Annotated in this window: 96 protein-coding genes, 2 tRNA genes and 1 riboswitch (1 of these 99 running past the window's edge); of the genes, 53 read left to right on the forward strand and 45 right to left on the reverse strand. The window is 54.1% G+C overall.

What is annotated here, in order from left to right; genetic code table 11:
* The first annotated feature begins 107 nt into the window (after nucleotides 1–107).
* From K1V27_RS06745 to cooS, 8 genes are all read left to right on the forward strand, one after another.
* A complete protein-coding gene (locus K1V27_RS06745) occupies nucleotides 108–2,018 on the forward strand; it encodes an LTA synthase family protein (RefSeq protein WP_258928847.1) in 1,911 nt (636 codons plus the stop codon).
* A gap of 234 nt (nucleotides 2,019–2,252) precedes the next feature.
* Nucleotides 2,253–3,824, forward strand: a complete 1,572-nt coding sequence (gene hisF / locus K1V27_RS06750; RefSeq protein ID WP_258928849.1) for an imidazole glycerol phosphate synthase subunit HisF — start codon at nucleotides 2,253–2,255, stop codon at nucleotides 3,822–3,824.
* Between the two features lie 104 nt (nucleotides 3,825–3,928).
* Nucleotides 3,929–4,942: an FkbM family methyltransferase gene (locus K1V27_RS06755; RefSeq protein ID WP_258928851.1), complete on the forward strand. Its 1,014-nt coding sequence runs from the start codon at nucleotides 3,929–3,931 to the stop codon at nucleotides 4,940–4,942.
* A 58-nt stretch (nucleotides 4,943–5,000) separates the two neighbouring features.
* Entirely contained in the window at nucleotides 5,001–7,157 is a 2,157-nt protein-coding gene (locus K1V27_RS06760) for a Tex family protein (protein ID WP_258928852.1), read from the forward strand.
* Nucleotides 7,158–7,347: 190 nt separating this feature from the next.
* Nucleotides 7,348–7,503, forward strand: a complete 156-nt coding sequence (locus K1V27_RS06765) for a hypothetical protein (RefSeq protein ID WP_258928853.1) — start codon at nucleotides 7,348–7,350, stop codon at nucleotides 7,501–7,503.
* A gap of 214 nt (nucleotides 7,504–7,717) precedes the next feature.
* A complete protein-coding gene (locus K1V27_RS06770; protein WP_258928855.1) occupies nucleotides 7,718–8,947 on the forward strand; it encodes an NAD(P)/FAD-dependent oxidoreductase in 1,230 nt (409 codons plus the stop codon).
* 58 nt (nucleotides 8,948–9,005) lie between these two features.
* On the forward strand, nucleotides 9,006–9,617 hold the full coding sequence (locus tag K1V27_RS06775; RefSeq protein ID WP_258928856.1) for a 4Fe-4S dicluster domain-containing protein: 612 nt from the start codon (nucleotides 9,006–9,008) through the stop codon (nucleotides 9,615–9,617).
* Complete coding sequence (cooS, locus tag K1V27_RS06780) at nucleotides 9,614–11,494, forward strand: anaerobic carbon-monoxide dehydrogenase catalytic subunit (RefSeq protein WP_258928857.1); 1,881 nt, start codon at nucleotides 9,614–9,616, stop codon at nucleotides 11,492–11,494. The genes K1V27_RS06775 and cooS overlap by 4 nt, the downstream gene beginning before the upstream one ends.
* A 103-nt stretch (nucleotides 11,495–11,597) precedes the next feature.
* On the opposite strand, the gene K1V27_RS06785 is transcribed toward cooS, so the two are convergent.
* Nucleotides 11,598–13,007: an LssY C-terminal domain-containing protein gene (locus K1V27_RS06785; protein WP_258928859.1), complete on the reverse strand. Its 1,410-nt coding sequence runs from the start codon at nucleotides 13,005–13,007 to the stop codon at nucleotides 11,598–11,600.
* A gap of 259 nt (nucleotides 13,008–13,266) precedes the next feature.
* On the opposite strand from K1V27_RS06785, the gene alaC reads away from it, so the two are divergent.
* The 23 genes from alaC (at nucleotide 13,267) to K1V27_RS06900 (ending at nucleotide 39,798) form a co-directional block, all read left to right on the forward strand.
* A complete protein-coding gene (alaC, locus tag K1V27_RS06790) occupies nucleotides 13,267–14,487 on the forward strand; it encodes an alanine transaminase (RefSeq protein ID WP_258928861.1) in 1,221 nt (406 codons plus the stop codon).
* Between the two features lie 351 nt (nucleotides 14,488–14,838).
* On the forward strand, nucleotides 14,839–16,143 hold the full coding sequence (locus tag K1V27_RS06795; RefSeq protein WP_258928863.1) for a homoserine dehydrogenase: 1,305 nt from the start codon (nucleotides 14,839–14,841) through the stop codon (nucleotides 16,141–16,143).
* Nucleotides 16,144–16,271: 128 nt separating this feature from the next.
* Complete coding sequence (locus tag K1V27_RS06800) at nucleotides 16,272–17,495, forward strand: cofactor-independent phosphoglycerate mutase (RefSeq protein WP_258928864.1); 1,224 nt, start codon at nucleotides 16,272–16,274, stop codon at nucleotides 17,493–17,495.
* On the forward strand, nucleotides 17,492–17,914 hold the full coding sequence (locus tag K1V27_RS06805) for an acyl-CoA thioesterase (protein ID WP_258928865.1): 423 nt from the start codon (nucleotides 17,492–17,494) through the stop codon (nucleotides 17,912–17,914). The genes K1V27_RS06800 and K1V27_RS06805 overlap by 4 nt, the downstream gene beginning before the upstream one ends.
* Before the next feature lie 33 nt (nucleotides 17,915–17,947).
* On the forward strand, nucleotides 17,948–18,709 hold the full coding sequence (hisA, locus tag K1V27_RS06810; RefSeq protein ID WP_258928867.1) for a 1-(5-phosphoribosyl)-5-[(5-phosphoribosylamino)methylideneamino]imidazole-4-carboxamide isomerase: 762 nt from the start codon (nucleotides 17,948–17,950) through the stop codon (nucleotides 18,707–18,709).
* A gap of 5 nt (nucleotides 18,710–18,714) precedes the next feature.
* Nucleotides 18,715–19,167 (forward strand): GatB/YqeY domain-containing protein, encoded by a 453-nt coding sequence (locus tag K1V27_RS06815; protein WP_258928868.1) that lies wholly within the window; start codon nucleotides 18,715–18,717, stop codon nucleotides 19,165–19,167.
* A gap of 207 nt (nucleotides 19,168–19,374) precedes the next feature.
* Nucleotides 19,375–21,255 (forward strand): DNA primase, encoded by a 1,881-nt coding sequence (gene dnaG / locus K1V27_RS06820; RefSeq protein WP_258928869.1) that lies wholly within the window; start codon nucleotides 19,375–19,377, stop codon nucleotides 21,253–21,255.
* 14 nt (nucleotides 21,256–21,269) lie between these two features.
* Complete coding sequence (gene rpoD / locus K1V27_RS06825) at nucleotides 21,270–23,069, forward strand: RNA polymerase sigma factor RpoD (protein ID WP_258928870.1); 1,800 nt, start codon at nucleotides 21,270–21,272, stop codon at nucleotides 23,067–23,069.
* A 75-nt stretch (nucleotides 23,070–23,144) separates the two neighbouring features.
* Nucleotides 23,145–23,220, forward strand: a tRNA-Ile gene (locus K1V27_RS06830).
* Nucleotides 23,221–23,399: 179 nt separating this feature from the next.
* Nucleotides 23,400–24,242 (forward strand): Nif3-like dinuclear metal center hexameric protein, encoded by an 843-nt coding sequence (locus tag K1V27_RS06835; protein ID WP_258928871.1) that lies wholly within the window; start codon nucleotides 23,400–23,402, stop codon nucleotides 24,240–24,242.
* Nucleotides 24,243–24,259: 17 nt separating this feature from the next.
* Entirely contained in the window at nucleotides 24,260–25,006 is a 747-nt protein-coding gene (locus K1V27_RS06840) for a zinc ribbon domain-containing protein (protein WP_258928872.1), read from the forward strand.
* 283 nt (nucleotides 25,007–25,289) lie between these two features.
* Nucleotides 25,290–26,243, forward strand: a complete 954-nt coding sequence (locus K1V27_RS06845; protein ID WP_258928873.1) for a ribose-phosphate diphosphokinase — start codon at nucleotides 25,290–25,292, stop codon at nucleotides 26,241–26,243.
* Between the two features lie 142 nt (nucleotides 26,244–26,385).
* Complete coding sequence (locus K1V27_RS06850) at nucleotides 26,386–27,690, forward strand: uracil-xanthine permease family protein (RefSeq protein ID WP_258928874.1); 1,305 nt, start codon at nucleotides 26,386–26,388, stop codon at nucleotides 27,688–27,690.
* Between the two features lie 26 nt (nucleotides 27,691–27,716).
* Nucleotides 27,717–28,181, forward strand: a complete 465-nt coding sequence (locus K1V27_RS06855) for an NUDIX hydrolase (RefSeq protein WP_258928875.1) — start codon at nucleotides 27,717–27,719, stop codon at nucleotides 28,179–28,181.
* A gap of 11 nt (nucleotides 28,182–28,192) precedes the next feature.
* The gene (gene fdhD / locus K1V27_RS06860; RefSeq protein ID WP_258928876.1) at nucleotides 28,193–29,008 is read left to right on the forward strand and encodes a formate dehydrogenase accessory sulfurtransferase FdhD; all 816 of its coding nucleotides are present in this window, start codon (nucleotides 28,193–28,195) and stop codon (nucleotides 29,006–29,008) included.
* The gene (locus K1V27_RS06865; RefSeq protein ID WP_258928877.1) at nucleotides 29,005–30,162 is read left to right on the forward strand and encodes a cysteine desulfurase; all 1,158 of its coding nucleotides are present in this window, start codon (nucleotides 29,005–29,007) and stop codon (nucleotides 30,160–30,162) included. Before fdhD ends, K1V27_RS06865 begins: the two co-directional genes overlap by 4 nt.
* 17 nt (nucleotides 30,163–30,179) lie before the next feature.
* Entirely contained in the window at nucleotides 30,180–30,635 is a 456-nt protein-coding gene (locus tag K1V27_RS06870; RefSeq protein ID WP_258928878.1) for an N-acetyltransferase, read from the forward strand.
* 55 nt (nucleotides 30,636–30,690) lie between these two features.
* The gene (locus tag K1V27_RS06875) at nucleotides 30,691–32,061 is read left to right on the forward strand and encodes a TrpB-like pyridoxal phosphate-dependent enzyme (protein ID WP_258928879.1); all 1,371 of its coding nucleotides are present in this window, start codon (nucleotides 30,691–30,693) and stop codon (nucleotides 32,059–32,061) included.
* Between the two features lie 372 nt (nucleotides 32,062–32,433).
* Nucleotides 32,434–34,962 (forward strand): preprotein translocase subunit SecA, encoded by a 2,529-nt coding sequence (gene secA, locus K1V27_RS06880; RefSeq protein ID WP_258928880.1) that lies wholly within the window; start codon nucleotides 32,434–32,436, stop codon nucleotides 34,960–34,962.
* The gene (argJ, locus tag K1V27_RS06885; protein WP_258928881.1) at nucleotides 34,952–36,163 is read left to right on the forward strand and encodes a bifunctional glutamate N-acetyltransferase/amino-acid acetyltransferase ArgJ; all 1,212 of its coding nucleotides are present in this window, start codon (nucleotides 34,952–34,954) and stop codon (nucleotides 36,161–36,163) included. Before secA ends, argJ begins: the two co-directional genes overlap by 11 nt.
* Nucleotides 36,164–36,382: 219 nt before the next feature.
* Entirely contained in the window at nucleotides 36,383–37,792 is a 1,410-nt protein-coding gene (locus tag K1V27_RS06890; protein WP_258928882.1) for an NAD-binding protein, read from the forward strand.
* 20 nt (nucleotides 37,793–37,812) lie between these two features.
* Nucleotides 37,813–38,970 (forward strand): cation:proton antiporter, encoded by a 1,158-nt coding sequence (locus K1V27_RS06895; RefSeq protein ID WP_258928883.1) that lies wholly within the window; start codon nucleotides 37,813–37,815, stop codon nucleotides 38,968–38,970.
* 390 nt (nucleotides 38,971–39,360) lie between these two features.
* Entirely contained in the window at nucleotides 39,361–39,798 is a 438-nt protein-coding gene (locus tag K1V27_RS06900; RefSeq protein ID WP_258928884.1) for a DUF5661 family protein, read from the forward strand.
* Nucleotides 39,799–39,809: 11 nt separating this feature from the next.
* Here K1V27_RS06900 and K1V27_RS06905 read toward each other — a convergent pair whose 3' ends face one another.
* The 13 genes from K1V27_RS06905 to K1V27_RS06965 all read right to left on the reverse strand — a co-directional run bounded on the left by K1V27_RS06905 (nucleotide 39,810) and on the right by K1V27_RS06965 (nucleotide 56,514).
* On the reverse strand, nucleotides 39,810–40,652 hold the full coding sequence (locus K1V27_RS06905; RefSeq protein WP_258928885.1) for a hypothetical protein: 843 nt from the start codon (nucleotides 40,650–40,652) through the stop codon (nucleotides 39,810–39,812).
* Nucleotides 40,653–40,788: 136 nt separating this feature from the next.
* Nucleotides 40,789–41,871, reverse strand: coding sequence for a DctP family TRAP transporter solute-binding subunit (locus K1V27_RS06910; RefSeq protein WP_258928886.1), 1,083 nt, complete (start codon nucleotides 41,869–41,871; stop codon nucleotides 40,789–40,791).
* 122 nt (nucleotides 41,872–41,993) lie between these two features.
* Complete coding sequence (locus tag K1V27_RS06915; protein ID WP_258928888.1) at nucleotides 41,994–42,806, reverse strand: mechanosensitive ion channel family protein; 813 nt, start codon at nucleotides 42,804–42,806, stop codon at nucleotides 41,994–41,996.
* Between the two features lie 153 nt (nucleotides 42,807–42,959).
* Nucleotides 42,960–44,273 (reverse strand): hypothetical protein, encoded by a 1,314-nt coding sequence (locus tag K1V27_RS06920; protein WP_258928890.1) that lies wholly within the window; start codon nucleotides 44,271–44,273, stop codon nucleotides 42,960–42,962.
* A 100-nt stretch (nucleotides 44,274–44,373) separates the two neighbouring features.
* Nucleotides 44,374–45,537, reverse strand: coding sequence for a TraB/GumN family protein (locus tag K1V27_RS06925; RefSeq protein ID WP_258928891.1), 1,164 nt, complete (start codon nucleotides 45,535–45,537; stop codon nucleotides 44,374–44,376).
* A gap of 260 nt (nucleotides 45,538–45,797) precedes the next feature.
* Nucleotides 45,798–46,433, reverse strand: a complete 636-nt coding sequence (locus K1V27_RS06930; RefSeq protein ID WP_258928892.1) for a PqiC family protein — start codon at nucleotides 46,431–46,433, stop codon at nucleotides 45,798–45,800.
* 17 nt (nucleotides 46,434–46,450) lie between these two features.
* The gene (locus tag K1V27_RS06935) at nucleotides 46,451–47,506 is read right to left on the reverse strand and encodes an MlaD family protein (protein WP_258928893.1); all 1,056 of its coding nucleotides are present in this window, start codon (nucleotides 47,504–47,506) and stop codon (nucleotides 46,451–46,453) included.
* A 24-nt stretch (nucleotides 47,507–47,530) separates the two neighbouring features.
* Nucleotides 47,531–48,310, reverse strand: a complete 780-nt coding sequence (locus K1V27_RS06940) for an ABC transporter ATP-binding protein (RefSeq protein WP_258928894.1) — start codon at nucleotides 48,308–48,310, stop codon at nucleotides 47,531–47,533.
* 63 nt (nucleotides 48,311–48,373) lie between these two features.
* A complete protein-coding gene (locus K1V27_RS06945; protein WP_258928895.1) occupies nucleotides 48,374–49,516 on the reverse strand; it encodes an MlaE family ABC transporter permease in 1,143 nt (380 codons plus the stop codon).
* Between the two features lie 12 nt (nucleotides 49,517–49,528).
* Complete coding sequence (locus tag K1V27_RS06950) at nucleotides 49,529–50,653, reverse strand: branched-chain amino acid ABC transporter substrate-binding protein (protein WP_258928896.1); 1,125 nt, start codon at nucleotides 50,651–50,653, stop codon at nucleotides 49,529–49,531.
* 197 nt (nucleotides 50,654–50,850) lie between these two features.
* On the reverse strand, nucleotides 50,851–54,231 hold the full coding sequence (gene treS / locus K1V27_RS06955; protein WP_258929064.1) for a maltose alpha-D-glucosyltransferase: 3,381 nt from the start codon (nucleotides 54,229–54,231) through the stop codon (nucleotides 50,851–50,853).
* A gap of 197 nt (nucleotides 54,232–54,428) precedes the next feature.
* Entirely contained in the window at nucleotides 54,429–55,718 is a 1,290-nt protein-coding gene (locus K1V27_RS06960; protein ID WP_258928897.1) for an ATP-dependent 6-phosphofructokinase, read from the reverse strand.
* A 115-nt stretch (nucleotides 55,719–55,833) separates the two neighbouring features.
* Nucleotides 55,834–56,514, reverse strand: coding sequence for a ferredoxin-like domain-containing protein (locus K1V27_RS06965; protein WP_258928898.1), 681 nt, complete (start codon nucleotides 56,512–56,514; stop codon nucleotides 55,834–55,836).
* A 337-nt stretch (nucleotides 56,515–56,851) separates the two neighbouring features.
* Here K1V27_RS06965 and K1V27_RS06970 point away from each other — a divergent pair, with 337 nt between their 5' ends.
* On the forward strand, nucleotides 56,852–58,753 hold the full coding sequence (locus K1V27_RS06970; RefSeq protein ID WP_353740545.1) for a GNAT family N-acetyltransferase: 1,902 nt from the start codon (nucleotides 56,852–56,854) through the stop codon (nucleotides 58,751–58,753).
* A gap of 17 nt (nucleotides 58,754–58,770) precedes the next feature.
* Nucleotides 58,771–60,939, forward strand: coding sequence for an acetate--CoA ligase family protein (locus K1V27_RS06975; RefSeq protein ID WP_258928902.1), 2,169 nt, complete (start codon nucleotides 58,771–58,773; stop codon nucleotides 60,937–60,939).
* Nucleotides 60,940–61,176: 237 nt separating this feature from the next.
* On the opposite strand, the gene K1V27_RS06980 is transcribed toward K1V27_RS06975, so the two are convergent.
* From K1V27_RS06980 to rho, 3 genes are read right to left on the reverse strand one after another with little or no spacing between them, the layout of a single operon-like run.
* Nucleotides 61,177–61,932, reverse strand: a complete 756-nt coding sequence (locus K1V27_RS06980) for a DedA family protein (RefSeq protein ID WP_258928904.1) — start codon at nucleotides 61,930–61,932, stop codon at nucleotides 61,177–61,179.
* Nucleotides 61,933–61,986: 54 nt separating this feature from the next.
* Nucleotides 61,987–62,472 carry an asparaginase gene (locus K1V27_RS06985; RefSeq protein WP_353740536.1) on the reverse strand — a complete coding sequence of 162 codons (486 nt, stop codon included), beginning with the start codon at nucleotides 62,470–62,472 and terminating at the stop codon, nucleotides 61,987–61,989.
* A 60-nt stretch (nucleotides 62,473–62,532) separates the two neighbouring features.
* Nucleotides 62,533–63,657, reverse strand: coding sequence for a transcription termination factor Rho (gene rho, locus K1V27_RS06990; RefSeq protein ID WP_258928907.1), 1,125 nt, complete (start codon nucleotides 63,655–63,657; stop codon nucleotides 62,533–62,535).
* A 398-nt stretch (nucleotides 63,658–64,055) separates the two neighbouring features.
* Here rho and K1V27_RS06995 point away from each other — a divergent pair, with 398 nt between their 5' ends.
* The 4 genes from K1V27_RS06995 to K1V27_RS07010 all read left to right on the forward strand — a co-directional run bounded on the left by K1V27_RS06995 (nucleotide 64,056) and on the right by K1V27_RS07010 (nucleotide 68,135).
* Nucleotides 64,056–65,168 (forward strand): metallophosphoesterase, encoded by a 1,113-nt coding sequence (locus K1V27_RS06995; protein WP_258928908.1) that lies wholly within the window; start codon nucleotides 64,056–64,058, stop codon nucleotides 65,166–65,168.
* 51 nt (nucleotides 65,169–65,219) lie between these two features.
* Nucleotides 65,220–65,322, forward strand: a riboswitch (TPP riboswitch).
* A gap of 155 nt (nucleotides 65,323–65,477) precedes the next feature.
* Nucleotides 65,478–65,960, forward strand: coding sequence for an energy coupling factor transporter S component ThiW (thiW, locus tag K1V27_RS07000; protein WP_258928909.1), 483 nt, complete (start codon nucleotides 65,478–65,480; stop codon nucleotides 65,958–65,960).
* Nucleotides 65,948–67,468: an ABC transporter ATP-binding protein gene (locus K1V27_RS07005; RefSeq protein ID WP_258928910.1), complete on the forward strand. Its 1,521-nt coding sequence runs from the start codon at nucleotides 65,948–65,950 to the stop codon at nucleotides 67,466–67,468. Before thiW ends, K1V27_RS07005 begins: the two co-directional genes overlap by 13 nt.
* Nucleotides 67,446–68,135: an energy-coupling factor transporter transmembrane component T family protein gene (locus K1V27_RS07010; protein WP_258928911.1), complete on the forward strand. Its 690-nt coding sequence runs from the start codon at nucleotides 67,446–67,448 to the stop codon at nucleotides 68,133–68,135. Before K1V27_RS07005 ends, K1V27_RS07010 begins: the two co-directional genes overlap by 23 nt.
* Before the next feature lie 9 nt (nucleotides 68,136–68,144).
* Here the strand turns inward: K1V27_RS07010 and K1V27_RS07015 are convergent, their stop codons facing one another.
* The 14 genes from K1V27_RS07015 to K1V27_RS07080 form a co-directional block, all read right to left on the reverse strand.
* On the reverse strand, nucleotides 68,145–69,308 hold the full coding sequence (locus tag K1V27_RS07015) for an MFS transporter (RefSeq protein WP_258928912.1): 1,164 nt from the start codon (nucleotides 69,306–69,308) through the stop codon (nucleotides 68,145–68,147).
* A 261-nt stretch (nucleotides 69,309–69,569) separates the two neighbouring features.
* On the reverse strand, nucleotides 69,570–69,950 hold the full coding sequence (locus tag K1V27_RS07020) for a RidA family protein (protein ID WP_258928913.1): 381 nt from the start codon (nucleotides 69,948–69,950) through the stop codon (nucleotides 69,570–69,572).
* Between the two features lie 53 nt (nucleotides 69,951–70,003).
* The gene (locus K1V27_RS07025) at nucleotides 70,004–71,176 is read right to left on the reverse strand and encodes a M24 family metallopeptidase (protein WP_258928914.1); all 1,173 of its coding nucleotides are present in this window, start codon (nucleotides 71,174–71,176) and stop codon (nucleotides 70,004–70,006) included.
* Nucleotides 71,177–71,213: 37 nt separating this feature from the next.
* The gene (eutB, locus tag K1V27_RS07030; RefSeq protein ID WP_258928915.1) at nucleotides 71,214–72,203 is read right to left on the reverse strand and encodes a hydroxyectoine utilization dehydratase EutB; all 990 of its coding nucleotides are present in this window, start codon (nucleotides 72,201–72,203) and stop codon (nucleotides 71,214–71,216) included.
* Nucleotides 72,204–72,393: 190 nt separating this feature from the next.
* Nucleotides 72,394–73,443 carry a TRAP transporter substrate-binding protein gene (locus tag K1V27_RS07035; RefSeq protein WP_258928916.1) on the reverse strand — a complete coding sequence of 350 codons (1,050 nt, stop codon included), beginning with the start codon at nucleotides 73,441–73,443 and terminating at the stop codon, nucleotides 72,394–72,396.
* A 160-nt stretch (nucleotides 73,444–73,603) separates the two neighbouring features.
* The gene (locus K1V27_RS07040) at nucleotides 73,604–74,809 is read right to left on the reverse strand and encodes a M20 metallopeptidase family protein (protein WP_258928917.1); all 1,206 of its coding nucleotides are present in this window, start codon (nucleotides 74,807–74,809) and stop codon (nucleotides 73,604–73,606) included.
* A gap of 24 nt (nucleotides 74,810–74,833) precedes the next feature.
* On the reverse strand, nucleotides 74,834–76,114 hold the full coding sequence (locus K1V27_RS07045) for a TRAP transporter large permease (protein ID WP_258928918.1): 1,281 nt from the start codon (nucleotides 76,112–76,114) through the stop codon (nucleotides 74,834–74,836).
* A 41-nt stretch (nucleotides 76,115–76,155) separates the two neighbouring features.
* Nucleotides 76,156–76,890, reverse strand: coding sequence for an aspartate/glutamate racemase family protein (locus tag K1V27_RS07050; RefSeq protein WP_258928919.1), 735 nt, complete (start codon nucleotides 76,888–76,890; stop codon nucleotides 76,156–76,158).
* Nucleotides 76,887–77,513, reverse strand: a complete 627-nt coding sequence (locus K1V27_RS07055; protein WP_258928920.1) for a TRAP transporter small permease — start codon at nucleotides 77,511–77,513, stop codon at nucleotides 76,887–76,889. Before K1V27_RS07055 ends, K1V27_RS07050 begins: the two co-directional genes overlap by 4 nt.
* Nucleotides 77,514–77,558: 45 nt before the next feature.
* Complete coding sequence (locus tag K1V27_RS07060; RefSeq protein ID WP_258928921.1) at nucleotides 77,559–78,734, reverse strand: M24 family metallopeptidase; 1,176 nt, start codon at nucleotides 78,732–78,734, stop codon at nucleotides 77,559–77,561.
* A 51-nt stretch (nucleotides 78,735–78,785) separates the two neighbouring features.
* The gene (locus tag K1V27_RS07065) at nucleotides 78,786–80,030 is read right to left on the reverse strand and encodes a Glu/Leu/Phe/Val family dehydrogenase (protein WP_258928922.1); all 1,245 of its coding nucleotides are present in this window, start codon (nucleotides 80,028–80,030) and stop codon (nucleotides 78,786–78,788) included.
* A 140-nt stretch (nucleotides 80,031–80,170) separates the two neighbouring features.
* Nucleotides 80,171–81,118 (reverse strand): hypothetical protein, encoded by a 948-nt coding sequence (locus tag K1V27_RS07070; RefSeq protein ID WP_258928923.1) that lies wholly within the window; start codon nucleotides 81,116–81,118, stop codon nucleotides 80,171–80,173.
* An 81-nt stretch (nucleotides 81,119–81,199) separates the two neighbouring features.
* Nucleotides 81,200–82,054: a 3-methyl-2-oxobutanoate hydroxymethyltransferase gene (panB, locus tag K1V27_RS07075; RefSeq protein ID WP_258928924.1), complete on the reverse strand. Its 855-nt coding sequence runs from the start codon at nucleotides 82,052–82,054 to the stop codon at nucleotides 81,200–81,202.
* Nucleotides 82,055–82,122: 68 nt separating this feature from the next.
* Nucleotides 82,123–82,908 (reverse strand): IclR family transcriptional regulator, encoded by a 786-nt coding sequence (locus K1V27_RS07080; protein WP_258928925.1) that lies wholly within the window; start codon nucleotides 82,906–82,908, stop codon nucleotides 82,123–82,125.
* Between the two features lie 421 nt (nucleotides 82,909–83,329).
* On the opposite strand from K1V27_RS07080, the gene carB reads away from it, so the two are divergent.
* Complete coding sequence (gene carB / locus K1V27_RS07085; protein ID WP_258928926.1) at nucleotides 83,330–86,530, forward strand: carbamoyl-phosphate synthase large subunit; 3,201 nt, start codon at nucleotides 83,330–83,332, stop codon at nucleotides 86,528–86,530.
* 21 nt (nucleotides 86,531–86,551) lie between these two features.
* Here carB and K1V27_RS07090 read toward each other — a convergent pair whose 3' ends face one another.
* A complete protein-coding gene (locus tag K1V27_RS07090) occupies nucleotides 86,552–87,013 on the reverse strand; it encodes a phosphatidylglycerophosphatase A family protein (protein ID WP_258928927.1) in 462 nt (153 codons plus the stop codon).
* A gap of 246 nt (nucleotides 87,014–87,259) precedes the next feature.
* On the opposite strand from K1V27_RS07090, the gene K1V27_RS07095 reads away from it, so the two are divergent.
* From K1V27_RS07095 to K1V27_RS07140, 10 genes are all read left to right on the forward strand, one after another.
* Nucleotides 87,260–87,751: a hypothetical protein gene (locus tag K1V27_RS07095; protein ID WP_258928928.1), complete on the forward strand. Its 492-nt coding sequence runs from the start codon at nucleotides 87,260–87,262 to the stop codon at nucleotides 87,749–87,751.
* A gap of 359 nt (nucleotides 87,752–88,110) precedes the next feature.
* The gene (locus K1V27_RS07100) at nucleotides 88,111–89,082 is read left to right on the forward strand and encodes an L-lactate dehydrogenase (RefSeq protein WP_258928929.1); all 972 of its coding nucleotides are present in this window, start codon (nucleotides 88,111–88,113) and stop codon (nucleotides 89,080–89,082) included.
* 30 nt (nucleotides 89,083–89,112) lie between these two features.
* A complete protein-coding gene (xerD, locus tag K1V27_RS07105; RefSeq protein WP_258928930.1) occupies nucleotides 89,113–90,000 on the forward strand; it encodes a site-specific tyrosine recombinase XerD in 888 nt (295 codons plus the stop codon).
* Between the two features lie 97 nt (nucleotides 90,001–90,097).
* Nucleotides 90,098–92,773: a CBS domain-containing protein gene (locus K1V27_RS07110; protein WP_258928932.1), complete on the forward strand. Its 2,676-nt coding sequence runs from the start codon at nucleotides 90,098–90,100 to the stop codon at nucleotides 92,771–92,773.
* Nucleotides 92,774–92,776: 3 nt separating this feature from the next.
* Entirely contained in the window at nucleotides 92,777–93,478 is a 702-nt protein-coding gene (locus K1V27_RS07115; RefSeq protein ID WP_258928934.1) for a site-2 protease family protein, read from the forward strand.
* A gap of 25 nt (nucleotides 93,479–93,503) precedes the next feature.
* The gene (gene trpS / locus K1V27_RS07120; protein ID WP_353740546.1) at nucleotides 93,504–94,502 is read left to right on the forward strand and encodes a tryptophan--tRNA ligase; all 999 of its coding nucleotides are present in this window, start codon (nucleotides 93,504–93,506) and stop codon (nucleotides 94,500–94,502) included.
* On the forward strand, nucleotides 94,489–95,250 hold the full coding sequence (locus tag K1V27_RS07125) for a pseudouridine synthase (protein WP_258928937.1): 762 nt from the start codon (nucleotides 94,489–94,491) through the stop codon (nucleotides 95,248–95,250). The genes trpS and K1V27_RS07125 overlap by 14 nt, the downstream gene beginning before the upstream one ends.
* 2 nt (nucleotides 95,251–95,252) lie before the next feature.
* Nucleotides 95,253–97,118, forward strand: coding sequence for a tetratricopeptide repeat protein (locus K1V27_RS07130; RefSeq protein WP_258928938.1), 1,866 nt, complete (start codon nucleotides 95,253–95,255; stop codon nucleotides 97,116–97,118).
* A 71-nt stretch (nucleotides 97,119–97,189) separates the two neighbouring features.
* Nucleotides 97,190–97,265 (forward strand) — tRNA-Val (locus tag K1V27_RS07135).
* 190 nt (nucleotides 97,266–97,455) lie between these two features.
* Nucleotides 97,456–98,247 carry a formylglycine-generating enzyme family protein gene (locus K1V27_RS07140; RefSeq protein WP_258928939.1) on the forward strand — a complete coding sequence of 264 codons (792 nt, stop codon included), beginning with the start codon at nucleotides 97,456–97,458 and terminating at the stop codon, nucleotides 98,245–98,247.
* 101 nt (nucleotides 98,248–98,348) lie between these two features.
* On the opposite strand, the gene K1V27_RS07145 is transcribed toward K1V27_RS07140, so the two are convergent.
* Both K1V27_RS07145 and lysM read right to left on the reverse strand, forming a co-directional pair.
* Nucleotides 98,349–99,179, reverse strand: coding sequence for a tellurite resistance TerB family protein (locus tag K1V27_RS07145; RefSeq protein ID WP_258928940.1), 831 nt, complete (start codon nucleotides 99,177–99,179; stop codon nucleotides 98,349–98,351).
* A gap of 61 nt (nucleotides 99,180–99,240) precedes the next feature.
* Nucleotides 99,241–99,672, reverse strand: coding sequence for a peptidoglycan-binding protein LysM (lysM, locus tag K1V27_RS07150; RefSeq protein ID WP_258928941.1), 432 nt, complete (start codon nucleotides 99,670–99,672; stop codon nucleotides 99,241–99,243).
* 654 nt (nucleotides 99,673–100,326) lie between these two features.
* Between lysM and K1V27_RS07155 the strand changes: the two genes are divergently transcribed.
* Complete coding sequence (locus tag K1V27_RS07155; protein WP_258928942.1) at nucleotides 100,327–100,581, forward strand: hypothetical protein; 255 nt, start codon at nucleotides 100,327–100,329, stop codon at nucleotides 100,579–100,581.
* Nucleotides 100,582–100,731: 150 nt separating this feature from the next.
* Here the strand turns inward: K1V27_RS07155 and K1V27_RS07160 are convergent, their stop codons facing one another.
* From K1V27_RS07160 to K1V27_RS07175, 4 genes are read right to left on the reverse strand one after another with little or no spacing between them, the layout of a single operon-like run.
* On the reverse strand, nucleotides 100,732–102,024 hold the full coding sequence (locus K1V27_RS07160) for a TRAP transporter large permease (RefSeq protein WP_258928943.1): 1,293 nt from the start codon (nucleotides 102,022–102,024) through the stop codon (nucleotides 100,732–100,734).
* Nucleotides 102,021–102,524: a TRAP transporter small permease gene (locus K1V27_RS07165; RefSeq protein ID WP_258928944.1), complete on the reverse strand. Its 504-nt coding sequence runs from the start codon at nucleotides 102,522–102,524 to the stop codon at nucleotides 102,021–102,023. The genes K1V27_RS07160 and K1V27_RS07165 overlap by 4 nt, the downstream gene beginning before the upstream one ends.
* A 31-nt stretch (nucleotides 102,525–102,555) precedes the next feature.
* On the reverse strand, nucleotides 102,556–103,593 hold the full coding sequence (locus K1V27_RS07170) for a DctP family TRAP transporter solute-binding subunit (RefSeq protein ID WP_258928945.1): 1,038 nt from the start codon (nucleotides 103,591–103,593) through the stop codon (nucleotides 102,556–102,558).
* On the reverse strand, nucleotides 103,590–103,790 hold the full coding sequence (locus tag K1V27_RS07175; RefSeq protein ID WP_258928946.1) for a hypothetical protein: 201 nt from the start codon (nucleotides 103,788–103,790) through the stop codon (nucleotides 103,590–103,592). The genes K1V27_RS07170 and K1V27_RS07175 overlap by 4 nt, the downstream gene beginning before the upstream one ends.
* 134 nt (nucleotides 103,791–103,924) lie before the next feature.
* Here K1V27_RS07175 and K1V27_RS07180 point away from each other — a divergent pair, with 134 nt between their 5' ends.
* The gene (locus K1V27_RS07180) at nucleotides 103,925–104,425 is read left to right on the forward strand and encodes a hypothetical protein (protein WP_258928947.1); all 501 of its coding nucleotides are present in this window, start codon (nucleotides 103,925–103,927) and stop codon (nucleotides 104,423–104,425) included.
* 96 nt (nucleotides 104,426–104,521) lie between these two features.
* Here the strand turns inward: K1V27_RS07180 and K1V27_RS07185 are convergent, their stop codons facing one another.
* Nucleotides 104,522–105,082, reverse strand: coding sequence for a hypothetical protein (locus K1V27_RS07185; protein WP_258928948.1), 561 nt, complete (start codon nucleotides 105,080–105,082; stop codon nucleotides 104,522–104,524).
* A gap of 319 nt (nucleotides 105,083–105,401) precedes the next feature.
* Between K1V27_RS07185 and K1V27_RS07190 the strand changes: the two genes are divergently transcribed.
* The 3 genes from K1V27_RS07190 to K1V27_RS07200 all read left to right on the forward strand — a co-directional run bounded on the left by K1V27_RS07190 (nucleotide 105,402) and on the right by K1V27_RS07200 (nucleotide 108,510).
* Nucleotides 105,402–106,277 (forward strand): radical SAM protein, encoded by an 876-nt coding sequence (locus tag K1V27_RS07190; RefSeq protein WP_258928949.1) that lies wholly within the window; start codon nucleotides 105,402–105,404, stop codon nucleotides 106,275–106,277.
* A 129-nt stretch (nucleotides 106,278–106,406) separates the two neighbouring features.
* Nucleotides 106,407–107,603, forward strand: a complete 1,197-nt coding sequence (locus tag K1V27_RS07195) for a pyridoxal phosphate-dependent aminotransferase (RefSeq protein ID WP_258928950.1) — start codon at nucleotides 106,407–106,409, stop codon at nucleotides 107,601–107,603.
* Nucleotides 107,604–107,619: 16 nt separating this feature from the next.
* Entirely contained in the window at nucleotides 107,620–108,510 is an 891-nt protein-coding gene (locus K1V27_RS07200; protein WP_258928951.1) for an SPOR domain-containing protein, read from the forward strand.
* Nucleotides 108,511–108,558: 48 nt separating this feature from the next.
* Here the strand turns inward: K1V27_RS07200 and K1V27_RS07205 are convergent, their stop codons facing one another.
* The 6 genes in view from K1V27_RS07205 to K1V27_RS07230 are tightly spaced (at most 59 nt apart) and all read right to left on the reverse strand, a layout consistent with a single transcriptional unit that may run on beyond the window.
* Nucleotides 108,559–110,013, reverse strand: a complete 1,455-nt coding sequence (locus K1V27_RS07205; RefSeq protein WP_258928952.1) for an ArnT family glycosyltransferase — start codon at nucleotides 110,011–110,013, stop codon at nucleotides 108,559–108,561.
* 59 nt (nucleotides 110,014–110,072) lie between these two features.
* Nucleotides 110,073–111,032, reverse strand: a complete 960-nt coding sequence (locus K1V27_RS07210) for a polysaccharide deacetylase family protein (RefSeq protein ID WP_258928953.1) — start codon at nucleotides 111,030–111,032, stop codon at nucleotides 110,073–110,075.
* 3 nt (nucleotides 111,033–111,035) lie between these two features.
* Nucleotides 111,036–113,072, reverse strand: coding sequence for a bifunctional UDP-4-amino-4-deoxy-L-arabinose formyltransferase/UDP-glucuronic acid oxidase ArnA (gene arnA, locus K1V27_RS07215; protein ID WP_258928954.1), 2,037 nt, complete (start codon nucleotides 113,070–113,072; stop codon nucleotides 111,036–111,038).
* Entirely contained in the window at nucleotides 113,069–114,061 is a 993-nt protein-coding gene (locus tag K1V27_RS07220; RefSeq protein WP_258928955.1) for a glycosyltransferase, read from the reverse strand. The genes arnA and K1V27_RS07220 overlap by 4 nt, the downstream gene beginning before the upstream one ends.
* A gap of 18 nt (nucleotides 114,062–114,079) precedes the next feature.
* Nucleotides 114,080–114,451 (reverse strand): DMT family transporter, encoded by a 372-nt coding sequence (locus tag K1V27_RS07225; RefSeq protein WP_258928956.1) that lies wholly within the window; start codon nucleotides 114,449–114,451, stop codon nucleotides 114,080–114,082.
* On the reverse strand, nucleotides 114,448–115,343 hold the 3' portion of the coding sequence (locus K1V27_RS07230; protein ID WP_258928957.1) for an ArnT family glycosyltransferase. The gene runs 817 nt beyond the window's last position; the window shows 896 of its 1,713 coding nt (coding positions 818–1,713); its start codon lies beyond the right edge, outside the window; its stop codon occupies nucleotides 114,448–114,450. The genes K1V27_RS07225 and K1V27_RS07230 overlap by 4 nt, the downstream gene beginning before the upstream one ends.

Here is a 115,343-nt window from a genome sequence, read left to right on the forward strand (position 1 = left end):
GGATGACTAAAATTTTATGGACTGAGGCTTCCCCTGAATCAGAGTTTGTATTGACTACCCCCCATCATCCAGAGCATTAAGGTTCTCTATTAAAAATCCATTACAGAATGAAGAGAGATAATATTTTCGCGCATCGGCACGGAGGAACGGCACTCATTTTGGTGCTGTTCCTCGCGGTATCATTTGGTACCAGGTCCGTCCTTCTGTTCACATCCCATGATGTTGTGACCTGGAGCTGGTTCGGCATTTTCAGCATCTTTTTTTGGGGTTTCCTCTATGATCTGGCCGCGGCAAGCTACCTTGCGATCCCTGTAGCGCTCTATCTGATGCTCTTGCCTCAACGAATCTTCACCAGTCGATTGCACCGCATTCTATCCGTCGCCTTCTTTTTTGTTGTCCTGTATGGCCTGCTTTTCATAGCGGCGGCCGAGTGGTTTTTTTGGGATGAATTCGGAGTGCGGTTTAACTTCATTGCGGTGGATTACCTCATTTACACCAAGGAGGTGGTCGGCAATATTTATGAGTCTTACCCGCTGGTACTCATTTTGAGCGCGCTGTTTCTCCTCACCGTCCTCCTCACAGCGATCGTTTACCGGTTTGGACGGATGCGGTCATGGTTCGAGTCCACCGGCTCCTGGAAAGTACGCAGTACCTGGACAGGATGCGTTCTGCTTGCGGCCGTTTTGTTCACGGCGACGCTCGACAATCGAACGGTACCGGGATTGGGAAACTCCTACAATGAGGAGCTGGCCAAGAACGGCCCTTATTCCTTTGTAGCAGCCTTTCGCAATAATGAGCTGGAATACGACCAGTTTTACAGAGCCGAGGACAACACTGAAGCTTTTCGTCAGATTCGCGCTCTTCTGAAGACCGAAAATTCCACGTACATCTCACAGGAGCCTTACAATATCACCCGATTCATAGAGAACGAAGGGGAAGAAAAACGCTACAATGTCATTCAAATAACGGTGGAGAGCCTTAGCGCGGAATATTTGGGGGTGTTTGGGAATACCCAGGGACTCACTCCAAACCTTGATGCGTTGAGCGAAGAAAGCATCTTGTTCACCAATTGCTTTGCCACCGGAACACGCACGGTGCGCGGCATGGAAGCGCTGGTGCTGTCGGTTCCGCCGACTCCTGGGCGGTCCATTGTGAAACGCCCCAATAACGAGGACCTTTTTTCGCTGGGATCTATTTTTCGATCCAAAGGTTATGACACTGCCTTCATCTACAGCGGTTTCGGCTATTTTGACAACATGAATCACTTCTTTGCCAACAACGGCTACCGCGTTGTGGATCGCGCTTCAGTGCCTCAGGAAGCGATCACCTTTGCCAACGTTTGGGGAGCCTGTGATGAAGATCTGTACAACTGGGTGCTGGACGAAGCCGACCGTTCTTACGCCCAGGATAAACCCTTCATGCACTTCGTCATGACTACTTCCAATCACCGCCCCTTCACCTACCCTGAGGGCAAAATCGACATTCCATCCCACAGTGGCCGCCGCGGTGGCGTAAAATACACGGATTACGCCATTGGAGAGCTGATCCGCAAGGCCAAGGAGAGGCCATGGTTTTCCAACACCCTGTTTGTTATCGTGGCCGATCATTGCGCCGGAAGTGCCGGAAAAATGGATCTCCCCGTCAGGAAATACCGAATTCCACTGATGATCTATAACCCGGAGCTTTTGCAGCCTCGACGCGTAGAAAGACTGTGCAGCCAAATTGATTTCGCTCCGACTCTCCTTGGATTATTGCACTGGAGTTATGAGAGCCAGTTTTACGGCAAAGACATTCTGCGCATGGAGCCAGACAGTGAATACGCATTGATTGGAACCTATCAGAAACTGGGTTACATGAAACAGAATCTGCTCACTGTTCTGAAGCCCATCCGCGAGGTGGCCGCCTACCGGTTTGACCTGGCCGGCACGACTCAGGCTCCGGCGGCAGAGGATGCGGATTTGACCAAACAAGCGATAGCTTATTATCAAACGGCCAGCTTTCGATTCAATCATCGATGAGGGCCTAAGCTCTTTCATCCGGCTTCTCCCGCCAACGACTCGGTCGTAGTCCAATCCGGGCACCGCTGGATCCCGGGAACAGAGTCCATTGGTCAATGACCGTGGGCTCAGCGAAGCAGGGCGAATGAGAGTTCCCCCATGGCCAGGCGAATCATTGGTATTTGCTTGGATTGGAGGTATAGTGACAGCCTTTTTCAATTTTCTTCTTATTCTCAACGCTAAATGGATAAAACAATGATCACTGTGCTGGATTATGGTGCGGGCAACGTTCGAAGCGTGGTGAATGCCATTGAGAGCCTGGGGGAAAGGGTCAAGCTGGTGAGTGCCCCGGAAGATATTTTGGCGGCGCAAAAGCTGGTATTCCCGGGGGTGGGCGCCTTTGGAAGCATGATGCAGATTTTACAGGAACGCCGGTTGGTGGCTCCGCTGTTGCGTTATCTGCACTCGAATCGGCCCTTTCTGGGCATCTGTCTGGGACTGGAGGCGCTTTTCGAAAGCAGTGAAGAAGCGCCGGGAATTAAGGGTCTCGGCTTTATCCCGGGGCAGGTGAAGCGTTTTGACATCGGTCTTTCGGTTCCCCATATCGGCTGGAACGGCGTCAAAGTCAAACAGCCATCGACGATCTTTTCCGGTTTCCAGGGTGATGAAAAGGTCTATTTTGTCCACTCGTATCACGTAGCTCCCAGGGACGACAAGGTGGTCCTGACAACCACAAACTACGGATATGAGTTTGTCAGCAGCATCCAGCAAGGCAACATCATCGCCACCCAATTCCACCCTGAGAAGAGCGGCGGAACCGGCCTGAACATACTGAAAAATTTTCTGCGCGCTGGAACGAAAGCGGTGCGACCCCAACGGAGCTGTGCCGAGACTATGCTGGCCAAGCGCATCATCGCCTGTCTGGATGTACGTTCCAACGATCAGGGAGACCTGGTAGTGACCAAAGGAGATCAGTATGAGGTGCGGGAAAGAGGTGAGGTGCGCAATCTCGGCAAACCTATCGATCTGGCCCGTCGTTATTATGAAGAAGGGGCGGATGAAATCACCTTCCTGAACATCACCGGATTTCGCGATTTCCCGCTGGAAGACATGCCCATGCTCGAGGTGCTGCGAAAAACTTCAGAGAATGTATTCGTGCCGCTCACCATCGGGGGAGGAATTCGCGACTATACGGACAGGCATGGCAAGAGCTATTCCGCCCTGCAGGTCGCCGCCGAGTATTTCCGTTCGGGAGCAGACAAAGTGTCCATAGGCAGTGACGCCGTGATAATTGCTGAAAAATACTTGAAGACCGGCAGAACAACCGGCCGCAGTTCCATGGAAGAGATTTCCCGGGTGTACGGCAATCAGGCGGTGGTCGTTTCCATTGATCCCCGCAGGGTCTATGTGCCATCCCCGGAAGCGGTCGCACACCAGGTCATTCCAACGGCGTTGCCGGGTCCCGGGGGAGAACGCTACTGCTGGTATCAGTGCACGGTAAAAGGGGGGCGAGAGGGGAGAGATCTCGATGCCGTGACGCTGGCTCAAGTTTGCGAAAAACTGGGAGCAGGCGAAATCCTGTTGAACTGCATCGACCGGGATGGAACCAATCTGGGATTCGATCTGGAACTGATCAATGCCGTCAAAAGGGCGGTGACCATTCCCGTGATTGCCTCCAGCGGTGCCGGCAGCCCACAGCACTTTCTGGAAGTTTTCACTCAAACGGCGGCCGAATCGGCTCTGGCGGCGGGCATCTTCCATCGCAAAGAGGTATCCATCGACGCCGTCAAGGATTTTCTCAAGGGCAAAGTAGAGGTCCGGACCTGAAAGTCATTCTGCTCAACAATCTGGACCAAATTCCCCAATCAGCAGCAATCGGTATCATCGGGGAAAGCGGCAGAAATGAAAGGCTCGGGCAAGTACTCCAGGTTTTGAGGCCCGATGTCGAGATTCGGCTTTGCGGGCAAGCGGAAGATCCGCCATCCGGTTGTACAGCTGCCGGCGTTGCCGGCGCTCAATCCCACCGCGCGCCGCAGCAGGTGGATTGTGTTCTGACAACAACCTACAAGTCCAGAGTCTATTGTCGAATCCTGCGGTCAGGAAAGATCCCGGCCGAGGTTCCGGTGCTTGTGGTGAATCCCAATTTTTATCATCCGTTCCTGCAGCTGGGGGGTGATTGCCGGAAACACACCCGCAGGCTGCGGGAAGCCCAGAAGGTTTTTCCCTTCGATGAGGATAAAGATTTTTATGATCTGCTCATCTCGGCCATGCCGTTAAAAAGTGATTTGACCCCTTTGTATCTCCACCTGACGCAACTGTGGAGTCGCATGGGGAGGCAGTACTTTGACCACATCAACAAGTCTGTCATACAGACCGTCATCGAGGGGGGAGTGGCCGATGGCTGGGTTTCGGCACAATTCCTGGGATCTTTTGAAAACGCGGTCGTGTATGGGTTTGATCCGGACCGCGAGCTTTTCCAAAACAGCTACCACAAACCATTCCTGCTGCACAGCCGGCGCTTCCACTATATGCCGCTGGGTCTCTGGCAACAGGCCGCGCGCCTGCCCTTTCACGTCGCCAGAACATTCACTTCAAGGGTAACCGAACAAGGGCTGGAATCGGCCGACGATTCCATCGAAACGACGGCGGTGGACGATTTTGTTGCCGCCGCAAGGATCGATAAAGTCGACTTTATCAAGCTCGATGTCGAGGGAGCGGAGCTTGACGTCATGCGCGGCGCGCGTCAGACCATCTGCAATCACCGGCCGCAGTTGGCCGTATGCGTCTATCACAAACTGGAACATTATTATGAGATTCCTCTGTTGCTGTCGCAGTACACCGAGAACTATATTTTTAGAATCGGCCATTATTCGCCGTTTCATCTTTTCAGCGAGACGGTGCTGTATGGGATCCCCCGCGAGCTTTACTATTCCCACCCGCACTGACAGAGCACAACAGGACTATCCGGGAGAAACCCTCTCGCAGGATCATTGAAAGGAACCAATGCATCAACCACATACCATGACCATAGCCAACGAGCTCAACCTTCTGCCGAATCAGGTGGATGCAACCGTTGGACTTTTGCAGGGCGGAGCCAGCGTGCCTTTCATCGCGCGCTACCGGAAAGAAGCCACCGGCTCCCTGGATGAAACGGTTATCGTACAGATCCGTGATCGACTTGTTCAGCTGGAGGCTTTGGAGAAAAGGCGTGAAACCATTTTGGACGCGTTGCAGGAACAGGGAAACCTGACTGAGGACCTGCGACGGCGGATTGCGCGAGCAGAAACACTGGCCAAGCTGGAAGACCTTTACCTTCCCTTCCGTCCGAAGCGAAGGACCCGGGCCGGCATCGCCAGAGAAAAGGGGCTTGAGCCGCTCGCCCGCCTGCTCTTGCAGCAAAAGCCTGAAACCAGGCCGGCTGAAGAGGCACAAGCCTTTTTGGACGGAGAAAAAGGGGTGAGTTGTGGTGCAGATGCCTTGGCCGGAGCCAGAGATATCATCGCCGAATGGGTGAGTGAGAACGTCGAGATACGTGCTTCACTGAGAACCCTTTTCATGCACAAAGGAATTCTGAAGTCCAATGTGATCAAGGGCAAGGAGGCGGAAGCGGTCCAGTACCGCGACTACTATGAATGGGAAGAATCCGTGAAAAGCGCGCCTTCCCATAGAATCCTGGCGACCCGGCGGGGAGAGCGGGAAGGATTCCTCAATGTACGTATGGTGGTCAATACGCAGGAGGCTCTGGCTGTGATCGATTCAACCTGCGTGACAGGAAACGGTGAGGCTTCACAGCAGGTGAGGGAGGCCGGGCGGGATGCTTACAAAAGGCTTCTGGCGCCATCTCTGGAAAGCGAGCTGAAACAGTGGGCAAAGGAGCGTGCCGACAAGGAGGCGATTCGAGTTTTTGCCGACAACCTGAGGCACCTCCTTATGGCGCCGCCCCTTGGAAATAAAAGGCTGATGGCGATCGATCCGGGTTTTCGCACCGGCTGCAAGGTAGTCTGCCTGGACGGCCAGGGAAAACTGTTGCAAAGTGACACGGTTTATCCCCATTCCGGCAAGCAGTCTGCTGCCACCGCCGCAAAGCGGCTCATGGCTCTCGTTAACGAGTACCAGGTGCAAGCCATTGCCGTTGGCAACGGCACAGCGGGGCGGGAAACGCAGAGCTTTGTGCGCGCGTTGCCGCTGCCGGAAAATGTTCAGGTGATAATGACCGATGAAAGTGGTGCGTCGGTGTATTCGGCATCTCAATTGGCGCGCGAAGAATTCCCCGACGAGGATGTCACCGTCCGCGGGGCCATATCCATCGGCAGAAGGCTGATGGATCCACTGGCCGAGTTGGTGAAAATCGATCCCAAATCCATCGGGGTAGGGCAGTACCAGCACGATGTCGATCAGAAACAGCTCAAACAGGGTCTGGACGATGTGGTCATGAGCTGCGTCAATGCCGTGGGGGTGGAGGTGAACACAGCCAGTGCTCAGCTGCTCGCCTATGTTTCCGGATTGGGTCCGCAACTGGCCAGGAACCTGATCGGCTGTCGCGATGAAAACGGCCCTTTCCGATCACGGCGGGAGCTCAAAAAGGTTCCTCGGCTGGGTGCCAAAGCCTTCGAACAGGCTGCCGGCTTTTTGCGCATTCGGGGCGGCGATAATCCTCTCGATGCGAGTGCTGTCCACCCGGAATCCTATGGGATTGTCGAAGCCATGGCAAAGGATCTGGGATGCGGCCTGACCGATTTGATTGGGAATGAGACGCGTTGCCGCCAGATTGATCTCTCCAGATATGTGGATCGATATGTCGGACTTCCCACCCTCAAGGATATTCAAGCCGAATTGGCCAAACCCGGCAGAGATCCGCGCGACAGCTTTGAGCCGTTCGCCTTTGCCGACGGAGTCCAATCGATGGAGGATCTGGCACCCGGCATGAAGCTTCCTGGAATCGTAACCAATGTGACGGTGTTTGGGGCGTTTGTTGACATTGGGGTGCATCGGGACGGGCTGGTGCACCTGAGTGAACTGGCGGACCGTTTTGTGAAAGATGCGCGGGAAGTAGTGCATGTTCATCAGCAGGTCATGGTGACCGTACTGGAGGTGGATCTCGAACGCAAACGGATTTCCCTCTCGATGAAAAAGTCTGCACACGAGGCGCCTGGAACGTAGCAAACCAAGTCATCGGAAGGCCGCCCTAAAGCGGCAAAAGGGCGGCACAGCCCCTCCGCTGGCAGGCCCGGATTCAACAATCCTTTCGCACAATTACTGAAGAATTGAAGCCTTGCGAGCTGCAGGTATTGCATATTTGGGGAGGAATGATTGTCTTCACTGCATACCGATGAATTTGAAAGGAGATGAAATGGCGATTCTGATGTACGTCCTGACGGCGATGATTTTTACCGTGATGTTGCTGGCCATCCTTTTGATTCCCTTGCTCCACGCGGCAGGCGCCTATGATGCGCACAAGGAGGAGCAGAACGGCTCGGATCGCAAGTTCCCTGTATTCTTCGAATAGCAGCGCCACCACTTCCCTCCGGTCGCCAGGAATGATTGCGCACTACCCGGATATTCCATCATGTGATCACATGGATGTTGACAAATCTCATCTTTTCCTTTTGACACGGCCGTTTGCAATCTTCTAAATTCATTCAACCAGAGAGCGCTTTAAAAGATACTCGTCTGCTTTTCTTTCGTGGGCTTTTTATTGCATTCCGCTGCAGGAGGTCCATATGAAACATGTGATCATCGGCAATGGTATTGCCGGAATCAGTGCCGCCGAAATGATTCGTCAAATGGATGCCGATGCTTCCATGACGTTAATTGGCGACGAGTCATTCCCGCCTTACTGCCGCCCAATGATCAGCATGGTGCTGGAAGGTTCTGTCGGATACGATCGCCTGCCTGTTCGCGGTGCCGATTTCTATGATCGCATGCGGATCCAACCTATTCTTGGAAATCGCGTGACAGCGCTTGACGTCGACAATAGAACCGTCAGCGTCCAGGGTGAACACAACATTTCTTATGATAAGCTATTGATTGCAACCGGAGCCGATCCGAGGCCGATCAAGGCGAACAATCTGCACTTGAAGAATATATTTTTCATGCGCACTGCGGAACATGTGCGCGCTATGCTGGAAGCTGTGCCGTCGGCTCGCAGAGCCCTGGTTCTGGGGGGAGGGCTGGTGGGGTTTAAAGCCGCCTACGGGCTGTTGCACCGTGGAATCCCGGTGACCATGCTGATACGATCCGGCTATCCACTTGCGCTGCAGGTGGACCCGCGCGCCGGGCAAATGATTCAGGATGAGCTGGTGGCACGGGGTCTGGATGTGCGGGTTGAAGTCCATGTCATCGGGTTCGACGGCAATAGCAGAGTTCGACGGGCTTTCCTGTCGGACGGTACCGAGCTCGACTGCGATATGGTAGTCATCGGGAAAGGCGTGACGCCGGCCCTTTCTTTTGTGCCGAAGAACATTATCCAGGTGGATTTGGGCATTCTGGTCAATCGCCATCTGGAAACATCCGTGCCGGGCATTTATGCGGCCGGCGACGTGGCGGAACTGATCGATTTGGCGCGCAACACCCGCTGGGTCAATGCCATCTGGCCGGAAGCGGTCGCACAGGGGCGCGTGGCGGGAATGAACATGGTGGGACGCAAGGTGGCATACAAGGGAAGCCTGAGCCGCAACGTCATCCGGATTTTCGGATTGGACGTGATGACGGCAGGCATCGTCAATGCACCCCATGATGGCCCCTATGAGGTCATCGCCCGCGACGATCCCCTTCGCAAAAACTACCGCAAGCTGGTGTTTCTCGAGGATCGTCTTGTCGGAATGACGCTCGTCAATCATATCCAACAGGGCGGCATGCTGATTGCCATGATGCAAAGCGGAAGGCCCGTGAACATCTCCAGGGAGAAAATCTTGTCAGCGTCTTTCAATTACCGCCAGCTGATCAGGTAGAATCGTTTGTTTGCTGCGGCTTTGCCGCCGGCTGAGAACTTCTCGAGAAGGAGGTATCATGCGAAAGGTCATCGTTCATCCGCAGCGCTGTGTGGGCTGTATGCAGTGCATGCATGCCTGCGCCACAGCGCATTCCAAGAGTAAGGAACTTTTTGCCGCGGCACTGGAGAGTCCTCTCCCAAAAGCGCGCATCCATGTCGGAGTGGGACTGTTTAATGAAGGTTTCCCCAATCGCTGCCGGCACTGTGAACCGGCTCCTTGTCAATTGGCCTGCCTGCCTGGTGCGATATCCCGCGATGTGGAAACGGACACGGTCTTGATCGATCCCGACCTGTGCATCAATTGTGCTTCCTGCGCCATGGCCTGCCCGTTTGGCGTGATACGCTACCATCAACATTGCTATGCTCCACCCGGTAAGGTGGTTGCGGTCAAGTGTGACAACTGTTTCGAGCGCCAGATGCAGGGTCTGATTCCAGCATGCGTTGAAGTGTGCAAGGCGCATGCGCTGACCTTCGAGGACCCCTCCCGGGCACTCAAGCGCAGAACGGATGAGGTGGCCAGAAGTGTTTCTCCCGGCGTTTTGCAGACCGATCTCGCTGCCGGTTTCAGCGTGCTGAATGCCCACAAACGACAGCAAATCGAAATCGCTCTAAGAAGGAGTCAGTCATGAATGATTTGTTTGCCAATCGAACGATGACGCGAGATGGTCAGTTGCTCCTGGAAAAGGCGCAGCGGGACCGGATTGAGACGGTGTGGGACCGGTTTGAAAACCAGCTTCCCCAGTGCGGTTATTGCGAAATGGGTCTGAGCTGCCGCATTTGTGTGATGGGGCCCTGCCGCATCGATCCTTTTGGCGAGGGACCGCAGAAGGGCGTGTGTGGTGCCGACGCCGATATCATAGTGGCGCGCAACCTGGGGCGTATGATTGCGGCGGGAGCGGCATCGCATTCCGATCATGGGAGGGATTTGGTCGACGTGCTGCAAGAGGTGGCTGAAGGAAAGGCAACCGGTTATCAAATCCGCGATGTGGAAAAACTGAAACGGGTAGCAGCAGAATATGGAATTGTAGCGGACGGGAAGGATCCCGCCGAGATTGCCGGCGAACTGGCCTACGCCATGCAGGAAGATTACGGCACCCGCAGGAAATCTCTGACTTTGCTGCAGAGGGCGCCCGCCAAACGCCGCGCAATTTGGGACAAGTTGAACATTACTCCAAGGGGCATCGACCGGGAAACTTCCGAGATGATGCACCGCACGCATATGGGAGTCGACAATAACTGGCAGACTCTTTTGCTGCATGGTCTGCGCAACGCACTGTCGGATGGCTGGGGTGGGTCGATGATCGCGACGGAAGTTTCAGACATTCTGTTTGGAACCCCTCAACCCGCTGCCACGATGGTGAACGTGGGCGTTCTCAAGGCAGATCATGTCAACATCATCGTGCACGGCCACAATCCGGTTGTATCTGAAATGGTTCTGCATGCCTGTCAATCCGAAGACCTGCTGCAACTGGCCAGGGAAAATGGTGCTGCGGGGATCAACCTGGCGGGAGTCTGCTGCACCGGCAACGAACTGCTGATGCGAAACGGCATTCCCATGGCGGGAAATCATCTGACTACCGAGTTGGTGTTAACCACGGGTGCCGTCGATATGATGATTGTCGATTACCAGTGCATTATGCCTTCTTTGGGCAGTGTGGCCGCGTGCTACCACACGAAAATGATTTCCACCAGCGATAAGGCCCGGTTTCCCGGCATGCAGCACCGTGAATTTCACCCTGAAAACGCTGCCGAAAAAGCCCGGGAAGTGGTCAAGGAGGCGATTGAAAATTTTGCCGATCGCGGCGAAGTCTACATTCCGGTGGAACCGGTGAAAGCGATCGGCGGCTTTTCCGTAGAAACCATTGTCGACGCGCTGGGGGGCACCCCCCAGCCCTTGATCGATGCCCTCAAGGCGGGTACCATCCGCGGCGCGGTGGGCATTGTGGGCTGCAACAATCCAAGGATCAGGCAAGATTTCGGCCACGTCACTTTGACCCAAAAACTGATTGAGAACGACATTCTCGTGGTGGATACCGGGTGTGCGGCCGTTGCCACTTCCAAGGCCGGGCTCAAGCTTGCCGAAGCCGCACAAATGGCCGGACCCGGATTGCGCGAAATCTGTGGTGCGCTCGGCATACCGCCGGTTTTACACATGGGAAGCTGCGTCGATAATGTTCGCATTCTGGTACTCGCTTCGGCTCTGGCCAACGCGCTGGGTACCGACATATGCGACCTGCCCATCGCCGGAGCCGCCCCTGAATGGTATTCGGAAAAGGCAGTGGCCATTGGTGCTTACTTCGTGGCATCCGGTGTCTACACGGTGCTGGGCCCGATGCCTCCCATCACGGGCAGCATGAATGTTGTCAAACTCCTGACAGAGGGGCTCAAGGATGAGGTGGGAGCCACCTTTCACGTTGAACCCGACCCGGAAAAGGCGGCTCTTGCCATGCGCAGACACATCGAAGGCAAGCGGGCGAAACTCGGACTGCCCTCCTTGAAAGTCTAATGCCCTGAGGAGCGGCCCTTGCCATGTGGGCCGCTCGCACGCATGGGATTCACCGTTGCCTCAAGCAGGCAGGGTTTGCTGCACGCTGACCCCGCAGGCTTGGCTATTCATCCTGGCGGGGGGGCTTCTTGGCGGCCCTTGCATGCCAGTCGAACACCTGAAGAACCGTTTCGTCGGGTTCGATCACCATGATCAGCAGTTCTCCATCGGTGTAATAAAGATCTCCCGTGAGGTTAAATCCGGGTGCTTCGCGACGGCGTTGATGGTTTCCTCGGAAAAAACCCACCAGGGAAACGCGGCCGGATTCCACCAGGTCACCAAGTACATTGTCGCGGGAATCGTCGACGTCAGGGTCAATCCTGTGAGTTGTCAGATTCCAGGTCTTGAGGGTGGGGCGCACCCCAATGTCACGGCTCACCTGTCCCAGCCAAACGGGTTTTCCCTCCAGTCGCCAGGGGCTGCGCCATAAACGTAAGTGATTGCGCGCGTTGATGGTGTCTCGCGCTTTTTGCAGAGCAAAATCTTGGCGGCGGTCGAACAAGTAAAGATTGCTCACAGGAGATGTGCGGTAGCTGGTTCCGTTCAAAAAGCTGCGCGCGGTTTGCCACGACGTTGACAGGCTGAGGGGTTCCGTCTCGTCCCATCCCGCCAGTGTGAAAGCCTGCAGCACGTCATCCAGTGCTCCAATGATCACCAGGTTGACTGGATCTCCCTGCTGCGTTCCTTTGGCATTGGTGGTGCAGCACGGTACCGTTGCCAGTCGCCTGACAAAGGATTGCCAGTCGTGTTCGATATATTCATCATCCCGGTAGATGGATTCGAACTCCACCAGGTCATGATCAACAAGCGTTCCCGGAACCTTTAGAAACAAGGTGCAGGTGTACTTCTGATCGGCGCCCACCAGGCGAACCGGGACCTTCTTAGTGCCTGCGTCCACATGAGTGAACACAAAGCCTTCCGCCCGCTCACCCGGGGAGAGCGCCTCGTTGCCGATGCCGACATCGTCAAAATACTCATCCATATCCCGATTGGCCGCTGACGCCGACGCGGCCCGAATGGGGGCGAGGGGCAGCAAGGGCCACAACAGCACAGAAAACGTGCCGTGCTCGAAAAAAGGTCTCCAAACGGAAATGTGCGCTTTCTGTGCCGCTTCCATATGTGAATAGTAATGGGGATCAACACTGCGCTCAAAAAAAACCAGCATGGCATCGGACTTGTTTTCTATTTCCAGCCAGACCGGTTGAATGCCTTGTGAATACAAGTCCGCCCCGAATACCCTGCGGCATTGTTCGGAACTCAGTACCGTTGCAGCAACGCTGATCTTGTCGTTGGTGCATGTGCTGAGATCGCTTCGAAATAAGGTCTGCTCGAGCGGCACCGGTCGATACGAGACACAACCGGTGAGCAGCGCAAAAACAACCCAGCAGAAGCTCACCATGAGGCACTTGCCGGCCGATAAACCGTTACTCGATTGACTGCATGCGACAAATTGCCGGTTGTCTGGAGTAGTCATTTTCTAAACCTTTAACTTTTTGTAATCGTTCACCGCCAAGACGCGAAGGACGCAAAGACACGCAAAGAGCCCTCGCTAAACGACGCAACCTCTGCAATCTTGGCGTTCTTTGCGCCTTTGTGGTTCATAAAGGGCCGTATGGTGAACGGTTACGATACGATAGGCCGAGGGTTGAACGGGCAAGGACCGCCATAAAATGCTTTGACATCGTTAGTCCCCTAAGATATCTATTCTAAGCTTACATCAGGGGGAGAATACTATGAGTTTCAACATTGCACAACGCAGCCGAATGCACAGATTGCCGCCGTATGTTTTTGCCCAGGTCAATGCCCTCAAAATGGAGCGCCGACGCGCGGGAGAGGACATCATCGACCTTGGGATGGGTAATCCGGATATCCCCACCCCGAAACACATTGTGGATAAACTGATGGAGGCCGCTCAAAAAGGTCACAACCATCGCTATTCTGCGTCCCGGGGAATAACCAGACTGCGGGTGGCCATTTCCGACTGGTACAAACGGCGCTATGATGTGGACATCGATCCGGAAAACGAGGCGGTGGTGACCATTGGCGCCAAAGAAGGCCTGTCACATCTGGTGCTGGTTCTTATCAGCCCGGGGGATGTGGTGTTTGCGCCCAATCCAACCTATCCCATACACCCTTATTCCGCCATTATTGCCGGAGGGGATGTGCGCTCGATCCCCATCAGCGCCAACAGCAATTTTATGGAAGACCTGCAGCAGGCAACCAAACAGACTTGGCCCAGACCCAAAGCGCTTATCATATCGTTTCCACATAACCCGACAACCGCCGTTGTCGATCTCGATTTTTTTAAAAACATTGTCGATTTTGCAAAAGAAAATCAGATGATGGTGATCCATGATCTGGCCTATGCGGATCTGGTCTTTGACGGCTATGAAGCTCCGAGCTTCCTCCAGGTTCCCGGGGCCAAGGACATCGGTGTCGAATTTTTTTCTCTCTCGAAGAGTTACAGCATGCCGGGGTGGCGGGTAGGTTTCTGCGTGGGAAATCCGGAGATGATAGCGGCTCTCACCCGCATCAAGAGCTACCTCGATTACGGTGTGTTTCAGCCCATTCAGATTGCCGCAATCATAGCGCTCAATGAAGATCAGTCCTGCGTGCAGGATATCGTCTCCATTTACAAATCACGCCGTGATGTTCTCGTGGATGGATTGAACCGCGTGGGCTGGACTACGGAAAAACCTAAGGCCACCATGTTTGTCTGGTCGCGGATTCCGGAGCCATTCCGTGCTATGGGATCGGTGGAATTTTCCAAATTCCTCATTGAAGAAGCCAAGGTTGCCGTTTCTCCCGGACTGGGGTTTGGCGAATACGGCGATGAATATGTGCGGTTTGCTCTGGTTGAAAATGAGATGCGCACCAAGCAGGCGATTCGCGGGTTGCGCCGCGCTCTGCAAAAGGACAATGCGCAGCTGGCAAAAACCGGCACCAATTCTTGAAGGTGCTGGTCTACGGCGGGTACCGTGATGCTGCGTCCGGGGCTTGAGTATTCTGCTCCGCAAACGGCTGCGCATGGCCCCGAAGGGCTGGCGGCAATGGCAGTGAAAGCATTGACCGAACTGCCCCGCTGAACTGCCGCTGCAACGTTGAAACAAGGTTTCGTGCCGATGTGAGCCCTTCAGCCGGCTTGCCCTGTGGCGTGAGTTGCTGAGGGGCCGAATCTTTTTTCCCCTGGACGGCGCAGCTCTTTCCCAAGGATCTGTTGAACTGTTGGACCATGTTGATCGGCACTTTGCGTCGTATCGGAAACTGACCGCAGAAGATGATATTGAGATAGATTTGAGGAAGAGATGCGTGCGATTGGAATCGGGTTGATCGGTTGGGGCACCGTTGGATGTGGTGTGATTCGTGTGCTGCACGAGAATGCCCAAGAAATCGAGGCTCGCCTGGGCGTTCCCCTGAAGTTGACACGGGTAGTGGATATGGATCTGGAGCGGCAAAGACCGGTTTCGGTCCCTGCGGATATGCTCACCAAACGGGCCGAAGATGTTCTCGAAGATCCCAACATACAAATCGTGGTGGAACTGATTGGAGGCTTGGGCGCTGCTAAGACCATCATCTGTAAGGCCCTGGACAATAAGAAATATGTCGTAACAGCCAATAAGGCTCTGCTTGCCCACAGCGGCAACGAGCTCTTCGAAATTGCCCGCAAAAATGGCCGGGCCATTGGATTTGAAGCGTCCGTAGCCGGTGGCATCCCGTTTATCAAATCCTTGAGAGAGGGCCTTGCCGCCAACCGGATAGAAACTCTATACGGAATCCTCAACGGCACTGCAAACTACATTCTCACCCGCATGACCGATGACGGCCTTTCCTTCCAGGCCGCGTTGCTGGAGGCTCAACAGGAAGGATTTGCCGAGGCCGACCCTACTCTGGATGTGGAAGGAATTGATGCCGCCCACAAGCTTGCCATCGCCAGCGCCATTGCATTTGGCAGTAAAATCAAGTTTGACCAGGTCTATACCGAGGGCATTTCCAATATTGATCCCTTAGATATCGGTTTCGGCAAGGAATTCGGTTATGAACTGAAGCTCCTCGCCATTGCCAGAAACAACGACAGCAGACTGGAAATGCGCGTTCATCCGACTCTCATTCCAGCCGGCCACGTGCTGGCCAGTGTGAAGGGTGCCTACAACGCCGTGCACATTCACGGCAATGCCGTTGGCAATATCATGCTCTACGGTCTCGGTGCAGGGATGATGCCGACAGGCAGTGCTGTGGTGGCCGACCTGATCGATTTGGCGCGAGATATCATGAGTAACGTGCCCGAGAGAGTAGCTCCCCTGTCGTTTCTTCCCGATCGTCTGCGTCCGGTTGCCATCAGGCCCATGAGCGATATCAGCACGTGTTACTATTTCCGCTTTGCCGCCGTGGATCGCCCCGGCGTACTCTCCAAGATCGCAGGCATACTGGGTAAGAACGACATTAGCATTGCAGCGGTGATTCAAAAGGGACGCGAGGTGGAAGGCGCGGTGCCGATCGTTATGCTAACGCATGAGGCGGTTGAAAGAAATGTCATTCGGGCTCTGGATGAGATGAAGCGACTGGATGTTGTGCTCGCTCCCACTCAGCTGATTCGCATCGAAGATCGGTGAAACCGACGGATTCCGGCTTTTGTCGGGATGACGCTGACGGCCGCAATAGGCAACACGGAACGTAAACTTCATATGTGCGAAAGCCGCTCGGTACCGATGGATTGCTCCTGAAATCGGGTGATGTGATCATGCAGTGCAAATATATCATTCTTGTGGGCGATGGGATGGCCGACGATCCATTGGAGGAGCTCGACGGCAAGACACCTCTGGAGGCGGCCCGCACCCCCAACATCGATCGATTGCTGCCCCAGGGCCGCCTGGGGATGGTGCGGACCATTCCCGAGGGGATGGAACCGGGCAGCGACATAGCCAACATGAGCCTGCTGGGATACGATCCGCTTCAATACCATACGGGCAGAGCGCCCCTGGAGGCGGCCAGTATGGGCATTCAACTGCGCAACACGGAGGTGGCCTTCCGGTGCAACCTGGTAACACTGCAGGAGGATGAGCAGGGCGTCACGCGCATGCTGGACTATTCTGCGGACCATATCACTACCCCTGAGGCCCATGAATTGATCGACGCTCTGCAGAGGACGGCTTGCAGCGGCCCCTTGAACCTGTATCCCGGAGTGAGCTATCGGCATCTACTGGTTTGGGACGGCGGGCGCGAAGAGTTGCAAACCACGCCACCACACGATATCTCTGGCCGGCCCGTGCAAGCGTATCAGCGGGGCTATCACCAGGAACCGCTGTTGCTGCAATTCATTGAAACAGCGCGCGACGTCCTGAAGGATCATCCGGTCAACCGGAAGCGTTTGGCCGCAGGCAAGCATCCAGCAAATGCGGTGTGGTTGTGGGGGCAGGGCAGAGCGCCCTCGATGCCAAGTTTGAAGGAAAGATTCGGAGTTACCGGTGCCATGGTCTCAGCGGTGGATTTGTTGAAGGGGATTGGGGTCTACGCCGGTTTGGAACCGATTGATGTGCCGGGGGCGACGGGGTACCTGGACACCAACTACCAGGGCAAAGTGAGTGCCGCGCTGAAGGCCCTGCACAAGGGTGATTTGGTGTATGTGCACATTGAAGCTCCGGACGAGGCCGGCCACGAAGGAAACTTGGCAAAAAAAATTGAGGCCATCGAAGCCTTTGACGCACAAGTCGTTGGTCCAATCGTTGCGGGAGCCGTCCAGTTCGCTAGGGTTCGGCTTTTGATCGAGACCGATCACCCCACACCCATTCACAAGCGAACCCATGTGTCAGATCCGGTGCCCTTTTTGCTGGTGGAAAACCTGAATACTTCCACAAAAAAAGAAGACTCCTCAAATACTTTCTGCGAAAAGCTCGCACGTGGGGCCGGTTGGCACTTCCAGAGCGGGGTCGAGCTTTTCGACTATTTTCTCCGCGGATGCCAATGAACAAAGACGATGGAGCCGCCGCCCACGATCGGTTCAGGGTCCTCTACGCCGATACCGATGCCATGGGGCAGGCTTATTATGGCAATTATCTAAAATGGTTTGAATTTGGCCGAGCCGAGTGGTTTCGCAGGCGTGGCATGAGTTATCGCCGGATTGAGGCGGCAGGTATTTATCTGCCGGTCATCGAGGCGCATTGCTGTTACAAAAAACCCGCCTTCTACGACGAGGTGCTCTCTATTCTGACGCGCTTTCACTTCAACGGACCCGCCAGGCTCAGATTCGATTATCAGATCAAGCGAAACGAGGAGCTGCTGGCGGATGGATTTACCGTTCATGTTTGTGTGAACCGCGAACGCAAGGTGCTCAAACCGCCCGATGATCTGAGATCCCTGCTGGAATCTCAGGCTGAGGGGCTGTGACCATTCGAAAAAGTTCCGGAAGGCAGTGTAACCATGATTGTGTTTCCCGCCATTGACTTGAAAGATGGTCAGTGCGTGCGTTTGATGCAGGGCGATCTGGAGCGGATGACCGTCTATGGCAAAAATCCTGTCGCAATGGCCCGAAGATGGGAGCGGGAGGGGGCTGAATGGCTGCATGTGGTCGATCTCGATGGGGCCTTCAGCCAAGGCCCGAAAAACCGGCAGGCAGTTCGAGACATCGTGCAGGCGGTTTCCATCCCGGTACAGGTGGGCGGCGGCATCAGACGGCTGCAGACCGTCGAGGATTACCTGGGACTGGGTGTCGCACGTGTGATTATCGGTACCGCAGCACTGCGTGATCCCGAGCTGCTCCGGATGGCCTGCCAAAGGCATCCGAAGCGTGTCGCACTGGGCATTGATGCGCGTGAGGGCAGAGTGGCTATTGAAGGATGGCAGGAGACCAGCGGTGTCCAGGCTGTCGAGTTGGTGCAACAATTTGCCCATATGCCGCTTGCAGCGATTATCTATACCGACATCGCCCGGGATGGAATGCAGGCCGGAGTGAACATTGACGCCACGCGACGATTGCTCGAAGCCACAGATATTCCCGTGATTGCGTCTGGAGGAGTGGCCGGTCTGGCGGACATCGAGTCCTTACTGGCGCTGATTCCACTGGGATTGATGGGGGTCATTACGGGCAAAGCCATTTACTCGGGTGCGTTGCAACTCAAGGATGCTCTGGCCAGAGTGAAAGCCTACGTGGAGCGGTCTGCGGGAGAGCGAGGGGAGAGTTAAACAAAATGAGCTTGCAACAACAGATCGAACAGGCCTTAAAGGATGCAATGCGCGAAAAGAACGAAGACAAGCGCAATGCGATACGATCACTCCTGACCGCGATCAAGAATAAGGAAAAAGAGCTCAAACGCTCGCCGGCCGAGGCCGAAATTCAACAGCTGATCGCCACGCAGATCAAGCAGCGACGCGAATCCCTCGAGCATTACAGCCAGGCGGGTAGGAAGGATCTGGCCTGCAGTGAGGAAAATGAAATCACCGCCCTGCAAGCATTTCTTCCCGCGGCGCTCACGCCCGACCAGCTCGATTCATTGGTGACCGGGGTGATCAAAGAAGTGGATGCCCGCTCACCCAAGGACATGGGAAAGGTCATGAAAGCTCTCATGCCCAGAGTTGCCGGAAGGGCTGACGGCAGGCAGGTGAACGAAGTAGTCAAAGAAAAGCTGCAATCATTAGGCTGACAGGTGCAGGCTTCCCCCTAAAATGCCTGTTGCAGCCCGTGAGGTGCGGCAACCCCGATTCCCAGCCGATCATTTGCTCGGCAGCCGCATGGCCCTTTCATGCGACGTGCCGCAGTGCAACAAGAGTTTTTTCAATGCCCCTCTTGATTTGAATTGTGTTACTGGATAAAAATTACAAGTTTACCAGACCGTTTTGAATAGTCATCTTTGGCTTACCAGCACAGGGGCAATTATCACATCGTGGGCAACTCGGATTTGGCCGCTCTGGTCAAGCAATCTGTTGATATCACAGAAGTCATCGGCCAGGTTGTACCCTTGCGGAGATCTGGCAGCCGCTACCTGGGGTTATGCCCCTTCCATGCAGAAAAAACTCCCTCTTTTCATGTGGACTCCGAAAATCAGTTTTATCACTGCTTCGGGTGTGGCGCGGGCGGGGATGTCTTGAGCTTTGTGATGAAGCAGCAGAACCTGTCTTTCATTGAAGCGGTAAAATATCTGGCTGACCGGTACCATATCGTCCTGCCGCAAAGCAGCTACACTCCCAACGGCAAGTCTTCCGCCCTCTTCGAGAATGCCAAAAAGGAGCGGCTGAGACTCTATGAAACCTTGGCAATCGCCGGGGATTATTTCTACCAGCAGCTTCACCACAGCGAAGCAGGAAGCGTTGCGCGCGCTTATCTGGACAAGCGCGGATTGCCGCCCTCCCTTGTTGAAGCCGAACGGCTCGGTTATGCTTTGGATCGATGGGATGGCTTGGCCGAGCATCTGGAACGATCCGGCATTCCCCCGGAATTGGGTACCAAGGCCGGCCTGCTGGCCAGGAGCAATAAAGGCAGGTACTACGACCGATTCAGAAACCGCTTGATTTTCCCCATCCTCGATGATCGAGGACGACTCGCTGCCTTTGGCGGTCGAAGCCTCGCGGAACAGACCGGTTCCAGTGCCGGAGGCTCGAGACAGCCGGCAGCGAACGAACCCAAGTACCTCAATAGCCCGGAAACTCCAGTGTACCACAAAGGACGTATGCTCTATCAGCTGGCCAGGGCTCGCCAGGCGTGCGCCCAGGTCCGCCAGGTGATCATGGTGGAGGGCTACATGGATTTGCTGGCGTTCCACGCCAAGGGCTTCTATCGCGTGGTGGCTACCTTGGGCACGGCTCTCACCTTGCAGCAAGTGCGCCTGTTGCGACGCATGTGTGATGAAGTGGTGCTGGCCTATGACGCCGATGATGCCGGCGAAATGGCCATGCTCAGGGCGTTGCCCCTGTTTCTGCAGGAACAGCTCGCAATCAGCTGCGTGCGCTTTCCAGAGGGAATGGATCCGGATGATTTCCTGCGCAAAGATGGAATGGACGCACTGGAAACATTGCTCCGCGCGCGCGAGGATCTGGGTGTCTACGCCATCCGAAAAAAGCTGGCATTGTGGGATGGCAGCCTCGGCGGCAAATCCAAAGTTCTATCCGAGCTGAAGCCGATTCTGGAGGGTGTCGGCCAGGAGATCTTGAGAGCGGAGTATTTGCGTTTGATCTCCGAGGGGCTGTCATTGCCGCAAACGGCCGTTGCCAAACAGCTTCTCTCCGACAGGAAACGTGCAGCCAGGGGTGCTTCCTCCGCAGCCAAAACGGCTTCTTGTTTGTCCCAGACCCAGTCGCTGGAGGAGAGTATCCTGCGGGCAATGATAAAGTATCCGGCGCTGACCGAAGAGGTGAAGGCCTCGGGAGTTCTCGACAATTTTCACAGTCGGCAGCTGAGAACCATAGCGGAAACGCTGCTCGAAGCCGTGCGGGCACCCTATGACCAGTTTAACATGAACCATGTCTATGACATTTTGCCACAGGATGAACTGAAGGAGCTCTTCACTCATTTTCTCATGCAATCCATGGACCTGATCGAAGCGCAAGTACAGATGAAGGATTGGCTTCAGGCGTTGGGTGAGCGCGCCACCAGGAAAACCCGAGCTCAATTGCGGGAAGCGCTGCAGCAGGCCGAGCTGCAGGGCAACACCGCTCAAGTCAGGCAGCTTTTGACGCAGATTCAACACCTTTGTTCGGCGAAGAAACCAGCCAAGGGTTCAACCGACAACGTTTAGGGAGAAAGAAATCGATGAATGACAAGGAAGTGAAGCAAAGACGCGATCCTGCTCTTTCTAAACCCGAACTGGACGACATCAAACGTCTCATTTCGGTAGGTAAGGAAAAAGGCTACCTCACCTATGACGAAGTGAACGAGGCTTTGCCCGACGATTTGGTATCGCCGGAAAAACTCGATGACATGATGATGATTTTTGATGAGATGGATATCGAGATCGTCGATTCCGAGCAGCAAGTCCAGGTTGTGAGGGAAGGCATGGGGGCCGATTCTGACTCCCTTCTCGAAGAGGAAGAAGACGATTTGCATGTGGAAGCCGATGCGGCCAGTCGGGTCACCGATCCGGTGAAGATGTATCTGCGTGAAATGGGCTCAGTTTCCTTGCTTACCCGGGAAGGCGAGGTGGAAATAGCTAAACGGATTGAAGCCGGAGAACGGGAAGTCTTCAACGCGCTCATGGAATCCTCCATTGGCATCAGAGAGATCATGAATCTCAAGGAAAGATTCGAGTCGGGTGATGTGCGGCTGAACGATATTTTGCGCGAGTCTGATGAAGAGATCAGCAATGATGAAGAAGAAGCGCAAAAGATGAAGATGATCGGCATCCTGGAAAGAGTCCGAAAGCTTGATGAGGAAAACAAGAAGATGCAGGCTTCACTTTTCACGGAGAATATCACACCGGCGGAAGAGACCGTTCTCAGGAACCAAATTCAGCAAAACAAAGAGCAAATCGTCAGCCTGCTCAAAGGCCTTCAGCTGGGAAAACACCACATTGAACAGATCATTGATCGATTGCGTCAGTACCTCAAGGACATCGAAAGTGCTGAAAAAGATCTGGAGGATTGTCTCCTCGCCTGCGGAAAGCCTCTCCAGGAATTGAAGCCACTCTACGATGAAACCCTGGAAAGTCCCGAACAACTCGAAGCGGTGGCAAGCAACCTGGGATTCACCGCCGATTCGTTTGTGGGAATCGCCGGCAGGGCCATCGATGCGCGCGAGCGCATCACCCGGCTGGAAATGCAGGCGAAAATGGATGCCAAGTCGCTGCGGCAGATTTTGCGGCGGGTGGAGGATGGGTTATTGCGTGCGAAGGTGGCCAAGAGCGAACTGATCGAGGCTAATTTGCGTCTGGTGGTGAGCATTGCCAAGAAATACACGAATAGGGGGTTGCAGTTTTTGGACCTGATCCAGGAGGGGAATATCGGCCTCATGAAGGCCGTTGACAAGTTTGAATATCAGCGTGGATACAAATTCAGCACCTACGCCACCTGGTGGATTCGCCAGGCGATCACCCGGGCCATCGCCGATCAGGCCAGAACCATCCGAATTCCCGTGCACATGATCGAGACCATAAACAAATTGATCCGCACCTCACGGTATCTGGTACAGGAATTGGGCCGTGAACCGACTCCCGAAGAAATTGCCGAAAAAATGGAATTTCCCGTCGACAAAGTGCGCAAGGTCTTGAAAATCGCCAAGGAACCGATCAGCCTCGAAACCCCCATAGGTGAGGAAGAAGACAGCCACCTGGGCGACTTTATCGAGGACAAGCGGGTCTCTTCACCGGTTGATTCGGTGATCAATTTGAACTTGAGCGAACAGACCCGAAAGGCTCTGTCGACCCTTACGCCGCGAGAAGAAAAGGTGCTGCGCATGCGTTTTGGTATCGGGGAAAAGGCCGACCACACGCTGGAAGAAGTAGGGCAAGACTTTGCCGTCACACGCGAGCGCATTCGTCAGATCGAGGCTAAGGCCCTGCGCAAACTTCGACATCCCAGCAGGCGCAAAGAACTGAAGAGTTTTATTGAGATATAGCTTGGAATTATTATTAGCTTGACATGGTTGGAGCCGGTTCTTTATATAAGCGTTACTTCTCCAATGAGGACGAGAGGGCCCATAGCTCAGCTGGAAGAGCCACCGGCTCATAACCGGTAGGTCCCTGGTTCGAGGCCAGGTGGGCCCACCATTTTGAGAATATGATAATCATGCAACCTGACCGTAAGCCTGTTTTGCCAAACAAGAAAGGGATATCGGCTGATATTGAGGCGGTGTACCAGGAATGGGAAGAGGCTCCCAAAGGTTGCAGACAATGAGACAATGGGGGGTGTTCTGAAGAGCACCCCCCATTTTTTTGTAGTGAGACCGATGTACACAGTAAAAGACATATACCGCTGGCTCGATGAGTACGCTCCCTTCCGCTACGCCCAATCCTGGGACCAATGCGGGCTCCAGGTAGGCGATCCGCAATTTCCCGTAGAACGCGTGTTAGTAGCCCTTGACCCGAGTTCGGCCGTCATTGCTGAAGCATCCGAGCGAAACTGCCGATGCCTGGTGACACACCACCCACTGATCTTTCAACCTTTGCGGGCAGTCCGCCTGGATGTCTTTCCCGGAAGCGTCATTGGCAGGGCAATCAGATCGGGGATTCACCTCATTGCTGCGCACACCAATCTGGATGCGGCCAAACTCGGCACCAACCATCAATTGAGTGAGCTGCTTGGGCTGCAGAACGTCCAACCTCTTGAGTCTGAGGACGTATGGAGGGAACAGGAACAGTATGGCGGCATGGGTAGAACCGGTGTGCTGCCGGAATCAATGACCGTTCAGGACGTGATGCTGCTGTGTGAAAGGGTGCTGCACGCCCGAGGTGTTCGCATGGTCGGCAGTCCCGATCGGCAGGTCCGCACTGTAGCCGTTTGTACCGGCAGCGGCGGCGGTATGCTGCAGCAGGTCATCGATTCGGGAGTGGACGTCTTCATAACGGGAGACCTCAAATATCATGAAGCTCAACGCGCGTTGGAGGCCGGTCTGGCTCTCGTTGACGTGGGGCACTTTGCCTCTGAAAGACTCATTGTCGAGCCGCTGGTGAACTACCTGAAAGCTCGCGGGCAAAGCAAGCGCAAGCCTTTGCAGGTTTTTGCCGCCAAATGTGAACGCGACCCTTTTGCGGGTCACGCCGGGATTTGGCACTACAGAGAATCAAACTAGTCCATAGGAGGCCGAAATTGCTTGAACAGCTCAGATACTTGGTGCAGCTTCAAAAACTGCAAAACAGAAAGACACATCTGCTGCGGAGTCGTGATGAAGCTCCCAGGAAAATTGCAGAAATTGAAAAGGAGTATCAGCAGGTGGAAGCGGAATATCTGCTGAAGAAGGCGGAACTGGATCACGCCCGCAAGATGCACCGCAATCTGGAGCAGGAAGTGGGCGATCTGGAATCGAGAATACGCCGCAGCAAACAGCGTATGAGCGAGGTAAAGACCAACAAAGAATACCAGGCAATGCTCAAAGAGATTGAGGAATTAAAGAAGGAGATCAACCGCAAGGAAGATCAGATGCTGGAGATCATGGAAAACATTGATGCCTTTTCCGGGGAAATCAAGAGCCAGGAGAAGCATGTGGAGGCTTGCAAGCGGAAAGTGGAAGCCGATAAGGAGGAGTTGACGGCGCACAGTGCTCAGGTGGACGAGCAATTGGCGCAAATCGAGGCTTTGCAGGAAAAGGTCAGGGAGAAGCTCGAGGCGGGAATCCTGCGGCGCTGTGATTCCTTGCTGCAGCGTCCGGGCGGCATTGCCGTGGCGGCCGTGGAAGCGGGCGTATGCCAGGTGTGCCACTTGAATATACCGCCGCAGAAATTCATCGAGTTGCAGCGTGACGAAACTATCTTTAACTGCCCACATTGTCACAGGTTTATGTACTGGCCGGGACACGAAGACTATTTGGTATTCGACGAGGAATTGGAAGAAGTCTAATCCATCCGGTCATTGTGCCATCCGGGTGATCCAGCATCGGACGACAGGAACCGGTCTGTTGCGCAAGACCGTGACAGGTCTGTCTCCTGGCCTGCAGTGAATTCCCCCTCCGACCGAGGATTGATTTTCCGTGCTCCTTTCTGCCGTCACCGTTCCCCCGTTTTAATGTGAAAAATAGTGCGGAAAAGGGTTGCCATTTGAGGTGTCCTATAATATGAAAATGTCTCCCTTAAGATTACATCGATAGTCTGTAAGTGTTTCTTTTTTAAAGAGGACTGGGTTTATGGCCACGTATGGACTGAAAATTTTCGCGGGTAACAGCAACCCTGAGCTGGCACAGCGCATCTGTGATTTGTTGGAAATTCCCCTCGGTCGTGCCCTGGTGAGCACCTTCAGCGATGGGGAAATCCGTGTGGAGATAGGAGAAAACGTTCGCGGCGCGGACATATTTGTCGTTCAGTCCGGAGCGCAGCCCGTCAACGATCATCTCATGGAACTGCTGGTCATGATCGACGCGTTCAAACGGGCCTCGGCCAGGCGAATCACGGCGGTTATCCCGTACTACAGTTACGCTCGGCAGGATCGCAAGAACAAGCCCCGGGTTCCCATCACCGCACGCCTTGTGGCCGACTTGATCACCCGAGTCGGCGCCCAGCGAATCCTCACCATGGATCTTCATGCGGGACAAATCCAGGGGTTCTTCGACATTCCGGTGGACAACCTGTATGCCTCTCCCATTTTGTTACCCTACATACGCGAACATTTTGATAATGAACTGGTCATCGTGTCGCCTGACGCTGGAGGAGTGCCGCGCGCCCGTGCCTATGCAAGGCGCCTGAAGGCTGGATTGGCGCTGATAGACAAGCGCCGGGTCAACGTCAATGAAGCGGAAGCCTTGAACATCATCGGCGAAGTGAACAATAAAACGGCCATCGTCTTGGACGATATGGTGGATACCGCCGGGACCCTGTTGGAAGCGACGAAGACATTACTTGAAAAAGGTGCCAAGGAAGTTCATGCCTGTGTGACCCATGCTGTCTTGTCAGGACCGGCGGTGAACAGGATCGAGAACAGCTCGCTGGCCAGTCTGGTGGTGACCGATTCACTGCCTCTTGGGGCACAGGCGGCCCATTGCCAGAATATCAAGGTGGTGGCGTCTTCCAGATTGTTTGCCGAAGCCATCAAGAACATACACAATGAGGATTCCATCAGCAGCCTGTTTGAAATACAGCACTGATGTTTTAACCTTGCCTTTTAATGGAGCTCCCCCGATTTCTATCATCCGGCTTGAAACGGTTTTGGCCCCGACGCCGGTTAGCGCATGACGGGAAACACCTGTACTCTCTCTTCCCCTGGACGATTGAGCTGTTGGCGGCAAGATGGCTAAACCCAAGTACGTTTATGACATAGACGAGCATCCCCCCATCAGGCTTGCCCTGCTTTACGGCCTGCAATGGGCCGTCATCGTCTTCCCCTCATTCATTATCATGGCAACGCTCATCAGCCAGGCCTTAAACATGAATCTTCAGCAGGAAGTGCGCTTCCTGCAGCTCATTCTCCTTGTCAGCGGCTTTTTTTCCGCATTACAGACTGTGTGGGGGCACCGCTATCCTCTTTTGGACGGGCCATCGACCGCACTCTTGTTGACCTACATCACGCTCGCCCCTTACGGAATCGAGACCATCCAGGGGGGTACCATCTTTGGCGGCGCTTTGTTGATCATCCTGGTTTTTTCGGGACAGCTCAAACGAGCCGTTTCCTTTGCCACGCCGAACGTGGTCGGCGTGATTCTCATGTTGATTGCTTTCACCTTGCTCCCCTACCTGGTACACACCATGCTGGGCAGGAGCCCTGATGCAGCTTCCGGAGCTCTGCCGGTGTTCCTGCTGAGCATGGCCCTGGTACTTTTTATGGCGACCATATCCCACCGGCTGACCGGCTTCTGGAAGACCCTTTCCCTGCTGTTGGGAATGGTTGTGGGAACGGCGGCATTTTCACTGCTTGGCTATCTGGATTGGCGACATCTCAGGGGGGCCTCGTGGATTTCGGCGCCCAAGCCATGGTCGTTTACTTTACCGGGCTTTTATTGGCCGGGACTCATCGCTTTTGCATCGGCTTATCTGGCTCTTTTGGTGAACAGCCTGGGCAGCTTGCACGGCATTGCCAATATCACCGATACCGGCAGACTCCCGGAATCGATCTCGCGGGGCATTCTCGTCAACGGGTTGGGGGGTGTCGTCTCCGGCCTGTTCGGACTTGTGGGAACCGTGAGTTACAGCTTAAGTCCCGGTGTGGTGCTGGCGAATCGGGTAGCGAGCCGTTTCACCATTACCTACTGCGGCGTCATATTGATTCTTGCCGCCTGCATTCCCAAGCTTGCCGCCCTGCTGGCGATGGTCCCGGCTCCGGTGGTTGGAGCCGCGCTGTGTGTGGCTATGGGAGCGCAAATCGGAGCGGGCCTGTCCATCGTAGCCGCGCAGGGAATAACCAGTCGCGATTACTATGTGGTTGGCTTGCCGGTGCTGCTCGGCACCCTCGTTGGATTTCTCCCCGAACCGTTCCTGGCTGCCATGCCCGGCGGTTTTCGCGTGTTTTTGGGGAACGGGCTGGTCGTGGGCATAGTTCTGGTGCTGTTGCTCGAACACGTTTTGCTGCGCGACAGTCCTGCCCCGGCAAAGATTTAAACTGAATTCTGTCAGGGGGAGACAAAATGCCTGCAGGCAAAACGATCAACTGCCCCAAGTGTGGTGAACCCGTTGAAATTTATCGCAACCCCGCACTGACAGTGGATATTATTATTCACATGACGCATGGCATCATCTTGATTGAGCGGAAAAATCCCCCGTATGGGTGGGCACTTCCGGGTGGCTTTGTGGATTATGGAGAAAGTCTCGAGGCGGCCGCATACCGGGAAGCGAAAGAGGAAACCGGGGTGGACCTCGATGAACTGCAACAGTTTAGAGCCTATTCGGACCCGGCCCGGGATCCCCGCCAGCATACGGTGACCGTGGTTTTTTTCGCGCAGGGGCGAGGCCTGCCGGTGGCTGCAGATGATGCACAACGCCTGGCGGTATTTCCCCTGGATTCACTGCCGTCTGATCTCGCGTTTGATCATCAACAGATACTCGGCGATTATGTCGCCTGGTCCAGCGCCAAGTTGATGCTCAAGCAATGAGGAGTGTACCGGTGCATCACGGTTCCGACCGCACGCCTGCGCAGAAGGCCTCTGCGGTACACGTTCGAATCTTCGACGGACAACGCTTTGTTGAGCGCAGTCAGCTGGTGGTCAACGAGCGACCCGTCACACTCTACCTCAACCAGCGGGAAATGGTCACGTTACTGTGCGCCGGGAAGCATTTGGATGAGCTTGCAGTCGGCTTCTTTCACGGGGAAGGTTTTCTGCAGAGTCGCACGGACCTGCAAGAAGTGACGGTTGATGACTCCCAGGGGAAAGTACAGGTGATCACCAGTCGGGAGGCTTCCCTGGCGGAAAACCTGTGGCAGAAGCGGACCATCACCTCGGGTTGCGGTAAAGGATCACTTTTTTATTACGCCGTGGATGCGCTGTTGAGTAAGCCCGTTGAGAGCTCCGTGGCGCTCTCTGCACAGCAGTTGAGGCAACACCTGGAAGCATTGAATAGGATGAGCGAGACTTACCGGCAGACTCATGGGGTGCACAACTCTGCTCTGGCAACACCCGATGAGATCTTATTGTTTCGCGATGACATCGGCCGCCACAATGCAGTCGATATGATTGTCGGCCACGCATTTTTGCATGGCACTTCCCTGCAGGACAAACTGCTGATCACGACCGGCAGACTGACTTCAGAAATTCTCATAAAAGCGGCAAAAGTGGGCATACCGGTGCTTATCAGTCGCAACACAGCCACCAGCCTGGCCGTGCAACTCGCCAACTCACTCAACATCACACTGGTGGGTTTTGCCAGAGCCGGAAAGTTTACGCTATACAGCGGCACACAGAGGATCATCAGTGAAGCATGAAGGACCAGAGCATGGCCGGCTATCTTGACAATGCTGCCACCAGCTACCCAAAACCCGCTTCCGTGTATCAGGCGGTGCAATATGCACTGCAGCAGGTAGGCGGTAGCCCGGGAAGAGGCTCGCACAGGAGGGCGCGCGAAGCTTCAGCGATCCTGGAGAGAGTGCGCGGGAAAGTCGCCGGCCTGTTTGGGATTTCCAGGACAGAGCGGGTACTGTTCACGAAGAATGCCACTGAAAGCATCAATATTGTCCTCAAGGGCTGGGTGCGACCGGGTGATCGAGTGGTTGTTTCCGGCATGGAGCACAATGCCGTGATCCGGCCCTTGAGAATGCTGGCCCAAGAGCGTGTTGCAGTAGACATAGTCCCGTGTGAATCGAACGGCCAGCTCGACGTGGATGCCCTCAAAGCTTCCTTGACCAGGCCGGCTCGACTCATGGTTCTCGCGCATGCTTCCAATGTCAATGGAGCGCTCCAACCCGTCGAGGAAGTGGCTGGGATCTGCACTGACCACGCCGTTCCACTGTTGCTCGATGCGGCCCAGACCGGGGGTATCCAGCCGATTGCGGTCGAGCGATTGAATCTGGGGATGTTGGCCTGTTCAGGACACAAGGCTCTCCTGGGCCCGCCGGGGGTGGGTATACTGTATATTCGCGAAGATTTGAGTGTTAAGTCGCTGATTGAGGGCGGAACCGGCAGCCTCTCGGAAGAGGAGCTCCAACCGGAGTTCTGTCCGGATCGCTATGAAAGCGGTACTCCCAACCTTCCCGGCATAGCCGGGCTGGGGGCCGGTATCGACTTCATCCTGGAACAGGGAATGTCTTCGATACGGCGTCACGAGCTTTCTCTTGCCCAGGAGTTAGAGACGGCGTTAAGGGAATTATCGGGAATCAAAGTGTATGGTCCGGGTGTGCGCGGCTCAAGTTCGGTCTCTTTCACGTTGGAGGGGATCAACCCCGCTGATCTGGGCTATCTTTTGGATCAGGGATTTGATATAGCAGTTCGGACCGGCCTCCATTGTGCCCCTCTTGCGCACCGCACCCTCGGTACTTTTCCGGAAGGTACCGTGCGAGTTTCGCCGGGCTTTTTTACGCAGCCGGAAGAAATAGGACAATTGTTGTCGGCTCTGGAGACATTGATTTCCAGGCGGTTGTAATTTTATAGGATGGCTCTATGATCCGCAAAGCGAAGATCAGTGATGTACCGGTCATGCAAAAGCTGCTTGCCCAATTTGCCAAAGACGGCAAACTTCTTGCCCGCTCGCTGAGCGAGCTGTACACCAACTTGCGCGATGCGGTGGTAGCCGTAGAGGACGAATCGGGTCGGCTCACGGGCTGCTGCAGTCTTCATATTGTCTGGGAGGACCTTGCGGAGATCAGGTCCCTGGCGGTGGATCCGGCGTTTCAAGGCCGCGGCATTGGACGCCGACTAGTGATGGAATGTGTCGCGGAGGCAAAAAAACTGGGTATCGGGCGGATATTCGTGCTGACGTATGAAAAGGATTTCTTTAGCCATTTGGGATTTCAGGTGGTCGACAAGAACATTTTTCCCCAGAAGATCTGGGCGGATTGTCTACACTGCCCAAAGTTTCCCGACTGTGATGAAATTGCCATGGTGATGGATGTTTGATTCGTGAAAATAATGAATGCGTTGATCATTCTAATTTAGACAACAGGAGGCGAGAATGTCGGACAAGTTCCACATCAATCTGAGTCCAAGCGAGCTACCCGAAAGATGGTATAATGTTCAACCTGACCTGCCTGAACCACTCGCGCCGCCGCTCAACCCAAAGACCGGACAACCGATCAAGCCGGAAGACTTGACGCCGATTTTTCCCATGGAACTGATCAAACAGGAAGTCAGTCAGGAACGCTGGATCGTGATCCCCGATGCCATCAGAGATGTATACCGGCTCTGGCGACCGACTCCTCTCAAGCGTGCCAGGAATCTCGAATTGGCCTTAGGCACACCCGCCCGTATTTATTACAAGGACGAGAGCGTCAGTCCTCCTGGAAGTCACAAACCCAACACCGCGGTTGCACAGGCCTATTACAATAAACAGGCGGGGATCACGAGAATTGCCACGGAAACCGGCGCGGGCCAATGGGGCAGCGCATTGTCGTTTGCCTGTAAGCTGCTCGACCTCAAGTGCACGGTCTACATGGTTAAGGTGAGTTATTATCAGAAACCCTTCAGAAAGTCTTTGATGCATATCTGGGGCGGCGAAGTGTATCCCTCACCCAGCGACCGCACCGAATCGGGCCGCAATATACTGGCAAGAAATCCGGACACCAACGGCAGCCTGGGAATGGCAATTTCCGAAGCAGTGGAAGATGCCGCTACCCATGAAGATACCAACTACTCCTTGGGAAGTGTTCTGAACCATGTTCTGCTCCACCAGACCATCGTTGGCCTGGAAGCCAAAAAACAACTGGAACTGGTCGGGGAAAAGCCCCATGTGCTGATAGGCTGCGTGGGTGGAGGCAGTAATTTTGGAGGGTTCTGCTTTCCTTTCGTCTCCGACAAGCTGAGCGGCAAACTGGATTGCGAAATCATCGGTGCGGAACCGTCCTCCTGTCCGACGCTCACCAAGGGACTCTACCGTTATGATTTCGGCGACACTGTAGGGCTCACCCCGTTGCTGTTGATGCATACCCTTGGGCACACCTTCGAACCTCCCGGCATCCATGCGGGCGGACTGCGTTATCACGGTGATTCTCCTCTGGTCAGTCTGCTGGTCGATAAAAAGGTGATAAGGCCCGTTGCCTACCCGCAGAACCCATGTTTTGAAGCAGCCGTGCTGTTTGCCAATACCGAGGGCACCATCCCCGCTCCGGAAACAAGCCACGCCATCAGGGCGGCGGTCGATGAAGCCCTCAAATGCAAGGAGACGGGTGAAGAAAAATGCATTGTGTTCAATTTCAGCGGACACGGCCACTTTGACCTGAATGCGTATGACGCCTACATGGAAGGAAAGCTGGAGGACTACGAATATCCCGACGAAAAAATTCAGGAGGCGTTAGCCCAGCTGCCCAAGTTTCCTACCGGAATATGATACACGAAGTGCGAGTCGGAGCGGAATCTGGCGGATCACGCGGGACGCTTGGCAGCCATCCAGGGGCGAGTCCAAGAGCCGTCCCGATTTGCCATCTAGGGCGGCGTGAGTTATAAGAACAAGCTGTAAGTCGAGGGAGGGATGTCCCGATTTCGGTGGGTTACGGTGCACGAGCAGGCGCGTAACCCACTTACACTTTGCCAAGAGACCGACCGAGAAGTGAATTTGCTTACGGTCCAGTCAATGTCTGGGGTGCTCCTGACCGACACCAGTGGAAAATTTGCTCCGTGGATGGGCCTGCAATATCCACAGGATCGGCAGTTTGCTTGTGCCGCTTAAAGGAAATCTTTCAGGGAGGCTTTCTTTCGTTCGATGATCGGTGTCCTACTAAAAAAAATCTTTGGCAGCCAAAATGATCGCAACCTCAAACGCATCGCTCCCATGGTCGATAGGGTCACTCAAATGGAGCCGCCGATGCGCAAACTGGGCGATGCTCAACTGCAGGCTAAAACCGGTGAATTTCGGCAGCGCCTGGCCAATGGAGAGCCGCTGGACGATCTTTTGCCGGAAGCTTTTGCGGTGGCAAGAGAGGCTGCTGTTCGGACACTGGGCATGCGTCCTTTTGATGTGCAGGTGATAGGCGGCATTGTTCTGCATCAGGGCAGAATCGCAGAAATGAAAACGGGGGAAGGTAAGACTCTGGTTGCCACCATGCCCGTCTATCTCAATGCCCTGACGGGAAAGGGCGTCCATGTGGTGACGGTCAACGATTACCTGGCTTCCCGCGACAGTGAATGGATGGGAAAGGTCTACCGCTTCCTTGGCCTGGAAGTGGGCTGCATCGTGCATGGATTGGATGACGCGCAACGCAAACAGGCCTATGGTGCGGATGTCACCTACGGCACCAACAACGAGTTCGGTTTCGATTATCTGCGCGACAACATGAAGTTTCGTCTGGATGATGTGGTGCAGCGTGAGCTCAATTACGCCATAGTGGACGAAGTCGACAGCATCTTGATCGACGAAGCGCGCACGCCGTTGATCATTTCGGGACCCGCCGAAAAATCCACCGAACTCTATTATCGCATCAATCGCATCATTCCCCACCTGCAAGAAGAAATTCACTACACCAGGGAGGAAAAGAGCCGCACCGTGGCACTCACGGAAGAGGGAGTAGCCAAGGCGGAAAACCTCCTGGGAGTAGACAACCTGTATGACCCGCGCAATATCGACATATTGCATCATGTGCACCAGGCCCTGAAAGCCCACACCCTGTTCAAAAAAGATGTCGATTACATCGTCAAAGGCTCGAAGGTCATCATTGTCGATGAGTTTACCGGGCGCCTGATGCCCGGCCGGCGTTACAGCGAAGGGCTGCATCAGGCCCTGGAAGCCAAAGAAAATGTAAAAATAGAGAATGAAAATCAGACCTTAGCCACCGTTACCTTTCAGAATTATTTCCGTATGTACGACAAGCTGGCCGGCATGACCGGTACTGCCGATACGGAAGCGGCTGAGTTCGCCAAGATTTACAAGCTGGACGTTGTGGTCGTTCCAACTCACAGAAAGATGATTCGGCTCGATCATCCCGATGTCATTTACCGCACTGAAAAGGAAAAATTTAAAGCAGCGGTGCGGGAAATCGAGGAGCTTCATCACATCGGCCGGCCGGTTTTGGTCGGCACAGTGAGCATCGACAAGTCCGAAAAACTCAGCGCCATGCTCAAGCGGCACGGGGTCCCGCACGAGGTTCTCAATGCCAAGCACCATGAGAAGGAGGCTGAGATTGTGGCCAAAGCCGGTCAGCGCGGAGCGGTCACGATTTCCACCAATATGGCGGGCCGTGGCACGGACATTGTCTTGGGTGCAGGCGTCGCCGAATTGGGCGGTTTGCACATACTGGGCACGGAACGGCACGAGGCGCGTCGCATTGACAACCAGCTGCGAGGTCGTGCCGGACGTCAGGGAGATTTGGGGTCCTCCAGATTTTATCTTTCGCTGGAAGACGATCTCATGCGCATATTTGCAGCAGATCGAATCTCCGGGTTGATGCAGCGCATTGGCATGGAAGAAGATGAACCCATCGAGCACCGCATGATCAGCCGCGCCATCGAGAATGCCCAAAGCCGCGTGGAAGCACAAAATTTCAGTGTACGCAAGCAATTGATCGAATACGATGATGTCATGAATCAGCAGCGTGAGATCATCTATCAGCAGAGGCGGGAAGCCCTGCATGGCGGTAATTTGAAGCCGGCTATCATGGACATGATAGAAGACCTGCTCGGGGGGATACTGGCTGCAACAACCGACGAAAAGACTTATGCAGAAGACTGGGACATGGAGACTCTCAATAATGAGATGAATCGGGTATTCGGACTGCAGCTCAATTTGACTGCCGAATCGTTATCCGAGCACACCCTGGAAGAGCTGCAGGAAGAGCTCCTCGATCGAGTGAAACAACGCTACGAAGCCCGCGAGCAAGAATTTGGAGAAGCCATCCTGAGGGACCTGGAAAATTACGTTCTGCTGCAAACGGTGGACAGTTTGTGGAAAGATCATCTGCTCAACATGGATCATCTCAAGGAAGGCATTGGGCTGCGCGGCTACGGCCAGCAGGATCCGCTGGTGGCCTACAAGCGAGAGGGGCATCAGCTGTTTCAGGAAATGATCGAGCGAGTGAAGGAAGAAACGGTTCGCTTGCTGTTTCATATCCAAATTCAACGGGAAGAACAGGTCCAACAGTTGCGCAGGGAACAGGAAGAACAACCCATGTTTTATGGACCGGCGGAGGGCGAAGCTCCCAAGGGTTCGAAAACCGTCAAGAAGGATCGCAAAGTTGGGAGAAACGACCCATGCCCCTGTGGCAGCGGCAAAAAGTACAAGAAGTGTTGTGGTAAGTAACGAAGCGTTTACTGTTCCCGGCTTTGTGGTGTCGGCGCTGGCATGTCAGATGCGCTATCGCAACCGGCCCGATCTGGCACTCATCGCTGCCGGCGACAACTTGGATGCCGCAGCGGCCGGGGTTTTCACGCGCAACCTGTTTAGTGCGGCACCGGTAGAGCTGTGTAAAAGGCATCTCCATTCTCCTTACAAGAAGGCGATTGTGATCAATGCCGGAATCGCCAATGCGTGCACCGGCGCCATGGGTTGGCAGAAGGCGCACCAAATGGCCGAGCTCGTCGCGCGAAGCCTGCACGTCGATGCCGAACAAATCCTCGTTGCTTCTACCGGCGTCATTGGTCAACAGATTCAGCTGGAGCCTGTGGCTGCTGCCATGCCCGATCTGTGCGCCGGATTGAGAGCGGATGCATGGGAACAGGTGGCTCGCGCCATCATGACAACCGACACAGTCCCGAAAATGGCCTCCACCCGTGTGCAGATCCAGGGGAAGATGATCACCATCGGAGGCGTTGCCAAGGGCTCCGGCATGATAGCTCCCGATATGGCCACCATGCTGGCCTTTGTCTGCACCGATGCAGTCATTCAACCGGACCTGTTGAGTCACTGGCTGCGGCACGGTACGTCCAATTCATTCAATTGCATCACAGTCGACGGGGATACCAGCACCAATGACTGTGTGCTGATGATGGCAAGCGGTGCAGCGGGCAACGAACTGTTGCGCAATCCGCAGAGCGATGAAAGCCTGCTTTTCGGGGAAGCTTTACAGGCGGTATTGCTGGATTTGGCCAAACAGATTGTCTATGACGGTGAAGGAGCCACAAAATTCATTGAAATTCAGGTAGGTGGAGCGCCCGACATGCAAAGCGCCAAGACGGTTGCCTTCACCATTGCCCATTCACCCCTGGTCAAGACGGCATTTTTTGGGGAAGATGCCAATTGGGGAAGGATAGTTGCGGCGGCCGGCAGATCCGGTATTCCTCTGGACCCACAGAAAGCAGCTTTGTTCTTTGACGATGTGTGCGTGTTCCGTGGAGGCATGCCTGTGGCGGGGTCCGAGGTCGAGGAGAGGGCAAGCCGGGTTTTCAAACGGCAACGGCTGACGGTTCGACTCGATCTTGGATTGGGGGAATCGGCCTTCACCGCCTACACCTGCGACCTCTCGTATGACTACGTAAAAATCAACGCCTCCTATCGCTCGTAGAATCCCCTTGTTCATTCGGGCAATGCCGACCACCAATTTCTGAAGCGGTTCGCTCTGCTTTGCCGAAAGATTGCTCTAATCGCCTTCTGAAGATGATCTCAACATGGCGTCGTCAAGCCGATCCGTCCTGTTTGGTTGGGGTGGCGGGACAAGAGTGCCGGGCCGAGATCGTCCGACCTTCGATACCTCAGTGAGCGTGTTTCACAAGGAGTCTCATCGATGAAAGTGCTGATCTGCGGAGTCGGCAAGATTACCAGGCATCTGCTGAGAAGATTGGGTGACAACTGGCGTGTTACCCTGCTGGACATGTCCGAGGAGCGACTCAATGAGCTGGTTTCGGCTGATCTCAATATTGAGAGGATGACCGTCGGCGATGCCGCCAGCCCGGTTGCTTTGGACGCGGCTGGGGTGGCAAACTTCGACTACGTTCTCGCTCTTACCGACAACGACAAGGTCAATCTCGCCACCGCACGATATGCCAAAGATCAAGGCGTGGTCCACATTCTTTCACTGGTTAACGAACATGAGAACCAGGAAAAATTTGAAGAGCTGGGGGTTCGCTCCATCCTGGGAAGCACCCTGCTTGCCAGGAACATCTTTCACTATCTGCAGGATCCGCGCATTCATGTCACCCCACTGACACTTGGACCCTCTGAAATCATCGAGGTGGATGTCGCCCACCACTTTCGGATGATCGGCCGGCCGACTGCCGCCCTGATAGACGAGGATTGGAAACTGGTCGCCGTGTTTCGAAAGAAGCAGTTGATCTTTGCCGAGCCTGAGTTGGTGATCGAGGCGAACGATCGCCTGGTGATAATCGGCAAACCTGACGTATTCAGGCCCATTTGTGACCTGTTGGAATGCGACCATCCTCACTTTCCGCTTGCCTACGGACAGGGAATGGTGGTTGCCCTGACATCGGATGCCAACCCCGCGGCGATCATAAGAGAAAGCATGCACTTGGCACAAAACACCAAGGTCAAGCATTTGACGGTGTTTTCCGCCCAACGGGAGTGCTCCGTTCAGGACGAGCTGAAGTCATGGTCCCAGACCATCGATATCCGGACGGAGGAGGTTGAAGGGGACGTTTTGAGCCGCATTCAGGAGAGCGATGCACGTGACAACTGCGGCCTGGTGGTTGTGCATCCGTTTGAGGCCTCTTTTTTTAAGTCGATGGCAAAACCTGCCCTGGTCTCGCTGGCCCATTCCCTCACGTGCCCATTGCTCGTGGCCAGGAACACTCAGCCCTACGAGCGAATTTTGGTACCGTTCAACGGCTCTCCCAAAGCTGAGCTGGGATTGGAGTTGGCCGCAGACCTGGCTCGCCAGTTGAATTCGGAGGTCGCCATAGTGATCGTTCAACAGGCTGACTTCATCACCGGTTCGCAAGGCAAGGACTGGATCGAGTCGAATATTCAACGGGCTCGAGAAATCATCCACATACACAAAGTAGAACTGCGCGAAATCGTCAGAAAAGGCAACCCTGTAAAAGAAATTGTTCAGGTCGCGAATGATTTCAACCTGCTGGTCATGGGCAGCACCACCAAAGATAAGACACTGTTTGCGCCGCACGTGGGAGAGCTCTTGGCCCAGGAAGTTCCCTGCTCGGTGCTCATCGTGACGAACTAATCCCTGCTGGGGCGGGCACTATGTCCATCAACCAAGAATTTTCCCTGCTGCTTGTCAGCCTGGCCGTAGCGATTCTCCCGGGTGTCAGCCGGTTACTCCGGCTGCCGGCTCCCGTAGTGGAAATCTTGTTTGGTGTGGTCATGGGCAAGAGTCTCTTGAATCTTCAGTTTAGTGGTGACTGGCTGCCCTTCTTAGCTCATCTGGGGTTCCTTCTGCTCATGTTCCACTCCGGAATGGAGATTGATTTTGACATGCTGCGCAAGCAGAGCTGGAAGGAGCTGCTGTTTCAGCTGTTGGTGTTCGGAGCCAGTCTGGGTCTGTCCTTCGCTGCAGCAATCCATCTTGGCAGAGGAGTCTTTGTAGCACTGGTCCTGACCACAACCTCGCTGGGTCTGGTGATGCCGATTCTCAAAGAGATGGGCATCAGCCGGGCGCCGTTCGGCCAGAAGATGCTGATTGCCGCCTCCCTGGCAGACTTTTTGACCCTCTTCGGGATCACATTTTTCGTGCTTGGCAAGGATTACGGCTTCAGCTGGCGATTCATTGCGCCCATACCGCTTTTTGCCGGTTTTGCTTTGCTGCTCTGGGCCGGCCGAATGTGGGTGTGGTGGCATCCTCAACAGGCCGAGAAGCTACTTGGCGCAAGTGACTCCCAGGAGCTTGGGGTAAGGCTGTCGCTCGCTCTTCTGTTTCTCTTCGTGGCCGAGTCGGAACTGGTACATCTGGAGCCGGTGCTGGGTGCGTTTATGGGAGGTTGTGTGCTCTCATTTGTATTCCGGCAGAAGCCGGACCTGGAAATAAAACTGTCGGCGCTCGGCTTCGGCTTCTTGATCCCGATATTTTTCATAAATGTCGGGATGCAGTTCGATCTGCACAATATCCTCGCCGTCGATCAGCTCATTTTCACACTTAAATTGTTGATCCTCGCCATCCTGGTCAAAGTGATCCCAAGTCTGCTGTTTTACTTCCAGGACTTCCCGCTGAGAAAATCCCTGCAAGCGGGTGCACTGCTCTCCTCACGGCTGAGCTTGATTGTGGCCGCTGCCACCATCGGCCTGGAAAAAGGGCTGATCGATCAGCAAATGAAGGATTCCGTGGTGTTGCTGGCCTTGTTGACCTGCTTGTTTGGCCCCACGCTGTTCAAGCTGTGCTACCATAAGGCGGCAGATACGGCTTAATCACCGCAGCAAGGAAGAAAACCGTTTATCTGCATCAGCATTGATGACCTCCCGGCATGCCGAATGAAATGAATGTGAACTCACTGCAACCGATGTTTCCTCTTGATAAGGTCGGGTGCGGTTCCTATAGTGTTCAAGAACATGATTTTGGCTTCCAGGCAGGCTGGGCTGAGGCACCAAACTCAGCAGATCAGGCGTTGGGTTCCGTCATGCGAAACGCGTGACTCGACCAATCTACACCAAAACCATTAGCTTGGAAGCCATATTTTACAGGACGGCGGAAATTGATCTTATTGTTGGAGTAAACGGCATCACGGGTGGTTCCTTTGGCTTGATGGGCGAAGACGAATGTGAAGGTCACAGGGAGAGACTTAGTCGTAAGGAGGCAATATGCAAATTCCTGAGTACGTGACGGTAGAAGAAGTGAAGCGGGTTTGTAAAGAACTTGGTGTGCGGGACTGGTCCGCTCTGGGTGACTCGAAAGTGCTGCCCGAGGAGGCGAAGGTGATTCTGGCGGAAGTCAACCGTGAAGGAATGAACATAGATCCCGAAAGCTTTCGCCTGGGTCTCGAAGTAGAGCTGGAACACGGCACTCGTTTCAAGGATGCCAATGTAACCAACAATCATCCCATACTGACAGGAAAAATCGTACTGGCCCATCTCAAGGAATCGCTGGATTATTACGAACGGCTGGAAGTTGCAGAACTGGAAGGCGATTTGCTCAAGGCATTGATTGCCAAAAATCCTGCCAAGCTGGAAACGCTCTACAAAAAGTTGGTCGAGGCCAGGCGGGTTCTCAGCAAAACCGAAGCCGAGCAGCTTGGCTGATGCGGCGCTGTTCACGACGATCGGGTTGTCCTTGATTGCAGCGTCGAGAGCAGCCGCGGCGCGCCGCCCTTGACATGAAGAAGCACCAGGTACAGTGTGGCAAGAAGATAGGCCAGCAGGGTTCCCAGGTATATCCCATAGGCGGGATAGAGCAGGTGGACGGCAACGGAGTAGACAATCAGTGACCCTATGCCTTTGGGGACGTTTTTGAGGATGGCGTAGACGTGTTCGGGGTCGTAGGTCACATGAATGATGACTACCAGGGGCAGCATGGTCACGGGAAATGCGGAAAAAAGGCCGGCCCAGGAAGGGCCGACCCATTTCGCCGTAGAAGTGATGACCACGATAAAGAAAGCTGCAGCCAAAGACCTCATGAACAGCACCTGCGGGTTTAAAGCGACTCGCTGGCGGATTCTGACATTGTCCACCCTCTTGAATAAGGCAACGAACAAAACGATGGAAGCTGCCGGCAGCGTGACGGCCAATAGCAGGTTAGGCTCAAGCGGGCGGAGGGTCACGGCAACCAAAAAATATCCACAGAGCGACATGGAAGAGGCGAGCATGATGTTTTGCGGTTTATCCAGTCGGCCCGCTCGGATGGAGACTTGATAGTAGAGGTAGGCGAAAGCCTGAGTCGCCACCAGGCCGACGCAAGTGTAAACGGCGCTATCGGCGGCAAATTCAGGACTCAATTCATAGCCGAAAAAGAACAAACTGATGGCAGCTCCCAGCGGATAGCCCGAGAGCACCCCGGCAAACCTGGGACTGACCAGTTCTGCCAGAACCGACAGCAGGACCACCATGACGATGCTCACCAGCATTTTAACTAAAATGATGAACTGAAAATAATCCAATGCTTACGCTCTCCACCAGGCGCTGCCCGTAACCAGGCACCAGAATGGGCGTCGCTGGCCACACACTTGCAGTAATTATGGCACTGCCCCCGGGAGCAGCCAATCCGAAGGGCATCCCTCGAAGCCTTAACCCCGTTTATCGCTGCATGTCGGCCAATGCCTTGTCGTACAACTCCTGCCCTATCTGTGGCACCCATTTTTCGTAGACGGGCCTGGTCGCCTCCCTGAATGCTTTGATCTGAGCATCCGTAAGAAAGGTAACGGTCATGCCGTTTTCTTTAAAGAGTTTCAGCGGATCAGGAAACTCCATGGTGTAGTTGAATTCATTCCGCAAAATCATGATGGACTTACCCCCGTCCATCCCGGCGCGGCAGAGAGCCTTTTCAAACCTGGCCGACTCCTGAGCTGCTTCCAAGACGGCCTTTTGTATATCAGGTGAAAATGCCTCCCATTGTTCTTTATTCCAATAGATGATCACCGGATCCACCAGGTAGTTCCAGAAGGTGATGAATTTGTGATACTGCCAGATCTTTGACGGCACCAGGATCCCGACCGGATTTTCCTGACCGTCGACCACATTCTGCTGGAAAGCGGCCACCGCATTGTCCCAGTTCATATTGACAGGATCTGCCCCCAACTGGCGAAAAATGTCTATGAAAACAGGACTGCCGACAACCCGGATGCGCAATCCATTCAAATCGCTCGGCTCCTCTATAACATGCTTGCTGTTGGTGACCTGGCGAAATCCATTCTCCGCCCAGGCAAGCCCCTTAAGACCGATCTTGTCCATGGCGGCAAAGATGGCTTCTCCGGTCTTGCCATTTTCCAGTTTATCCAGGTTCTCGTAGGTATTGATAAAAAACGGCAGGGAGAACACGTTCATTTCAGGAATGACAGTGGATGAATTGATGGTGGATTCGTAAGCACAATCGATGACACCCTTGGCAACCATCTGCGGTGATTTGAGCTGAGCCCCCTTGAGAAGGGTGCTGCTGTAGTAGGGCTTAATATTGATTTTTCCCTTGGTTTTTTCTTTGACCAGTTCAACGAACCGGGTTGCTCCCATACCCCAGTAATAGGAAGGGCCGACATTGAGGGTCAACTTGTATTCCTCCTTCAATTCAGCCGCCCTGCTAAATACCGGCAGGAGTAAACTGACGGCGAGAACCAATGAAAAAACCGGGAAAAGCCTTGATCCTCTGGGGTTTAAAATTTGCATCCGGCCACTCCTTTGCTTGGACGGTGAAAATGATTCTGACATCCTTTCCATTGAGCTCAATTGATCGGCCTTTGGCGCTACGGAACTGGGGGTAACAGCGGCAAGGCATACAGTGACCGCTCCTAGCCGCTGTTCACAGCAGCCAAGACCACCGCCGCCGGGGCAATGCCCATTTTGCCCAATGCGTCTTTGCCACGCACCGTCAAATCGCTGATGAACTGAAATTGATCTCGGCTGTCAACGGGATAGGCTTTCAACTGGTAGTGAGTACCCCAGGGTTCTTCCTTCAAGACGACCACCACCGGCCTTTCCAGTTGCAGGTACGGACTGGTCAGTGCCACATCTTCCAGCTTGTGGCGCACCGATTTTGCATCGTGCTCCGGATGCAGGTAAAAGTGAGCCACGCACATCAGTTCTCTTTGACCATCGTTGGCATTATAAACGCTGCTCTCCCATATTTTGTTGTGAGGGATAGTGACCATGGTGTCATCCGGCGTAACCAGGTGCAAGGCCCTGGTTTCCACTGACTTGACCTCACCGTAGGCGTCATTGATTTTGACCCAGTCGCCGGGGCGATAGGGATGTTCGTAGATGGCGATCACTCCAGCAGCCAGACTCGTGATGTACCCCTTGAATGCGAATCCTACCGCGAAGGCGAGTGCACCCGCAACGGCAGCGATCTTTTGAAAAGTGGCTCCCGTGAGGATAAAAACAATCAAGACAACCGCCGCAATCAGAATCAACAGCCGCAGTATCGGAATCAACGGGAGAATGTGGAAGCGAAAGCGACTGGGAGATACTTGGGCAACCCAGGGAAGGAAGCGTTTGACTACTTGAATGATCATCCAGGCCATCAGAACGACTGCCAGAATTTGCATAAGTTCGATCATTCCCACATCTTTGAAGATTTGCAGCACACTTTTATCGGCGTTCATGGGGTCCTCCCGGCCTGGCCATCAGTGCTCTCCGGCCTGATCCGCAAACCAGACCATGCTGAGCTTTTCCGTCTGCGGTAAGACCTTGCGCGGTTTTGCAAGCCGCTTTAATGGTTGCCGGAAATCCAGCCGGCCTGGCTCCAATGGGCAGGTTCAAAAAGAATCCAACAGGTAGCCTTCACGCTGCAGAAAATTTCTGATTGAAGGGTACCCCAACGGCGCAACGCGCCACATTCCTTTTTCCAGTTCAATGAGCTGCAGCGATGCCAGTTGTTTCAGAGTAGTGAGAAGGTCCGCCGTGGAGAAGGGCAACAGGTGGGCCAGCCACTCGATCTCCAACTGCCCGTGAAGCAACAAATTATGCAGTGTGAAGATGTGAATGTTGTTGGTTTTGCCGGGCATGGCAGGAAGTTCCGTTGCGGACCACGGTTTCAGCCATACCGTGTGCTCATCGTCAGAACGCAATGCTTTTGCCAGTTTGTCGTCTTCATCGGCCGTGAAGGCGGGTTGTGTGGAACGCAGGCAATAGCGCCAGATGGCCCATGCAACCAGCGGAATGCCTCGCGCATAGCTTGCCAGGTGCCAAGTGAATTTGGTGGTTTTTGCCGAAACCGAATCTTCCAGCATCTGTTGCTGCGCGGATTCGTTGGTGTCCGGCTGAATGAGGGACGAAGGCAGGGGCAAAACCAGATTGCCGTTGTCGGTTTGGCGGAACACAAAAATCTTTCGGCCTGTTCTGCCGGCCAGCCCCTTAAGCCATGTCGTCAAGCGTTGCTGATCGAGCGCCTGCAAGATGAGCGGCGTTTGAAAATAGGTGCCAAGATTCAACACCTTATTCAAATACGCCCAGGACCAGCTGTTGACTCCTATCACACAGCGGGGGGCACGGGCAGCGAGCAAAGCGATCAATTTGCGGATGACTGTCAACCCGTCGTGATGCCGCATATACCAGCGCTCCAAATGCGGGATCACAAAATTCTCCGACGAGCTGATCCGGAGCGGAGCCAGTGATTCCTGGCCACCGTGAAAAATTTCTGCGGGATCCGGCGGGGTAATGATTTGCCACTTTTTTATCAAGGACCAGTGCAGCAAAACACCGTCCGTTCCGCTGCACGAAGGCAGGACGACAAACTGCACGTGTGAAGCTGGAGAACCATTGAGGAAGCGTTCCTCCAGAGCTTCATCGAGAGCGACTGTCAAATCGTTCCAGTTGGGTTCCGGTGCCGCATCATCCAATAGCTGCTGAGGCACGCTGTGCAGCAGCGCTTGATCCACGTAAGGATGGTCCACGGATCCGTCGTTGCCGTCATTTCCGGTGAGACCTTTTTGCAGCTTATCCCACAGGCCCAGGAAACCCTTGCGAACCGCTTCTCCGGCAGGTGATTTGGGGCGCACATATTGATCCAGGCTGACATATTTCCAGAGCTCCACGGTGTTGCGATCCGGCTGCGGTTGTGCATCACTCATCGCGGTCCCTCACGGCCCTCTGTTGCTCAAGCCGGGTTGAATGAATACCCGGTTAGGGTATGTTTGCTGTTGCCCTCAATAAGCCTTGGCCGTTGGTTTTTCAGGCGAGCATTTTCAGCATCAGGGGGATTGCCACAAAGGTCCCCAGTGAACTGCCAATATTGGTAAAGACGGTGACCAGCAAAATTTTGGTGATCTTATTCTTCCAGAATCCTTTGAGGGAGGCAAGATCTTCGGTCAGGTTTTCAAAATCGATCACGCGCGGCTTGCCGAGCAGCGCTTCCACCAAGCCGGAAACCCAGCCTGCCGCAATCATGGGATTGAGGGACGTGATGGGGGATGCGACCATGGCCGAAGCGATGGTCAACGGGTGAGCCAACGCCGCTGCCGCTCCAACGCCTGCCAGGGCTGCATTGGCGACGATCCACAGCATAATCATATGAGAGCCTGCACTGCTGCCTGCCTTAAAAAAACCAAGCACGATCAGGCTCAGGATCAAAATTGGTATCCCCCATTTGAAAAACCCCTTCAGCTTGCCGGCGGGCGGTATCTCTTTCAGATCTTCGATATCAATGGGATCGTTCCAATATTTTCGGATCCCCTGCGCGTGACCGGCTCCCACCACGGCAACGATCTTACTGCCCGGCGCCGAGCGAATCATGTGGGCGAGGAAGCGGTCCCTTTCGTCAATGAGAACTCTGGTGATCTCGGGGAATGTTTCCCCAAGTTCTGTGAGGAGCTCTTCCAGCACATTTTTGTTCTTCATCCTTTCTATCTCTTGTTCGGTGATATCATCCAAATCCTTGAAAGAGGCCAAAAGGTGACCCATTAACTTAAATTTTGATCGAAATCCCATGGATCGCCAGGCTCGTAAAAGCGTAACCCGCACATCGCGATCCACCAGCTGCACATGAGCGTTTATACCTTCAGCAGATGCAATGGCTTGCAGAATCTCCTGGCCGGGGGTAATCCCGACTTTCTGACCGATCTTCTTCTGAAAGTAGGCGAGAAAAAGATTGGACAGCAGCAGGAACGCCTTCTTCTCTTTGATCACCCTGAAAAGATCCGTCTCCTGCCATTCCTTCTTACTGACGATGGATTGATACCTGGCCTGGCAAAGCTCAATGCAGACGGTGTCCGGTCGTTCCTGTTCGATGACTTGCGCAACCAGTTCGACACTTTGACGGGAAACATGGGCGGTCCCCACCAGGATGACTTCCTTGTCGCCATTGGATAAACGGCGGATATTATCGTTTTCTGTCATTGTAGATCGTCGCAGCTCCTTTGCTCTCGCTTATTCTCAGCCGCACGGAATTTATCATGTTTCGTCGTTTGAGGCACGTTCTCACATCGTTTTCCGAACATTCCCACCATGTCAACCGACAATATAACACCTGTCGGCACCTTGCCACATGAGGATGCAGCCTATCATGAAAATAATGAAAATAAATCATTGGCATGACGGGATTGCTCAGACAGGGCCAGGAGGAGAGGAGCAAAAAAATGAGCATGGGCCACCAGAAATCATTCCGGATAGGCCGGTTCATTTCGTGCAAGCACAGCGATCCGTGCCGCGATCTCGCGGCTCAACTCGGTGACCAGCCGGTTTTCGGCCGAGACTAAATCCTGATAACCAGAACCGGCAACCGGGACCCTCAAGGTAGACTTGTTTGTGAACAGGCTCTTTCTGCCGTCCCTGCCATAGATCGTCCAGCGAGCAATCAACACGGCATGCTCACCCAGGGTTCCGTCGAATTGGAGAATATCCAGTGTTACCTGATAGTTGACTTTTGCCGAATGTTGCCACGGGTAGGTGGATACCCGGTCGGCGCCGAGGAGAATGGAAAGATTTTCAGCCAAAGTGTTGGTGAAATTGGCGTTCAGATCTCCCGCCCATCTTTCGAATTCGGTGATTTTGACTTCGTTGGCACCAATCCGTGTGACGATTTGTGGCCGGTCAAGATAGTCCGGGAATTGAACCGGGCCCACTCCAAGGGAAAGGAAGCCGGGAGCGGCAGGCTGCGCCGGCGGTTTCTGCGCGCTGGGGATGGGTTGGAGAGTATAGAAATTCGCATGCCGGGTGCTGGCACAACCTCCCAGGAACGATGTCAGTGCGGCAAGAACCACTATTGTCGAGCGCGCATATGGAATGCGAATCATTTAATATCCCTCCGAGTTCATTTGCTTTTTCCCCGCAGTAAAGCTTCCGGGTGGCGCTCAAGGTAATCTGTCAGAATGCGCACGGACCTGGCTGCAGCAGACAATTCCTGTAACGTCTTGGTGACCTGGTAGTGCAGCACGGAGCCTTCGCCCGTTGCTCCTTCTATTCCCTCCAGGGTTGCGTTGACCTGCTTCAAGGCGGCTCGGGTCGCAATGAATGTTTCCTGAATAGTGCCGACCAGTGGATCAATGCGCTTATCAATATTTTTCACGGTAGATCTCGTATCACTGACGGTCCTTTCAATGCCGGACATCAGTGTATTAACCCGTGCGTTCATATTTTGCAGCAGCTTGCGCGCGTCACCCAGGGTTTCCTCCAGGTTCATGGACAAGGGCTGGACCTGCCGGCCTATGTTCTTCAACGCGTTTTTTGCTTCTATGATGGCCTCTTCAAGGGACTTCATGGTGGTTTTCAATTCAGGAGAGTTCACCACTTTTTCTATCCCCTCAATGGCTGACAAAAGCTTATTTGCAAGGTCATCCAAGGGAAGCGTCTCGATGGTTCTCGAGATTTCCTCGATGGGGGAGGGGATGGTCGGCAATTCCTGATATTCGCTCACCCTTTTTACCAGCCGGGCAGGTTTTTGTGGATGAAAATCCAGGTTAACATACAACTGTCCGGTCACCAGGCTCTGCATTCCCAGTTGTGCCTTGAGCCCGTGATCGAGCAGAATATCTATAAGTTTGCGTGTGCCCAGTTCCTTGACGGCATCGTCACTGTTGACTTCTTGAATTCGACTCGGGTCAATTTCAATGAAAACGGGAATCTTCAGGGAGAGGTCCTTCCCGTCAAACAGGACTCGAATGTCCGTAACTGAGCCGATTCTCACTCCCCGAAAAGCCACCGGAGCCCCCACAGCGAGTCCATTCACGGAGCCTTCAAAGAACAGGACATACTTTTGAGTCTGTTTGAAGAATCGACCACTGCCAAAAGCAACAATTGCCGCTACGATCAAAATAACGGCGCCAATCACAAAAGCGCCGATAGCCGCCGGGTTTGATTTCTTGCTCATGGTAACATCCGCACCTTCATTGCGTTATGATTCCGCACCATTACCCCGCATGTCTTGGCCGCGCGTCAAAAAATTCTGCACCGTTGGGTGTTCGCAATCGGTTAACAGTCGGTGCGGGTCGCCGCTGGCAATCATGGTTTTGCTGTCCGCGTCCAAAAATACCGAGTTGTTCCCTATGGCGAAAATGCTGGCGAGCTCGTGCGTCACCACGATAATGGTTGCTCCAAGACTGTCGCGCAACTCCAGAATCAGTTCATCCAGGCGCCGCGCACTGATCGGGTCCAAGCCGGCCGAAGGCTCATCAAAGAAAAGAATATCGGGGTCCAGCGCCATGGCTCTGGCAAGAGCCGCGCGCTTGCGCATGCCGCCGCTGATCTCAGCCGGATAATAGTCCTCAAATCCTGCCAGTCCGACCAGGGCAAGCTTGAGCGCGGTGATCTCATCTATCTGCCTGGAACTGAGTGTGGTGTACTCCTCGAGGGGCAGCGAAATGTTTTCTGCCAGGGTCATCGAGCTCCACAATGCACCGCTTTGATACATAACGCCAAATCCGCGCATCATGCGCTTCCGTTCGGTTGGATCGAGTTCCCAGAAGCTCACGTCACCGTACAAGACCTTGCCCCGGGCGGGTGCCTTGAGTCCGATCAGGTGCCGCAGCAGGGTGCTTTTCCCACATCCGCTGCCGCCCATGATGATGAAGACATCTCCACGTTTGACGATGAAATTGAGGTCCCGCTGTAGAACAAAGCTGCCATAGGCCATGGTGAGGTCCCGAACTTCGATGACAGGCTGTGAATCATTCATGCTTGGCCTATTCGATGCCGATTGGATGGAACTTTGCAGCAAAACCCGACCTGCCTGGTGATCTCAAACGCCCAGTATGTCGCAGATAACCGTTATGATCGCGGTCGCAACGACGATACTCACGATTCCCGTGACGACTGCCGAAGTGGCGGCCAAACCCACCGCCGATGCGCTCCTTCCGCATTGCATTCCTCTCAGGCAGCCGGAAAGAGCAATCAGTATCCCGAACACCGCCGCATGGGTCAGCCCTATCCAGAAATTGCTCAAGGCAACGGTTGCACGCGTCTGATTGACATACTCCCAAAAATTGAGGTCGAGCATGTACACGCCGACTATGAGCCCACCAAGAACTCCCATGAGGTCGGCGTAGATACAGAGCAGCGGCATCATGAAAAAGAGGGCAAGCATGCGCGGCAATACCAGAAATTCCATGGGCGAGATACCGAGGGTTGTCAGGGCATCAATTTCTTCATTGACGGTCATGGTCCCCAGCTGTGCAGCAAACGCAGCCCCAGTGCGACCTGCCATGATGACACCGGCCATCACGGCGCCCATCACACGAATCATGGATATTCCCACCAGGCTGGCCACATAAATCTGCGCTCCGAACAGAGCCAACTGGACGGCGCCTATAAAAGCTAGAATGAGCCCCACCAATACACTGATAAGCGATACGATCGGCAACGCTTGAGCCCCGCTCTGCTGCATGAACAAAAACAAGTCAGAACGGCGAAAGCGAGCTCGACCACTCATCAATTTTAAAAGTGCCAAAAAGGCTTCACCGATGAAAGCAAGCATTTCCATGCTGCCATGACCGAAATCCAAGACTTGCCTGCCGACCCGCCGAAGCAACGATTCCTTTGCCGAGGTACGGCGCGCATCCTTTTTTGCCGGGACCGCCGTAGCCAGATTCAGAAGTCGCTGCACCCCTTCCGGCAATCCCTCCCTGTCGGTTTCAATGGCACGGTCTCGGCACTCTTTCTCGAGCTGGACCAGAAAGGTCAGCAATGAGCTGTCCCAAGCCAGCAGCCGCTCTGTGTCGAAGGAGATTCGGCGCAGGTCCGAGCTGCCTTCGATCTCTTTCTTAACTTGCTCCGACGAAGGAATGGCTTTGCCAATACGCCACATGCCTGCAAGGCGAAGTATCAGATTGTCGTGCTCTTTTCGATTCCAGTGGAGCTCCGGTTTTTCCGGGGTATTCACCATGCCTCATATCCACTAAAGCAGCAATGCGGCTTTTCCTCTTGCGTCATACTGATACTCGACAAAAATCTGACCTTCCCGGTCGCCATCCTTATCGAAGGATATCTGACCGGTGAATCCTTCATAGTCTTTGAGGTCGTGCAATAGGTAATTTGCCAGCATGCCCCCGTCGGTCGACCGGGTCTGATCCATGGCAACGGCGATCACACCCAGGGCGTCTCCTGCCAGCACTGCGTAGATGGAACTGACCCTGCGCCCGTACTCACTTCTGAATTGAGAGAGCAACTCTTTGGCTTTGAGGGAAGGTAGATTTTCCGGCCGAGGCAGGCTCAAAAATTGAAAACCCCGGGCGGCCTTTTTCCCGGCAATGTTGATGAGGTCCGGATTATTAGAAGCATCACCGCCGATAATAGGCACTTGCCATCTCAGTTCTCTTTTCTGTCGCAGCAGGACGGCGGCTTCCGGATAGTAACCGGCAAAAAAAATCACATCAGGATCTGTTTCTCGCATTTGCACAAGCTTTTCTCTGTATTTGCCGTGGTCGGTCGGTAGAAATTCATCAAAGGCGATTTGGATCCCCCTTTGTTCCAACAGGGATCGAGTGTTATCGGCCAGGCCCTTGGAGTAGAGGGTGCTGTCGCGCAGGATAGCGACCCTCTTGTAGTTTCCCTCAAGGATCGCTTCGACCGCGGCCTGCGCTTGATCTTCATCATTCGAACAGATCCGGAAAAAGGTTTTTATGCCTTTGCGTGATAATGGCACTGCAGTAGAGGCGTTGCTGATTTGCGGTATCCCCGCTTGGCTGAAGATTCCCTGAACTGCATCGGTAACCGCGGAGGAGTAGCTCCCAATTACTGCCGCCACCCGCTGGCCGGTCAATTGCCGAGCAGCGGTTTTGCCCCCTTCAACGGTTCCCTGATCGTCTGCGATAACCATCTGGATTTTCCTGCCGAACACCCCTCCTTGTGCATTCAGATTGGCGGCAACCAGTTCCGCGACCTCCTTCATCTGCTTTCCCTCCTCGGCCAACGGCCCGCTCATTGGCCCGAGAAGACCGATCCTGACGACTTCTTCAGCCAATGTGTAATGTGGGAGAAAGCAGCAACCCAACAGGAAACCGTAAATCAAGAACTTCTTCATGACCCCTCCGATTTCTACATCCAGTGTGGACCCCAATGATCTCTCAAGCGACTGATTCGAATCGCATTCTATCGCATAACACCCGAGCTGCCGACAAGTGTTATTTGTCCCCCTGCAGAGCCACTCAGCGGCGCTGCCGCCGGCCGGGGATCCAGTTAAAAAATCAGAAATTCTTGGGTGTTGCGGTGAATCACACGTTACATGTGCGTTAAAATCTGCATGATCCCGCTCATGGGAATCGAAGCCCACTCGGGTCTGTTGTTCAACTCATAGCCAAGCTCGTAGACCGCTTTTTCCAGCAGGAAACACTGCAGCAGGATATCCAGTTCTTCCGGGTTGGTGGGAACAAATGGCGCCTGTCCCACAGTTTCCAGATAGGATCTCCAGAAGGTCCGGCTCACGCACAAGTACCATGGCTGTATCCATGGCTCAAGCACCGCGATGTCCTCTTCGCGGATGGCGGGATGCCGGGTAAGGGCACTGCGGACGGCGTAATGAAAAGAACGAACCATGCCGGCTATATCTCTGAAGGCCGATCGCTTGATTCTGCGCTCGGATAGTGGCCGGCTCGGCTCCCCCTCGAAGTCAATGATCATGAAGTCATTACCGGTGTAAAGCACCTGGGCCAAGTGGTAGTCGCCATGGATACGTATCTTCACGGCCTCTATCTTTTTTTCCGTAATCCGCCTTAACCGGTTCAGGATTTCCCGTTCCGATTCAACAATGATCAGTGCCTTTTCGCGCAGTTGCTCGGGCAGTTTCCCCAAGCTCTTCCTGAGATCCTGCATGGCTCTGCGGGTTATGTTGCGCATGGACTGATAAACCGATCGCTGGTAAAGTTTGGAAAAGGGCTCCAAAGCAAATGCAGGATCATCGCTTTCCGACGCCAGCGCCAGGTGGAGCTCTCCGGTTCGCTTACCCAGCAGCCCCATCATTTCCAGGTAAAACTCACCGATGTATTCCTTGAGCTGTGAAGACTCAGACTGTGCCGTCCTTTCGAATGGAGACCCGGATATCTGGGGAGCCTCCAGTGCCCCTCTCTTGGCCAGGATCTTCTCAAAATATTGCCTTACCGACTCCAAAGTATACGTCCAGGCGTCCCCCGCGTTAAGGACAAAGCCTTGAACCAGTGCGAGGTGGATGGGTTCGCCGACGGGGCGATGATACTCTAGAATTCCGGCAAAAGCGGGAACAGAAAGAAAAGCGATTTTTTCAGTGAGGAATCTGGATATTTCAAGATCCGGATTGGCTCCTTCGCCCAATTGCCGGTACAGCTTGATAAAAAAGGTATTCTCGCAGACTATCGAGGTGTTGCTCTGTTCCGCTTTGAGGACCTGTGACGGCAACGGCAGCTTCTTCCCTCCCAGTAACCTCTTGTATTGTCTGCCTTGATGCACGACTATTTCGCCGTGCTTTCCTTTGATTGTCTGCCTGCTTGAAATAGCCCGCAACAGCGTGTTCCTGAACTCTTCATGATACACGCCGTCAAACAGTACGCCCTGCTGATCGCCGACCCGCAGTCGCGCGATTACCGCATGAGGAAATTCCCGCTGAATCATGAGAGACTCTCGCCCGGTGGCATAGGAAATGGGTAGCAGATACCTCTCGGACGCGCCTTCGGTAAAATGCACTTCAATGATCAACAACAGAGCGGCCGGAACCCTCTTCTGCCGTGAAATGAGCATCTCTTCAGCGACATTGATGGCTCTAATGGTCTTGGCTTTGCGGCTGAACCACCGACAACTCTTCAAATATTCCGGCAGAACCGTCTTGAGAAAGATTTCGCCCTGCTCCCCCTCGATGAACTCCTGCCAGTGCCGTGCGACGGCAAACTCGCCTCGGTGTCTTAGGACTGCCGGTTGTTGGTCATCTCTGACTTTGCGCAGTACAAACCAGAAATAATCGTTGAAACCCAGGGTCAGCAGATAGGGAGATTTGTTGATGGGGGGAAACTTGTTGCTGCTGAAGACCTCCTCGGGCTCATACCCGTCGTAGCTCGATAAATCCAGGTGTACCACCTGGGAAAAGCGCGACAGGTTGGCCACCACAAGAATCGTCTCCTCTTGATATTTTCTAAGGAATGCCAAAACCTTGGGGTTATCTGAAAAGGGAAATTCAATGGAGCCGCGTCCAAACGCCTTGAAACGCTTGCGCATCGCGATCACGCGGCGCGTCCACCAGAGGAGGGAGGAAAGATTTGCCTGCTGATTCTCCACGTTCAAGGCCTGAAAGTGATATTCCGGATCAATGATGGTAGGAAGATAGAGCCGTTGCGGATTGGCTTTGGAAAATCCTGCGTTTCTGTCAGGGCTCCATTGCATTGGGGTTCTCACCCCGTCGCGGTCGCCCAGGTAATAATTATCGCCCATGCCCATCTCGTCGCCGTAATACATGATCGGAGTGCCGGGCAAGGAAAACAGCAGGAAGTTGATCAATTCGATCTTACGTCGATTGTTGCCCATCAACGGTGCCAGCCGACGGCGAATGCCGAGATTGATCCGGGCGTGTTGATCCTTGGCATACACCTGATACATGTAATCGCGCTCTTCATCGCTCACCATCTCCAGGGTGAGCTCATCATGATTGCGCAGAAACATAGCCCATTGGCTGGTTTCCGGGATTTCCGGCGTTTGATCGAGAATGTCGAGAATGGGAAACCGGTCTTCCATCCATAAGGCCATGAAAATACGAGGCATAATAGGGAAATGAAAGCACATGTGACATTCATCGCCAGCGCCGAAGTACGCCACTGCATCTTCGGGCCATTGGTTGGCCTCCGCCAGCAGCATTTTGCCCTGGTGTTTACTTTCCACGTGTTTTCTCAGTTTTTTCAAAAACTCGTGAGTTTCAGGCAAATTCTCGCAGTTGGTCCCATCCCGTTCGTACAGGTAGGGAACGGCATCCAGGCGTAACCCGTCGACTCCCATGCTGAACCAAAAATCGAGTACTTTGATGACTTCCTTTTGCACTTGGGGATTATCGAAATTCAAATCCGGCTGATGGGAATAGAAGCGATGCCAGTAATATGCCTTGGCCACCGGATCCCATGTCCAGTTGGAGGTTTCAAAGTCCTTGAAAATGATTCTTGCATCTGAGTATTTGCGCGGCGTATCACTCCATACGTAAAAATCTCTGAGAGAAGTCCCCGGCTTTGCCCGGCGGGCTCTCTGAAACCAGCGGTGCTGATCCGAAGTGTGGTTGATGACCAGTTCGGTGATCACGCGGATGCCGCGGTAGTGAGCCGCTTTCAAAAACTCACGGAAATCGCGCAGCGTGCCGTAGTTTGAGTGTACGTCATAGTAGTCGGCGATGTCGTAGCCATCGTCGCGCAGCGGCGAAGGGTAGAATGGCAGCAGCCACAGCGCCGTAATGCCAAGGTCCTTGAGATAGTCGAGTTTGTGCATCAGGCCGCGGAAGTCGCCGATGCCGTCATCGTCACTATCGAAGAAGCTCTTGACATGAGTTTCGTAGATGACCGCGTCCTTGTACCAATGCGGATCAGCTTCCAGATAGCGTTGATCAAAGGGCATAAAAAACTCCTGATGGACCATCATGACCGTGCCGGCATAACCATCCATCACTGGTGTCAAGTTCGCCTTGAAAAGAATTGCTGGTCTGTCGGAACCCGAAGAGCGAACTGTTCAGTATGTCCAAATGAGTACCCGGTTGTTTACGCAAAAGACCCCATCACAATGATCTGCCGGAATGCACCGGACTGTTGGTCGAGCATGAGCCGGATGGACTTTTGAGCTCAGGCTGGTGCAGCATTGCCCAGCTAGCGCATGTTGCGCGGTTGGCCCGTGGAGGATAGCACATTGCTCCAGAGCTTTCCCGCGGGATCGATGCGTTTGCGCTCACACGTCGCCATGGGAATGGGCACATGGGTAAATTCATTCTTCCAGAAACCGACCACCATACTGGTTCGTCCGGCCATGCCGGCATGCACGGCGTTGTAGCCCAGCAGCAGACAAAATACCGAATCGTGAGGATTGGCCGGCATGCTTCTAATGGTGTAGCTGGGATCAATGTATTTCAGCGTCACGTCCATGCCGAGATTTTTGAAGTGGCTCGTTATTTGTTCTTTCAAGAAAACACCGATGTCACCCAGCTTTATGTTTCCGGACGCATCCGTCCGACCTGTCGCCTGCATCAACTCCTGCCCGGCCCCTTCACCGACGACGATCACGGCATGCCTGCGCTTTTCCAGCCGCGTTTTTAACGCACTCAAAAGACTCTCCAGAGAAAAGGGCACTTCCGGCACCAGACAGAAGTTCACCTCGCTTGTCGCCATGGTCGCATAGGCGGCGATGAACCCCGATTCCCGGCCCATGAGCTTGACCAGCCCGATGCCGTTCCAGGCTCCATTGGCTTCATTGTTGGCGGCGTAAATGACCTTGCTGGCCTCCGAAACCGCCGTTTCGAAGCCAAACGACTTCTGCACGTTGGATATGTCGTTATCGATGGTCTTGGGAATTCCAATGACGGAAATCTTCAGATGGCGCCGAGCGATTTCCTGACTGATGGCCTGAGCTCCTCGCAAGGTTCCATCCCCGCCGATGGTGAAAAGTATGCCCACATTCAAACGCTCGAGCGTATCCACCATCTCGGCCACGTCCTGGGGACCGCGCGATGAACCCAAAATGGTGCCGCCCTTCTGGTGGATGTCGTTCACTGCAGCGGGACTGAGCTCCAGCGGCGTATGCCCGTTTTTGTAGGTCAAACCCTCGTAGCCATATCGGAAGCCAAACACCGTTTGCACTCCATAATGAAAGTGCAAACTCAGCACAATGGCTCGGATGACGTCGTTCACCCCAGGGCACAAGCCTCCGCAGGTGACGATGCCGCATTTGAGCTTGGACGGATCAAAGTAGATTTTCTCTCTTGGCCCCGCCATTTCAAAAAAAGGCGGCATTTTACCCGATTTGAAATAGCTTCCCACTTCTTCCAGATCGGAATGATAAAGTACGTGCCTGATTCCATCGATAAACTGCACGCCCGTCATGGGCGACGGGATGCGGCATTCGCCCAGGCTCGCTATGGAGAGATCCAATTCCTGTTCCATCATGCATGACTCCCATTCATGTCGCCGTCTCAGCAAAGTGCAGGCTTCAGAATGAACACGGCAAAGGCAATCGCCGATTCATCTTCACCATGCGAGGCATGGTGAAGATGTTTCCTGCTCAGTCTTGACCCACGGGCAGGCCAAGTTGTTCCATGAATGTCGTCAGGCCGATCTCATCGATCACCCGCCCCAGACGCTTCGCCTTGCCGGCCCCTTGATACCATTCCACAATTTTATCCACCAGGGCCATGGCTTCGTCGTCATTCAGGCCGGAAGCAATCACGTCCGCCAAACGCGGTTTCAGTCCGGATACAAATCCGCCCGCCAGAACGCGCCAGCCCTTGGCCATTCCCACCAGCCCAACGTCCTTGATGGAAGATTCCGAGCAATTGTTGGGGCATCCCGATACGCCCATCTTGAATTTGTAGGGCAGGCTGTAGCCGTGATATTTGCTGTCCAGCTTGAGGCCCACTCCAACGGCATCCTGCATGCCGATGCGACAAAACGTGGTGCCCGGGCAGATCTTGACCGAGCGCACACAGAGACCGATGGCTGCTCCCGGAGAGAGACCCAAGTCTTTCCAGGCTGCGTCGATGTCCTGGGGGCGAAGCCCCACCAGTGCGAATCGCTCGGCCGACGTGAGCTTGACCGCCTTAGCGCCGTATTTCTCCGCCACATCGGCAATCTTGCGCAACAGGTTAAAGTCGGTGATGATGCCCCCCGGAATGTGGGGAGCGATGGCATAGGTCTCTTTGTCTCTTTGAATAATCGCACCTTTTTCAAGAAGATCTTCAGCCATTGTGCGTGTTCCTCCTAATCAGTCAACCACTCTTGATAAATAACGCAATGGGTAATGGAAAAGCAGCGGAAAACGACTCTCGCAACCGACACTAAGCCAGCCAATATTCGATGTCAAGCGGTGTTCGACGGCACTGTCGGGCAGTTTGTCTGCAGGTGGGTTTGCTTAAAGAGCACTGATACCTTATTCTAGAAGATGGATTGATGGAGCACCGGGAACGGTCTCCCTACATTTTTTTTAATTGAAAAGGTTGGAAACAAACATGAGCGAAGACACAAAAACGGCATGTGCAACATTCCCATTTTTTCGGCCGGAAAGAGAGGCCGTGGTGGATTCAATGGACTGTCTGGGGCATGTCGAATGGCTCAAGGATTACTGCCCCAACAAAATGGTCAGCGCGGAACAGGCTGTTTCCAGGATCAAGCGCGGCAGCCGGGTATTTATCGGCACGGGCTGCGGCGAGCCGCAACATCTCATCAGGGCTTTGGTCAGCGACTTGAACCTGCAGGATATCGTCGTTTATCAGATGCTCTCGGGCACCCTTGCCAAGTACGTGGAAGACCAGTCCTTTACCAGTCGTTTCTCACTGAAATTATTCTTCATCAGCGAATACATGCGCAAGGCCGCGTTTGAAGGGAAGGTGGACTATATTCCGGCGTACCTGTCGCAGATCCCGAGTCTTTTTTCGAGCCAACGCATTGGACTGGATGTAGCCCTCATCCAAGTGAGCCCGCCCGACAGGTTCGGGTATTGTAGCCTGGGCGTTTCTGTCGACATCACTCGGGTGGGCATGGAAAATTCCAAGCTGGTCATCGCCCAGGTCAATCCGAAAATGCCGAGAACCTGGGGAGACAGTTTTGTGCACGTGGATCAAATCGAGTGTCTGGTCCTGCACGACGAACCTCTTTGGTCATACGTACCCAGCCCGCGGGAGAGCGCAATCGAACAAAGGATAGGCCATTACATTTCTCAGTTGGTGCCCAACGGCGCCACTCTCCAGATCGGTTTCGGACAGCTTCCGTATGCCATCTTGAAGTACCTGGACGGTAAAAAAGACCTCGGCATCCATACCCAGCTCATTACCGATGGGTTTTTGCCTCTGTTTGAGAAGAAAGTCATCACCAACAAGAAAAAGACTCTTTTGCCCGGGCGGGCCGTGGCTTCTCTGTGCATGGGCACGGAAAAAATCTACAATTATGTTAACAATAACCCGATGTTTTATTTCAGGAACTCGGAATTCGTCAATGATCCCGCGGTCATTGCCAGGAATGACAACCTCATTTCCATCAGTTCGGCCCTCGAGGTGGATCTCACCGGCCAGGTCTGCACTGATTCCCTCGGTTACCTCTTTTTCAGCGGCATAGGCGACCAGGTCGACTTCATTCGCGGAAGTGCCATGTCCAAAGGCGGTTTCTCCATTATTGCGCTGCCATCAACCGCCAAAGACGGCAAAGTTTCCCGCATCGTGCCGAGTCTGAGCGAAGGGGCGGGGGTGGCGACTACCCGCGGAGACATCAATTTTGTGGTGACCGAATACGGTATCGCCGAACTTCAGGGGAAGAGCATTTATCAGCGCGTTATGGAACTGGCGCAGATCGCCCATCCAAAATTTCGCGAGGAGTTGATCGAGGTGGCCAAAAAGCGTCACTACATTTTTGCCGACCAACTGCCGCCCCACGAGGACGATCTCATATTTCTTGAGGGATACAAGACCGCCATGCAGCTTCAGGATGGAACAGTGGTAGAATTTCGACCGCTCATGCCGTCGGATGAGTTTGCCTATCGCAATTTTTTCTACTCCCTCAAGGAAGACACGATCTATTACAGATTTTTTTATTACAAGAAGCTGTTTTCCCATGAGACGGTGCAAAAGCATTGGGCGAGTGTCGATTACCGGAAGAATATGTCTCTGGTCGGCATCACCTCCATGGGTGGCCGCAAGGAAATCATAGCCATTGCTTCCTATGCTCAGGGGGAAGAAGAGGCAGACAGGGCTGAGGTCGCTCTGGTGGTAAGAGAAGACTATCAGAATCTGGGGATCGGCTCACACCTCCTGGAGCAACTCGAAAACATTGCCAGGGAGAACGGATACAAAGGCTTTGTGGCGAGTGTCTTGCGAGAAAACACGGGCATGATTCACGTGTTCAAAAAAAGGTATGCCGATGCCAAAGTTCTCAGAGGCGAAGGCGGCGACGTATTCATAGTGATGGATTTCGATGCGGGTGATGCTCAAAGTTGAAAGGAGCGGGGTTTAGCATGAACGGACTGGACGCAATATTTTCGCCACAGGCCATTGCGGTTGTGGGCGCATCGACGACACCGGGGAAAGTTGGACACGATATCTTCTCGAACATATTGAAGGGAGGCTACACCGGAACCTTGTATCCGGTGAATCCTCATGCTCGCTCCGTCCTGTCGGTGAGAGCCTATGCTGCACTCGATGAAATTCCGGATGAAGTGGATCTCGCCATCATTATTTTGCCACCCCGGGCGGCACTTGAATCGGTAAAGCAATCGATAGCCAAGGGTGTTGAAGGAATCGTCATTGTATCCGCCGGTTTTCGAGAAACGGGCGAACAGGGGGCAGAAATCGAAAACCGGATCGTGTCTCTCTGCAGAGAGGCAGGGGTGCGCATGGTGGGGCCCAATTGTCTCGGTGTGATCAATCCCCTCGAGTCGGTTCGGATGAATGCCAGCTTTTCCACCCGCATGCCTGCTGCCGGCAAGATCTCCTTCATCTCTCAAAGCGGCGCGCTGTGCACAGCGGTACTGGACTTTGCCGCAGACCGCGACTTCGGCTTTTCCAAGTTTATTTCCATCGGTAACAAGGCGGATGTGGATGAACTGGATCTGTTGCAGTATTTGCATGAGGACATCGATACCGAGGTGATCATGATTTATCTCGAAGAACTGCGACGGGGGCGAGAGTTCATCGAAGCCGTCAAAGAGATTACTTCGGGGCGCAGGCGGACCCCGGTGCTGGTGATAAAGTCCGGAAGGACCAGCGCGGGAGCCCGTGCAGCAGCGTCCCATACGGGGGCTCTGGCCGGGTCGGAAGCGGTTTATGATTCGATCTTTGAACAATCCGGCATCATTCGCGCCGAATCCATCCATGAACTGTTCGATTTTGCCAGCGCGTTCACCTACAAGAGTTCTACCGCACTGGGTAAAGTCAGCAGAAAGCTTCCCGCCGGAAACCGCGTGGCCATTGTCACAAACGCGGGAGGCCCGGGGATTGTGGCGACTGATATGACGATAACCGCGGGATTGGAACTTGCCGGCTTCCAGGATGAGACCATAGAATCCCTGCGCGAGCACCTGCCCTCGACTGCCAACATTCATAATCCGGTCGACGTCATTGGCGATGCAACTCAGGAGCGATATGAAAATGCCTTGAACGCGGTGCTCAAAGACGAGGGAGTGGACGGTGCACTGGTCATACTCACACCCCAGTCCATGACCGACGCCCTCGGCATCGCCAAAGCCATTGCACGCATTGCGCGAGGATCACGCAAACCGATGCTCAGCTGTTTTATGGGAATCGTGGACGTTTCCGAGGGAGTTCAGTTCCTGCAGGAACACGGCTATCCTGTCTTTCGTTTTCCGGAAGATGCGGCCAAGGCGTTCGGAGCGCTCTACCGTTACAGCAAGTGGCTCAACCGCCATGAGCTCAAGCCCTTTAAGCTTCAGCATGACAGAGCGCAGGCGGCAAAGATCATCGACAAGCACATGAATGCCGGCAAGCGTTATGTGGGAGAAGTGGGCGGACTCGATCTGCTCAAGTGCTACGGATTCAATGTGCTGCCTACAGAACTCGCCAGAACGGCTGAGGAGGCAGTCGAGATTGCGGCGAATATCGGTTTTCCCGTGGTGCTGAAAATCGTCTCCGAGCAGATCGTCCATAAATCCGATGCCGGTGGAGTCCTGCTCAACCTGCGCGACCAGGCCGCTGTTCAGCGAGGTTTTCTGAAAATTGTCGAAAACGCCGGGGACTATAGCTCCGAAGCAGTGATTGACGGGGTGCTGGTGCAGAAGATGGCGCCTCAGGGCGAGGAGGTGATTTTCGGCATGAATCGCTATCCAATTTTCGGACCCCTGCTGATGTTTGGCATGGGGGGAATCTTTGTTGAAGTTTTTCAGGATGTCAAGTTCAGCCTGGCACCGGTGACTCGTGAAGAAGCGGTGCGCATGATCCATGATATCAAGGGCTTTAGGCTTCTCAATGGGTTCAGGGGCAGACCCAGGGCTGACATAGACGCACTCGAGAAACTGCTGGTGAGCATGTCCCATTTGGCTGTGAACCATCCTGAAATCTGCGAAATGGATCTCAATCCGCTGCTCGTCCACCCGGAAGGAGAAGGCGTCACCGTAGCCGATTGCAGGATTATTCTGCAACAGCCTGCAGCGGCCTGCAGACCAGGATAGGCTTCTGCTCGGTCTGCATGCCTTTCCCTCCTTGGATGATAGGATACCAGGGCGGTTTGGCACATTTGAAACACCGAGTCGGGCATTATGACGTGCGATGGCCCAAAAGGGTCCTCGGCAGATGTTCGCCGCTTAGGCGATGAAGGCGAGCGTGTGCCGGACAGGGGTTCTGCGGGCCAGGGTCCGGCGTAAAGGAGCAAGGGCGGCGACGCAAACAAAAATTCACATCCTCGACTGCTAGGGAATGTTTGGGTTGGCTCTGCTGCGCCGACGCAGCAGATAAGCCATCAACAAGAGGAAGCTGGTCATCGCCAGGATGGGTACCCAAATGCCGAGATGCTCCAGGATTCTGTGGAAGAGGTATATGTTTTCATCCAGGTAATAGAGTCCGAGACCCCAGAAGAGAGTCCACAAGAGAGCCCCTGAGACGTTGTACAAGGTAAAGTACCACCAGGGCATATCGAGGATGCCTGCAACAATGCCGTTCAGTTGGCGCAGCCCGTCCAGAAAGCGAGCGACCAGGATCAGCATGCCGCCGTAGCGCCGAAAACGGTTTTCCACGCGCGCCATGCGCTCCTCATTTACCTTAAATCGGGTCAGGATGGCTCGCCCGCCCCAGCGGCCCATCAGGAACCCCGCGGTATTTCCCAGAATCGCCGCCAAGACGGTTACCAGCAGCAACAGCACGATGTGCATTTCCTGATTTGCGGCGGCCAGGCTGCCGGCCATCAGGAGTGTTTGACCGGGAGCCGGTATGCCGCACCCTTCGATCGTGACCGCGACAAAAACCGCTGCGTACCCATAGCGCTCAAGCAGCGGTTTCACCCTGGCAAGATAATGCTCGAAATCTTTCAGTATGTGATGTTTGGCAGGGTCTTCATCAAGGGTTGATGTCGGGTACTGACGGTCTGAAACCGCCTGCGCACCTGTTGGACCGAGCACCGGCGTCGGCCACAAAACAACTAGAAACAAGATCAGGGCAAACGCCTTCATGGAGTCCTCACGAGTTGATCAAATCTCAGATCAATAGGATGAAGCTCAGCTCCTTCACAATTCTTCAAAAACACCGAGATCCCGGTTTTTGCGGCATCGCCAGGGATTGAAAATCCTCCCGTTCATGGCGATATGGACTCCGTGCGACAGGGACGAGACCGCTCCCACCGCAACTCCTATATTGAAAACGGCATCACTCGACTTGAAGTTTGCCGGCTCCATGGCTCCCGTCAGAACAACGCATTTTTCGGCAATATCGCTCAGGACCTTACCCGTTTCGATCATGGTGTCGGTGCCGTGGGTGATGATGATCCGGCGGCAACTCTCTTCGGCCACATGGCGCCTGATGAGCTCGCGATCGGCATCATCCATATCGAGGCTGTCTTTCCTCAGCAGCGATTCGATCTCATAGCGAAACGCAATCGGCAGGCTCCCGAGAATCGCTCTGACACTGGGGAAGCCCACCTGGTACTGGCTCAACTTGTCAAAGTAGACCTTATCGATTGTGCCGCCGACAGAGAATATTTTTATCTTCACCACACTCCTCACGCGCTCGTTGGATGAAAAGATATACCGTCCCCTGTTCAACTCGGCAAAAGTTCACCCCCGGTTCATATCGGCGCCGCGCTGGAACAGTTCGGCATTACTCTCGGTCGTATTCACCAGTCCAAGCAGATCCTGCATGGCGGTTTTGGCATCGCTGTCCGCCAAATGGCGGCGCAACACCTGGAGCCACCTGATTTCCTGACTGGTGTAGAGCAGCTCCTCCTTGCGTGTGCCGCTGGCCAGAATGTTGATGGCCGGGAAAATTCTCGCCTGGGCCAAGGACCGATCCAGCACAATCTCGCTGTTGCCGGTGCCTTTGAATTCCTGAAAAATATGCTCATCCATGCGCGAACCTGTATCGATGAGTGCCGTCGCGATTACCGTCACCGAACCGCCATTTTCGACATTGCGTGCCAGGCCAAAGAAGCGGCGCGGAATCTCGAGGGCTCTTGCATCCAGCCCGCCGGTCATGGTTCGGCCTACGCCGGCACCATGAATGTTGAACGCCCGCCCCATGCGTGTGATGCTGTCGAGCAACACGACAATATCTCGGCCGCATTCCAGTTCAGAGCGGATGTGAGCGAGGGTCAGCTCAGCCAGATTGACGTGCGATTCGATACTTTGATCGTTGGAACTGGCGAGGACTTCCGCCGGCACATTACGCCTGAAATGAGTGACTTCCTCCGGGCGTTCGTCGATCAATAGTACGATGATTCGAGTGTTGGGGTCAGCAGTGTGAATGGCCCCCGCCATCTCTTCCAGAAGCCGCGTCTTGCCGGTTTTTGGCGGTGCGACGATTAGGCCCCGAGTGCCTTTGCCGATGGGAGCGATAAGCTCCACAATGCGCATGGATGGGTTGCCGTTGTCCCCCAGGCGAAATCTTTCCTTGGGGTCTATGGGAGTCAAGCGGTCAAAGCGCGTCCGGTTGCGGAACTGGTCGGGTGGCAGCCCGCAGACCCGTTCCACGGTATCCAGCTGATATCCCTTCTTCCCTCGGTGTGCAACCCCTTCCACCGTTGCCCCATCGGTAAGGTGGCAGGTTCGAATGAGCCGGGACGACACCCATGTGTCGTCCGAACTGGGTTGAAACGATTTTGCCGAATCCCGCAGAAAGCCGCTGCTGCCTCGACGAAGAGTTTGCAGGACCCCGCTTGCTTTCTCAGGCGTTTTTGAGTTCATTTGCAGCACTTTCTTTTTTGCGCGCCTCGATTGTCGGCGCGACCGGTTCTATTGGAAAAAGGTGACGCCTCCGCCCATGTGTGCGCATGTGACAGCCTTGCCGTCTTACTTAAGAGGAGGTGCATTCAGCCGAGTAATGATCACTTGATCACTTTCTGAGCAGTTCGTTCCGGTTCTGGAAAATAGCTCGGCGGCCTTTTGGGACGGGACGTAAAGTTCCATGTAGACATTTTTAGGCAATCGGGCAAGAGAAAATAACATGACCGATGGCCGGCCGCATCGAAGGATTTGAATGAAACCATAACATCACATGAGGATGGTCATCCGGTCGAAAAAAGGATATGTATCGAGCGGTTGCCAAAAACTCACAGAGTACTGTTCGATTGCGGGAGGGCAGATTGCGGTTCCTAATCACTTTCGTTTCCATCTATTCTCTGATGCACGCATTCTTCTATTTCAGAACCAAAGTCATATTGCCCCGACACAGCCCTGCCAGGGGCGTCTTTATAGTTTTTCTAACGGCAATGGTGTTTGCTCCCATCACCACGCGCCTTCTGGAGCGATCCGGGCATGATGTCTCCGCCCGCTTCATGGCCTGCCTCGGATACGGCTGGATGGGATTCCTGTTCATCTCGTTCTGGGGGTTGTCATTACTGCTTGTGCTTGGTTTTGTGTTCAAGGCCTTTCAAGTGACGACCGGGGCGCCAGCGGCCGACCCGACGGGTAAAAATCCTACGGTGGCCGTGCTGGTTCTGGCCGCTTTGATCTTTGTCTATGGCCTGTTTGAGGCGCAAAATGTCACGACCGAAAGAATCACCGTCTCTACTTCAAAACTTCCGGCAAATATTCAACGTCTCAAGATAGCTCAGATTTCCGACGTTCACCTGGGGCTGTTGGTGGGCAGCAAGCGATTGGAACAAATCCTTGCAAAGGTTCGTGCCGAAGATCCGGATGTTTTGGTGTGCACCGGTGATTTGGTGGATGGCAATATCGATCGGATGGACGAGATTCACGTGGCCATCAATGAGCTCAATCCCCGCTTCGGCAAGTACGCCGTCATCGGAAACCATGAATATTACGCCGGCCTGAGCAGGTCGATCAAATTTACCGAGAGTTTTGGCTTCGAGGTGTTGCGCAACACTGTTGTAAATGTTCAGGATGTGCTGCAAATAGCGGGTGTCGACGATGCGGCCGGAGGCGCATTGATAGATGAAGCGGCACTTCTCGCGTCTGGGCAAACGGGGCTCTTCACGCTCTTTTTGAAACATCGGCCGGCGGTAACGCCGGCTGCCCTCGGCCTGTTTGATTTGCAGCTCTCGGGGCATACGCACCGAGGCCAGGTTTTCCCGTTTCGCTGGTTGGTTCACTTTGTCTATCCCTTGCAGGACGGATTCTATCGGCTCGGCAAGGGGTCCTGCCTGTATACCAGTCGCGGTTCGGGAACGTGGGGACCGCCTATTCGAGTCCTGTCGCCCCCCGAAGTTACGCTCATCGAGGTGGTCCGTGACTGACATGGCGTACAGAAAGCAATTGATCTGATCCGATTGCGTGTGTTACTTAGCAAGTGTCACTAGGGGAGGCTAGGCTGAGAGCCGACACATCGTTCGGCAACCCTCAACACCTGATCTGGGTAATGCCAGCGTAGGGAAGTGGCGCCAACCAATTCATACTGCAAGGGCCGGAGCAGCCTTTGCGCAGTGGGGAAATCTGTGAAAGTTGGAGCCGCATTCCCTTTGGGAACGCGGCTTCTTTTGTCTGGTTGCCCAGAATCAGAAGATGGTTGACGGGAACAGGATCAAGGTTGACGGAAGGGGATGGGCATGAAGGCTAAGGAGGTTGCAAAAGCTGTGGTCCTGGTCGCGGTTGCAGTGGCGTTGTCGCCTTTTTTTATCCCGGTTGGAATTTCCAAATGTTTTCCAGCCCAACACATGGTCAACGTGTTGAGCGCCGTGCTACTGGGGCCGGGATATGCCGTTGCGGTGGCTACTGTGGCCGCCGTGCTGCGCAATATTCTGGGGCTGGGAACGCTGCTTGCCTTCCCCGGGGGCATATTCGGCGCACTTCTGGCCGGGCTGGCGTACCGTGCATTTAACAACATTTACGCGGCGGGACTTGGCGAAATTGTGGGGACCGGCATTGTGGGTTCGCTCACCAGCGTCTGGCTGGTGGCCCCGATGCTGATGGGAAAGACCATGGCGGTTTCGACCTTGATGATTGCGTTCAGTGTCAGTTCGCTGGGCGGAGCCATCATGGCGCTGCTCGTCCTGCAGCTCCTGCGCAAAGGGGGCGTGTGGAAACGGTGATTGAACTGCGCGGCGTACATTTTCGCTACGACCCCGATGCATGGGTACTGGAAGGTATCGATCTCAGCATCGGCAGCGCCGAATACGTGGTGGTCGGTGGTGCCAACGGATCCGGAAAATCGACCCTGGGTTATCTGCTCAACGGCTTGATCCCGCACTTTGTGGAAGGAGAGCTGTCGGGGAACGTCATCGTAGCCGGGCATGACACTCGAGACCTCGCGGTTGTAGACCTGGCTGCGCAGGTCGGGCTGGTGCTGCAGAACCCTGAGGCACAGCTGTTCAACGCGACCGTAGCGGAGGACATCGCCTTCGGGCTGGAAAGCTTCGGTGGAGAGGCAGCACTCATCGATGAAAAAGTGATTGAGGTTGCGGCGTCTCTGCATATCGAGCATCTTCTGGAACGTGCGCCGGATGGGCTTTCCGGTGGGGAAAAACGGCTGGCGGCGATAGCTTCCGTACTCGCGTTGGAGCCGTCGGTCGTGGTGCTGGATGAACCGTTTGCCGAGCTCGATTGGGAAGGCGTTGCCCTGGTCCGTGGCCGATTGAGAAACCTGCACCGGGCCGGCAAGACGATTATCCTGATCGAACAGCGCTTGCAGAGCGCCATTGAGGAAGCAACACGCTGTATCATTCTGGAAGACGGCAGGGTACTGTTCGACGGAACACCGGCAAAAGGGAAAGAGATCTTTGCGGCAAAACAGCTGATTGTCAGCTATCCACAGCGCGTGCCGCGCATGGTGCCCAACGATCCGCCCATACTGTCTGCGCACAACCTGTGCCGGCAAATGGATGGTGAAACGATTCTCAAAGAGGTGTCGCTGGAAATAAGACGAGGGGAATCGGTAGCGTTGATCGGCAGGAACGGCGCGGGCAAGACCTCATTGATCAAGCACTTCAATGCACTCTTGAAGCCCTGCAGTGGTTCGGTTGTGCTTTTCGGTGAAAACACTCGCGCCAAGAGGACCAGTGAATTGGCAGCGTACGTGGGCCTCTCCTTCCAAAATCCGCATGATCAGTTCTTCAAGTTGCGGGTGGACCAGGAATTGCGTGTGGGGGCAAGCATGCATAAGGGCGTTGATGACGAGTGGATCGACCGGGTGCTTCACATTTTCAAACTGGGTGGGCTGCTGGACCGTTCTCCCTTTCGTCTGAGTGAGGGGGAAAAGAAGCGTGTGGCGCTCGCCTCCATTTTTGCGGCACAACCTCCGATGGTCGTGCTGGACGAACCCACAGTCAACCAGGACGGTTATTTCAGGCGGGCCCTGGTGCGTTTTCTGGCCAAATTGGAAGAATTCGGCTTCACCTTGATCATTGTGACTCACGATCTGGAATTTGCCAGGGCCGCGACCGATCGCTGGATCCTTCTGGAGGCTGGAGAGGTGATTGCCGACGGATCGCCTCGAGCAGTCAGCGAAAAGTTGCACGCGCTGCCCGGGCAACCGACCGTCGATCATACACAATGGACGAGCCGGGAGGGCCATACACTTGGAAAAGCGCAACTCGGCTAGCCTGGATGCGAGAACCCGTCTTTTCCTGGGCGGCGCATGCCTGGGATCGGTTCTTGCTGCCTCTGCACTCGAGATCCTCGGCATCCAGTCCGCCATCATCCTTCTGGTTATTTTGACCAGAGGGCTCACCCACAAGTGGGTTCGTTCCATGCGACTGCTGTGGCCGACCGTGGCAATGGTTTTTGTCGTTGTATACCTTTCTTTTGATACCGGCCAGGCTATGGCTGCTGCGACTAAACTGGTTAATCTGCTCACCGTCTCCTTCATTTTTTTTAGCAGCATCACGCCTCAGGAAATGGGCGATGCCTTGAGGAAAATGCATGTTCCCTACCGTTTCAGCTTTATCCTCACAACGGCCATGCGCTATGTCCCTTTGATCGGACAAAAGACGCGAAACATCATGGACGCACAGCAATCGCGCGGCATCGATCTGCGCTTCCGGCCCCGAAACATCAAGAATATCATGGCACTGCTGGTGCCTCTGACGGTTCAGTCCTTCATGCTTGCAGAACAACTGGGCATGGCCATGGAGATGCGGGGCTTTGACAGGGAAGGGCGCACCCTGCGCTGCGCCAATCGTCTTCAGTTGATCGATTATCTGGTCATCCTCTTCTCGTTCGCTGTGCTGGGATTGTTCGTCGGCGGACAGATGGGCTGGATCAAGTGAGCGTTGATGTCATTGGGTCTGCTTTACCGGAGGAGCAATGGACCACAGGAACAGAGCAAGGCTCAACAGAGTGCACAAACAGGAAGTCAGAGCATTTGGCAGGATGCTGTGATTGTGGGTCCACAGCCAGGGGCCGGAGAGCGAGGCAAACATGCGGCCGGCCACATTAAGACTGTAATTCGTTGCCAGCCACCTGCCGCGCTGCATGGGCGCCAGCTCGGATACGTAGGAAATCATGGAAACAAAGGTCAGCTCAAACAGAAAAAACACGGTCATCAACGCCGGCATGGCGAGCAGCAGGGAACCTTGACCTGCTATCAGGGAAAGATAGGCCAGCGCGCCTGTCAACAGCCCTGCACAGATGGTGCGGCGTTTTCCCAGTCGATCCACGGCCAGTGCAACCGTCAGTTCGCCCGCCAGCTCGGCAAGGCCCGCCAGCGAAGATAGAAAGCCCAGAGCTTCCACCCGCAAGGAAAAACATTGCTCCAGCCAGGCACCGAAAACGATCATGATGTTTTCGTTGGCAAAGGCCATCAGAAAGGTGCAAAAGAGAACCAGAGACGGTGCCGTTCTGGCGAGCAGGGATGCGTGGGAAGGATCTGCGGGCTGGAAGATAGCGACGCGGTCCGACTGCGGCGCCTTCAGTCGACCGGTGAAAAAGAGCATCAGCAGGGAGGCCAGTGCCAGGAGCACAAAGGGACTGCGCCATCCCACCTGGGCAATGAGCAGACCACAGACGGGAATTCCCAGAAACCAGCTTGCCGACCAACTGGCTTCGATCAAACCAATGACTCGGGCGCGCCGGGAATAGGGTACGCTGGCGCTGACGTATGCCTGTGAAACGGGTACGTAGGCTGTCTGTGCCAGTCCGAGAAGGGCGAATCCCACTAATGCCCATAAAAAGGAACTGGAGAAGGAAACCAGCGTGTTTCCCAAGAAAAGAATGGAGAGCGCCACCAGCATCCACCGCACATAACCGATGCGCTCTCCCCACATGCCAAAAAAAATGCCTGCCAAACCGGTTACCGAACGTGCCGTGAGGAACAGTCCCGCCTGCTGAAGAGGAATACTCAGCCCGCGGCTGATCGCCGGCAGAAAAGGGTAGACTACCCGAAAGCTCAGGTTGAGAACCACCCGGCTGATGAAGATGACAAGCCATGCAAATTGGGTCAAACAGCACCTGCCCTGAACGGCGTCGCAGTGCGCTCCTGAGTGCAGGCGGCGCAAAGTGGCATGTTGAGTCTGCAAAAGGTCCGTTTAAAACAAAAAATACCTCTTCGTAAAGCGGCATTTTCGGCAAGGTTACAATTCCGCGCACCCCCGCTGAAACAGCAGGGGTGCGCAGTGATCAGCGTCCTTGTCAGTCCTGAAGCGGCAAAATGGTTGGGGTGTTCGATGGAGAGCCGCACTGAAGCAGAAATTGATGCAGGTCAATCATTCGGCAGCAGCGATAAAATCGATTTCGACATCAAGCCCATCGTCAATGCCTGCGACCGCAACGGTCAAGCGGGCAGGGGGATCATTTGGAAAAAACTTCTTGTAGGCTTCGCTCATCTCGGCTTTATGGTCCATCGAAGAAATGTAAACAGTGGTTTTTAATACCTTGTCCAGGCTGGAACCGGCAGCCTCAAGAATTGCCGCGGTATTGTTCAAAATGCGCTCGGTTTGCTGGGCGATACTGTCATGAACGGGTTTGCCGGTTCCTGGATCTTCCGATGTCTGCCCCGCAACAAAAATGAGATTGCCGTACTTGATCGCCTGTGAATAAGGCCCGGGCTTCGGTGCGTTAACCGTGTAAATGGCTTCCTTTTTCATTGCATGTTCTCCTGCTCGCATGGGATTGTTTTGCGTCACATTAAGTCCGGTCGTTATTCCTTGACAAAAAGCTGCCTTGGAAAATCCACAAATGTCTCACAGCCATTTTCCGTCACCAGAAATGGTTCGCTACACTCGAAGCCAAATCGATCCAGCCAGATTCCCGGCATGAAATGTATGGTCATACCGGGCCTGAGAACAGTTCGGTCTCCGGGTCGCAGGCTGATGGTGTGCTCCCCCCAATCGGGAGGATAATTCAACCCGTATGCATAGCCAACGCGTGATTCCTTCACCACGCGGCTGCCGGCAATGGCATGTCGCCAGGTTTCTTCAACCTGTTCAGCGGTCACGCCGGGTTTGATGAAGTCCAGTGTCCTGTTGAGGCCGTGGATGACCACTTTGGCGATCTCGTCGAGTTCCGCCGGCGGCTTACCGAGATAGACTGTTCTGGAGAGAGGGGCGTGATACCGGTTCTTGCATCCCGATAGTTCCAGCAGAACTACATCGCCTGTTTCATACTTTCTATCGACCCAGGACAAGTGGGCGGTGGAAGTTCTGAGGGCGGAGGGCATTATGGGAATGATGGCACTGTAGTCGCCGGTGAACTCAGCTGTTCCGCTTATCTGGGCATGGTAAACATTGGCTGCGGCGTCGCCTTCCCGCACCCCGACATCAATGGAATCGACAGCCGTTTGCATGACCTTTTCTGCAATTCTCGAGGCCATGCGCAGGTAGTCGATCTCCTGGGCGGATTTGATGCTGCGAACCCAGTTCACAATCAGATCACCATTCTTGATGGTATCATTTGGCAGATCATGCCGCAGCTGATCCAAACAGCGGCCGGTGAAGTAGTAATTGTCCATTTCCACGCCGAGATCTTTTCGGTCGCAGCCGATTTCTTTGAGCAGATCGACCGCGAAGCTCATCGGGTGCTTCACCTGGGATTGCACATAGTCGTCGGTGTAGCCGCGCACATTGTGATCCTGCAGCCAGGTCGTGATGCGTGCTCCGTTGCTGTCCTGCTGCCTGCCGAACCAGATCGGTTCTTGCCGGTTCAGTGCCACGATGACTCCCTGATGCACATAAAACGACCAGCCATCGTAGCCGGTGAGGTAATTCATATTGGCAGGATCGGTAACCAGCAATACTTCGATGCCGCGCTGCTGCATAGCTTCTTTGGTTTTTCTCAACCGTTCCTGGTACTCTGATACTTCAAAGTAAAGCATGGAATGCCTCCGTGCCCAATCGGTCTACAGGGTGAACTCAGGTGCCGGGTGATTGCTGCTCAACGGCAATCCGGGTGAGCAAGGCAATGTCCACATTGCTTCCGCTCATCACCACTGCGATATTCTTTCCGAGATTCGCGGTTTTCCCCGACAGCAGAGCAGCGATCCCTACCGCGCCCGATCCTTCCACCACCAGATGATGTTTGTCCAGCGCGAAAAACATGCCCCGGGCAATCTCATCTTCCGAGACCAAGACCATATCGTCCACGTAGGTCTGGGTCATGGGAAACGTGTAACGATTGTCGAGGCCGATCCCTCCAAGCAGCGCGTCCGCCAGGCTGTCTTTTTCTTCTATCTCAACCGGGCGGCCTTCTTTCAAGCAATGATACATAGCCGGTGCGCACTCCATGGAAACTCCGATCACACGCAGGGACGGGTCCGCCGACTTCAGGGCGAAAGCAATCCCCGCAACCAATCCGCCTCCCGACACCGGCACGATGGCGGTATCAATGTCGGGCCGGTCTTCCATGAGCTCCAACCCGATGGTCCCCTGACCCGCAATTATAAAAGGATCGTCAAATGGCTTGATCATTGTCAGCTTTTGTTCGCGCTGCAACTCGATCGCATAGGCGTATGCTTCATCCTGACTGACTCCGTGCACCGCCACTTCCGCACCCAGCTGACGCATGGCTTCCACCCGGTATTGAGGGACTCTATTGGACAGGCAAATAACGGCGCGTATGCCCAGTTGCTTAGCTACCGCAGCCACAGCCCGTCCGTGGTTGCCGGTGGAAAATGCGATGACCCCGCGCGACTTTTCTTCTTCGGATAAACTCAGCAGTTTGTTGGCGGCCCCGCGAATCTTGAAAGACCCAGTGGGCTGCAGCCCTTCATACTTCAAATACACCGAATCGCCCGTCAGTTCGGATAAGGATGGGGACGGAATCAAAGGAGTTTGCCAGGCAATTGATGATATTCTTTCTTTTGCTCTGTAGATCTCCTTCAGAGAAATTTCGCTCTGTTGCATGCGCGTTCTCCTGACTATGCGATATTATGACTTGCTTCAGCACACTAACCCAAGCTCTCCAGCAAGGACCAAAAACCCGCCCCCAAGATGGTTCCCTCGCAGGGCGGAGTTTGGTCCTGCCAAGGTCGATTTCGTGACTCTATTCATGAGCTGCGAGCTCAGTGAAAAACGAGAGAAGCCCGTTTGCTCGCTATGAACCGATCTCTTTTTGGACCTTTTCGATTTCCTTCACCAGCGAATCGAGGATTTCCCTGGCTTGCGGGCCGCCGATTTCAACGTATTTGTCCCGCACCACCATGGCTTTTTCCTGAAAAGCTGCCCGCTCTTCCGGAGTGAGCTCGTAGTGAACCATGGATGGCTTGGCCTTGAGGATCTTTCCCTTTCTCTCCTCGTTGAGCTTATCCTGATAAGAAAAGATGAAATCCGTCGCTGCAGCCGATGCTTCATCCACGATCTTCTTGATATCGTCGGGGAGGTTTTTATAGAACTCATTGTTGCTCACGAAGGTGCAGATGAACATCAATTGATCGGCTTTGATCATGTACTTGGTCACTTCGTAGAACTTCATTTCCTCGATGGCAAAGTAGGGATTCACCTGGCCGTCAATCATCTTTAGCTGCAACGCGCTGTAGATTTCCGAGTAGGGCATGGGTGTGGGACTGGCTCCGTAAGCCTTATACGCTTCGACCAGGAGTGGCGAGGTCATGACCCGCATTTTGAAACCTTCGAAATCGTCCGGTTTACGAATTTCCTTGTTGGTTGTCCAGATCTGCCAGCCTTCAGGAATGATCGAGAGCAGCCTGAAGTCCTTTGCTTCATAACAATGGCCCAGGGTATCATAAAGAGCGGCGCTTTCCTTCAGGACCTTTTTGATCACTTCTTCATTGCTCGGGAACAGATAATGCACCGAGAAGATCTGTACTTCGGGGATGTAGGAACCCAAATGTCCCGGCGATTGAAAGGCGAACTCCACCGCGCCGTTTTGCAGGAGCTCGGTGATTTGACTGGAAGTGCCGAGCTGACCGTAGGGATAAATATCGACCTGGATGTCACCATTCGACTTCTGCTCGGCTACTTCCTTGAACTTTTTGGCAAAAGCGTCCTGCATGCTCCCTTCGATTTCTTCCAGAGCGAAACGCCAGCTATATTTGGCAGCGGATGCTTTGGCCGCATGGAATCCGAATAAGAATACCAGAGCCAGGGAGAGGCAGATTACTGTCATGAGATGTCGTCTTTTCATGTGAAACTCCTTGGTGGTTGAATGGTTGAATGGTTTAAAGGAAACCCTGCTTACCCAAAGGGGCAGCCGCACAAAGTTGAGTTGCGGGGTTTCCCGATGGACACCGACCGTAGACCTGATGGTGCCCGATTGCTCGCAAGAAACAAAAGGTCGTTCCTGTTCACCCCCTTTCTTCCATGTTATGCTCGCGGTTCAAATAGTGCATCGCGGTTCTCACGTGCATTTCTACTCCAAGCTTCAGCACATCTTCGTCAATGTTGAAGCGCGGGTGATGATGGGGGAAATCGGTTTGTTTCTGACGATTGCCTGCACCAATGAAATAAAAAACTCCCGGAACTCTGGCGGCAAACTCTGAGAAATCCTCGCCCGCCAACGAAACGTAGGACACAATCTTTTCGGCAGCACACGATTCTTCCAATACTTTCCGGGCGACCGATCTGACCACTTCTGTCAAGGCTTGATCGTTCACCAGAGTCGGATGTCCCGATACGAAATCCAGTTGGTAATCGGCCCGATAGGCCTTGCACGTGTTGGCCACAATACGCTCGAAGCGATGTTCAGGCCCCTCCTCGCCCTCACTGGTTGCGTGCAGAAAACGCATGGTGCCCTTGATGGTCACCTTGTCGGGGATAATATTGGAGGCCGTGCCGCCTTCGATTTGTCCGAACATAATGATCGTTGGCTGCAACACACTGATTTCTCTTGTTTGAATGGCCTGGACCGCCTGAATGACGTTTGCTGCGGTAAGAATGGGATCGATCGAGTTCTGGGGTGTTGCCGTATGGCCGCCTTTGCCTTTGATGACAAGATCGAAGTGATTCATGCCGGCCATGACCGGACCCGCGGTTATGGCCATCTTACCCGATTCCAGCGTGGACCAGAGGTGAATGCCGAAACAGGCATCCACGGGGGGATCTTCCAGCACACCGTCTTCAATCATCTGCAGCGCCGCCACGTTTTCTTCGTTGGGTTCAAATACAAACTTGACATTGCCCGCCAATTCGTCCCGATGTCGGCACAGAATTTTTGCCGCCACCAGTAGCATGGCGGTATGGCCGTCGTGGGCGCAGGCGTGCATGATTCCATCGTGGACTGACTTGTAGGAAACCTCGTTTTCTTCCTGTACAGGCAGGGCATCCATGTCCGCCCGCAGCATCACTGTAAGCCCCGCACGCTTGCCGTAAAGTGTGGCCACCACGCCGGTCTTGGTGATTTGTTTGGGTTTCAGGCCAAGCTTATCGAGATATTCCATAACCGTTTGCGAGGTTCTGAATTCCTCAAAGCCGAGCTCGGGGTGCTGATGGAAGTCTCTCCTCAATTTAATGACCTCCTCATTCAGCTCCAATACTTCTTTTTTTATCTCCATAAATTTTCCTTCTTTTACAGCGGGCTATCGGAAAGCCAGGTTACGCAAAAACAATGCGATTTGAGGGAAGAATATGAGCAAAGCATTGGCCGTGAGCAGCATGAAAAGAAAAGGTGGAGCTCCCTTGACCACTTCCAGGTAGGGTCGACGAAATATGGCTATGGCCGTAAAAATGTCGCACCCAAAGGGCGGGGTCGCGGATCCGATGGCGCACTGCAGGGTGACGATGGTGCCGACCAAAACCGGATCGATGCCGGCGTTGACGGCGACCGGGTGAAAGATGGGCGACAGGATAATGATCACAACAATGGGATCCACGAACATACAGCCGACAAAGAAAGCCACCGATATAACGAAAAGAATCCAGAGCTGCGAAGGGTCGCTACCCAGCAGTTGCGGCAGCAGCATGCTGGGTATTTTGGCAAAGGAAATAGTCCAGGAAAAAGCCGTTCCCACTCCCACCAGGATGAAGACAACCGAAGTCACGATTCCCGTGGACAAGGCTATGCCGGGGATCTGCTTGAGGGAAACCGTTTTATAGACCAAGACTTCCAGAATGAAAGCGTAGAGCACTGAAATGGCGGCGGCTTCGGTTGGACTGAAAATTCCGCCGTAGATGCCTCCGATGATGATTGCGGGAAATCCCAACGGCAGGATCGCCCCTTTCATGGCCAGAAAACGTTCCTTCCAGGTTGCCTTGGGAAGAGTCGGGATGCCCATGATTTTAGAGTAAATGGCGGAATAGGCGGAAAACATGAGAAGAATCATAAACCCCGGACCGATTCCGGCGATGAACAATTCGCCCACCGATGCTCCGGTGACGACTCCATAAACGATCATCCCGATACTCGGCGGAATGAGAAAGGCAATGTCACTCGCATTGATGATCAAAGCCGTTGCAAAACCGCTTGAATAGCCGGCTTCCAGAAGCTTTGGGCGGAGCGGGCCGCCGATGGCGCACACCGTCGCCTGGGTTGATCCGGAAACTGCTCCGAACAGGGTGCATCCGGCCGCGGTCACGATCGGCAGACCCCCTCGAATGTGCCTGATGAACTTATTGACAAGGTCCAACAGCCTGTCGGCAGAATGACCCGCGGTCATGATGTCGGCGGCGAAGATGAACATGGGCACTGCGATCAGAGCCAGCGGAGTGACCCCTCCGATGGTCTGCTGGATCAGTATGGTTTTTTTCAGGAACGGAAAATATTGTTCGAAGACCACTACGGGAGCCACGATCAGCGCAACCATAAACGGAAAACTCAACAACAACGCCCCGATCATAATGACCATCATTATAGTAACCATAGCTTTTTCCTTACTGGGAAACGATCCGCAAAAAGGTTTCGTTACATGAAGCCGTGAAAGCTTTGTTTAACAACCGCCGAATAGACGTAATTAATCATGCTTACGTAATCAAAAACGGGCAGGCCAACGGCATCCAGGATGGCCGCGCTGTAAGGCGGTAAGCAACTGCATTCCAAAAGGAAAGCCCCTATTTGCGACTCGTTTTCCATCATCTGTTTGGCTTTCGCCGCTATCTCCCGCTCTATTTGTGCAGCGTCCAACCATCCGATTTCATCGAGAATGGCTGCACTAAAGCTCGGACAATCCTGCATGCCCCTGACAACCAGATGCTGCGTATTCTCTAACCCCAGGAACTCTCCGATGATTTCAGGGCTCATCTGGCGGGAATCGGCGCAGATGACGGCAAGCTTTTTGTCGCTGCCGATGATGCCGGTAATAAAAGGGATCTGCAGGAGGCTCGACAAGAAAACCGGCACATTGACGCGCTTCTTGAGCTCTTGCTGGTGAATCAGCATGTAGCCGCAGTCACCCGTTATCGCGCGCACTCCCTGTGACTCCAGTTCTAAGGCGGCGGCAAGAAGAGAATCAAAGGCGGTGGGATCTTTCCGGATGGCGCGTTCTACAGTAAAGCCGGGCACTTTTTGAAATCGCACGGGGAAGGGGTAGGTGGTGGCGTTGCCAACGTCACCAGGAATGAAGGGGGTGTAAGTATCCAGCAGGAGAATGCCGATGGCTTCGCCGTAACTTGCCTGTCCTTGCCGCGCCCGGTAGATCATGGCTTGCGCTCCTCTCCAGGCATCGTCTCGGGAGTGAATTCGCAAGGGACTTCCAGCAAGCATTCATCTTCATAGATGTCCAACTGCTCAATGGATAGATAGACTTCTTTTTCTTTCAGGTTCTTGAAGATCGTCAAAATGTACTCGACGGCCGCCATGAAAAAGCCGAATGGCACCCAAAAGTAGATAAAGTACAGGGGAATCCTGAGAGATGGAGTCACACTGGCCCGCAGATAGGTATTCCATGCGTAAATGGCTGACCAATAGGCCAGCAGCAGCATGGTGGCACCGGTTACAGCAGAAATAACAATGATAAAAACCTTCCGGGTTCGGTCGCCCAGCATGTCATAGATGGCAGTCATGCGAATATGGCGGGCTTTTCTCACGCAGTAACCCAACCCCAGGAAAGTCACAAAGATGACGATGGTCTGGGCAATTTCTTCCACGAACTGCCAGCTGTAATTGAAAAGGACCCTGCTGAAAACATTGCCGACCAGCAGCAACGCCAGAATTATGATGCCGTAGGAAAGGATGTATTCTTCCACGTGCATCAGCAGCGGGTCCACTTTGCCAAGGATTCGTTTGATAACGTTGAGTTTTGGTTGTTGTACGTCAGCGGTCATGATTGACTCCATACTTCTGGAATACGCTGCAGGACCCGGGATCCTCTATTCTTTGATGAACAGCTTCCTGGGGAAATTGGCAAAAGTTTCGCTGCCGTTCTCGGTGACGCGAAACGATTCACTACATTCAAATCCCCAATCGTCCATCCACATTCCCAGGATCATGTGAAAACACATGTTAGGCTGCAAAACGGTTTTATCGCCCGGCCGCAGACTGGCGGTGTGCTCTCCCCAATCGGGGGGATAATTGAGTCCCAGCGAATACCCGATCCTCGATTCTTTCTCCAAACCCACCTTGGCGATGGTTTCCCGCCAGACCAGCTCCACTTCTTCGCAGACGACTCCCGGTTTGGCTTTATCGAGGGCGGCATGCAGACCTTCCACCACAACCTCAGCCGTATCCTTCAATTTCTGTGGCGGCTTCTTTCCCAGGTACATGGTACGCGCCAGCGGGGAATGGTAACGGTGACGGCAGGCGGCGAGCTCCAAATTCACCGCCGTCTCGTTCCGGTAGGGATCATCGGTCCAGGTGAGGTGCGGCGTTGACGTCTTTTCACCGGTGGGCATCATGGGAACGATGGCGGGATAATCGCCACCGAACTTGCTGGTCCCGCTCATTTGGGCCTGATAGATGGCCGCCACCGCATCGCATTCGCGAACGCCGGGAGCGACCGTATCAATGGCCGTTTGCATGACCTTTTCCATGATCTTCCCGGCCTGTTTCATGTATTCTATTTCTTGCGGTGACTTGACACTTCTGACCCAGTTGACCAGCAGGTCGGCGTCCTTGAATTTGCCCTGCGGCAAACTTTTTTTTAGTTCTCCCAAACACTTGGCTGTGAAGTAGTAGGCGTCCATCTCGAGCCCGATGGTTCTGTTCCGCAGTCCGCGTTCGCTAAGCACATCGGCCACGAAGTTATACGGATGGCGGATCGGGGACTGCACATAGTTGTCGGGATAACCGATGATGTTTTCCGGTGCGAGAAAAGTGGTGTGCTTTGCGCCGTTGGCATCCATGCCCCGGCCTATCCAGATGGGTTGCTCCAAGTCCGCTGCAACCACCACCACCTGCGGTACATAGAACGACCAGCCGTCATAGCCCGTGAGGTAATTCATATTGGCAGGATCAGCAACCAACAGCACGTCAATGCTCTTATCGGCCATTTGCCTCTTGGTCTTGCCAATCCTCTCCAAATATTCGCTTGTTGCAAATAGTGCCATAGATTTCCTCCCATTCAAAATCGCTTGCCAAAACGGTTCTATTGGCAATCCCTAAACCCAGCCGCGCAGCTGCATGGCCCTTTCGAGCTTTTGCAGCGCATGGATCCAGGCGCCAATGCGCAACGATGGTATGTTGAATTCACCGGCAGTTTCGGAGGCATCCTTGTAGGCTTTGAGAATGCGCTGTTCGAGCTTTCGATTGACGGTATTTAGATCCCAGTATTCATCCGACAATCCCTGGGTCCTCTCAAAATGACACACCGTCGCCCCTCCGCTGTTGGCAACCACATCCGGCACAATGGTTATGCTCCGTTTGGTCAGAGCCTCATCCGCTTCTGTGGTCACTGGACCATTGGCGGCCTCGACAATCAAAGAGGCCTTGATTTGTTTCTCATTGCCCCTGTGAATCACGCTTTGGACAGCAGCGGGAACCAGAATTTCACAGTCTGCGGCGAAGATTTCTTCATTGCTGATTGCTTCGGTTCCCGGGAAATCAACCACTTTCCCGGTTTCGGCCACGTGCTCGGAAAGCCCGTTGATGTCGATCCCGGAAGGGGCATAGACCCCGCCAAAGACGTCGCTCACTGCAACCACCTTGCAGCCCGCTTCGTGCAACATGGTCGCAACCACCGATCCCACCTGTCCAAATCCCTGCACAGCGGCTCTGCATTTGGCGAGATCCATCTTCTTCTCAGCCGCAGCAGCAGTCAGCACCGTGAACACACCGCGTCCGGTGGCGGCCTCCCCACCCAACGATCCCCCCAAGATCGGCGGTTTATCATTGATCGCTGGCGGGCAGTGATAACCGTGAATTTGTTCGTATTCGTCCAACATCCACGCCATGGCCTGTTCGCCCGTGCCGATATCGGCTCCCGGAACGTCCACCCACGGCCCCCGCGGTTGCAGATTCCGTACGAACGCGCGGATCAAACGTTCCATGTCGTTTCGCGAGAGCTTGCTCGGATCGGCTTTGATGCCGCCCTTCGCTCCTCCCGCGGGAATGTCTGCGGCGCAGTGTTTGATGGTCATGAAAATGGCGAGTGCCTTGATTTCGTCCAGTGTCAGATTGGGCCGAATGCGGGTGCCGTTGCGGCATGGCCCCAAAGCATCGCTGTAGTGGACTCGAAAGGCTTGAAAGACCTGGAAAGAACCGTCTTCAAGCTTGAGCGGGATGCGAAATTCATTGATCCTTTTAGGAGCTTGCAACACTTCCAGCACCCGGGAATCGATATGTCCAATCTTTCCAGCTTGATTCAAAGTGTTGAGAGCGACTTGAAATACGTTATCCGTGTCCATGGCTTATCCTTTGTAAGAGGCATATTTTTTGACGGGCAGGTGAAAGTGCGGCTGGAGCAGGAGAATAAACACTCAACCAGGCCGCACCGGCATCATCCAAGCAATGTAATCAACACCATATAAAGCGTTATTTCCAAATGTTAGACCTTTGCCATGACCAGATCCGCGGCTCCCTTGGCCGATGTTTTCAGGCGCGGCGCGTGCTTTTCCATGATTTCCTGCACGATGGCGGCAATCTTCACTTTTTGTCTAATAAACTCCTGATGCCAGCTTTCGGTCACCCAGGGTTTGTAAATGTCGCCCTCGGAGGTCCCGGGTTCATACTTGAAGTAGCAGGGGGCGGCGATCCGGGCCATTTCAGGTGCTTCATAGGCGCGGAACATACCGCCGAAGGAATCCACGATGATGGTGTAAATATCCAGGGGAATGTCAACCGCCTGGCGCATGCTCCCGAGGATCGGCAGTGAAACATCCGAAATGGGATTCAATGAGTTGGCGCCCATCGACTCAACCACTTTGGCGCCGGCGGCGCTGCAGTATCCACCAAACACGGAGAACTTGAAAATGGTCTCTTTGGGAAGAAATCCTTCCGCACGCATTTTATTGAGTATGGCGAGAACCCCTTCATCATAGACCAGAAACCCTCTTATGCCGGCCTCCACATTCCTCAGCATGTCCGCGATGTGATAGGCAATGTTGTCCGAACCCCGCAGCCTGAAGCCTTGCATCCCGCCCTCAAAGGTGGATAGCTCTTTCGAGCCGGTATCCCAGGCTTTGCGGTGGCCGACCACCATGACCACTTCGATTTTTTCATCGTAAGCCATCTGGGCGATGGCCTTCAGTTCCTCGAAGTCGCAGAAAGTCGACCCGCCGACGGTCGCTACTGCCCGATGAATGGTTACCTTTCTCTTCCTCGCTTCGTCAATCATTGCCTCCATGGTGGAAGCACGCTCGACTCCAGCGATTTCCACACGGTAGTGGGCGCCGTCGGGAAAGGTCTTGGCGGAGGAGGGGAGATCATGAGCGTCGCGACCGGGAACGCCTTCTTTTTCCATAAAATCTCGAATCTTCTTTAATGTTTCAGACATGCCGTTGTGCTCCTCTTGGTTTGAGTGGATTTGATGACCGCTTATCTGTGTCAATGAAATTCTACTTAAATTCTTGCGATATCAGCGCGATTTCAACTTTTCCTGCAGCTTGGGGAGCTCTCCCGCGACCATCCTGTAGGTGTGTTCATCCAGCGGAAACTGTTTGCTGCGCACTTCCTGCACGTACTCCTGGAAAGCGTTGATGGTTTTTTCCGCAAGGTTTTCGTACTTCTTGACAAATTTGGGCGTAAATGCCTGAAAGATTCCGAGCACGTCGCTGCAGATCATCAGCTGCCCATCGGCTTCGATGCCCGCCCCAATGCTGTAAACGGGGATGGAGAGTTCGTCGCGCATGATCCGGCAGACTTCGGGGGGAACGGCTTCGACCAGCAGGGCAAAGGCACCGGCCTGCTCTATGGCATGAGCGTCCTCGATCAGTTCCATGGCGGTCTCGACGGTCCGCCCCTGCGCCTTGAAGCCACCTAGCTGCCCCGAGCTTTGAGGGGTCAGGCCAATGTGACCCATCACCAGCATACCGCCATCGGCGATGGCCTTGATCTGGGGAATGACCCTCATTCCGCCTTCCAGCTTAATGGCATCGACCCTGGCTTCCTTAAAAAAACGGCCGGCGTTGCGCACCGCCTCTTCGATGCTCACCTGGTAGGAAAGAAAAGGCATGTCCCCAATAATAAAAGTGTTGGGTGCTCCTCTGCGGACGGCTTCGGAATGATAGATGCATTGGTCCATGGTCACAGGGACCGTGCCTTCATACCCGTAAATGCACATTCCGAGAGAATCACCGACCAGAATCATGTCCATACCGGACTCTTCGGCAAACCTCGCGGTCCAGTAATCGTAGGCGGTGATCCATACTGCGATTTCTCCGGAATCCTTCATCTTCTTCAGGTCAATTCGTGAGAGCTTCTTCTTCGCCATTGTTGTGGTCTCCTTTTGATGTGAGTGTTCGATTGCGCATCGACTGCATTATGGCCTTAACGATGAGCCTATTTTCCAAGTTCTGTTTTTCCGAGGTAATGGGAAAGCTGTTCGCAAATGCGCTGCACATCGATGGATATTTTTTCCACCAATGAATCCGTCATCCGCGATGTTGGACCCGATACGCTGATGGCAAAAACCGGGCGGTCGTCATAATTAAGGACAGGGGAAGCGACGCAGCGCAGCCAGCGGGTGAGCTCTTCATCATCAATGGCGTAACCCCTCTGCCTCGTCAGGTGCAACTCCTCTTTCAGGCGCTGTATTGAAGTGATGGTATTCGCAGTGAGGGGAGCCAATGTGACCGAATCGAGGTATGCATTGATTTCTGATTCCGGCAGGAAGGCCAGGATGGCTTTGCCCAGCGCGGTACAGTAGGCCGGAGAGGGTGTTCCAATGCCGGGGTCCATGCGCAAAATTTCGCGGCTTTCAACTTTATCCAGGTGGATGATTTGACGTCCGTCCCAGTAGCCTAGATTGACGGTCTCATTATATGCCTGCTGCAGTTCTCTCAAATAAGGTCGGGCCATACGGCGAATCTCAAACCGTTCGGCGACCTTCATCCCCAATTCAAATATCTTGAAAGATGCCTGGTAACGTCCGTTGGCATTTTTTTCCACGTAGCCCATTTCCCGCAGGGTTGCCAGAAAGCGATGACTGGCGCTGCGATTCATCTGCAGCCTGGCGGCCACTTCCGATACCGACATTTCCTCGCTGTTGACGAGTAATTCCAAAATCGTCATGCCCTTTTCCAGGGAACCGATTTGAAAATATTTTTTGTCTTTCACAGGCGACATATTGCCAATCCAAAATGTTCATTATGTGTGACAGGATCTTACTATGTGTTACAAACTTCATATCCACTCAATCAATTGTTGTCAACAATTTTCTCCCTATTTTTTCTTTTCCTGTGAAGCTTTCTGAAGGAATCCCGCTGCCGCGGCTGTAAACGCCGTCGTCCAGCAACGCCAATCACCCATGACCCCCGCTTCATGGTTCTCAGTGCACAGTGAGCCACCTTGACGTACCGGCGCTTTTTTCAAAATATCGCATGGTTGTTAGTGCAGCTCATGGGTTCGTGAATGAGCCTCTCGGATCTTTTTGTGTACATTGGCGGACAAAAAAAGTATCATCGCTGACCTTGAAATCATGGGCCGGAACACGATCGAGGGCAAATCAATAAGGCAGACTAACAGACAGGAAGATAAGGGATACCACATGCCAAAGCGACAAGACATCAACAAGGTTTTGATCATTGGATCAGGACCAATCATCATTGGCCAAGCCTGTGAATTTGACTACTCGGGCACCCAAGCATGCAAAGCCCTGCGCGAACTGGGCTACGAAATTGTGCTGGTGAACTCAAATCCTGCCACCATCATGACCGATCCCGGTATGGCGGACGTCACCTACATCGAGCCACTCACTTTGGAATCACTGGAGAAAATCATTGACAAAGAACGCCCCGACGCTCTGCTGCCAAATCTTGGCGGTCAGACCGGATTGAATTTGAGTGCTCAGTTGCATCGCCACGGCATCCTCGACAAGTACGGCGTGAAGATCATCGGAGTACAGGGAGACGCCATTGAGCGTGGTGAAGACAGGGTTGCCTTTAAGCAGACCATGGAGCGGCTCGGCATAGAAATGCCCAAGAGCCGACCCGCCTTCAGTGTCGAGGAAGCTGAAGAGATTGCTGCCGAACTCGGCTATCCGGTGGTGATTCGTCCCGCTTACACTCTGGGCGGTACCGGCGGCGGTCTGGTGTACAATGTGGAAGAATTGCGCACGGTGGCAAGCCGAGGCATTGCTGCAAGCCTGGTGGGGCAGGTGCTTGTGGAAGAGTCTGTGCTGGGTTGGGAAGAACTGGAACTGGAAGTGGTCAGGGATGCCAAGAACCAGCGCATCACCGTTTGCTATATCGAAAATGTGGATGCCATGGGAATCCACACCGGCGACTCCTTTTGCACCGCACCCATGCTCACGATTGACGAGGCGTTGCAGAAGCGCCTGCAGAAATATTCATACGACATCGTAGAAGCCATAGAAGTCATCGGCGGAACCAACATCCAGTTTGCCCACGATCCCAACAGCGGGCGTGTGGTGGTGATCGAAATCAATCCAAGGACTTCACGATCCTCGGCCCTTGCTTCCAAGGCAACCGGCTTTCCGATCGCCCTCATTTCCGCCAAACTGGCCGGCGGCGGCAGTCTCGACGAGATTCCCTACTGGAGAGAGGGGACCCTGGAAAAATACGCTCCATGGGGCGATTACGTCGTTGTCAAATTCGCCCGTTGGGCGTTTGAAAAGTTCAAGGGCGTTGAAGACCGGCTGGGCACCCAGATGCGCGCCGTGGGCGAAGTGATGAGCATCGGCAAGACCTACAAGGAGGCCTTTCAAAAATCCATCCGCTCTCTCGAGATAGGACGCTACGGCCTGGGGTTTGCGCGCGATTTCCATCAAAGGTCACTGGATGAGCTCATGGAAATGCTGTCCGAACCCACCAGCGAGCGCCAATTCATCATGTATGAGGCTCTCAGGAAGGGGGCAAGCATTCCATCCCTGTATCAAAAGACGCACATCAAACCCTGGTTCATCGAACAAATGCAACAGCTGGTCAACCTTGAGGAATCCATTCTCGAATACAAAGGCCGGATGCTGCCCGATCACCTGCTGCAACAGGCCAAAAAGGACGGTTTTGCCGATCGTTACCTGGCATCTTTGTTGGGCATTCCCGAACAGGACATCCGTGAGCGGCGCAAGGCTTTGGATATCAATCAGGGCTGGCATGCGCTACCGGTAAGCGGAGTGGAAAACGCCGCCTATTACTATTCCACCTACAACGCTCCCGATCAGGTGCCGGCCAGCAACCGGCCGAAACTGATGGTGATTGGAGGAGGTCCCAACCGTATCGGCCAGGGCATCGAATTCGACTATTGCTGTGTTCACGCTGCCTTCGCGTTGCGTGACGCCGGTTACGAATCCATCATGGTGAACTGCAATCCGGAAACCGTGTCGACGGATTATGACACGTCCGATAAATTGTATTTCGAGCCCATAACGGTTGAGGATGTGCTCAGCATTTATGACAAGGAGAAGCCCGAGGGGATCATTGTGCAGTTCGGTGGGCAAACGCCCCTCAACATTGCCAGGGAACTGGCCGAGGCCGGAGTCAGGATCATCGGCACCTCGCATGAAGCTATCGACCTGGCGGAGGATCGCGACCGCTTTCGAAAAATGATGGAAGATCTCGCCATTCCCATGCCGGAATCGGGCATGGCGGCGAGCCTCGAGGAGGCGCTGCAGGTGGCGGCGCAAATCGGCTACCCATTAATGGTCAGACCGTCCTATGTGTTGGGAGGCCGCGGCATGGAAGTGGTGCACGACGACGAGATGCTGAAAGAGTATGTGTCCGCTGCGGTCGGTGTCACACCCGACCGCCCCATATTGATCGACAAGTTTTTGGAGAATGCCATAGAGGCGGAAGCGGACGCCGTTTCCGATGGTATTGATGCGTTTGTGCCGGCGGTCATGGAGCACATCGAACTGGCCGGGGTGCATTCTGGAGATTCCGCCTGTGTGATCCCCCCCATAAGCATACCCGTCAAGCACCTGGAAACCATTCGCGAATACACCCGCAAAATTGCCATGGAGCTCAATGTGCTGGGGCTGATAAATATCCAGTACGCCATTGCACAGGATATCGTGTACGTACTGGAAGCCAATCCCAGAGCTTCACGCACCGTGCCCCTGGTATCCAAAGTGTGCAACATTCCGATGGCGCGCATCGCCACGCAGATCATGCTGGGGAAACGGCTGAGCGACTTCTCCCTCAGCTCACGCCATATTCCCCACTACGGTGTGAAGGAGGCGGTCTTCCCCTTCAACATGTTTCCCGAAGTTGATCCCCTCCTGGGACCGGAGATGAGGTCTACGGGAGAAGTCCTGGGCATGGCGGATTCCTTCGGCCTGGCTTTCTACAAGGCGCAGGAGGCCGCCATGCAGCATCTGCCGACCGAAGGGTGTGTGCTCATCACCGTAACCGACAAGGAGAAACACGCCGCCCTGCAGGTCGCCAAGAAGTTTCTCAGGCTGGGATTCACGCTCAGAGGGACGCGCGGAACACAACAGTTCTTTGCGGAAAACGGCGTCGAATCAGAGCCAATCGATAAGCTGCACGAGGGGAGACCGAACATCGTCGACGCTATCAAAAATGGTGACATTGACCTGATCATCAATACACCCAGCGGCAAACTGAGCAAATACGATGATTCCTATATCCGCAAGGCAGCCATCAAATACAAGGTGCCTCACATCACAACCATTGCCGCTGCAGAGGCGGCGGTAAGAGGGATCGAAGCCTTTCGGCGCGGTCACGGCACGATGAAATCACTGCAAGACTATCATGCGGAGATCAAATAGCGGCCATGGCCATGAGACTTTTCACGGCCAGATCATCAGGGTCATCCAGAGAACAAGACGAGCGCAGCCGCCTGCCGCTGCGTCGTCCAATACGATCCAGATTCCGCCGGGAATTTCCTTGTTGAGCAGGCCGATCGGCCATGGCTTCAGTATATCGAACAGACGAAATAAAATCAGGCCAAGGAGGATAGGTTTCCAGCCCAGTGGAAAACCGATCACCGTAACCAGATAACCAAACAGCTCGTCGATCACGATTGCGCCGGGATCGACCCGACCGGCGTGCCGTTCGGCTATTTCGGACGCGTAGCAGGCTACAACAAAAAGGCACAGCATTACGGCGGCGAGCCACGCTCGAGGGATAAAGGACAAACAATAAGCGGCCGGTATGCCGGTGAGGACCGATGCTACCGTGCCGGGTGCAAAAGGGCTCTTGCCAATGCCGCCCAATTCTGCCAGCCAGATGGATACTCTTACACGAGACATCAAGAATCACTCCAACCCGCGGCAAACGTGACTTTCATTGATCCGACGAAAGCCTTTGGCACGCTTGCCGGTTCCGCTGTGATCAGAGAAAGGGTTGTTGTACGGCCGCAAAAATGCGATAAATTCAAGTCTGCAAGGAGCAGTTCCGAAATTACAATGGGGGCGGAAAAAGGGCAAGCAAATTGGCCTCCTGACCGCCTGCAATCAGGCCGTAGAAGACTTTCAACCAAGTGACGGGAGAACACCATGAGCGAAAATACCAACAAGGGCGCCGAGGGTAAGATTGGTAAATTGCTGCGATTATTTGCCCGGGTTTCTCACGCCTACTTGGCGATGGGGCAGGGAATTTATTACGTTCTGGGCGGGCTGTGGCCCATGCTTGGCATCAATTCTTTTCAATCGGCAACCGGGCCAAAGACCGACCTCTGGTTGGTTAGAACGGTTGCACTGCTGCTCATCGTCATAGGAATGACTCTGTTCACTGCGGGAATACGATGGCGTGTCACACTGGAGATATTTCTGCTGGGGATCGGGAGCGCCATCGCCCTGACTTTGATCGAGGTCGTGTATGTGGTCGGTGGGCAAATTTCACCCATATACCTGCTTGACTCCATTGTGGAAAGCGCATTGGCCGTTTGGTGGCTGTTCATCTATGTGCGCGGCTTTTCCAATCCCGAGGTGTGCGCGTTATTCGATCCGACGCTCACCCGATCAGGGCAGCGCGGTGAACATGAGTAATTTTTGGTATCCCGCCACGCGGTGACCCGCAGATGCCGGTGCGACAGCAGGCAGGCCTTCGGCTACGCGATCGATAGATTTGCCGTCAGTCCCGTCCGAGGACCTTCAATACATTTTCGCATCCCAATTCCATCCAGGCGAGAGCACGTTTCTTCCTGCCGGCAGTCTTCCTGCTCTTTTTCGAGCAATCCGCGGACGCTTCCACGGGGAGTTTTCGGGCAAGGGTTGAGACATCATGCTGCGTCCGGATAAATGATGCCGGGGGAAGAATGCTTACCTTGAGAATAGACGTTGTTTACTAACATACCGTGGAGTGGATGGGGTGGCTTTTTCCAACTGATGAAAGAGGAGGATATCCCATGAAAGTGGGTGTAGTGGGTGCCGGCTTTGTCGGAGCCACATGTGCCTATGCAATGGTGATTCGAGGAATAGGCAGAGAAATCGTTCTGGTGGATAAGAATGCATCGCGCGCCCAGGCTGAAGCCGACGACATCTTTCACGCGGTGCCTTTCACGCATGCCTTGCGAGTGAGATCGGGCGACTACCCCGATCTGGCCGGGAGCAGGGTTGTCATTGTCGCGGCGGGAGTTGCACAGAAGCCCGCAGAAAGCCGGTTGCAGCTTCTTCAGCGCAACGCCGCCGTATTCCAGGAGGTCATTCCGAACATTCTCACGCATGCGCCTCATGCCATTTTACTGGTCGTCACCAATCCGGTGGATATCATGACCCATCTGGCAGCGCGCTATGCCGTGGAAAACGGAGCCGCACCCGGTCATGTGTTGGGTTCAGGGACCACCCTGGATACCGCAAGATTTCGCGCCCTGCTGGGAGATCACCTGGGAGTCGACCCCAGCCATGTACACGCTTACGTGGTGGGTGAACACGGAGATTCGGAAGTCTTGGCCTGGTCCTCGGTGCAAATTGGGGGCCTGCCGATGGAGCAATATTGCCTGGCCAATAAAGACTATTGCAGCCGGTTGCCGCGCTTTCTATCCAACGCCCAACTGCGCAGAGAAATCGATGATAAGGTGCGCCAGGCGGCTTACCATATCATCCAGGGTAAAGGGGCCACCTATTACGGGATCGGGGGTGCCGTATCGCACATTGTGAAGGTCATCCTGCGGGACCAGCGGTCTCTCCTCACCGTTTCGGCTCCAATGGCCGAGGTTGAAGGCGTTGCCGACGTGACCCTGTCGTTGCCGCATCTTATCGGCGGCACTGGTGTGTTGTCCAACTTTATGCCCGCATTGAATGACGAAGAGAGAGCAGCGCTGAAAAAGAGCGCAAGGATTATTCGGGATGCCCTGGATCAACTGGACAGTCATCGTTAGTGTATCCATCCGGGGCTTTTTGAGGAACGGATGCAAGGCGAACTGGATTTGTTTTTGGATTATCTCACGGTCGAACGAGGCCTGAGCGCCAATACCCTCACCGCCTACAGCAGTGACTTGCGGGAACTGGTGGAATTTTTGATCAATCGCAATGTCGTATCATGGGGCGATGTGGCCCCGGAACATATCCATGGCTATCTGGAATCATTGGGAACGAATTTGAGTCACCGCAGCAGGGCGCGAAGACTGGCGGCGATGCGCTCGTTCTTTAAATATCTGACGCGCGATAGAAGGATTGCGCGCAACCCCTCTGCAGGTATCCGTTTTCCCAAGTTCCGTGCCGCGCTGCCCCACGTGCTTTCTCCTGTGGAAGTGGAGAATCTGCTCGCAGGCCCCAATCTGAAAACCCCTCGTGGTCAGAGAGACAAAGCCATGTTTGAACTGCTTTACGCCACGGGCCTGCGCGTCAGTGAACTGGTCAGTCTGCAGCTGCAGCAAGTGCATCTCGATCCAGGATACCTGGTGGTGCGCGGTAAGGGAGACAAAGAACGACTGGTGCCGATGGGAGAATGGGCGGTGGAAGCGGTACAGCTCTATCTCGAGGAGGGCAGGCGAAAGCTTCTGCGCAGGAACGAGCAGACCATGGAAGTTTTTCTCAACAGCCGCGGGAGGAAGTTGAGCCGCCAGGGGATTTGGAAGATCATCAAACATTATGCAAAGCTCTCAAACATAGAACAGAATTTGACGCCGCACATGCTGCGTCATTCTTTTGCGACGCACCTGTTGGAAAACGGTGCGGATCTCAGATCGCTGCAGGCCATGCTGGGGCATGCCGACATATCCACCACGCAGATTTATACCCACGTGGCACGCAGCCGGTTGAAGGAAATCCATAAAAGGCACCACCCCAGGCCTTGAGGGGGTGCAAAACGAAGCGAAACGGGGAAGGGTGCACGCAGCGGCAAGGTGCTGCGGTGCAGCTGATAAGGGAGGGTAGGGGGAGCAGGCACAGCACATGGAAGTGATCACGACACATGTCAACGCGGATTTTGATGCCATGGCTTCGATGATAGCGGCCAAGAAGCTCTATCCGGATGCGATTTTGGTGTTTCCCGGATCACAGGAGCGAACCCTCAGGGAGTTTTTTGTCAAATCCACAACCTACCTGTATGATTTCAGGCGGCTGCGCGAGGTGGATCTGGCTCAGGTAGACAAGCTGATTCTGGTGGATACGCGCCAGGTTTCGCGCATCGGCAAATTCGATGAGGTGATCAAACGCCCGGGAGTAGAGATCCACATCTACGATCACCATCCTGCTGCAGAAGACGACATCAGAGGTGACCTGGTGGTGATCGAGCCGATGGGGGCAACCGTCACCATCCTCTCGCGGCTCATCCGTGAAAACGGTCTGGAAGTCACTCCCGAGGAAGCCACCATAATGAGCCTGGGCCTTTACGAAGATACCGGTTCCTTTACATTCAATTCGACAACGCCCGAAGATTTCGAAGCGGCCGCTTACCTGCGGCGCGCCGGAGCCGACCTGAACGTGGTGGCCGACATGATGACGCAAGAACTGACCGCGGAACAGGTGGGCTTGCTCAATGACCTCATTCGATCGGCGCGAACCTATAACGTGCACGGCGTTGAGGTGTGCGTGGCGAGCGTATCCGCGGATAAGTATGTCGGGGAGTTCGCGGTTCTCGTACACAAGCTGAAAGATATCGAGAACCTGGATGTCGTCTTTGCGCTCGGAAGAATGGAGGATCGGATCTACCTCGTTGCCAGAAGCCGTATCCCCGAGGTCAATGCGGGAGCGATCGCTGCCTATTTTGGGGGTGGAGGACATTCTACCGCAGCTTCCGCCACAATCCGTGATTTGACGTTGATCCAGGCAGAGGACCGGCTGCTGGAGGTGCTCAAGAGTTATGTTCGGCCCTTCCCCACCGCGGCGGATTTGATGAACAGCCCGGTCATATCCACCGAAGCAGACGCGGATATAGCAGATTCCGCCAACACCATGGTCAAGTACAACATCAACGCCATGCCGGTCATGCACGATGGCGCCCTAGTCGGTCTCATCAACCGGCAGGTGGTGGAAAAAGCGGTTTTTCATGGTTTGGAAGATCAGAAAGTACGTGAGTTCATGAATTCCGATTTTGGCACTGTATCCCCGCAGGCAACGTTGCTCGAAATTCAGACCTACCTGGTGGAAAATCAACAGCGCATTCTGCCCGTCACGGACAAGGGAGAGGTAAGAGGGGTCATTACGCGAAGAGATCTGCTCAACTATCTGGTTTCCGATCATTCAAACATACCGACCGCCCTGTATGAGGATCTCGACGAAGGCCATTGGCCGAAGCGCAAAAATATCGTTGCCGTGATGCATGAACAGCTACCATCGGAAATCATCAGGATATTGAAAAACTCGGGCAAGCTGGCCGAACGATTGAACTGTCAGGCGTACGCGGTGGGCGGCTTTGTCAGGGATCTTTTGCTGCGCAGGCCCAATCTGGACATCGACATAGTGGTGGAGGGGGACGGCATCGAATTTGCCAAACTGTTTGCCGAAGAATACGGAGTGCGCGCACGTTATCATAAGAAGTTCAATACCGCGGTCCTCATCTTCCCGGATGGACTGAGAGTGGACGTGGCCTCGGCGCGCTTCGAATACTATCAATATCCGGCGGCCCTTCCCATTGTGGAATTCGGCTCCCTCAAGATGGATCTCTACCGCCGCGACTTCACCATCAATACCCTCGCCATATCCCTCGGACCCGATGAATTTGGTCACCTGATCGATTTTTTCGGGGGCCAGAGGGACATCAAGGAAAAAGTTGTCAGGGTGTTGCACAGCTTGAGCTTTGTCGAGGATCCGACCCGCATTCTCCGCGCCATCCGGTTCGAACAGCGCTTTGGTTTCCGCATCGGAAAACAGACCGCCTCACTGATTCGCAACGCGGTCCAGATGGGTCTCATCGAAAAGCTTTGGGGGCACCGTTTCTTCCATGAAATTCAGCTGATCTTGATGGAAGACGATCCCCTTCCGGCGATTCGCCGGATGGCAGAATTTGGTGTGTTGCCTATTCTTTCATCCAAAATGCACTTTGATCAAAAAACCGAAGAGTTTTTTACCCTGCTCAGGGAAGTCATCTCGTGGTATGAATTGAGCTTTCTGGATGAGCCTTTGGATCGTTGGTGGGTTTATCTGCTGGGATTGCTTTCCGGCCTCTCGCCGCAGCGACTGGAAGAAGTCTGGGATCGTCTGGAACTGACCGGAAGTCAGCAGGTCCGTATTTTGTGGACTTACGAACATGTGGACACCGTATTGCACAACTTTTTGCAGTTGCCTGATTTGAAGCCGAGTGATATCTATCGTGCACTTCAGCCCTTTAAGCCTGAAGAGCTCCTGTTCATGATGGCCAGGACCCAGAAGGAAGAAGTGCGCAAGGCCGTCAGCCATTACCTGCATCGCTATCGGCACGTGAAAACCGAGTTGAGAGGGAAGGATCTGAAGGCCCTGGGGATTGCTCCCGGACCCGTTTACCGTGAAATTCTTGACGAATTGCTGGATGCACGCCTGGATGGAAAGATCAAGGATAGACAGGACGAACTGAATCTCTTGAAAGACAACTTTGCTGATCTTCTGGACAAGCCGGAGCTGCTCGAGTTGGAGTCGTGCTTGGGGCCATAGCGTGTGAATCCCCATGCCGGAATCTTTGACAAGGAGTCTGTAATCGAAAATTTCATATTGAATGTGAGTCTTTATGCCGTGCCATTGCTCCTCGGGGTGGTCACACACGAAGTAGCGCACGGCTGGATGGCAGAAAAATTTGGCGATCCAACGGCCCGCATGATGGGGCGCATCACTCTCAATCCGATAGTGCATATTGATCTGATGGGAACGATCATTCTTCCACTTATTTTGCTCTTTACCAAGGCTCCCTTCCTGTTTGGCTGGGCCAAGCCGGTTCCCGTCAACTTCAACAATCTCACCGGAGGTCGTCGCAGCATGGCGTGGGTGGCCATGGCAGGCCCCATGACGAATTTTCTCATGGCAGCGGCAAGCGCCGCCATCTATCATTTGATATTTGCCGGTTTTAAGAGCGGCTGGATCCCGGCAGAGAGCATCATGGGCTCGGTTGCCGAGCCGATTTTCCTGATGGCCGGGATATCGGTGCAGTTCAACCTGGTGCTTATGGTCATCAATCTGCTGCCGATTCCCCCGCTGGACGGCGGGCGGATTGCGGTTGGACTCTTGCCGCCGGCCCTCGCGTTCCAGCTGGAACGTTTGGAACGATTCGGCATCCTGATTGTCTTGCTGCTGATTGCTACCGGAGTGTGGGGGTACATTGTGAGACCTGTACTGGCAGTGTTTATGCAACTGTTGCTGGGCTAGAAGGTAAGGAGAATTGGACAACATGATGGAAAAGAAGCGGATTTTGAGTGGCATGCGCCCCACTGGTCGACTTCATCTGGGAAACCTGCACGGTGCTCTGGAAAACTGGATTCAATTGCAGAAACAGTACGACTGCTTTTTCTTTGTCGCCGACTGGCACGCACTCACCACCGATTATGCGAGTCCGGAGGAGATCCACGGCAACGTCTGGGAAATGGCACTCGACTGGCTCAGCGCAGGCCTCGATCCGGATCAATGTACCTTGTTCATCCAGTCGGAAGTCAAAGAACATGCCGAGCTTTATTTGCTGCTGGGCATGATCACGCCGCTGCCCTGGCTGGAAAGGAATCCGACCTACAAGGAGCAACAACAGCAAATTGAACAGAAAGACCTCGGCAATTTCGGCTTTCTGGGCTATCCGGTGCTGCAGGCGGCTGATATTATCATGTATAAGGCCAACGGTGTTCCCGTCGGCAAAGATCAGCTGCCGCATGTCGAGTTGACGCGCGAGATCGCCCGCCGGTTCAATTTCCTGTATGAACGTGAAGTCTTTCCGGTTCCCGATGCACTGCTGACAGAAGTCCCGGTGCTGCCCGGCACCGACGGGAGAAAGATGAGCAAGAGTTACGGCAACTGCATTTACATCACCGAATCCGAAGAGATCATTCGCGAGAAGATACTGCGGATGATGACCGATCCCGCCCGAGTGCGCCGGCATGATCCCGGAACCCCTGAGCTGTCGCCCGTGTTTGCCTATCATAAGATCTATTCATCGGCCGACGAAGTGGACCACGTTGCGCAAGGGTGTCGAACGGCGGCGATTGGCTGCATCGACTGTAAGAAGATCCTCATCAAGAACGTATTGGCCAGGCTCCGGCCCATCAGGGAAAAAAGGCTTGAACTGGAACGTGATATGGCCAGGGTGACGCAAATTCTCCGCGACGAAACGGCCAAGGCAAGGTCCGTGGCGGCTCAAACCATGGCGGAGGTGAGAGACACCATTGGCTTGAATGTTTTTCGTTGATATGTCGAGCATCCGCTTGCAGAAGGTGATCGCCCAGGCCGGATTGGCTTCCAGGCGTGCGGCCGAAGAGATGATCCGGCAGGGCAGGGTGGAAGTCAACGGGGTTGTCGTGAATGCGCTGGGGGTTCGAGTAGATCCCGACAGGGAAGAAATCCTGGTTGACGGGCAGCCCATTGCGGTCTCTTCTGAAAAAGTATATTTTTTGTTCTACAAACCAAAGAATTGTGTGACAACGCTCAACGATCCACAGGGGCGCAAGACCATCATGGACTTCATGACGGATCTCACCGTTCGCGTATTTCCGGTTGGCCGTCTGGACTACGACGCAGAGGGTCTGCTGGTCATCACCAATGACGGAGCTCTGGGACATCGCCTGCAGCATCCCAGCTTTGAAGTAACGAAAACGTATGAAGTGAAAGTCGCGGGACACCCCACCGAAAAAGCTTTGAATGAACTTCGCCGGGGCATTCAGCTGGATGAAGGCAGGACCGCTCCGGCACAGGTGGAAATTCTGCGCGTGCTGCCCCACAAAGCCTGGATCAAAATAGTAATGCATCAGGGATGGTATCGGCAGATCAAACGCATGTGCGACGCGGTCGGACATCCGGTGCTCAAGATCAAACGCACCCGCTACGGCCCCCTCAAAGTCGGACGATTGACACCCGGAAGTTACAGAACCCTCAGCAGGAAAGAAATCCAAGAGCTGTTTCGCACGGTTCAGCTTGATGACAACAAGCAGGCTGGATGACTATGACTAGACGAGGGCGCGGCTACAACTATAGACTGGACAGCTCGCTGTTGCTGAACAGGAAAAAAAAACGCCGTATCGGTCGCTACCTTCTGCTCCCTGTGCTGTTGCTGACAGTCGGTGGAGCCGCCTATTTTTTCCTTTACGGCAGCGCGTCCAGCGTCGACACAGAGTCCATTACGTCCATCCTGCCGCTTCCGCGCAAGCTGGAAGCGGTAACATTCATTCACAACGGCAACACAGTGAAGGTTCAGCCGGACTCCCAGTTGTCTCTCAATCCCGCCGATTCACTGCAGCTTCTCAAGGTTCAAACCGATGGCTGGATCTCCTGGGGTGTTAAGGCGGTATCGTCCGATTTTGACGTCAATGTTCTGAATGACAGGCCGGTGACGATCAAGGAAATCTGGCCGGATGACTCGTTTGAAACTCCAAGGGAAGTCGCCATCCAGTTTGTTCGGTGGAAAATGCCCATCGGCAGAATTGATTTACTCATCCGGCTGGATGCCCGCGATTGGCTGCACAAGGCAAACGCCGCCATGGACCCCAATGTCAAGGCGAGGTACCTGGAAAACGCCCTCAAGGAGCACCCCGGAAACACGCTGGTAAAAACACAGCTGGCCAATGTGTACCTGGAGAACAAGAGTTATGCCAAGGCCGCAGAGCTCTATGAAGACATTGCCAAATCGGGGAAATCCAGGGCCATATTGGAACGTCAACTGATTGCCTATAAGGCGCAGAACCGGGTGGATGCAGCATTGCAGATCCAGCTGGAACTACTCAATCTTTCTCAGGATGCCGATGACTTTAAAGCGCTACTGGGATACCTTCAGAAAAATAGGTCGGCCCAGGAAACCGCCAATTTTCTGCACCGGCATCAAGGAGAAATCCCCAAACAATTCAACCATTCGTTGCTGCTGTATGTGGCGGACCTGCGCACGCAGACCAAAGACTGGTCGGATGCCGCCGCGGCATACGAACGGGCCATCAGAGCGGGTGCCAGGGACCCGGACATCTACTACAACCTCGCCGTCCTGTATGAAAAGAATAACGAACTCGGCAAGGCCATAGATACCCTGGGAAAATACCTGCAAAAGAATCCCGGCGATACAAAAACCTGGATGCACCTGGCGGAGCTGCAGGAACAAAAGGGTTCCCCTTCGCAGGCTCGGGCGACCTACGAAAAGATTCTCGACAAGAACCCCAAACAGAAGGAAGCAATCCTTCGACTGGTATCCCTCGCGGAACAGGCCAGGGACAAGAAGGCGCTGATAAGCGCTTATGAGAGGCTGGCGGCGCTGCAGCCGGACAGCAAGACCGTGCAGTTCAATTTGGGTGTGCTTTACTACGAGGCGAAAGACTGGGAAAAGGCGTCCAAGGCTTTTAAAACGGTGAGCTCCATTGATTCCAAGGATGTGGAGAGCCGCAAATACCTTCTGGATCTTTATCGCAAGCAGAACAATTCCAAGGATGAAGTGAAAATCCTCCGGGAGCTGGCGCAACTACAGCCCGACAATGGCGGCTACTACGATGCTCTGTTCAAGATCTATGACGATCAGAAGGATTACAAGGCGATCGTAGAGTTATGCCAAAAAGCCAGCGGGAAAAACCCTGACAACGCCGCATTCCACCGCTACCTCCTCTATGCCCACCTGAAGCTGGACAATATCGAAGGGGCCTTAAAAGAACTGGAAGCGCTCATTCGCCTGAACCCCAAAGATCGCAAGTACCTGCGCCAGGCGGCCAATCTGTACGAAAAATCCGGCCGTTACAAGGACGCTTTGCAAAAGCTTGACCAACTCCTCAAGCTCGATCCCAATGATAAGGAGAGCAAACAGGACTACCTGCGGCTGCGCCTGAAGATTCTCTGATTTTACCCTCCGATTCGGCACGCCTTTTTTATTGCACATACGCTTCCAATGGTATATAAACTGCCGCAAATGGGCGGGTAACTCAGCGGTGAGAGTGCCATCCTCACACGGTGGAAGCCGAGGGTTCAAATCCCTCCCCGCCCACCATTTTTTTGCCCGATGCATGCCAGGATCAAATCTGTATGTTCTGGCTTTTCTATCCCGATCGATACCAGGCGCAAGATTCCCAAGGCAACGACATGTCTGCGGCTGCCAGCAAAATGACCGCGGATCAACAATCAAACAAAGAACATTTTTTCATCTCATCGTTTGAACCTGCAAAAGGATGGAGCCGCTAGTGGCCAGGCGCATCAGCGTTTTTTCTCAACTCAAATATCCTCAATGGCTGCCCGAAGGGACCGAGTGGCGAAGCGAAAACGCAGCGGACGGAAGCAGCCTGCTGCTGGTGCCCGGCGGGATTTTCCTGGCTGGTGGATTCAGAGCAAATGAAGGCGGTGGCGACCCGTTTCCGGTAGATCTGCCGCCTTATTATCTCGGGCTGCACCCGGTAACCAACGGACAGTACCTGCGTTTTGTGGAACAAACGGGTCACCGCACTCCGGATCCCCCCTGGGGGACGCCCGTGTGGAGAGGTCAACATTTCCCCAGGGAACATTCGGATCACCCGGTGGTGTATGTGAGCTGGCAAGACGCAAAGGCATACTGCCTTTGGGCGGGGCTTCGACTTCCTGCGGAGCTGGAGTGGGAAAAGGGGGCGCGAGGAGTGGATGGCCGTCGGTATCCCTGGGGCAATGAATGGGATGAGGAAAAGTGCCGCCATGCCGACAATCGCGGCGGCGAAACCACCTGCAGCGTTCTCGGCTACTCCGAGGGCCGCAGCATCTGGGGCCATTACCAGATGGCGGGAAACGTGTGGGAGTGGTGTGAGGACTGGTTTGAGGTCGAAGCGTATGAACGTTATCGGGCCGGCGATTTGCATCCGCCCGCATCGGGAAAGTCTCGTGTGGCTCGTGGAGGTTCGTTTGTTTTGAACCGAGAGGATTACTTTCGGTGCTCGTTTCGCAATCACCGGCCTGAGCTGCGCAGCCTCAGCTATGGGTTTCGGGTGGCGCGCAGTGTTGCCATTTAAAGCCCCAACCATTTGCCCCTTGAGGCGTTGAAAATTTGATCCTGAAACAGGAAGCCGCACTGTATGTGAGAGCGGCTCCCCTCTTGCGCCGCAGCGCACCATTAGAAACCGGCAAATCCTCGAAGCTGCCGGGTCACCTCCGGGGTGAGCCCTAAACCGGTTGCCAGTTGATCGAGGTATTGTTGTTCGGCAGGTGTGTCTACTTCAATAGCAAGCAAGGAAGCCGCGTATAATTGCGCGGAAACTTGCTGGCTGCCTCGAACGGCGGCGATCAGTTGCTCAGTCTCCATCGGCTTCTGCATTTCCATCATGATAAATTGTTGCTCGTGGGCGCTGATGCCATCCTCCTCCAGCTTGCCTTTAATGCGTTGAACTTCGCTTTGATCGATCTGCCCATCCGCCTTGGCTGCATTGATCATGGCCCGTAAAATGAGCTTTGCATGCTCTTCGAGTATCTGCCGATCGGACTCCGTTTTTGGTTGCGTTAATCCCACCGGCACACTGGGTTTCTCGGCGCCGGTATCTTTCAATGCCTGGTAAGCCATCGCCCCAAGAAGCGCCAGAACACCGCCACCCAGAGCTCCGCCGATAGATTTTCCTCCGCCTCCCATAAGAGCGCCGGCAAGCGCTCCGAGTCCTCCAAGGGCAAGATTCTCTTTCCCGCCAACAGCCTGTTCGGCTTCGCCCAGAACGCTTCCCAGCAAACCACCTAGGCCACCACCGCCGCTGGAAGCTCCACCAAGTTTTGACGACAGCGTTTCCAGCATGTTGCCGCCTGCGCCGGCGGAACTACCAAACAACGAAGAAAGATTTTCCAGCAAACCGCCACTTCCTCCACCCAGGGCATTTTTCAAACGGTCACCGGACGATGCCGTCATACCCGATTGGATCATCGATCCTAATAATTCAGTAATGCTCATGGCGTACTCCAATTCATATTGTCACTTCCAAACATGCGGCAGGAGGTTAAAAGAAGACCATCCTCCCGACCGATCATTTCAGCGGAATGCGGATTTTCTGGCCGACAAATATCAGATCCGGGTCGCGTATGACCTCACGGTTTGCCTCAAAAATTTTGGGATAGTCATTGGCATTTCCGTAAAACTGCCTGGCAATGGCCGAGAGCGTATCTCCCTTTTTGATGGTGTAATATTCAACCTGCTCCGTAACCTGTGGGGCCTGCAGCCCGTCGACCTTGACTTCCGAGACGCCCAGTACATTACCGGCCATTAAAACAGCCTTTTCCATGGCCTCAGGGCTGGCCGCCTGTCCGGAAAGAGACACCACACCATCATCAAAGGCAACGTCAAGACCCGTGATTCCCGGGTTGGATTCCAAAAGGTGTTCCTTGATCTTTTCCTCCGGTTTTTCGTCAGCACCGAAGATCTTATTCCCTATGTCTTTGACAAAATCGAAAAGTCCCATGGCAATCCTCATTCATTTGGGGTTTTGGGTGGAAAAAACAGCTGATCAAATTGTTCAGCAGCAGCCCCACCTGTGCTTTTACCTCCCTGTTAGACCTTATCTCTGGTGGTTGGATCCCTCCTTTCATCGGTGCTGGAAATCTTTTTGCGAGCTCGGTAAGTGCAACAGCCGTCTCCAGCAGCAGCTTCAGGACATGTGAAAGGTATCCAAGTGCTTCCTGCAATCTCCACTTGGCAATCTTCCAGAATGGTTTGAAAAATGAATCGGTTGAGGAGAATTGGGAGGGCGTGGTCCAATATGCGCGCAACACAAGCTACATCGGCGATTGACGTTTATAACACCCTCCGCGCCACTGTGCCTGTAACGATTAATATTATCGTTATCTTAATCGAATTAGAGAAAAAGTGAAAATTGTTTCTCAATACCAGATAAAAATCATTTGCTTCATTCCAAAACCGAAGTAGACTTGATTCATTACATTCCGCTCAAAACTCTTTTACTTTTTTGATGAATAGGCTCCCAGAGCGAGGACAGCCGGGCACATGCAGGCCTCTTTTGCCGGCTACTTTCTGTTGCGGGGGAGATGGTTTGAAGGTTTGCTGATGACAGTTCTTCGAGTTTTGGTACCCCTATTCAGCGAAAGGAAACCTGCCAATGGAAGCAAAAAAAGGCAAATCAACGGCGACAAAAACCGCGGCCAGTCCCATGGAAGGCACCAACGAGATGGGATACTGGGAATTTAAGAAAGGGGTTGCTGATTCTGCCGGATGGCAGTTGCAAAGAACCGAGCCGCAGACATATCTGGTTTTGAACAGCAGCCGTCAAAAGATTGGAATATTTAAGAGTGGCAAAGGTTATTTCCCCAACCTGGCGGACGCTGCGAGCGGCTCCAAAACGCAGCCTGAATGAGCTGGAAACCGTCCTTTTCATGGGCATTGCCCCCATGCGGTAAAAATGGATTGGGCCAGGCGGTTGCGGATCAGGTTTCGACGACAGTGGTTTCTAGATCAGCCGCTATTCCACCTCCGCATCATGGTTCTCTGCCCAGCGCAACCTGCGTTACATGAAGCCCAGGACTTTTGGCAGCCAAAGCACCAGGCCGGGGAAAAAAATCATCAAAATCAGTCCAATCCCCATGGAAAGCACCAGCCAGAAGGCCCAGCGCATCGTCTCCTCCATGGGTGCCCCCGTCAACCTGCAGCTCACCATGAGGTTGACCGCCATGGGAGGCGTGAACTGTCCGATTGCAATCACATACGTCATCAACACTCCAAACCAGACCAGATCCCAGCTGTACGTTTCAGCCACAGGAATCAGGATGGGGCAGAAAATGAGAAAGATTGAGATCCCGTCCAGGAACATTCCCATTATTGCCAGAAATAGCATGAGAATGAACATCAGAAGCGGTCCATTTCCGCCCCCTAGAGCCACCAAGCCGTCAGCCAGCGGGTCCACGATGCCAATGGTGCTGGAGGCCCATGCAAAGATGCTCGCCAGGCCGACGACGATCAGAATCACCGCTGAAGTCTCAGCCGACTCGATCAGTAGCTGGTGGATGTCGCGCAGGGTAAGGGTGCGATAGACGAAGACCCCGATCACCAAACCGTAAACCACGGCGACTACGGCAGCCTCGGTTGGGGTGAACCAGCCCGTGCGCATGCCCCCAAGAATGAGCACGGGCGCGATCAGTGCCCAGAAAGCTTCCTTAAAGGATTTCCAGATCCTGGGCCGCGGCTCGTCACTGCTCCCCCCTCCAAAATTGTAGTAGAAACTCAGCAGGAACGAGGGAATAATGAGCATTACGCAGGCCAGGATACCCGGCACGATGCCGCCTACGAACAATGCGGGTACGGTGGCCGAGGGCACCAGCACACTGTAGACGATGAACGCCACCGAGGGAGGGATCAGGATATCGGTGGAGCCGGCGGCGGCAGTGACACTCGCGGCAAAAGCCGGTGGATAGCCTTCACGCATCATGGCACCGAGCATGACGCCTCCGACCGCTGCGGTACACGCCGGACCGGAACCGGAGATCCCCCCCACCACCATGGCGACCAGTACGGTAATGACTGCCAGTGCCCCACGCCCACGGCCGACGAACGCCTCAGTAAAGCGCAGCAACCGGGCGGCGACACCGGAACGGTCGAATATGGCTCCAGCCAGCACGAACATGGGGATGGCAAGCAGGGGATACTTGGCGATCCCGCAGTAGACGTTGGTGGGAATCGCCATCACCCCGAGCTTTGCCAGCATGATCGCCACCATGCCGGCCAAACCCAAGGACACGCCAATTGGCACCCCTGCAAACATGAGCACGAAAAAGCAGCCGAAAAGGATCAACCCCGTCGTCATCGGTCAATCCGCTTCCAGGTGCGTATGATGACGCCGACCGCACGCGCAGTGATAAGCAGGAAGAGGATTGGCATCCAGACGGTATAGATCCAGGTGGGAATCCCCAGACCCGGCGAAGTGACTTCGAAACGGTATTCATCCCAGGCCATCCGGGCTCCAAGTCCAGCCAGCACCAGAAACGTCAAACACGTCACCATCTGCGTCATGAGCACCGCTCTGCGCTTGTTCTTTGCAGGGAGCAGGTCAACAAAGAAAGTAATGCTTAGATGCCCGCCTTTCGCCATCAGGCTGGAGCTGCCCACCAGGGTCATGACCACCATGAGAAAGATTGACAGCTCCTCGGTAAAGGCAAAGGAAAGATTGGTGAGATAGCGCACTACAACATTGGCGAAGGTGATAACAGCCAAAACAGCGATGATGATTCCCCCCAAATTTTCCTCAAGCTCGAGCGGCACTCGAGTTTTGGGCGGATCGGAGCACAAGGGTGGCTGGCATTCCATGGCAAGTCTTCCCGAATCTATGCTGCGTTCATCAAGGCTGCCTGCTCGCCGCAATCGATTCCTCGGCTTTTTTGACCAGTTCCGGACCTATCTCCTCCGCCCATTTTTCATAAACCGGTCTGGTGGCCGCCTTAAACTCAGCCTTGTGCGCCTCCGACAGTGTCACGACTGTGACACCATGCCCTTCGATCTCACTTATCAGTGGATAGTCAGGCGGCAAGAGCCCTTGGCGTGCCTCCGCAATGCACTCCTCTCCCGCCTGCTCAGCGGCTTCTTTCACGGCAGCCTGATCCTCCGCACTCCAGCTTTCCCATACCTCCTTATTGACCACAAAAATGAGGGGGTCCGCGACGTATCCCCACAGCGTTAGAAATTTCTGATTGGCGGCGCTGTAGAGCTTGGCTGCCATGAAAACGGTCAGAGGGTTTTCCTGTCCATCCACGGCACCACTCGACAGGGCGGGAACCGCATCCGCCCAGCTCATCTGGGTGGGATTTGCGCCAAGGGCAGTGAAACTGTCCAGGAAGAGGGGTGAACCAACCACACGGATCTTCAATCCCTTCAGATCTTCAGGGGAACGGATAGCCCGTTTCGAATTGCTGAGCTCCCGAAAACCGTTTTCACCCCAGGCAAGCGGGACTACATCTTTGCTTGCCAGGATCTTGAACAACTCGTCACCTACCTGACCTTTGGTCAGAGCGTCGATAGCCTTGTAATCGGGCATCAAAAAGGGCATGGAAAAGAGGTTCAGTTCCTGCACCTGGGGAGACCAGTTGATCGTAGAACCAATGGCCAGGTCGATCGCTCCCTGCCGAATGGACGTGAACTCCTTCGTTTGGTCTCCGCCGACCAGACTGGCACCGGGATACATCTTGATGTTGATCCGTCCCGCGGTCTTTTCCCTGACCAGTTCTGCCCAGCGCTCACCGGCGTTACCCCAGGGGAACGGCTTGCCAAGGACCGTGGAAAGTTTATATTCCTGTTTATAGCCTGCCGCCTGGCTGATCTGCGCGGCAATGCCCGGCGCAACCATAGCAACAGCCAACAGAAGTACCGAAAGCTTCTTCATGTATTTCTCCTTCCGTTTTCCAGAGTATAAAGTGTGGTGATAGAGTTTGATTTTGTTGAGGTTTTCGAATAGCATCTGCACTGGAAGGTGTCAAGAAGTTCCCATTTTTTCAGAACAACAGGGTGAAATGGATTTCCCGGATCGACAAGCAGTTTGCCGTGCCCATCCAGCAGCTGCAAGGCTTTATTTAAGTCCATGCCGCGATTCCACATTCTTCACAACTTTCCTTCATAATCTCCCCACATTTGAACGCTATTTTATGGCCAACGCTTGGAACAAACGGTGGAAATAAAAAGCGTTCAATTCAAACTTGTGACCATGGGAGGTTGACATGAAAAAGATGCAAATGATCGTTGTGGCTTGTGTGGCGTTGATTGGTGCGACAGCGTGGAGCGGCTTGCACGCGGCGGGCACTTTAGACGGGCCGGGCAAATTCATGAAATACGGCTGTCATCGCCCCGACGGAGGATCAAATTCCCTGGGTAAATACCTGCAGGAGAACATGATGGTCGACGTACTGGCTCAACTCACCAAACAACCCGTTGAGACCGTAAGGCAGCAGGTCAGAGAAAAGCATTTCAAGGCGCTGTTGCACGAATACAACGTTGACCGAGAGACTTTTCGTGCTGAAATGAGAGCCAAAAAGATTGCTCAGATCAACCAACTGGTAACCGACGGCTATCTGTCGGCGGATCAGGGCAAAGCGATTGTGGATAAAATGGAAGCTCGTGCCAAGCGGCATCAACTGATGGTGCAGTTGATCGAGAAGGGTATAGCGGACGGAACGATCACCCAGCAGGATGCGCAGTTGTTGATGCCACGCCGTCGTTAGGCATCGGTTGGGCTGACGGGGTTCCATCGTGTCCCGGCAGTAACTCATCTTCCAGTTGATGCCGGGTGGGCAGGGTGTGACCCAAATCCCCCTGCCTTACCCATTCGGCTTCGACCATCTGTGAACAGCAAACATCACCGCAAGCAGTCCCGCACCGATTCCCAGCAACAATATCAAATATTCTTGGGCGGCGATCAGGACGATCATGGTAACCGCCAAAAAAATGCCGACCACCGCAAACGGCCATTCCACATAGATCCCTGCCAGGTAGCAGCCCAGGGCCAGCAGAAGCAGCGAGCTCAGCCCTGCAGCAATGCTGGTCTGTTCACCGGAAGTATGCAGGAAAGCTAAATCGAGATAGATGGCCGCGCCAATTCCAAGCCAGTGAAATACCTGCCGCACAACCAGCGCGGAGTTGGTCCTGCCGCCATAATGATAAGCGGTGAAAATGCACAACACTCCGTAGACGGGCATAAGACCGACCCAAAATGCTTTGGCGTTCTTGAAATTGGCCGCCGTGATGGCAACACCCACCAGCGCGAGCAGTATCATGAAAGCAGAAATAACGAGCGGAGTCTTGTGGGAGTGTCTCGAGGCGGACCCGGTGCGCGAGCTTCTTACGGCAGATGATTGCGGTTTTATGGGATCATTTCTCATGGCTTTCGATCTCTCTTTCCCGAAATCCTTTGAAGATTTCGCTTGTGACGGCCAAAGCCAACCCAAAACAAAATGACTTTCACAGCCCCGATTCAATTCTGCCGGTGGATGTGATGAGCAACAGGTGTTCGAAAAGCATTCTAATAGCATGAAACCACATCAGCACGAAAAACTTTATTTATTCGAAGTGTTCGACATTTTCATCCCAATGCTGCAGAATTGCCGTGCGCCCCCCATTTGCTTCCCGCCAAAATCTCATGGCGACCTGACGGCGGAAACAATGGCAAATCACGGTTGAGGGTCAAGGATGCCTGTGGCAATGAGGAAATACCGAAAGTGCCGGCTTTGCCCATGGGACTGCGGCGTTGATCGGGCATCTGGCGAATTGGGAAAATGTGCGGCATCTTCCCAATTGGTTGTCAACGATTATATGCCGCATTTTGGTGAGGAGGCCTGCCTGGTAGGCGACGGGGGCTCGGGAGCGATCTTTTTTTCGCATTGCACGCTGCGCTGCAGGTTCTGCCAAACCTGCGACATGAGCTGGCGCGGAGAGGGAAGTCACATAGACGCGGGTCGGCTGGCGGAAATTTTTCTTTGGCTCCAGGCAGAAGGCTGCCACAATCTCAATTGGATTACGCCGACTCATTTCCTGCCGCACATTATCCTCGCTCTCAAGACAGCACGTTCACGAGGACTTACGCTGCCGGTTATTTACAACACCAGCGCATTCGAAAAAGTCAAAACCCTGAGAGCCCTGCGCGGTCTCGTGGACATATACCTGCCCGATTTTAAATTCTGGAAGGCTGAAACTGCTGCCGTCTTGTGCGGTACCTCCGCTTATCCCGAAGTCGCCAGGGAAGCCGTCCGGGAAATGCACCGACAGGTGGGCGAGTTGCTGCTGGATGAAGCGGGCAGGGCGGTGCGGGGAGTTTTGGTGAGACATCTCATTTTGCCCGCACACCTGGATGAAAGCCGTGAGATCCTGAACTGGCTTGCAACGGAGGTTTCAGATCGTACGTATGTTAATTTGATGGGACATTATCGGCCTTGCCATGAAGCTGCAGAAATTCAGGGGCTGGGTCGCACACTGACGGCCCATGAGTACCACACTGTCTGGAGGTGGGCTCAAGAAGCGGGGCTGCACCGCCTGGATACGACACACCGCAGGATGTACCCATTGCTGTGGAGTAACTGATAGAAACAGCAGTCGCTTAACCCTTGCATATTCCTTTGTGCCTCTTTTATATTGGCATAGAACCACGGAACATGGCATGTTCACAATTTGCCCGCACGCGGATCAATCCAATTTACGGAGGAATATTTGATGGCTGTAGCCCAAAAAATGCTTCAGTTCATGGAGAGTGCATCGTGGATTCGAAAAATGTTCGAAGAAGGAACGCGGCTGAAAAAGAGGTATGGTGCTGCAAATGTTTTTGACTTCAGCCTGGGCAACCCCAACGTGCCTCCTCCCCAGATTGTGAAACAGAAGCTGCTTGAAGTCGTGATGCGTGAAGAGCCCGGCATGCACGGGTATATGCCGAACGTGGGTCTGGCTGAAACGCGCTCCGCTCTGTCCGCTTATCTGTGCGGCGAGTACTGCGTGTCCATTGCGGCGGATCACCTGGTGGCCACGTGTGGTGCCGCCGGTGCGCTCAATATCATTTTCAAGGCTCTGCTCGATCCGGGAGACGAAGTGCTGGTGCCGGCGCCCTATTTTGTCGAATACAGCTTCTACGCCGACAATCATGGGGGCGTGCTCAAAACCGTACCGACGCGCAGCGATTTCACCCTCGATCTCGATGCTATGGAAAAAGCCATCGGGACCAAGACCAAGATCGTCCTCATCAACTCACCCAACAATCCTACCGGTCAAGTCTACGCCAAAGCCGCCATTCAGGGTCTCGGAGAACTCCTGCGAAGCCAGGAGGACAAGCAAGGGCATGCCATTTATCTGGTATCCGATGAGCCTTACAGAAAGATTGTCTACGATGGATGCTGCGTACCTTGTATATTTCAGTATTACAAGAACAGCCTGATCGCATCGTCCTATTCCAAAGATTTATCGTTGCCGGGCGAGAGGATCGGCTTTGTTGCCGTTCACCCGGAAATCGAGGGACTGCAGGAGCTCATTGGTGCTCTTGCTTTGGCCAACCGCATACTCGGTTTTGTCAACGCACCGGGTCTGATGCAAAGGGTGGTTGGAGAACTGCAAGGGGTCTGTGTTGATGTCGAAATATACAAGCGCAAACGTGATCGACTGGCTGAGGGACTGCAGAGGTTCGGGTATGACTTGACTATTCCCGCGGGAGCATTTTATCTGTTTCCCAAGAGTCCTCTAGCCGATGATGTCGCGTTTGTCAGGATTCTTCAGGAAGAAAACATTCTGGTGGTTCCAGGGAGTGGTTTTGGAGGCCCGGGTCACTTTAGAATAGCTTATTGTGTCGATGATGCTACCATAGAAAAATCACTGCCGGGATTTCAGCGAGCCATTGAAAAGGCAAGGAACTTGCCGCACGAATAGAGCAGAGGAGCGAGTCATGGGGGGGAAAGTATTTCTCAACAGGAATATAAAGAAAGGGTCTTCTTCATATTATTATAAGTACTTTCTTTGGGCGGCCATCGGGCTGGTCCTGCTGGTGGTGATTACTCCTTTGATCACCCAGCGGCGATCGGACAAGACAACATCGAAGAAGGTGACTGCTGAAAACGGCATGGTGGTGCGAGAGATTCCCAGATCGTCGCCACTGGATATGGGATCGGGGCTGGCATCGCGGCAGCCGGATTCTGCTCAAGGCATCAGTGAGTCCAGCTTGGAGCCTGGATTAACAGAAAGCCAGGACATGCCGAGAGTGCAAGAAGGGAGTGGTGCTTCAGGCTATACTGAAGGTCCCGTCGGAGAAAGTGCAGTTCCGCCAGGAGAGACCCCGGTTGAACAGCCTCAGTTGGCTTCAATGGCTGAATCCCAGCCGGAAGCGCTGGCGCCGGAAAAGGATGCGGCAGAATCTCCCAGTTCAACCGAGGCGAAAGCGGTTGAGGCCACGCCCACTGTGCAACCCGAGCCCGCCCCCGCCGGATCCGCTGTTCCACGCCAACAACCTCCCCCTGCACACCCGCGCCAGGCGTCTTTAGCGCCTTCAGCACCGGCTTCCAAATCAGCGGCAAAAGCAGCATCCCCGACCGGCACCAGATATGTTGTGCAGATCGGTTCTTTCAAGCAGCGCCAGAATGCTGACAACATTCAACAAACGCTGCTGCAAAAGGGATACGAAGTGATTGTCAAAACCACCACCCACCCGAATTTCGGCCGGCTATACGTGGTGCAGCTGGCTCCCGTGAACGATCAGCGAAAGGCGGAGTCTCTCATGACAAATGTACGCAAAGAGACAAGCGTCAAACCAATGCTGTTGAAAGTTTCGTCGGGGCAATAGGGGAGTCGAGTATAGCGGCTTTCACCGGCACAAGAGACATTAAGAGCCTTAAGAGGACGGGCAGAGATTACTGCTTGCAAGGAGTCTTACGGCCCTGTCCCGCTTGAGGAAGGGTTTGTATTCAGCGATGATGCAAAGCTCTGCACCGCTCAAGTCCTCCCAACCCGAGCTTTCAGCCAGCAAAAGAAAATCTTGACCGGTTTTGATCATGGCCTCAAGCTCCGGTTTTTGAACGACAGGAATAGGCTTACCGTAATAGTAGACGACTTGATAGTTGAGATCTTTGTATAGATATACCGGGGTCTCGACGGCATGAGCTCGAATTTTGGCGGCAAGGGGTTCAAGCACTTCAAATCGATACCTATAAATTCTCGACTCGACCAGCGAATAATAAACAAAAAATCCTGCCAGCACGATGCCAACCACTGACATGACGCGAAAACCATAGTGCTTATGCCAACGTCGGCGTAAATCGGCGGCAAGTTCGGCCAGCCAGATTCCTATCAGAACGGCGCCGCAGGGAATCAGCGGGAGGATATACTTGGCATGTTTTTGGGCAAAGCAGGACATGACCATGAGGGGAACCAAAAAGCCTGCGGCAAAGTATGCGCTGTCATATTGATCATGTAGATGTCGAATCACTTTCTTGGTCCTGTAGCAGACGACAGCGATCCAGGGTGCGAATGCTGCCAGAACCACCAGCAGATAGTCGTAAACGGGATCTTTGTCCCGCCCACTGAACGCCTTCGAGACAATATCCTCACTGATGACTCTCTCCATCTGTGTTTCCAGCGTGAAAAAAGCATAGAGATACCAGGGCAAAGCGATTCCTGCAAAGATAGCCCACCCGCTTACGGAAAGCAGTCCCCGGAGAGCCTTCCGATCTTTTTTGACGAGCCCGAAGACGACAATCGGGGGTAGGAAAAACACCAGGGCAACCGGGCCCTTTGTCAGAAAAGCGAATGCCAGAAAAGCGTATGAGAGGCAAAGATACCTGTTGCCATGTGCTTTGTTCAAATGATCCCGGTAGAAAACGAGCGCCGCCACGCAGCAGGCGGTCAGCAGCATTTCTATTTCGGCACGGCGTGCAAACATTGTGAACTGAGCCGAAGTTGCCAGAGTCAGCGCGGTAAAAAGAGCGGTCCGCCGGTCGAGGTGGTCTCTTACCCGGGCGTACAGCAACCAGGTGACCGCAAAAGCACTGAGTGCTGACGGCAGGCGCATCACCCACTCGGAAGTGGTGTGGAACAGTGAGGTCAAGATTCCTGCCAGCCAGTAAAAGAGAGGCGGCTTTGCCAGGTAAGGCTGTCCGTTGAGTGTGGGTAGCAGCCAGTTGTGGCCGGCAATCATCTCCTGCACGACGATCATTCGTCGCGCCTCGTTGTGAGAGAGGATCGGGATGGCCCAGATGCCCCAGAAATAAACAAGGAGGCTTCCAGCCAGAACAATCCAGAATAAGAGCCTGTAGAGACTGTCATCCTGTGTCTTGGGGGTATCGTTCACGCAGCCCTTCTTTCATAGGAAACCTTTTCACCACGCCGGAGCCTGGTCGTGCCTGGCTTTCACGAGCACTGCGGCACGGTAAAAGTCCGCCCCTCTCCCCCGGGCGGTTGCGCATGAAAGCTGCCAGGATCTGTCATCCCGGCCTGGCACGAAACCCATCCCTGACGGCCAACCAGCTTCCGCCTGACAATGCTGTCATGCCCGACGGGGAGGGAGTTGCTGATAAGACTGCCCAAAGGGGCAAACCCTGTTCCTTTTTTAAGAGCCCTGCGTACAAAACCATTAAACAATTCAATGCGCGAAAGCCCTTCAACCTCGGCGTGAATGGCAAGCACATTCAGCCCTTCCGGATTCATGCACGACATCAAGAATTCATTGTAATTGTGGTCACTGATTCCATGACGTCCAATGAGCTCATCATAGGTCGGCAGGGTAACGGGAATTTGCGGCTGGGAAAGGACTTTTCCATGGACGATGGGCCGGAACACGCTGTGTCCTCTACAGTCACTGCTGTAGGTGAAGGGGAAGCGCTCCTTCCGGAGCAATGCCGCATCACAGGTCTTCCATGCGGGCGCTGCCGAACAGCAGGGCTGGACTCCGGTGATTTGCCTGAGCATGTGAATTCCTGATGACAGGTGTCGTTCGATGGCATCCGCGTTCATCCTTGCAATGCGACTCTGCCATGCGTGATGATCCCAGGCATGAATTCCCACCTCGTGTCCGGCCTCCAGCACGGACCGGACCACATGGCTGCACCTCGTTCCAATGACGGGGCCGGGCCAGAGGGTGCCGCGCATGACAATGTCCCACCCGTAAAGGCTCGGTGCGCCGGACCTCACCATCTTGTACAGAAAGGAAGGGCGCCACAAGCGCCACAAATGCCGGCCCATGTTATCCGGGCCCACGGAAAAGAAAAACGAGGCATGCAACGAATATTTTTTCAGCAGGTCGCAAAGCGGCAGGACACCGTCTCTGGTTCCTCGTAGCGTATCGACATCGATTCTAAGGCCAATGACCATTTGTCAAGTACTGCCGTCTTCCCATGCTTGCTCATGCAGTGGTTGGCGGAGCTCAAACTCGCCGCAGCGCACCGCTTCCCTGAGGAAAAAATCCAGTGTGCGTTCAACGGCTTCCTCCAACCCCACCGTCGGCCGCCACCTCAACAGACGCCAGGCATTCCTTATGGACGGCTTGCGGTGTTGCACGTCCTGGTATCCTTCACCATAGTAGGTGCCGCTCTCCACTTCACGCAAACCCGCATGAGGTGGAAAGTGAGCTCTCAGAGGATGACCGTGAAACTTTTGCACCAGCATGTTCGCCAAGTCTTTTATGCTCGTTTCATTGTCAGGATTTCCAATGTTGATGATACGTCCATCACTGCTATTATCTTTGTTTTCGATAATTTTGTAGAGACACTCTACACCGTCGCCCACATCCGTAAAACAGCGTTTCTGGTTGCCCCCATCAATCAGTTGAATGGGAGTGCCGGTTACCAGGTTCAGAATCAGCTGGGTAATAGCTCGGGAACTGCCGATGCGCGCCGAACTGAGACTGTCGAGCCTGGGTCCTATCCAGTTGAACGGACGAAAAATGGTGAACTGCAACCCTTTTTCTTTGCCATAGGCCCAGATCACTCGATCGAGCAGCTGCTTGGAACAGGAATAGATCCAGCGCTGCATGCAGATGGGACCGACAACCAAAGCAGAATTGTCTTCGTCGAACTCATCCTCACTGCACATTCCGTAGACCTCGGAAGTGGACGGAAACACAATGCGTTTGCCGTACTTCACGCAATAGCGAACAATGCGCAGGTTTTCTTCGAAGTCCAGTTCGAAAACTCTCAAGGGATTGCGCGTATATTCTATGGGGGTGGCAATGGCGACCAGCGGAATGACCATGTCGCATTTGCGGATATGGTATTCAATCCATTCGCGATGAATGGAAATGTCCCCTTCATCGAAATAAAACCCCGGCCGGTCGACTAAACGCTGAATCGAGTTCGCGCCCAGATCCATGCCGTGGACCTCATACTGGCCGCTGTTCAAAAGCCTCTCGCTCAGTGCGTTGCCGATGAAGCCGTCAACTCCCAGGATCAAAACTCTCTTCTTGCGAGTAGCTTCCAAGCGCTTGCGGGTACAAGGTCCGAAGAGGCTGCCCGCTGTCAAATGGAGCTCCGCCGCCAGTTGACTGCCGGTGGTGTAGACACCGTCTTCTGCTTGCCCAAAGTCCACCTGCACCGCCCCTTCGCCACAGGCGATCACCAGCGGATCCATGGAAATGACGGCCCCGGGTCTGCCGTTTACCGGGCCTGTGCGAACCTCGGTGAGCCTGTGGAAAATGCACTTTCTGTCGCCGATATAGCTGAATGCTCCGGGGTAGGGGCCGGCTACCGCCCTGACCAGATCTCTTACCTGCTTCGCCGTTCTTTGCCAATCAATTTCACCGTCCTCCGGCCGCCGACCTCCGTAGTAACTGGCTTGCTCATGATTCTGGGGAACCCTGGGGGCGATACCGGATTTTATCCGGGGGAGAACCTCATCCAGGAGGATAGCGGAGGTCTGTACTGCTTTTTCATGCAGGGACCTGGCGGTATCATTCGGTGAGATCACGATTCTTTTCTGGCAGACAATGTCACCGTCATCGGCCCTGGGCGTCATGTAATGCAGTGTGACTCCTGTTTCCTTTTCGCCGTTGACCAGCACCCAGTTGATGGGACATCGGCCCCGGTACTTGGGAAGAAGAGAGCCGTGCAGGTTGAGGCATCCCTTGGGGGGGATATCGAGCAGGGGACGGGCAAGCATGTCGCGGTAGTAAAAGGAGAACAGAATATCGGGTTCAAGCTCCCGGATACGTTGCACCCAGATGGGATGATTGATGTTTTCCGGAGCAAACACCGGGAGTCCGCGCGCTGCAGCGAGTTCGGCCACGGATTCGAACCAGATATTCTCCTGTGGATTATTTTTGTGCGTGAAAACTGCAGCAACGCTGAATCCATTCCTCAATAAAGCTTCCAGGCCTGCACAGCCAATATTGTGGTAGGCCAAGACAACTGCCTTCATGCAACCTCCTGATGCTCCGAGCCGGAGTCAACAACTTGGGCCGGAAGTCCCGGGTAAATCTCCTTCACAACATAGGGCGGTCTGCCCCGCACACACTGAAGAATTCTTCCCACATATTCACCCAGCAGACCAAAAGCGAAAAACTGAGCACCCACAAAGAAAAACAGCACCGCAAACAGCGTAAACACACCTCCACCGGCCCATTCGGCACCAAAATAGAGGCGCAACGCCAGAATGAGAAGTCCCATCAAGAGCCCTGAGGCCGCAATGAAGCTGCCCACAAAAAACAACGCCCTGAGCGGCCAAAGAGAGAAACCCGTGACCAGATCCAATTGCAGGCTGAACAGTTTGAGCATGGAATACTTGGACTCGCCCGCCGCCCGGTCCTCATGCTGCACTGCAATTTCCACCGGGCGCCGCGCAAAGAGGGCGCCAAGTGCCGGTATGAACGTTCTGTACTCCGGATTCTTGAGTATTCCATTGACGACTTCCCGACTGTAGCCTCTGAGCATGCAGCCAAAATCGGTGAGGGATATGCCGGAAATTGCTCTGATCAGTCGGTTGGTCAATCGTGATGCCCACTTTCTAAAAAGCGGGTCGTGCCTGTCTACCCTGATGGACCCGATCAGATCATAACCCCTGCGGAAGGCGTCGATGAGCTTGGGAATCTCTTCGGGAGAATTTTGCAGGTCGGCATCCAGGGTCACGATCCATTCTCCCCGACTGCAGGTGAATCCCGCCAGAACGGCCGCGTGCTGACCAAAATTGCGGGCAAGATCAACAATCGTCAAGCGATCGCGCCGCGCTTTTTCCCGCAGCAGGAGATCCAGTGTTCTGTCCGACGAGCCGTCATTGACGCAGATGACTTCCCAGCTTTCCGGTAGACCTTCAAGGGCGGCATACAGTCTTTTGCAAAAACGTTTTACGTTTACCTCTTCATTGTACATCGGCGTGACAATTGAGAGTTTGGGACTGTTTTCGCTACTCATCGTTCTCCGTTTGCATTATCAGCCACTGCGGGTTATCAGGATGACCCCCAGACAGATCAGAAGAATTCCAGAAAGCCTTGTTAATCCGACAAGTTCTCCAAACAAAATCTTGCCCGCGAGAGCAGTCACAAGGTAGCCGACGCTCAACATCGGATAAGCGTAGCTCACATCCACTCGTGACAGAACCATAAGCCAGATGACGATGCTCACCCCATAACAGGCCATCCCCAGCAGCAAGACCGGATTCAATGCTATCTTTATGCCCACCGGCAGCAGGTTCCTGAGGCTGAAGTCGAAGTAGCCAATGGTCTGCATTCCCTGCTTCAGGCAAAGCTGAGCCACCGAGTTCAAGAGCACGCCGGTCAGAATCAGTGGAATATAGCGAGTCACTGCCCGGTCACCTCGTAAAAGTAAGCTACCCATTTTTCACCACCCGAAGATTTTGATTCCCACGGCTGCTGTTTTTCACGGAACTGTCGCATGCCGTCCAATTCCGCCTGGATCTGGAACGGAAGGTCAGCCGCATGTCTGCGTTGCATGATCAAAACTCCCGGCTTTTCCTCATCCAAAAAGTTTTGTACCGCTTCGGGACGATCGAGGATGTGCAAAGGCTGCGCCACATCCAGGTAGTAACAGAGTTTGGCATCCGTCCTGGGATAAATTGCCATGCGGTACGGCGGCAGCCCGACCAGCTCCTTTTGCAGCTCCAACGCAAAAGGGCGCTCGGTGCGCAGCGCATCAAGCGTATTCTGCTGCCAGCAAAAGTAACCGCCAACGGTCAACATGGCCATGACAAGCATGGCTTGCACCAGCGGCTGCCCCGGCAGGTAATTGCTCACCGCTGTGGCCTTGTATGCCAGCCGCCCGAAAACCAGGCCCGACAGTCCGATGGTGAGGCAGGCGACATAGAGCATCACAGGTGCGCTGAATCCCATCCAGACCCGCATAATCGGCAGCATCAGAGGGACAAGCAAATTGGCAGCAACCAGTACAAACATCAGCGTTTTTTGAATTCCAAGGGCCCAAAGGTCAAGAGTCTGGTTTGCATTTGGTCGAGGTCGAATGGTAAAAATTGCCGTCAACAAAGTGCAGAAAGGGAGTATCGGCAGGATGTAATAACCTCGCCTGGAACCCGACAACGTAAAAAACAGGAAGATCAGGGCGATTGACTCGACCAGCCAGCGGGTCTTTTCGTCCAGCGATTTCCAGGCACGACCAATGCCTGCCGTGGCCGCGATAAAGAGGGGAGACCATGGCAGCAGCAATAGAGGAAGTTCATACA

Origin of the sequence: Desulfoferrobacter suflitae (genome assembly GCF_022603395.1) — a bacterium.
In the GTDB taxonomy this organism is placed as follows: Bacteria; Desulfobacterota; Syntrophobacteria; order Syntrophobacterales; family Syntrophobacteraceae; genus Desulfoferrobacter; species Desulfoferrobacter suflitae.

Bases quoted from the DNA above. Each gene is read 5' to 3' on its own strand.
- K1V27_RS06745 (WP_258928847.1), top strand. From the start codon at position 108: ATGAAGAGAGATAATATTTTCGCGCATCGGCACGGAGGAACGGCACTC.
- hisF (WP_258928849.1), top strand. From the start codon at position 2,253: ATGATCACTGTGCTGGATTATGGTGCGGGCAACGTTCGAAGCGTGGTG.
- K1V27_RS06760 (WP_258928852.1), top strand. From the start codon at position 5,001: ATGCATCAACCACATACCATGACCATAGCCAACGAGCTCAACCTTCTG.
- K1V27_RS06765 (WP_258928853.1), top strand. From the start codon at position 7,348: ATGGCGATTCTGATGTACGTCCTGACGGCGATGATTTTTACCGTGATG.
- K1V27_RS06770 (WP_258928855.1), top strand. From the start codon at position 7,718: ATGAAACATGTGATCATCGGCAATGGTATTGCCGGAATCAGTGCCGCC.
- K1V27_RS06775 (WP_258928856.1), top strand. From the start codon at position 9,006: ATGCGAAAGGTCATCGTTCATCCGCAGCGCTGTGTGGGCTGTATGCAG.
- cooS (WP_258928857.1), top strand. From the start codon at position 9,614: ATGAATGATTTGTTTGCCAATCGAACGATGACGCGAGATGGTCAGTTG.
- K1V27_RS06785 (WP_258928859.1), bottom strand. From the start codon at position 13,007: ATGACTACTCCAGACAACCGGCAATTTGTCGCATGCAGTCAATCGAGT.
- alaC (WP_258928861.1), top strand. From the start codon at position 13,267: ATGAGTTTCAACATTGCACAACGCAGCCGAATGCACAGATTGCCGCCG.
- K1V27_RS06795 (WP_258928863.1), top strand. From the start codon at position 14,839: ATGCGTGCGATTGGAATCGGGTTGATCGGTTGGGGCACCGTTGGATGT.
- K1V27_RS06800 (WP_258928864.1), top strand. From the start codon at position 16,272: ATGCAGTGCAAATATATCATTCTTGTGGGCGATGGGATGGCCGACGAT.
- K1V27_RS06805 (WP_258928865.1), top strand. From the start codon at position 17,492: ATGAACAAAGACGATGGAGCCGCCGCCCACGATCGGTTCAGGGTCCTC.
- hisA (WP_258928867.1), top strand. From the start codon at position 17,948: ATGATTGTGTTTCCCGCCATTGACTTGAAAGATGGTCAGTGCGTGCGT.
- K1V27_RS06815 (WP_258928868.1), top strand. From the start codon at position 18,715: ATGAGCTTGCAACAACAGATCGAACAGGCCTTAAAGGATGCAATGCGC.
- rpoD (WP_258928870.1), top strand. From the start codon at position 21,270: ATGAATGACAAGGAAGTGAAGCAAAGACGCGATCCTGCTCTTTCTAAA.
- K1V27_RS06835 (WP_258928871.1), top strand. From the start codon at position 23,400: ATGTACACAGTAAAAGACATATACCGCTGGCTCGATGAGTACGCTCCC.
- K1V27_RS06845 (WP_258928873.1), top strand. From the start codon at position 25,290: ATGGCCACGTATGGACTGAAAATTTTCGCGGGTAACAGCAACCCTGAG.
- K1V27_RS06850 (WP_258928874.1), top strand. From the start codon at position 26,386: ATGGCTAAACCCAAGTACGTTTATGACATAGACGAGCATCCCCCCATC.
- K1V27_RS06855 (WP_258928875.1), top strand. From the start codon at position 27,717: ATGCCTGCAGGCAAAACGATCAACTGCCCCAAGTGTGGTGAACCCGTT.
- K1V27_RS06865 (WP_258928877.1), top strand. From the start codon at position 29,005: ATGAAGGACCAGAGCATGGCCGGCTATCTTGACAATGCTGCCACCAGC.
- K1V27_RS06870 (WP_258928878.1), top strand. From the start codon at position 30,180: ATGATCCGCAAAGCGAAGATCAGTGATGTACCGGTCATGCAAAAGCTG.
- K1V27_RS06875 (WP_258928879.1), top strand. From the start codon at position 30,691: ATGTCGGACAAGTTCCACATCAATCTGAGTCCAAGCGAGCTACCCGAA.
- secA (WP_258928880.1), top strand. From the start codon at position 32,434: ATGATCGGTGTCCTACTAAAAAAAATCTTTGGCAGCCAAAATGATCGC.
- K1V27_RS06890 (WP_258928882.1), top strand. From the start codon at position 36,383: ATGAAAGTGCTGATCTGCGGAGTCGGCAAGATTACCAGGCATCTGCTG.
- K1V27_RS06895 (WP_258928883.1), top strand. From the start codon at position 37,813: ATGTCCATCAACCAAGAATTTTCCCTGCTGCTTGTCAGCCTGGCCGTA.
- K1V27_RS06900 (WP_258928884.1), top strand. From the start codon at position 39,361: ATGCAAATTCCTGAGTACGTGACGGTAGAAGAAGTGAAGCGGGTTTGT.
- K1V27_RS06910 (WP_258928886.1), bottom strand. From the start codon at position 41,871: ATGCAAATTTTAAACCCCAGAGGATCAAGGCTTTTCCCGGTTTTTTCA.
- K1V27_RS06915 (WP_258928888.1), bottom strand. From the start codon at position 42,806: ATGAACGCCGATAAAAGTGTGCTGCAAATCTTCAAAGATGTGGGAATG.
- K1V27_RS06920 (WP_258928890.1), bottom strand. From the start codon at position 44,273: ATGAGTGATGCACAACCGCAGCCGGATCGCAACACCGTGGAGCTCTGG.
- K1V27_RS06925 (WP_258928891.1), bottom strand. From the start codon at position 45,537: ATGACAGAAAACGATAATATCCGCCGTTTATCCAATGGCGACAAGGAA.
- K1V27_RS06930 (WP_258928892.1), bottom strand. From the start codon at position 46,433: ATGATTCGCATTCCATATGCGCGCTCGACAATAGTGGTTCTTGCCGCA.
- K1V27_RS06935 (WP_258928893.1), bottom strand. From the start codon at position 47,506: ATGAGCAAGAAATCAAACCCGGCGGCTATCGGCGCTTTTGTGATTGGC.
- K1V27_RS06940 (WP_258928894.1), bottom strand. From the start codon at position 48,310: ATGAATGATTCACAGCCTGTCATCGAAGTTCGGGACCTCACCATGGCC.
- K1V27_RS06945 (WP_258928895.1), bottom strand. From the start codon at position 49,516: ATGGTGAATACCCCGGAAAAACCGGAGCTCCACTGGAATCGAAAAGAG.
- K1V27_RS06950 (WP_258928896.1), bottom strand. From the start codon at position 50,653: ATGAAGAAGTTCTTGATTTACGGTTTCCTGTTGGGTTGCTGCTTTCTC.
- treS (WP_258929064.1), bottom strand. From the start codon at position 54,231: ATGGATGGTTATGCCGGCACGGTCATGATGGTCCATCAGGAGTTTTTT.
- K1V27_RS06960 (WP_258928897.1), bottom strand. From the start codon at position 55,718: ATGATGGAACAGGAATTGGATCTCTCCATAGCGAGCCTGGGCGAATGC.
- K1V27_RS06965 (WP_258928898.1), bottom strand. From the start codon at position 56,514: ATGGCTGAAGATCTTCTTGAAAAAGGTGCGATTATTCAAAGAGACAAA.
- K1V27_RS06970 (WP_353740545.1), top strand. From the start codon at position 56,852: ATGGACTGTCTGGGGCATGTCGAATGGCTCAAGGATTACTGCCCCAAC.
- K1V27_RS06975 (WP_258928902.1), top strand. From the start codon at position 58,771: ATGAACGGACTGGACGCAATATTTTCGCCACAGGCCATTGCGGTTGTG.
- K1V27_RS06980 (WP_258928904.1), bottom strand. From the start codon at position 61,932: ATGAAGGCGTTTGCCCTGATCTTGTTTCTAGTTGTTTTGTGGCCGACG.
- rho (WP_258928907.1), bottom strand. From the start codon at position 63,657: ATGAACTCAAAAACGCCTGAGAAAGCAAGCGGGGTCCTGCAAACTCTT.
- thiW (WP_258928909.1), top strand. From the start codon at position 65,478: ATGAAGGCTAAGGAGGTTGCAAAAGCTGTGGTCCTGGTCGCGGTTGCA.
- K1V27_RS07020 (WP_258928913.1), bottom strand. From the start codon at position 69,950: ATGAAAAAGGAAGCCATTTACACGGTTAACGCACCGAAGCCCGGGCCT.
- K1V27_RS07025 (WP_258928914.1), bottom strand. From the start codon at position 71,176: ATGCTTTACTTTGAAGTATCAGAGTACCAGGAACGGTTGAGAAAAACC.
- eutB (WP_258928915.1), bottom strand. From the start codon at position 72,203: ATGCAACAGAGCGAAATTTCTCTGAAGGAGATCTACAGAGCAAAAGAA.
- K1V27_RS07035 (WP_258928916.1), bottom strand. From the start codon at position 73,443: ATGAAAAGACGACATCTCATGACAGTAATCTGCCTCTCCCTGGCTCTG.
- K1V27_RS07040 (WP_258928917.1), bottom strand. From the start codon at position 74,809: ATGGAGATAAAAAAAGAAGTATTGGAGCTGAATGAGGAGGTCATTAAA.
- K1V27_RS07045 (WP_258928918.1), bottom strand. From the start codon at position 76,114: ATGGTTACTATAATGATGGTCATTATGATCGGGGCGTTGTTGTTGAGT.
- K1V27_RS07050 (WP_258928919.1), bottom strand. From the start codon at position 76,890: ATGATCTACCGGGCGCGGCAAGGACAGGCAAGTTACGGCGAAGCCATC.
- K1V27_RS07055 (WP_258928920.1), bottom strand. From the start codon at position 77,513: ATGACCGCTGACGTACAACAACCAAAACTCAACGTTATCAAACGAATC.
- K1V27_RS07060 (WP_258928921.1), bottom strand. From the start codon at position 78,734: ATGGCACTATTTGCAACAAGCGAATATTTGGAGAGGATTGGCAAGACC.
- K1V27_RS07065 (WP_258928922.1), bottom strand. From the start codon at position 80,030: ATGGACACGGATAACGTATTTCAAGTCGCTCTCAACACTTTGAATCAA.
- K1V27_RS07070 (WP_258928923.1), bottom strand. From the start codon at position 81,118: ATGTCTGAAACATTAAAGAAGATTCGAGATTTTATGGAAAAAGAAGGC.
- panB (WP_258928924.1), bottom strand. From the start codon at position 82,054: ATGGCGAAGAAGAAGCTCTCACGAATTGACCTGAAGAAGATGAAGGAT.
- K1V27_RS07080 (WP_258928925.1), bottom strand. From the start codon at position 82,908: ATGTCGCCTGTGAAAGACAAAAAATATTTTCAAATCGGTTCCCTGGAA.
- carB (WP_258928926.1), top strand. From the start codon at position 83,330: ATGCCAAAGCGACAAGACATCAACAAGGTTTTGATCATTGGATCAGGA.
- K1V27_RS07090 (WP_258928927.1), bottom strand. From the start codon at position 87,013: ATGTCTCGTGTAAGAGTATCCATCTGGCTGGCAGAATTGGGCGGCATT.
- K1V27_RS07095 (WP_258928928.1), top strand. From the start codon at position 87,260: ATGAGCGAAAATACCAACAAGGGCGCCGAGGGTAAGATTGGTAAATTG.
- K1V27_RS07100 (WP_258928929.1), top strand. From the start codon at position 88,111: ATGAAAGTGGGTGTAGTGGGTGCCGGCTTTGTCGGAGCCACATGTGCC.
- xerD (WP_258928930.1), top strand. From the start codon at position 89,113: ATGCAAGGCGAACTGGATTTGTTTTTGGATTATCTCACGGTCGAACGA.
- K1V27_RS07110 (WP_258928932.1), top strand. From the start codon at position 90,098: ATGGAAGTGATCACGACACATGTCAACGCGGATTTTGATGCCATGGCT.
- trpS (WP_353740546.1), top strand. From the start codon at position 93,504: ATGGAAAAGAAGCGGATTTTGAGTGGCATGCGCCCCACTGGTCGACTT.
- K1V27_RS07125 (WP_258928937.1), top strand. From the start codon at position 94,489: ATGTTTTTCGTTGATATGTCGAGCATCCGCTTGCAGAAGGTGATCGCC.
- K1V27_RS07130 (WP_258928938.1), top strand. From the start codon at position 95,253: ATGACTAGACGAGGGCGCGGCTACAACTATAGACTGGACAGCTCGCTG.
- lysM (WP_258928941.1), bottom strand. From the start codon at position 99,672: ATGGGACTTTTCGATTTTGTCAAAGACATAGGGAATAAGATCTTCGGT.
- K1V27_RS07155 (WP_258928942.1), top strand. From the start codon at position 100,327: ATGGAAGCAAAAAAAGGCAAATCAACGGCGACAAAAACCGCGGCCAGT.
- K1V27_RS07160 (WP_258928943.1), bottom strand. From the start codon at position 102,024: ATGACGACGGGGTTGATCCTTTTCGGCTGCTTTTTCGTGCTCATGTTT.
- K1V27_RS07165 (WP_258928944.1), bottom strand. From the start codon at position 102,524: ATGGAATGCCAGCCACCCTTGTGCTCCGATCCGCCCAAAACTCGAGTG.
- K1V27_RS07170 (WP_258928945.1), bottom strand. From the start codon at position 103,593: ATGAAGAAGCTTTCGGTACTTCTGTTGGCTGTTGCTATGGTTGCGCCG.
- K1V27_RS07175 (WP_258928946.1), bottom strand. From the start codon at position 103,790: ATGGACTTAAATAAAGCCTTGCAGCTGCTGGATGGGCACGGCAAACTG.
- K1V27_RS07180 (WP_258928947.1), top strand. From the start codon at position 103,925: ATGAAAAAGATGCAAATGATCGTTGTGGCTTGTGTGGCGTTGATTGGT.
- K1V27_RS07185 (WP_258928948.1), bottom strand. From the start codon at position 105,082: ATGAGAAATGATCCCATAAAACCGCAATCATCTGCCGTAAGAAGCTCG.
- K1V27_RS07190 (WP_258928949.1), top strand. From the start codon at position 105,402: ATGAGGAAATACCGAAAGTGCCGGCTTTGCCCATGGGACTGCGGCGTT.
- K1V27_RS07195 (WP_258928950.1), top strand. From the start codon at position 106,407: ATGGCTGTAGCCCAAAAAATGCTTCAGTTCATGGAGAGTGCATCGTGG.
- K1V27_RS07200 (WP_258928951.1), top strand. From the start codon at position 107,620: ATGGGGGGGAAAGTATTTCTCAACAGGAATATAAAGAAAGGGTCTTCT.
- K1V27_RS07210 (WP_258928953.1), bottom strand. From the start codon at position 111,032: ATGGTCATTGGCCTTAGAATCGATGTCGATACGCTACGAGGAACCAGA.
- arnA (WP_258928954.1), bottom strand. From the start codon at position 113,072: ATGAAGGCAGTTGTCTTGGCCTACCACAATATTGGCTGTGCAGGCCTG.
- K1V27_RS07220 (WP_258928955.1), bottom strand. From the start codon at position 114,061: ATGAGTAGCGAAAACAGTCCCAAACTCTCAATTGTCACGCCGATGTAC.